Source organism: Serratia sp. BIGb0163 (assembly GCF_024809935.1).
Lineage (GTDB): Bacteria > Pseudomonadota > Gammaproteobacteria > Enterobacterales > Enterobacteriaceae > Serratia > Serratia quinivorans.
In genome coordinates this window covers 1,145,614-1,260,956 of the sequence record NZ_JANUDZ010000001.1, presented here as the reverse complement: position 1 = coordinate 1,260,956, position 115,343 = coordinate 1,145,614, and the positions used below count along the sequence as shown (strand labels likewise).

Sequence of the window (115,343 nt, the reverse complement as noted above, 5' to 3'; positions counted from 1 at the left end):
ACCGTACTCATTGATCCTGACAAGAAAAAAGCGTTGGAAGAGCTGTGTTTGCAACAGGACGTCACCCCCTCCCAGGTGATCCGCCAGCTGATACGTGACTATCTGCACAAACACCAGGTGGAATATCCGAGCCAGCCGACGCATTCCAATCCGCGTGTGGATAATGCCTGAAGTCAGATGGCGCAAGACTCGCGCCATCTGTCATCGCTACAGTAATGCCAGGCATGAGTGATATCTGATGGCAACGATTCTGGAGTGTTCACCGGCGCCCATCTTGCGAGCACTTTGGCAAATCAGCGCCCCTTCATATCATTAGCAAGGTATAAATATCATTACCTAACTATTATGATGACTATTTCAACTGTTTAATTAGTTATTCACAACCTTTATGATTAAAGAAATTCCTACTGGTAAACTAATTTCACAGCTAATGATATGACCTATTTTAACAATACCTTCCCAACCCACATAACCTCTATGTGCAATTCATTGATTTGTTTTGTTTTATAAGTTCCATTAACAAAATAAATACAATTGGCTGTTGTTTATTTGATTCTTTAAATAATTTTTCCATGGTTTTGTTAACGCCGTGATTTGCTTGATTATCTCGATCGCAACAAAAAAATACTTCATTTATTTTTAAGTGTCAGTTGATTTTTTAGTCGCCATTGCTATTGTTGAAGTTGAGTAATTCATCGCTCCCGACCCGAAAAGTAAATTCTATTTTTATACTCACAAATGTATAAGGATCAGATCATGCCCATTAAAAAATACGTCATTCTTGACAGCAATCCGGCTGCTGTTGGGAATGATGACTTTATTCTATTAGGTTTGAAAAATGAAGGTTTTGCCAGAGGTTGTCCGATGTTATTTGGCGGAACTGCTGATGCAAAAGACGGCCCGGTCGATGGCAAGAACTTTGCCTTAAACGTAATTAAAAGAGAAACCTGGGAAGAGACCCTGCACAATATCGAAGTTGAACAAGTCGTTCGCTATAAAGTTTTCCCCAATGATATTACTTTCTATACCAGCAAGGTATTTACCTTCAACGGAACAGTGAAGCTTGGTGGCGAATTCGCCTGGATACGCAAAGTTAGCAAAGGAAAACTAAAAGCCTATTTTAAAAACAAACCTTCTGCCACTAAAGATATGTTTGCTCAAGAACTGTATGCCATGACGTTGGATCCCCATATAGAACCTACCGATACTCAATTCGAAGAATATCTCGGTTCGGATACCCTGAGCGCCATTTACGCTTATTGCAAAGAAACCTGTAAATAAATCATTAACCGCTTAATTAGCTATGGTTTGGTTCATTGCCACCATCGCTTGCGCACGTTTATGTCTGAAACTTATTGGGTACTGATATTATGATCACTCAAGGTTATACGTCAGATGAGAAGACTATTGTTAAAAATGTCATCAGCAAATATAGCAATGCCGGCCTGTTTATTATTGAACCCGGCGATCCCTTGCTGGTCAGTTTTTACGATATTCAATTAAAACTTGCCGGTCTTACCCCGGGTAATACTCCGCAGTTTACTCAATGCTGGCAACAGGCAAAACGGCTTAAACTCAGTGCCGGCCGGTTGAGCGATGCCGGTAATGGCTCTGCTCAACCGGTATACAGCATTGTCCGGCTGGACTCTACCGACGGTCGAAATTATCGTGCCAATGCCATAGGTTCCCTGCCTGTCTCGGCGACAAACGTAACGCAGACCCTTGGGCTGTTTGACGGCGAAGCCGCCAATGTAGGGCCGGTTAACTACAACCAGGCCTATGTCTACGCCGCAGACTGCGCCCTGAGTGCCGATGGGGTTTATCCGGGTAGCCAGATTGCTGCAGATTATCCGGTCACGGTGATTTATACCTTTGCACAGACTATCGGTAACCAGACGGTGTACGGGGCAGAGATCATTACCAGCCAGAGTTATCCAAAAAATATCTATAATGAGTCACCGCGGAGTCTTATTAATCCAAATGAAATCAAGATCTGCCTGACCCGCGATGAGGCCGACTGTGACTACCGTAATAATTATGACGGTTCGGTCAGGGTGCCTATTAAAGGCAATATTACCTACCTGGGGCAAATTGAGCTCAACGGTGGTCAGCCTGTTAAAGCCAGCAATACCATTTATTTGATACGGACTCGTGCCGGCGGCGATCCTGTCACCCCTTTCGGTAACTACAATATTTTCAACTCGGCCAACACCCGAATCATTGGTGACAATATCTCCTGGGATCTGGACTGGCTCAGGTTCAATCAGGTTGACTTTGACTCCGGCGAGTGGATTTATTATGTATTCAAAGTCATTCTCAATGTCGATGGAAAAAGCATTGCAACCTTTATCACCAACGCACCTAAAAGCCTTGAGCCAGACCAGCGCTTCTTAAATACTGAGCTATTAAAACCCATGCGTATTGTTTATGGCTGCCTGGCTGAAAACACAAGAATTCTGATGCAGGACGGTGGTGAAAAATCAATTTCCGACCTGGCTATCGGCGAATACGTATTATCGAGAAACAATATCCCGCTCAGAATTGAAGCTATCACTAATGGTCTGGAGCGCAATTTCATCGAAATAACCACCCAGAACAGCAAGGGTAAAATAAGAACCATCACCAGCAGCCTTGGCCACCCTTTTATTACCTCAGCCGGTGTAGTGATTGCTCGCGAATTGAATCACACCTCTAAATTAATCACCCTGGAGGGTGAGTGCGAAATTATAAGCATTGAGCAACAGCAAGGAGAACTGAAGGTATATAACCTGCAGCTGACGGCTGAAGCGCCCGTTGATAAAGGTCTGTACGATGACAACACCCTGTATGCCAACGGTATATTGGTCGGTGACCTCCAGATGCAGCGTATCTATGAGGACGAATATTACCAGCGTCCGGTGAATATCCTGAGCAAACTGCCAAAAGAATGGCATCAGGATTATCAAAACCATCTCAACGCGGCGGGTAAATAACTCATGTATCAGGGCTACCCGGATTTTCAGCAGATTATCATTAGCGATCGGCTTAGGTTTATCGCTACCTATCAACAGAATGATAGCTATTTCTTATACCCGGACTCCGTCAGCATTCTGGTCGCGGAACCACTGGCTTTCTCGCTGGATATTGTTCGCAGCCCCAGCACCGACAGCATTTACGGCTGGCTGAATTTCACTACCGAACTGCAGTATGCCGCAGGCCAAAGCCTGGTGAATTTCAAGCAGCAACACCCAGATAAAGCGGTGAAGGTGTTACCCGTATTACCAGGCAGCCTGGGGTTTGACGTCCCTATTGAGTATCACAGTGACCTGCGCGGACAAAGCTATGACGCCACCTGGTATTCGGCTCAGTGTATCCAGTTTATTATTTTGCTGAACTCGGCCAGCACCCAACTGATTGAGAAAACCCTGCTCGACGATACCATCGGCTTTAATGCCCGGCTGGACGGCTTTGTTGAGGGGGTATCGCCGCGCATGGCGTATTCCGTCGAGTTTGATCCCCGCGCGCTGATGCTGGTGCTGGCCGACGGGGCCAAAGGCACGCATCTGGTTGACGATGACCGGGTAGCGTTTGACTATGACCTGCTGACGCAATATATCTATCAAAATCTCGCGCGGCTGCCGCTGCAAATCAGTCCCCCCTTGCCGGAGAATCATCCCGAGGAGACTCTGCTTTTCAGCCAGACATTGCTCGATCGGCTCTATAATTCGCTGGGTTCGCCCTACGCAGGCCCCGCCTCCAGCAATACGGCGATGATCGCCCTGCGGGTACCGGCGCAAGGCGGCCGGGTGATCTTTAAACTCGACTCGGTGGTGCTGAGCCAGCGCCCGCTGTGCTTTATTCTGGATCCTTTTGCCGCCGCACAGCAAATCGCCAGGGTCTCGCCCGACAGCATTATTCACCGCACTACCGCCCCGCCAATTCCACAGGGTGAACGGGAGACAGACGTTTTCTACGCCTTCCCGCTGGGGTTGAAAAGCAATGTTTCTATCGATATCCAGCTTATCGTGCCGGCGGGAGATATTTACCCGTTGGAACAAAGCCAAACTCAGTTGCTGCGCCCCGACCAGAGCCGGTTGACCTTCCGTTTTTATACCAGCTCACTGGAGACCGAACCCTTCTTCTACCAAATACGGGTTAATTATCCGCAGGAGGGTGGCTGGCGCATCCTGTACGGTGAACGACAATCGTGCGAACAACAGGCTCTGGTGCTCGATTACGCCGCGTTACCCTGCCAGTTCCTGACCATCAATATTGATCCGGGTTTTGCCCGGGAAAGCCGAATTGGCGGGCTTTATCATTCTGCCGGCTGGCAGCAGGATTTGGCCTTAACCGCCGCCGCACCCTACTTCAGTTGCCCGATCCTCGGTGATGAAACCTATGCCGAAGCAACCGCCTATCAGCTTGCCGGCAGCGGCGTCGTGCCGCTGCCGATGCCGATTACCCAGCCCACCACCATCGGGGCTTACAGCTTCCCGCAGTTTGGCTCACAGCGAGCGCGGATCACCGTCATTCTGCCCACTGAAATGCTCAAAGCCACGGTGCTCTTTCAACCCCAGAACACCGACCGCACTACGGAGCATACCTTCACCCACCAACAAAACAGTTTCGATTACTCGTGGACTGTCACTTCTATCTTTGCCTGCGGATTCCGCTACCAGACCCCTTCGGGCCAATGGTCGGCATATGTGACCGGCGATCAAACGATTGATATCAAAGGTGAAAAATGAACGCTGAAGATTTGAACCCTCAACAAACGCTACAGAACTTTTTCCTGCTTGGTCGAGCCTTCGCTTTCCACGACCAGACGCAACCGTCGGAGTGCTACACCTACGGCAGTTTTACTCCGCAGGTGGTGCTGGACGGTAAGGTCAGCGCGCTGCATTTGCTGACCAGCCCCGGTGGCGGTCTGGCGACCTTTATCGCGCCCAATCTGCCGGTGGATACCGCGGCGATTGAAGCCTATATCCGCCAGCATTTCATCCCGGCGCCGGGAAAAATAGCGCTGCAACAGGGCGACATTCGCCAGTCGCTGTTTCTGCGCTTTGTCCACCAGCCGGAGTCCGGCAGTTATAACGTCGAATTCGAACAGTCAAAAATGCCGCTGACCCATGCCGAAGCCGGTCTGCTGGACAACGCCATTCGCGGAGCAAAGAGCCAGGTTTATCTGGTGACCCACAGCCGGTTTAGCGTTAGCAGCCGCGTTGCAGCCAGGTTGGAAACCGACTGGGTGGCTTTTTTAACCCTGGCCTTTAACCAACAGGCGCGGCAACCGGAAGTTATCGCCGTTTTGCTTAATCAGCAGATCGACGCCGGGGTCATAACCCTGCTGGAACAGTTCGATAACGATCCTTCGCAACAGACCCGCGACCTGGTCAGAAACGCACTGGTGAATACCGCAGCGCTACTGGTCAGTAATACGCTGCGTAACATCCATTCCATCGATGAGATCCCCAGCAAGATCAGCTACGACGTCAGCTACAGCAATAGCGTGCCGCAACGCTATTTGCTGGTCCAGCAGCAGGATATTGCCGCCTTGCTTGGCCAACTGCCCGCCGACGGCATTATCACTTTTACGCCGACGCCGTTGCCCGAACCTACCCGGCCGGATAAGCCGATAAAACACCGCGAATGCGTGGTGAGTCTGGGGTTCAACCCCAAGAGTTTTAACATCATGTCGATCGAGCTGCGTTATGCCCAGTCGCAAACGCCGATGCAATGGCCCAGCTTCCCCCCGGTCACCTTGAAAACCACAGAGGAGGTCAGCGTTATCACCCTCAAAGTGACGTTTTCCGATTACACCAGCTATGAAAGCCAACACGGCTGGCAAGACACCCTGGCGCTCACCCCGCAAGACCTGGGTTTCTATAGCCTGCTGTTCGAGGCCGAACAACTGAAGGCAAAATTTAAGTCAATTAGCGGCACCGCCACTTATCAGCCGGCAGGTCAGGCAAAAAAACAAAACTTCAGCTTTTCGTTTACCGCCCAGCAGTGGCAGGCCAACTGGTGGATTAATGCCCATGCCAGCGGGTTAAACGGCCGCGTTGACTACCAATGGCAAGGCAAACTCGACTCGATATTCCCCAAAACCTACGACTCTGGCCCACTACAGGCCAGCGCCAGCCCCGTCAAACTGCAATACAACAAGTGACATAAACAAGAGGAACGCCCTATGTTAACCACCGCTTTGCAGCAATCGGTCAAGATCGCCACGGATAAGTATCTGGGTATTAAGGAATATGCCTTTACCTGTTATGGCGACAGCATTGATAAGAATATTTACTATGTGGTGCCGGAGATCCCGGTGTTTGTCGCCAGGGATACCAAAAGCCCCTATTTCATGTTCTACAAGTATCGTAGTGAAGACACCCAGGGCGGCTATGCGCAATTTACCGTGATGCTGCCGCAGCCTGATTCGGAGATGAAGAAAAAGATCAGCATCGAGTTGCTCGGCAAGCTTAAAGATCCGCTGATCGCCAAATCCACCCTGATCGTCAAGTATGTTCAAGCCGAGCAGGCCTCGGTGGCCGACCCTGAAAATGCGACCAAAAAAACAGCCATGGATACCGCGTTGCGCAATACCGGTTTAAATGACGATCAGGCTGCCAGATTTGTCGCGTTATATGACAGCAACCAAGGCAATGACCAATTCGTGCCTGAATTGACGCCAATAGAAATCAAGCTGGAAGTCCCAAGACTCACCTCGGCACATGCGTCATTGATTCTGGACAGCAACGAGAAATTCTATCGCCAAATCCCCACCACGGTGTCGCCATCAGGCCTGGGGGATAACAACACCGTTTTCAGCCTTTCACTCACAGGCGAAGGCGCCACCCTGTTCGAACAGGTTTTGAAAGGCACCGATACCAACTCCAGCGTAGGCATTCGCTTCGATTTCAGTCTGGATGCTTCTCTGCCGGCGGCCAAAGTTACGGTCAGCTACGACAGTGAAATCACCAAATCGGTGACACAAAACATCACCTACCACACCTGGTCGGCCGATGAGAAAAAGATTGAACGCGAATATATCGAAAAAGGCGCGATCAAGGTCGATGTTCAGACCGGGCTCTCTTACGAAGAAATGGGCATGACCGAGGACCAATACCTCAAATGGAAAGAGGGGCTAACCGCCTGGGGGCAAAAACAGGTAGAGCAGATTTTGAGTAGCCAAACCGGGCTGGACATGAGCCTCGAATTGCTTAACGACGCCGACGGCTTTGATAAATTCAAATCCAGCCTCAGCGAAACCAAAAGTTTTACCCGCGTCTATGAGGAGAACTCGGTAGTCTCTTTCTCCATCGCCCCTCAGACCCAGTTGCCGTCTATCCAATCCATCGTCGGCGAAGAGAATCTGAAAGATTACTTTAAAGAGTACGATCTCAACGATCCTTTCTATCAGTACATTCAGCCCGAGTTTTTTGTCACTCAGGATCTGGCGAAGTACAACGTGGCCAATATCGTGGTGACCGCCATCTACGACAAAGACAATCAGAGCACTCTGCAGTTTTCCCCTGGCGACAGCGAACCGAAGAAAACCGGCAAATGGTTTATCAACCCCGAGCTGGGACGGGCATTTAAATACTCCTACACCGTCAATTTCACCGGTATGCAGGCCAAGCCCTATCACTCTGGCGAACTTCAGAGCGATCAGGATTTGGTTATCTCCATCAACGTGGCCGAATGCGGCATCGTTTATGCCGACATTTCCACGCTGCTCGATCCTATGGGATGGAAAGTCTTCAGCCAGGTGGTGATCAAAACGCAATATTCCGATCCGGATAAGGGCGTCAAAATCAAAACCGACAGCCAGGTAGTCAGTGAGTCGACGCCTCCTCACCCCTTTATTTACCCGATTGGTGTTGATGTGGATAAGCCGATTTATTTCTCCACCGATTACTATGCCCTGGATGGTGACAGCCTGACCTACATCCCCGACGGCGTTGAGACCAGCCCGCAGCTACCGGGTTATGGGCTGATCCGTGGCCACCAGATCCTGGTCGCCAATGCCCTGCCGAAAGCGCAGAAGTACACCATTATCTTCAAGCCAAGCCAGAAGGAGATCACGCTGATCACCTATGAAATGGTGGTGTATTACCCGAAATGGGACTTTACGCAATCCCAATCCCTTGCCCTGACCGAGTTTGATTCTAAATCCCTCACCCAGTATCTGACCTTCAATCTGATGCAGGCTGAAAAAGACAACAAGGTGGAGATCCATTACATCGCTACGGTGTATTACGGCGAAGATAACCAGGAAAAAACCGTTGAGAAGGAAGTGACAGGAACCAGCACCATTGTGGTGGTGACTTTCTGATGCGTTGAGCCCCCCAGGGCAAAGCTTCTTTGCCCTGGATCACCTTCATCAAATGGGATGGTCGCTATGAACACTCAGGTCGTAGTGCAAAACATCTGTTTTATCCGGGCCGACCCGGACAGGCCCATTTATTATTATTGCGCGGCCGCGCCGGGCATTAGCGTTATTAACGGTGACCAACCGGCAGTCCAGCTACAGATATTCAGGAACAGCAGCCAACCGGCCACGGTTTACTATGCCATGCTGTCGTTGCAAACCCAGTTAACCAGCAGCCCCGAGGCGGCACGGGTGGCGGCAGCGGCCAGCCCCGACATGCCGCGCGACGCGGTGTTATTACCCATGCAGGCGATCGCTTGCAGCGCCACGCTGAACATTCCCGGCTTTATCGATGGCCAAACCAGCAAGACCTCACTGAGCGACCAACAAAACTGTTATCTGTTGGCCAAATTACCGGCTGACGCGGATATCGCTCTGCTGGCCAGCCTGATGGCGACCCCCGCCACTGCGCCCATCACCATCAGCTACAAAATTGACTATCTGCTGCAGTTGCCGCCAGCCACCTTTGAGCTGGAAGCCCGTTGGGATCAGGTTTATCAATTTCTGCAACAGTCGGTCGGTTTCAATCTGCTGATTTTTTCCGTCGATATCGAGGAAACCTCATCGCAATTAATCAGCAAGAAAGTGGTGACTATCAAAGTCAGGGACACCGACCCCGATGGGCACTTCAAGCAGGCGGTGGCCGAGTTGACGCAGATCCTGACCGGCGAGTTCTTTACCCCGGTGTTTGCCGAAGTGCCGCAGCAAGACAAGCCCAGGGCCGGTTTTTATCTGCAAAGACTGTCGGTAGAAGATATTGATCAGCGGCGTTTAAGCGGCAAGCTGAGCGAAACCACGGTGGTCAAACGTTCGCTTTATCCGCAGGCACTGTTTGCCGAACTGGTCGCCGGCACCGACTATCAGGCCGACCGGGTGATCAGCCAAAGTGACCTGCAGGATGACTTTTTCGCTCACCGTGAAGTTCGGGTCAGCCTGCTGTCAGACGAGCTGGACGTTAACGTCCAATTGGTCATGGTGCGCCTGCGCTATGGCTCGGACAGCAAGCAATACACCTTTCGCCTGGGCGATATCGGGCCGAAGTTATTCAGGTCACCGAGTATTACCGATCCTGAAACCGGCAAAATGCTGTGGCCGGTCGAATACAGCTTCACCGTCTATCTCAATCAGGCCGTGGGCGGCGTGAGATCGGTCAGTTCCAGCGTAATGCAAACCGAACTGAACGATGTTTATCTGGATATTGAGTCGGTCTACGGCCGCTACGATTTTGTCATTGAGGCCGCCAGCCTGTTCGACTGGCGTTGGTACCAGTCGGTGTTGGTCACCCTGCGCTGCCGCCATATTGGGCAGCCGGTAGCCAGCCTGACGAAAAGCTTTCAGATTAGCCAGACAACGCAGCAGGACAGCTACCCGGTGATGCTGCCCAACCCGGATCAGTATTTGTTTGACGTCACCAAGGAATACAGCAGCGCCGTTAACTCGCCCCATATCTCTGTGCTGTTAAACGAGCCGACCAGCCAGGATGTGTACCTGGTCTCCAGCCTGTATCACCAGCGGGTGTTGATGATTGCCGCCAACATGGACTGGCAACAGGTGGCGTCGGTGCTGGTTTCTGCCAATTATGCCTATTTGCCCGGCGATGACGCCCCACCTCTGCAGCAAATTTTTCAGTTTACCGCAGCCGATGCCGCCCCTCAGCGTTTTAGTGCCGACCAAATCGACCCCGAACGACGTAGTGTCGATCTGGAGATTTGGTTTACCTACCAACCGGACCAAGGCGGGGATAAGCCCGATTACGTCCAAACCGCAACCGTTCAAGACGATATCGATATCGCCAACCTCATTTAAGGAACCATCATGTTATTACTCAGAGCAAGAACTGCCACAATCAACAACATCACCTTCTTTGCCGACGACTCCGATGACAGGCAGTTCTGGTATTTGCCCGGTGATATCCATATCGCAGAAAAAGACGGGAAACCCGTTTTTTCATTGATCAAATACACCGGCGACGGCAGCGGTCAGCAAGGGGGTTACATCAACTTCGAGGTCAATACCTCGATCGATGCTGCCGAGCTGGACGCCGCATTTAACGAATACCTGCGTAAACTCAAAGTTGACCCGAAAACCGCCCGCAAGGCTCAGGTGCCGTATGACAAAGGTACGGTAAATTTCTTCGTGCTTGACGTCGGCAGCAATGCCAACGGTGAGTTGATCAGCGCGCAGTGCCCCAGCCTGTTTGGCAACAATAGCGCCATTTTCAGCGCCAAACTGACGCCACAGCAGGCGGTGATCCTGGAGGCGGCCTTTAACCAGGCGCAGGCACCGGCGGCCGTGGCCTATAACCTCAGCTTTACCGGTATCACCCCGGCGTTAAAAGTTGAAGTCGAGGCCAAGTTTGAAAGCATCTACAAAGAGTTCGATGTTAAATTTGGCGCCAATATCCCGATCCCGGTGGAAACCCCGGCCAGTTTTTGGCTGGGCTTTGACAGCGTAATCAAAAAACTGCAGCAGGATCAGAAGTTGATCATCAAGGTCACCGAGAGCATGCCGAGCGAGGAGGAAGCCAAAGAGAAAGAATGGGCGCTGCAGTTTGTCAAAGAGGAGATCCTGAAAAGCTTCTTCACCGCATCGCTCAAACCCAATGATGACAGCAATACCCAGGCCAAATCAGCCAGCGACTCCATCCTGGAATCTCTGCTCGCCAGTGGCAAAGAAGACGGCGAAGAAGGCGGCAAAGGCGGGCTGTTCCCCAGCGCCTCGCTGGAAATAAAACTGGTGCGCATCGAAGAAACCAAAAGCCTGAACTTCAACTACACCTCATCAAAAGCCCTCAGTCAGTCGGCGGTGCCGCAAAACTTTATCGGCAGCGACATTCTGCGTGCCAAAAAAGAGCCGCCTTATTTTATTGAAGTTAACGTTAACGATCCCTTCTTCCAGAAAATCGACTTTACCGTGCTGGGGCCGGACGGTTTTGCCGAATACGGCATTAAGGCCGCTACCTTCAAAATCGAATATAACAAACAGATTTATACGCCGACCGAGGCGTTCACGGCTGATGATGAGAAATGGGGCAAGGTCATCTCCCGCAGCCCGGATATCAATGAACGCTTTGTGATCCACAGCGAGTATGCCTTCAAGTCTGCCGCCACCACCGGCTGGGAAGGCAGCAGCAGCTACCAGCCGCGGTCGGTCTCGGCTTCGACCCTGCTGAATTTGGATCCCGGCGCGGTGCTGACCTTCAACGAGATCTCCATCTTCCTCGACCGAAAATTCTCCTGGGAGAATTACAATCAGGTGATCGTCGAACTGACCTACCTGGACGACAAAAAGAGCCGAAAAATCAAGAAATACTCGTTTAATCCGGATAAAACCGAGGAACAGACCTTTAAGTATCGCTGTCTGACCGAGCAGCCCTGGACGGTCGATTACAAAATCACTTATCTGCTGGTCGGTGGTGACAGCGTCACGCATGATGGCAGCGAGAATCCGCCGGCCATTGTTATTCCTGCCGTGGCATAGGTTATTGACGATGGCCGAACGCAATACGATATTACCAGCGGCATGGAACGCCCTGGTAAGCGCCCTGTGTCAGGAGGCGCCCTATTTACGCCGCTCACTGGTGCCCGAAATCACCCGTTTTAGCCAGGCACGCCAGGCTTCAGGCTGCTTGTCCGCGGCCTTTAATACCAGCCTGTTGGGGTATAACGGCTGTCCACTGGAGTTCACCGTCTCATCGTCAAAACCGCAGGCACTTTCCTGCACGCTGGACCCTTTTTTGCCACGCTATGCCGAAAATCGTGGGATTGAGGCTTTTTATCGGCACTACCAACAGATCACGGATTCACCCGCGCAGGACGATGCAGAGGCCTGTTTGGCCAGCGTCAGCCAGATGCAGGCGGTCCACCCCCTGCGGTTTGGCTCCTGGCTGGGACGCAAATATAGCCCGGAGACGGTTAAAACCAAGGTCTACTCCGAGGTACCGCCCGACGGTGCGGTGGAGGTGGTCTGGCCTGATTACCCTGCCGCGGCCTGCCAGCAGGCCGGTTTGTCACTACTGATGCTGGGTTATTACCCACAACAGGTCGACTCGCCGCGTGAATATTACTTTCAGTGGCACAGTGCGCTAATCACTGAGGCTGATATTGCGGCAGTCATGGCCTTTTTTGACTGTGAAGGGCTATTTCCGGCGTTGGCACCCCTGCTGGAGCGCGCCCGGCAACAAACTCTGAGTCGCGAAGGTTTTCCACCCACCACCTACGGTTTTAGCCTGGTCTATGGCCCCGGAGGTGAACTGGAAAGCTTCACGCTGTTTTCCATGGCGGCCAGTTTCTTTGGTGATAACCTGCGGGTGTTCCCCGCGGTACAAGCCTTGTTGACGCAAAGTGGCCAAGCCATGCCCTTGTTGCAAGGCGTCATGACCGCGCAGGTTCCCCTGCAATTCAACGTGGTGGGTTTTTCGGTGGATATGCAGGGCCGTCATGCCATCAGCTGTACTTTCAGCCCGCAAAATACCCACTTCGAAGTGCAGCCGCAGCAACCGATTTCATCCGCCAGCAATAATAATGAGGGTGCCAGTTTAAGCGCATTACTGAGTCAACAGTGTGCCAGCGGAGCCTTTGCCGCCCATGTCAGAACCCCGGACGGACGCTGGCATCTGGATGAAAACGCCTTTGTGACCGCGCAGGTGCTACGCACCCTGGATCACACCCCGCAGACCGAGCCTTATATCGAGAAAGCGCTCGATTTTTTAATCGCCTGTGAAACCCGCCCGTGCCATTTCAGCTTTTGGCCGCGTACTGCCCATCCGCAATGGATGGCGAACCAGAGTATCTGCGCCGACATTGACGACACCGCGATTATCACCGAATTGCTGTACAAGTTTGGGCGCATTTCACTGTCACAGGTCGGGGAGACGATTTCGCACATGAACGGCTATCAGCTACGCCGGGTCGATCCCCGTCAGGCCGCCGAGCAGCATCAGTGGGCGGAGTGCCAAAGTTTTCACACCTGGATGAAAGATGACAATGACATTCGCCAACTGGATTGCTGCGTGAACACCAACGCGCTGATCCTGCTCCACGCCCTGGTGAGCGGCAGCGACGCCGTGTTACCGGCTTACCGACGCATTATTCAGATGCTGAATCAGGCGCTGCAGTGGAGTGACCACCGTTACGATCGGCTCAGTTCGCTAACGCCCTATTACGCTCACCCCAACGAATGGCGCATTGCCCTGGAGTACGCCAGGCTGGCGGGGATCCCGCAACTCACGCCGCTGATTGACGCATTGGCCCACTGGCAGTGGCCCGCCGGCCAGTTGGAAAGCCCGCTGTACCGTCGGCACGACGGGCGCTTTCTCTGGACCTCCTCCTGCCTGAACCAATTCAGAACTCTGGCCCAAACCGAACGCACTGAGGATAGCCATGAATACCTTTCTCAATGACCTGGTGACACTGAACCAAATTATTCTGCTCAATGCCCGTGAGCAATTTCCTGACGTTGAGGGTAAACAGCTACGCTACCGGGCGGCAGCGCCAATGCGAGAGGATGACCTGACCGCGGAGGTCTGCACCGAGATCGTTTCAGGGGAAACCCGCTACCAGATTGCCACCAGCACCGACGGCACCAGTTGGCGCATGCAACTGGACTTTGCCCTGAATCACTCTATCCCGCAGATTCCCTATGTGGTGCTGAGCTACACCCGCTTTGGCAGCGTCGAAGAGATGATTTTTGACCAGGTATTGCTGACACCGCAGGAAAATCGCTATCAGGCACAGCTGGATCTGTACAAGCTGGAGCAACGCGATGCCTTGCTGCAGGCCTTGTCGGATTACGATGCGCAAACCACGCTGGTGGTAGCAGTCAAAACCGAGCATGGCCTCACCAACACCGTCACCGACCCAAAAGTATTCTACTTTGCCGAAAACTATTATCCGTATATTTATCAGGGCATTGTGCCGCCACCGCCGCGCCTGCAGCTGATCCTCACGCCATTGCAGTACCAGCAACTCTGGTATAACTACTATCAGGACTACGTGCGCAAGAATTACCTTTATTACCTGCCGGATACCTTCCTGCTGGGCACGGATACCGATGGCAAGCCAATGCTGTCGATATCCTTCTCCGCCGACGATCACGCTACCTCGTTGGGGGATATCAAAGTGACCTTTGACTACTTCCTGTCGCCCAAGGTCAATCAGGGCCGCATTGCCGATGCCACAGCACAGTTTTCACAAATGCAGCCGGACGCCCGGCTGGCGCCCTTCGCCAATGCAGACTCACTGGTGTTGCAGTTGGCGTTGCCCGAAGGCAAAACCGAGGAGAAAAATGCGCTGATCAACCTGCAAAGCGGCATTGTCGATTCATTCACGCTGCCCGCCCAGCAGTTCGCGTTGATCTGGGACGCGTTATTCGATCGTTCGCCGCAAAACCTGTTGCTGAAAGGCTATTTGGCGGTGCAGTTTATCGGTTTTAACCCGGATAACCTGCCGGTGATACTGGCGCTGGATGCCAAATATCAGAGTAAGGTACGTGACTTTATCAAACAGACGGCCCCGGTCGACATCTACAAAACCATTGAATTCAGAAGCGACAGCGGAGCTTACGATCCCTCTGGGCCGCGGCCTATCAAACGCATTTTGGTGAATATCGATAACCAAACCGTTGAGTTGAACAGGGAGCACCCTAATCATGACGTCACGGTCAAGGTCTCGGCATTGGATCTGATCCTCAACCCGGATAAAAAGCTGATTTATCATTACGACCTGCAGGTTTTCTACGTCGATGGCGGCATGACGCCCTACTACGATAAAACCTCCAGCTTTGAGATCATTTACGTGCCGTGAAGAGCGGTCAGTCTGCTGTTGGCATCCACAGCAGACTGCGCAAAAACAACATAATCAACCGGCCCGAGGGATCAGCCCCCCCATGGGTACGTTGCAAAGCCAACCCGTGCGCCATCGCCATGAATGCCGCCGCCAGCTCATGGGGTTCCGCGGGCGGCGTCTTACCCAACTGCTGAAACAGCGAGGCTATCACCACGCCAATTTTTGCCTGATGGGTATCCCAGACCCTTTGATACTCGATGGCGAAGGCCGGGCTGCGCTGCGCATGCAGTTGCAGCTCTATCGACAACATGCACCAGTCCACCTCCAGATTCAGGGTCGCCGACCAGGCCTCCAGCGCCGCAACGACCTGCTCCGGACTGCCCATATCACTCTGGGTCAGGCGGGTGAGCTGTGCCGCCTCGGTTTCCATATGCCGCTGCAACAGTTGCAACAGCAGATCCTCCTTGGAGGCGAAATTGGAATAGAACGCCCCCTGTGAATAGCCAGCCTCGCTGGCAATATCACGGATCGAAGTGCCGCCATAACCGCCGACAATAAATAATTGGCGAGCGGTTTCAATCAGCCGTTCTCTGGTCTGATGTTGGCTCTCCTCACGGGTTAATCGTTTTTTGATCGTTTTCATCTGTATCAACTTTACGCGGATTGTCACTACTCTATAAGCATTCAAGATATCACTTGATATTTTAAACCTCTACCACTAGATTTGGATATCACTTGAACTTTGAAATTCACTTAAGATTTTAATCATGATGAAAATAGAAACGGCATTTGTCACCGGCGCGACCGGTTTGCTCGGTAATAATCTGGTGCGTGAGTTGATCTCTCGGGGTGCCAGGGTCAAAGCTCTGGTTCGTTCCATGGAAAAAGGTCGCCAGCAGTTCGGGGAGATTGAAGGCGTTGAATTAATCGCAGGCGATATGACTGACGTCGCCGCCTTCGCTGAACACCTGCAAGGCTGCGACATCTTGTTCCATACCGCGGCCTACTTCCGTGATAATTACAAAGGCGGTAGCCATTGGCCGAAGCTGAAAGCCATCAACGTCGAGGGTACCAGACATCTGCTGGAACAGGCTTACCATGCAGGGTTACGTCGTTTTATCCATACCTCATCTATCGCCGTGCTCAACGGCGAACCGGGCCAGTCGATCGATGAAACCTGTTTACGGCGGCCCGAAGACGCCGATGATTACTACCGCAGTAAAATACTGGCGGATGACGTGGTTTTGGAATTCCTGCGGCAGCATCCGGAAATGAACGGCAGCCTGATCTTGCCGGGCTGGATGTGGGGGCCGGGCGATCTTGGCCCCACCTCTTCCGGTCAGTTGGCCAATGACGTGATGCAGGGGAAATTACCGGGACTGGTGACCGGCAGTTTTTCTGTGGTTGATGCACGAGATGTGGCAATAGCCATGATACTGGCGGCAGAGCGAGGCCAAGGAGGTGAACGTTATTTGGCCGCAGGACAACACATGACCATGCACCAGTTGGTCCCCATGCTGGGGGATATTGCCGGTGTCAAAACTCCCACCCGCACGTTGCCACTGCCATTTCTCTACCTGTTGGCGACGCTACAGGAGGCCTACGCCCGCCTCAGTGGCAAACCGGTGTTGCTCAGCCTGGCCACGGTGCGTCTGATGGTAAAAGAGGCCAACCGTTCTCATTTCAATCACGCCAAAAGTGAACGTGACCTGGGGCTGACATTCCGACCACTGGAACAAACGCTTCAGGATACCGTTGCCTGGCTGCGTAATAACAGGCCAACCTAATCCCCCGGGCAAGGGGAAACAGGGTTCCCCAGCCGTTGTCAGTTACGCCGTCTGCGACTCCACATAGCCCAGGGCCGAGCGCAATGTGGTTTCGTTAAGCGCCAGCGGCAGCAGATGAATCGACTCTCCCGCTTGCAGGGTACGCTCAATCAACCGTTTGATTTGCTCCTCATCGTGAATATCCACCTGCAGGGCAGCCAGACTCACCGGCAAAACCAGACGGTGATAAAGTGCTTTCAACTGCGCCACGGTTTCCGTCTGCCCCAACAACGCGCTTTGCACCAAAATGCCATACGCGACTTTGGTGCCATGCAGGAAGGCATCGGTCTGCGGCAATGCGGTCAGGCCGTTATGCACCGAATGCGCCGCGGCGATGCGGGTATAACGATCGCCCAGTCCGCCCACCAAACCGCCGCCGGCAATAATCGCCTCCAGCACATTAAGGAAAGCCTGACTCGATTGCCCTTCTGCCTGGGCTTTTAGCGCCGCTTCGCTTTCGTTGAGCAATACATCGCGCAGCGTCAGCGCGGTATTAAGACCCAGCTGGACGGTGAGCGGCAAACGTTCCGGTTGTGGACTGAGTACCACGGCTTCATACCATTTCGCCAGGGTGTCGCCGATACCGGCCAGCAAATACTCTTTTGGCGCACGCAGGATAATTTCCGGCTCCACCAACACCAGATGATTGGCATCGTCGAAGATCTCATAGCGCAGGGCCTGCCCCTGATCGTTATACCAGACCGAAAGCGGCGTCCAGGCGGCACAGGTCGCGGCAATGGTCGGGATCGCCACCAACGGCAGCCCCAGCCGACGCGCCACCACCTTGGCAGTGTCCAGTACCGCACCGCCGCCAACGCCAATCACCACCTGCCGGTCTGTTCCCGCCTGACGCACAATGTCTTGTACCGTGCTTTCACTGCAGTGACTGTTAAACAACACCCGACGGGCATCGGCAGCATCAAACACCGCCGGCAGCCAGGGTTTGGCCGCGGCCAGCGCACGTTCGCCATACAACCACAGCGCGTTGTTCAGCTGTTGCGGGGAATAAAATTGCGTCAGTTGGTCAATGGCCCCGGGGTAAGCAAAATAGTTGGCGGGGCCGGCGACCACGCGAATGTGGCTATCACTCATGTTCAAGTCCTTATTTTGTCTGATCTTGCCATCATAAAGGCGAGTTTAGCGTTGCCTAATACTCTTTAGCATTAGCTTATGATTTTTCGTTCATTGTCATCCGTTCAGCCCACGTGGAAACTGACGGCTTCAATTCATTCTTTGAATAAACAACCATCCCAATGGTGACGATGAATTGTCCTCCCGTTTTTTAATGATGCTTAACCATGCAGGGTAAAACTTAATGAAACTGTTCAACACCTCATTACTGGCGTTAAGCCTGTTCGCCGTGTTTCCCGCGTTCTCCGCCTCAACAACCGCACCCGTCCCGGCGGCGATCGCCAATCATCAGGGGCCAATCCGCATCGCGGTGATCCGCAATCTGGGTTCAGACGACAATACCACGCAGTTTGTCTCCGGGGCGGTGCAGGAAGGCCGCAAATTGGGTTTCCAGGTCAATACCTTCCTGACCAACGGTGACGACGCCAAGTTCCAGGATTTCGTTAATCAGGCGATCAGCCAGAAGTACGACGGCATTATCCTGTCTCAGGGGCGCGATCCCTATTCCACCGCCCTGCTGAAACGCATTGCCGACAACGGCATTGCGGTTGCGGCCTTTGATACCGCAGTACAGGGCGAGATCCCAGGCGTTACCGTCAGCCAACAGGATGATGCTTCGTTGACCGATCTTTCATTCGGCCAACTGGTGAAAGACTTCGACGGCAAAGCCAATATCGTCAAGCTATGGGTGGCGGGTTTCCCACCGATGGAGCGGCGCCAGGCGCAGTATCAGAAACTGCTGAAAGATCAGCCTGGCATCAAAGAGCTGGAGTCAATCGGCGCGGTATCCTCCGACGTACAAGGCGACACGGCCAACAAGATCGGCGCTATTCTGGCCAAATATCCAAAGGGTAAAATCGACGCTATCTGGGGAACCTGGGATGCCTTCAGCCAGGGGGCTTATAAAGCCCTGCAGGAAAATGGCCGCACCGAAATCAAACTCTACAGCATTGATATCTCTAACCAGGATTTGGCGCTAATGCGTGCCAAGGGCAGCGCCTGGAAACTCAGTGTGGCCGTAGATCCCAAGCTGATTGGCGCCGTTAACCTGCGTTTGGTCGCCAATAAGATTGCCGGTGAGAAAACCCCGGCAACCTATGAATTTAAAGCCGCCGCCATCCCGCAAGACCTGTTGCTCAGCCACCCGGAGGCCACCAATGTCGCTTCTTTGGTAAAAGTCATTCCTGGCTGGGGCAAATCGGACGATTTTATTGCGCCGTGGTTCGCCACGCTTGAAGCGCAACAGGCTAAAAAATAAGGAGCGATGATAATGGCATCGCCAGCGCTTCCCCACCCCGAATACAGCCGCAACATGCGGCTGATCGGTCACAGCGATCAGGGCGGTAAGCCTGACGGTGTGCAGGTTATGGTTCACCGAGGCTATGCCTATATCGGGCATATGGTTTCGCAGGGGTTTTCTATTATCGACGTGCGTGACGTGAAAAATCCGCGCGCTGCCGGTTTTTTCCCCGCGCCACCGGGCACCTGGAACGTACATTTGCAGGCGCATGATGATTTGTTGCTGGTGATCAACGCCCGCGATCTGTTTGCCGACACCCGTTTTGCCGATGAAAAGGTCTACTACACCCGAGCCATCAGCCAGACGGTGTCAGGCAATGATGCCCGCGGCTGGAGTGCCGGAGTGCGCATTTTCGATATTTCAACGCCGGACCAGCCGCAAGAGATCGGTTTTTTGGCGCTGGAGGGGATCGGTGTCCACCGCATCTGGTATGTCGGTGGCCGCTGGGCCTATGTTTCCGCCCTGATTGACGGCTACAGCGATTACATTTTTCTGACCGTCGATTTGGCCGATCCACGTAACCCGCAGATCGCCGGACGCTGGTGGCTGCCAGGCATGCACAGCGCCGGGGGTGAAACGCCCAACTGGCCGGAAGGCAAACGCTACGCCCTGCACCATGCCATTATCAGCGGCGACACCGCCTATGCCAGTTGGCGCGACGGTGGGTTAACCCTGTTGGATATTAACGATCGCAGCCAACCGCAGTTAATTGCCCATCGCAACTGGAGTCCGCCGTTTGGCGGCGGCACCCACACCGCACTACCGCTGCCGGATCGGGATCTGCTGGTGGTGCTGGATGAGGCGGTACTCGACAATCAGCAGGACGGCGAAAAGCTGATTTGGCTGTTTGATATTCGCCAACCGGCCAACCCGGTGAGCATCGCCACTTTTCCGCAACCGGATGAACGCGACTATGTCAGTAAAGGCGCGCACTTCGGCCCGCATAATCTGCATGAGAATCGCCCCGGCAGCTTTGTCAGCTCAACGCTCATTTTCGCCACCTACCAAAATGCCGGAGTCCGCGCCTACGACATCAGCAACCCGTATCAGCCAAAAGAAACCGGCGCGTTGGTGCCCGCTGCACCGGAAAGGATGATGGATAAACGCCCTGACCGACCACGGGTGATCCAGTCCTGCGACGTGTTTGTCGACGCACAAGGGATTATCTACAGCACGGATTACAACGGCGGTTTGTCGATTATCGAATATTTGGGTTGAATATTCAGCGTTGTAACGATCATTTTGCGCCGATTGGCATAAGATGATTGGACGTCAAACAGGATCAACATAAGGGGCAACATGTTTAGTCATATCACCGTAGGCGTCAGCGATCTGGATAAAGCCGCCACATTTTACGATGCCATTTTGTTGCCGCTAGGGTTAAAACAACGCCCGGTCACGCCAGATGGCGGCCCCGCCGCACGTTGCTGGGTGATGCCTGAACAGGCATTGCCGCGCTTTTATGCCTACCAGCCGTACAACCGACAGCCGGCCAGTGCCGGCAACGGTAGCATGGTGGCGTTTACCGCCCAAAATGAACAACAGGTGCGTGAAGCCTATTCCGCCGGCATCGCGGCGGGCGGGACTTCGGAAGGTGAAGCCGGCGAACGCGCTCATTACGGCAAAGGTTATTTTGGTGCCTACCTCCGTGATCCCGACGGCAACAAAATCCATATCGCCTACCGGGGTGACCTGCTGTAATCAGCGTCCCGTTTAATGGCGGCACGGCTCCTGATGGTCATTACCAGTGCAATGGCCACCAATACGCCAGCCGCCAGATAGGTCACTCGCATGCCATTGGATATCGCCTCGGCGGTCGCCAATTTGATATCGTCGGCGTTCGCCGCCAGCATAAACAACGCGCCCATGGCAGAGGCACCGGTGATCAAACCCAGATTGCGTGAGAGATTGATCATGCTGGAGATCACTCCGCGCTGCTCAGGGGCCGCATGCTTCATCAATGCCGTGTTATTGGCCACCTGAAATAGCGAGTAACCCAGGGTAATCAGGCAAAGAGGGGCCACGTAGCCGAAAACACCCTGCCTGATTGACATCATCGACATTACTCCCGCGCCGACGACCATGATCGCCAGCCCCACGGCAGTTGTTCTTGCCGCTCCCAGGCGATCAACCAGTCGGCCGGCAGGCACACCGAACAAAGCGGCCACCAGCGGCCCGGCTGACATCGCCAACCCGGCCTGTCCCACCGTCAAGCCCAAACCGCGCGTCAGGTAAAACGGCCCCACTACCAGCGACGTCATCATCACCGTCATCACCAGTGCGCTCATCATTAACCCACTGCTCAGCCCTGGCTGGCGGAACAGTGCCGGCTGTATCAAAGGCGATGCCGTGGTATTTTCCAGCCGCACAAACAGTCCGATCCCCAGCCCCGCGCACAGCAACAACAGCAAATTGATGGCACCGAAATCACCATGCCCCAGCGTCATCGACAGTGCATAGCAGGCCAGTGTCACACCAAGCAGCAAAGTGCCGGGTAAATCAAACCTGCCGCTCTCCGATTGCGGTTGCGGCCGACCGTGCGGCAGATAACGGTAAGCCAGCAGCAAGGCCATCAGGCCCAGCGGAAAGGTAACCAAAAACACCGCACGCCAGCCAAAGCCAAAAATCAATGCGCCACCAAGCGAAGGGCCCAGCGCGGTGCCAATCGCCGACATGCTGCCAAGCAGCCCCATGGCACGGCCGGTATTTTCTTTCCCCAACGTCTCACCGACCAGCGCCATGGTCATCGCCATCATCACTGCCGCTCCCAGCCCTTGTGCAATACGGGCGGAGAGCAGCAGCCAGATATCAGGTGCCATGGCACAGAGTGCGGAAGCGACGCTGAACAGGCCAATCCCCAGCAGCAACAGGCGACGTCGGCCAATGCGGTCGCCCAGACGCCCGACCGCGATGATGGAGGTGGTAATGCTCAGCAGATAGACGATCATTACCCACTGCACCGCCTGAAACGAGGTGTTAAACGCCAGCGCCAGCGAGGGCAAACCGATGTTGGCGATACTGGCACCCAGTGAGGAAACCAGCATGGACAAGGAAAGGCTGGCGAGGATCCCACCGATATGGGGGCTGGGGGCGGTATGCTGAGTAATTGGCTTCATAGTCTGACTCCTGAAAGAACCTGTCAGTAGCCTATGCCAGCCAATAACCTGGCGGAAGGCGCAGCATATGCAGTTTATTAGTGCATGCTACGCCATATCACTGTTTGTACTGGGCAGCATTAAGGAGCAAACCTCAAAACCGGATCAGGCAGATGATGGGCAATACCCTCAAGGAGACAATATGAACATGGACCTGCTGTTTGATGATCTGTCAGTACGCGCGGTGCAATACAATGCCCGCAACTCGGTAGAGGATTTTGACGCCTGCATGACGCAATACGCGACGCTGGCTACCCAGGCCAAGGCGCAAACGCCGGGGATTTATGACATCCACTACGGCATGGGCATTGCCGAACGTCTGGATCTGTTCCCGGCCGCCAACCAGCCTGCGCCACTGTTGGTCTTTATTCACGGTGGATATTGGCACTCCCAACGCAAGGAAGAAGCCTGCTCGATGGCCGCCAGCTTCACCCGCCACGGCGTAGCGGTGGCCACGCTGGAATATACCCTGCAGCCGGAAGCCACACTGGCGGAAATCGTTCGTGAGGTGCGCAGCGCGATAGCCTGGCTTTATCACCATGCCGGCCAATATGGCATCGATCCCGAGCGTATTTTTGTCAGTGGCAGCTCGGCGGGCGGCCACCTGAGCGGCATGCTGATCGCCGATGACTGGCAGCATCTTTATCAGGTGCCGGTCAATGTGATTAAAGGGGCGCTGGCGCTAAGTGGCTTGTACGATATTCGCCCGCTGTGTGATATCTACGTGAATGACTGGATGCGTCTGACGTCAGAACAGGCGGCAACGCTCAGCCCGCTGTTTATGCTGCCGGAAAAGGCCAATGCGCCACAGATCCTGCTCGACGTAGGAGCCAAAGAAACCCAGGGCTTTAAAAACCAGACGCTGGCTTATTACGCCGCCTGTCGTGAAAAAGGGCTTAATGTCACGCTGCTGGAAGACCGACACTGCAACCATTTCACCCTGGTGAACGAGTTGGCTAATTCTGACAGTGCCATGTTCAAACGCGTCATGGCGATGATTATGTAACGCCGCCCAAACGGCAGAATAGCGCCCGGCTATTCTGCCAAGGTCATTTTATTAAGATCAATTGCGCCTTTGCTATGCACAAAATTGACTAAGGCGAAGGCAACTCCGTATTGCTTCGCTCTCTCTGGGCTACCTGCTCCCTTTCATATTCCATTTGGAAATATGAAAGTCCCGTTCGTTCTTTCGGCCCCGGCAAAATCGCCACACAATGAAGTCTGAATTGCAGCTCCATGCATAACCGCATAAAAAATCAGGTTTTATATCTTGTCATCGCTCATAACCGCTCAATTTGCCCGACTGGTGCTGGATAGCCGGCCCGAAGCCTCCGCCCTGCTGGCCGCCCGTGTTGGGGTGATGGATTATTTCGCCTGCGCATTGCCTATTGCCCAGGGCGCAATCACCGACAGTGGGCTGGCGGCGGTGAAAACGGTATTCCCACCTGTCGGGCCAGAGAACCGCGCGCTGTATTTTGGCTATGTCAGCCACTCGCTGGATTTTGATGATTATCACCCCGCGCTACGCGGTCACCCGACCACGGTGGTGCTGTCTGCGCTGTTAGCGCTGACCGGCGATACCCCGGACGTTAATGCGCTGCTGAGTGCCTATGCCGTCGGCGTTGAAGCCGCCGGGCGACTGGGGCTGGCTGCGGGAACCCAGCATTATCAGTTGGGTTTTCACAGCACCGCCACCCTGGGAGCGATGGCGGCCAGTGCGGCTGCGGCGCGTTATTTACAACTGACACCACAACAGACCCAGATCGCACTCGGGCTGGCCGCCACCCAGGCCGCCGGGTTGCGCAGCCAGTTTGGTTCGGCCGCCAAACCGCTGCATGCGGGACTGGCGGCACGCGCGGCGGTACATGCGGTGTTGCTGGCTCAGGCGGGTTTTATCGGTCAGTCGGAAGGCGTGATAGACAGCCTGTTGCACTCGCACGGTGACGGACGGCAGCGGCCGGAACTGCTGACCGCCGACTGGGGCGTCCCCTGGCGCATTCTGCAACCGGGCCTGGAGTTTAAACGCTACCCGACCTGCGGCGGTACCCACAGCGCCGCCGAAGCGGCATTCATCCTGCGTGAGCGCCTGCTCGAACAAGGCATTACCGCCGCTGATATCCCTGCGGCAATCCGCCACATTCAGGTCAGTTTTCCGCCTGGCGCCGATACCGCGCCCTATATTCGTCGCCCGTCAAACGGGGTCGAAGCACGTTTCAGCCTGGAGTATGTCATCGCCGATGCGCTGTACAGCGGTAGCGTGCCGCTGATGCACTACGGCGAAAACCCGGTTGATCCGCTGATTGCTGCTCTGGCGGCGCGGGTTGAGCGCCACGCCGACCTGACGGCTCCACCGGATGAACTGGATGCAGAATTACGCTTCCACCGCGTGACCTTAACCCTGCATGACGGCCGCCAGTTAAGTGACATTGTCACCAGAAAGCAAACTGCCGCCCGCCAAACCGACGTCAACGCCAAGCTGCGCAGCATTCTGCAACTGTTGCCGCATTTGGACAGTGACCGCGTGATCGGCGACTGCGCCTTAGCGCAGCCCGAGGCGCTGCTACGTTTAATCAAATTATTAAATCAATAATAAATATAGGAATAATTATGAGTACTTCACCTTCAACACCATCGCGTCAATTACGTCTCGGCCTGTTTGTTCAGGCGCTGGGCCACCACGTCGGCGGCTGGCGTGCCGCCGGTGCCAGTGGTTCTCCTACGGACATTGACTGGTTCACCTGGATCGCTCAAAAGGCCGAAGAAGGCACCTTTGACATGTTCTTCGTCGGCGATGCGCTGGCAACCAGCGTACACCGTTTGCCCTCTACGATGTCGCGCCTGGAGCCGCTGACACTGTTGGCTGCGCTGGCGGTGAATACCCGTCATATCGGGCTGGCGGCTACCGCCTCCACCACCTTCGATCAACCCTTCCATCTGGCACGCGCCATGGCCTCCATCGACCATATCAGCCACGGCCGTGCCGCCTGGAACGTGGTGACGTCATTCTCCAGCGATGCCGCTCGCAACTTCAGCCGTGACGATCTGCCCTCACACGCCGAGCGCTATGAAGTGGCACGCGAGTTCCTGGAGGCCAGCTACAAACTGTGGGACGGCTGGGAAGAAGATGCCATCGTGCGTGACAAAGAAAACGGTGTGTACGCCATTGACGAGAAAATTCATGCCGCCAACCACAAGGGCAAACATTTCTCGGTACAGGGGCCGCTGAATATTTCACGCTCTCCGCAGGGCCGCCCGGTGATTATCGAAGCCGGTTCCTCACCGGCCGGGCAGCAGTTGGCGGCAGAAACCGCCGAGGTGGTGTTTACCGCCGCCGCCACGCTGGAAGAAGGCCAGGCTTTCTACCGCAGCCAGAAGAAATTTGTCGCCGATGCCGGTCGCAACCCGGATCACTTGCTGATCCTGCCGGGCGTGATGCCGATCATCGGCCGTACCAAGGCCGAAGCGCAGGAAACCTGGTATCAACTCAATCAGTTGGTAGATATCGATAACGGCATCGAACAACTTTCTGCCCGTTTTGGCTTCGATTTGAGCGGCTTGCCGCTTGACGGCCCGGTACCGGACGTTGGCGCGACCGAAGGCGGCCAAAGCCGGGTGAAACTGCTGACCGATCTGGCAGCGCGTGAAAACCTGACGCTGCGTGAACTGGCTGCCGTGGCCGCCGGTTCTCGCGGACATCGCGTGGTGGTGGGCACCGCCGAAGAGATCGCCGATGACTTCCAACTGTGGCTGGAACAGCAAGGCGCCGACGGCTTTAACATTATGCCTGCGGTGCTGCCGAACCAATTGGAACTGTTCGTCGAACTGGTGATCCCGGAGTTGCGCCGTCGCGGTCTGTTCCGCGAGGAGTATCAATACTCAACCCTGCGTGAAAACCTGGGCCTGCCGCAACCGGCAATCAACTTCGCCAACGTTAAATCGGCTTAATTCGCAGGGGAACATCATGAAAATCACCATTAAACGCACCGCTCTGTCCCTGCTGTTGGCCTCCGCTACACTGGCACCGTTGGCCAGCGGTTTCGCCGCCGAAGGCGATGTGCCCTTCCGTGCTGCCGTGAAAGCCAGTGCCGATCCGGCGCTGCACGACAGCCTGCCTGAAGCCATCAAAAAGGCCGGTTACATTGTGGCGGGTACCAACCCGAATACCCCACCCACCACCTTCTATGAAGCGGATAACAAAACGCTGGCCGGTCGTGAAATTGATGTGATGAGCGCGATTGCCGATCGTCTGGGCGTCGCCATTCACTGGAAAGATACCGGCGGTTTCGACAATATCATTCCCGGCCTGAAATCCGGCCGCTATGACGTGGCGCTGGCCAATATCGATGCCAACAAAAAACGCTTCCAACAGGTTGATTTTGTCGGCTATTACAACGCCTCCAAACTGGCACTGATTGCCCGTAAAGATGCGGCACTGGGGCCATATACCGATCTGGCGCAGCTTTGTGGCCAAACCGTCGGTGCGGGTGCAGGCACTTCGCAAATCACCCGTTTGCAGCAGGCCAGCGAACAATGCGTCAGCGGCGGCAAACCGGCCATTACCATTCCGATTTTCCCAGACCGCCCGGCCGGGGTTCAGGCGGTGATCAGCGGCCGGGTGCCGATGTTCTTCGGCCCTTATGAAGGCTTGCGTTACCAGGCGACCCACGTTAAGCCACTGGCGCTGGCCGGTGATATCAACATTGAAGGCACTACGGTGGCCATCGCCTTGCCGAAAGGCTCAGAGCTGGTGAAACCGGTACAGGCGGCGCTGAACTCGCTGATTGCCGATGGCAGCTATCAGAAAATCCTCGACGGCTGGGATATCGGTTTTGGCGCGGTGAAAACCGCCGGTATTAATGAAGAGATCGCAAAATGAGTGGGCAATACCCTACCGACGATGCCGAGCTGCGCATTGTCGGTCATCGGCATTACGGCCGCTGGTTCAGCGCACTGCTGGTGCTGCTGATCGTTGGCATTATCGCCCATTCGATGCTGCATAACCCGCGTTTCGAATGGGCCGTGGTGGCGGAAAACTTCACCGAAGAGTCGATTATCAACGGCGTGATCATGACGCTGAAGCTGACGGTGATTTCAGTGATCTTCGGCTTCGCCGGCGGCGTGCTGCTGGCACTGATGCGCCTGTCTGCTAATCCGGTGCTGGTGGCGGTGAGCTGGTTCTATACCTGGTTCTTCCGCGCGGTACCGATGCTGGTGCAGCTTTTCCTGTGGTACAACATCGCCGCGCTCTATCCGCGCATCAGCCTGTGGATCCCATTCCTTGGGGAAGTTGCCAGCGCACCAACCAATACCATTATCAGCACCTTCAGCGCGGCGGTGATCGCCCTGGTAATGCATCAATCGGCTTACGCGGCAGAGATTGTTCGTGCCGGTATCCAAAGCGTCGGCAGCGGTCAGTTGGAAGCCGCCAAGGCACTGGGTTATCGCCGTGGGCAAATCCTGTGGCGGGTGGTTTTGCCGCAGGCAATGCGCACTATTTTGCCACCGGCCGGTAATGAGGTGATCGGGCAGCTTAAAACTACCGCGGTAGTGTCGGTGATCGCCCTGCAGGACGTATTGTATTCGGCGCAGATCATCTACCAGCGCACCTACGAAGTCATTCCGCTGCTGCTGGTGGCCACGCTGTGGTATCTGGTGATGACTTCAATTTTGTCGATCGGCCAGCACTACGTTGAACGCTACTTTGGTCGAGGCAGCCAGGCCAGCCACAGCAACTGGCTGTTTCGCCGCCGCAAGGCGTCGGTTGGCCAGTCACAGGGAGCTGAATCATGAGCGCTGCCATTCACATTAATCAGGTTCGCAAGTCCTTCTCCGGCACCGAAGTGTTGAAAAATATCAGCCTGCAGATCCCGGCCGGCTCGGTCACGGTGATCCTTGGCCCTTCCGGCTCGGGCAAATCGACCTTGCTGCGCTGCATCAACCACCTGGAAAAACTCGATGGCGGCACCATTCGCGTAGGCGAACAGCTCATCGGCTATCGCCAGAAAGGCAATCACCTGTATGAACTGAAGGAGCGTGAAGTCGCCGAACAGCGTAAAAGCATCGGCATGGTGTTCCAGCAGTTCAACCTGTTCCCCCACCGCACGGTGCTGGAAAACGTGACGGAAGCCCCGCTCCTGGTTAAAAAGGAAAAGAAAACCGTGGTGCTGGAGCGCGCAAAAGCATTGCTGACCCGCGTCGGGCTGGAACATCGCATTCACGCCTGGCCACGCGAGCTTTCTGGCGGTCAGCAACAGCGGGTAGCGATTGCCCGCGCGCTGGCGATGAACCCGGAGGTACTGTTATTCGATGAGCCAACCTCTGCGCTCGATCCCGAGTTGGTGGGTGAAGTGTTGCAGGTGATGAAAGGTCTGACACATTCCGGCATGACCATGGTGGTAGTGACGCACGAAATCGGCTTTGCGCGCGAAGTGGCGGATCAAATCATCTTTATGGATCAAGGGAAAGTGGTGGAAACGGGGACGGCACAGCAGGTGCTGGATGCACCACAGCACCAAAGAACGCGGGACTTCCTGGCAACGGTACTCTAAAACTGCATCGGGGGCATTGCGCCCCCGATCATTAAATTCAGTCTTTTTTTCGGCCAATGGCAGAGAAAAGATTACACAGCTCACCCAGACCATAAATCGAGCCAAGCAGTACGGCTATCATTACCGGCACCAGGATCACCACGGTTGCCAAACTCTCAATCATTTCTAACATCGTCGTTTCCTGGTTTTAAACAGAGAACCCTCTTCTGAACCCGAGGTTTCCCCTTATTTATCTTGAGGTTATTTTTTTGGTCGGTTCCAATCTGTGATACAGATCACACCACCATTTGGCTAATGTAACTGACACAGTTGCATTACCGCAATACAAAAAAATGCTCTCTTCCGGAGGCCAGAACACGACCACCGGGCACTTGCCTTTCCCGTAGGGGCATCTTCAATGCTGCCGAACAAGGGTATGTCCGGCAACTTGGGTTAACTCAATCCTCAGCGTTATCCATCAGCATCTCAACAAATACGATTAGCATTGTATTTATTCAAAATTTAATTTTATTTAACCGGAGGCCTTCTCTCTCCATCCAATTGTTTTTGATGGGAATACATATTTTTAATTGCCACAAAAAGCAATTATTAGAAATCAACAGCAAGAATGAAGTAGTTGATGCCGTCCAGATTATGCAAAAATAATAGAAGTAGCTTATCGCCACCTCAGCAAGCATTATTAAATTCAGATATAAAACCTCAGGTTGTTAAATTTTTGTTTCAGGGAGAGACTAATGAAATTAAAAGAAAAGAAACGTTTAGGGGCTTCAGCGATCAAAATTCCTTTCGCAAATATGAATAGAATACAAGTCGTTAGCCGCCACAATCGCCAGCAAAAGCCTAAGCCAGGGATAATCACCAAACTGACATCCATGACCGTCAATCATCGGGCATCGACGTCACCGGTAAAAATGAAAAAAACGGCCATTCAATGGATGGAAAATTATGCCTGGCATGGCGTATTTATAATCAGTGGGTTATTTTGGTTGGCGGTTATGGGGTTTATTTGGTTTTTAACTTCACTGTAGAAACCGGTATGGTATTTCATCTCCAGTCCAACCAGATGAAATACCCTACGTATAAGTAACACGATTCTGTTTTATATTTACATCCATGTTTATCAGTCATGTGTAAATGTGTTGGATACATGTTGCACCGCGGTGTCCATCCGCAACATCTTGCTGCTTTGCACCAGCACCTCACCCAATGTCCCCTGACCGGAAACCATAATGTGCGGATGAACCTTCGGATTTTTCACGGTTCCGCATGATGACCGTTCCAGTCGCCGTACAAACTGGCGATTTAATCAACAAACCAGCGTATGACTGCAACGAGTTAAAATCTGGCCGCTCAAAATTAAGAATATTTACCTATTCTAATTTCCTGCGCAGGAATACATTCATCTCAACTTTTACCGACCGATTAACCTGTGCTTTCTTTGTCGGTTAATTAGGCAATTTACCAGGAAACTCTTATGAACTTTAAACGTGCCGCAGGTGTGATGGTTGTTGTTATGGCAACTCTTTCAGTAACTGCATGTGGGAATATGTCTCACCGCGATCGCAACACCGCTATCGGTGCCGGCGTCGGTGCATTGGGTGGTGCGGTATTGACCGACGGTAGCACGCTGGGGACCTTGGGCGGCGCAGCGTTGGGCGGCATCATCGGTCACCAAACCAGTCGTTGATCCCAGCGGCAAAAAATATCAGTCTCAGATCGGTTATTATCTATTTAAAATAACCGATCTGAAATTCACACCTTTCTATTACTTTTATCATCTGAGCTAAAAACTTAATATCCCCACGTCATTTCATCCCAATAAAATAAAACCCACTTATAATAGAAACACTGGCACTACCGCCACCCACTCTCGCTTTTCAACGACGCCACGACGGATGTTACTGCTGTTCTGACTCGGCCATTTTTATTTCTTGACTTACACAACCTCAGGATTATAGTTTTCAAATAAAATTTGAAACAAAGTTTCGTATTTGAAACTTTACCAAACTTAAAATAATAAACACTTAACTAAAACTTGTCTCATATATAAAACTCAGCGAGAAATTCCATTATTTCATGGCGGAATAGGCTCGTTTTTTAAAACGTCAGCTTTCATCAGGGGAAAGTCATGCGCAAAGCCTTTATCGCATTTTTACTATTTTCACCAATGAGTTACGCTAACACCCTCACCCCCGTCAGTGAGAAGCCTGCCACGAAACCTGAGGCAAAAAAGAGTAGTCCGGCATTCCCGCATCTGCATTGGCAAAATGAGGAAAATAATAAAAACATTGATATCGGTGGTGCATTACGCGCCAACTATCGTTATGAAGACTGGGGCAGCAGTAATTACCGCAACCCACCCCACTTGCGTTTTGATACCTTTCGCATCGATGCCAGTGGCAATTATAATGACGCCTTCTTTGATTCCGGCTTTTGGTTTCAGGATCGCCGAAAATACGCCATCGACCGTGCCTATGTCGGCTATCACCTGAGCGGGAATTCTGACCTGCAGCTGGGCGCACCTTTCAAACCCTTTGGTTTGCAGCCTTATCCCCAGTTCGGCTGGTCCTACGGCATCCCGTTTTATCTCGGTTTCGGGGTCAATAACGGGTTGGGCGCAAAATACCAATTCCATGACCAGGGCTGGGCGCTGGATGCCGCCTATTTCCCCCGCATGATGCCGGCAGGCGTGCGCTATGCACCGGAAGTGGGCAATTTCGACGATCTGAAAAATACCAACTACGGTTCGCAACATTTGCAAGCTAACGAGAAGCGCGACCAGGTGAACCTGCGCCTGGCGCGTGAATTCCATCAGGGTGACTGGAACAACGAACTCGGCGCTTCGCTGGCGGTTTCCCGGCTCTATAATCATGACACTGGGGATAATGGCACCTACTGGGCGACAGGTCTGCATGCTTTGGTGAACTACGATCCGTGGCATCTGTCGTCACAAGTAATCCGTTATTCTTATGACGCCAAGGGACCTGAGGGAGCCAACAACTCGGTAATCTTAATGGGGGGTAACGGCCTGACGCCTGCCTATTTAATTCCGGCGCAGGCCACCACGGCGTCAATCAACCTGGCGCGTGATGTCGAGGTGCCCTGGGGGCCGGTGAAAAAACTGCGTTTTTATAACGACTACAGCGTGCTGTGGAAGGATAAGGACGGCGGTTCTGATTCTAAAATGAATACCCTTGGGGTGCAGATCTTTGCCCTGCCGTTGATGGTGTGGGTTGATCTGACCTGGGCGCAAAACGCCAATCCCTGGGGCGGTGCCGAAAACGCCACCGGCTGGACCAGTACTCAGTCTTCCGGCAGCAATAAATGGTATTTCCGCACTAACCTGAACATCGGCTATTACTTCTGATCCGTTTCCCCCTCCAGCGAGGGGGAAAGATGGTGTTAGCCCTTAACCTGAGACACCACATTCAACGGTTGGGCGTCAGGCAGGATATTCATATGTTCCAGAACCTGAGCCATGATTTTGCCAAACACCGGGCCGGCTACCGAACCACCGAAGTGTTTGCCGGCTTTCGGGTTGTTAACCATTACCACCAGCGCTACCTGCGGATCGCTGGCCGGGGCGACACCGGCGGTGTAGTTGATGTAACCGCCGTCGTATTTGCCATTAGGCCCCATCTTCTCTGCGGTACCGGTTTTAATCGCCAACCGATACCCCGGCACTGCGGCGCTGAGCCCGCTGCCACCCGGTAAAGCATCGCTTTCCATCATATGCACCACGGTTTTTACCGTATCCTCCGGCAGGATGCGCTGCCCCATTACCGGTGGCGTGACTTTAGTTATCGACAATGGGCGATAAACGCCGTAGGAACCGATGGTCGCATATTCACGCGCCATCTGTAGCGGCGTTACCCGCAGGCCATAGCCGAAGGAGAAGGTCGCCCGTTCGATATCCGCCCAGCGCTCACGGTGTTGCGGCAGGTAGCCGCTGCTCTCGTTACCAATCCCCAGGTCAGTCGGCAGCCCCAGGCCAAAGCTTTTGTAAACGGCCGGCAACACGGTGGCAGGCAGTGCCAGCGCGATATGTGAAACGGCGATGTCACTGGATTTTTGCAGTACCCCGGTAATGGTCAGTTTCGACCAGTGGCCCACGTCCTTGATTAAATGACCATTGACCCGGTAAGGCGTGGTATCCAGCACGGTATCCGGCCTGATTAAGTGGTGCTCCAGCCCAACCATCACCACCACGGGTTTTACCGTGGAGCCTGGTTCGAAACTGTCGCTGCTGCATACGTTGCGAATATCTTTTGACGGCGTATCCGCATAGTTGTTTGGGTTAAATGACGGGTAGCTGGCCATGCCCAGCACCTCGCCGGTGTTCACCTTCACCAGCACGGCACAACCGGAGTCTGCCTGGTTGGCGACCACGCCGTCGCGGATCTGTGCATACAGCACGTACTGGATAAATTTGTCGATGCTCAGCGTGACGTTCGGCGGCGGCACAGGATCGACGTTCTTGATCACGCCAATCACCGCCCCGCTGCCATCCTTCTGGTATACGCGCAATCCGTTCTTGCCTTGCAGCAGGTGGTTAAAGCCCAGCTCGATGCCTTCCAGCCCCTGATTATCCTGTCCGACAATACCGATCAGCCCGGCGGCATCCTGGCTCATCGGATAAAAGCGGCTGAAGTCCTGCTCGGTGCTGACGCCGGTCAAATGCAGCTTGCTGATATAGCTGGCATTATCATCTTCAACCTTACGGGCCAGATAGACAAAACGCTTATGGGCGTTGGTCTGGATCTGCTTTTGCACCTCAGTCAGCGGCATTTTCAGCACGTTGGCCAGGCTCTGCCAACGTTCATTGGTGAGGTCGGTATGGCTATCGAGAATATGTTTGGGATCCAGCACGATATCGCGTGAAGACACGCTCACGGCCAGCGCTTCACCATTGCGATCGGTGATCATCCCCCGGTTGGTCGGCAACACCTGGGTGCGGATCGAACGCTGATCCGCCTGGTCAGTCAGTTGTTGATGCTCCAACAGTTGTAAATAGCCCACTCGAAACGCCAGCAGGAAAAAGCAAACCAGTATCCCGGCGCAAATCCAGCCAAAGCGAAGGGTTGAATAATTTTTACCGCTTTTTTTTATTAATGGCGCCACTGTTAACCCTGCGTTTTTATTAAGGTTATGTAATGATTTCAGTCTAACCTGACGAAAATCTTTAGAAGATTGCAGTTTGTAAGAAAGTAAAAACAAACGCGTTTACTGTTGCACATCCGCGCTGTCGTTTAACTCCGGTTTAACTTCCTGCCCTTGTTCAGGCTGCGGGGCGTTGGCCGGGTCAAATATGTGGTCGAGGATCGCCCGCGCGGTCGGCCCTGCCACAACACCGTCGCCACCGCCGTTTTCCAGAATCAGCGCCATCGCCACCCGTGGATTTTTATAGGGGGCAAACAGCGTATAGAAGATATGGTCACGCAGCCGCACCGGGATCATTTTGGCGTTATAGGTCTGATTTTCTTTCAGCCCAAACACCTGCGAAGTCCCGGACTTGGCGGCAATTTGGTACGGCGCGGTGTGGAACAGCTTGTAGCCGGTTCCGTTTGGCAGGTTGGCCATGCCATACATGCCGTTGCGCACAATGCCCCAATACGGCGATTTGGCATCGCCAATCTGCGCGGCCTGCTTCGGCGGCAAATAGCGCGTGACCTGGTTACCCTGACGCATGGAATACAACAGATGAGGCGTCTTCACCTTGCCGTTATTGATAAGCGTGGTGAGTGCCTTCACCATCTGGATTGGCGTGGCGACCCAATAGCCCTGGCCGATGCCCACCGAGATAGTGTCCCCCTGGTACCAGGTTTTTTTATGCACCCGCTGCTTCCATTCGCGGCTTGGCAAGACACCGCGATATTCTTCGTTAAGGTCAATTCCGGTAGCCTGGCCGTAACCAAACTTGCTCAGCCAGCTATGAATGCGGTCAATGCCCATTTCATAGGCCACCTGATAGAAGAAGGTATCGGCGGACTCTTCAATCGCCTTGGTCACGTTCAGCATCCCATGACCGGTTTTAAGCCAGTCGCGATAACGGCGTTGGGTACCTGGCAACGTCCAGGTCGGTGCGCCAAAGAAGGTGGTATTGGGGGTAATCACCCCGGCAAACAGTGCAGAGGTCGCCATGAAGGGTTTCACTGTGGATGCCGGTGGGTACAGTCCCTGGGTTACGCGGTTTATCAGCGGCAAATCGGGGTTGGCCAACAGAGATTTATAGGCGGAGTAACTGATGCCTTTCACGAAAGGATTGGGATCGTAGCTGGGGCTGGAAACCATCGCCAGAATGCCGCCGTCACGCGGGTCTTCAACCACCACCGCCGCTCGCTGCCCTTTGAGCACCGATTCGATATATTGCTGCAGTGGCAGATCGAGCGTCAGGTAAATGTTTTTGCCCGCCTGTGGCGGTTGTTCTTTCAGCAGGCGTATCACGCGGCCGTGGTTATCCACCTCCACTTCCTGATAGCCGGTGGTGCCGTGCAGTTCAGACTCGTAATAAGCCTCAATGCCCTGCTTGCCGATATTGTGGTCGGCGGCATAGTTCTCACTCAGACCGGCTTTATCCAGCCGCTTCAAGTCACTATCGTTGATTTTCGATACGTAGCCCACCACATGAGCCAGTTCGGCACCGTACGGATATTCCCGTTGCTGGTAGGTATCGATGGTTACCCCATCAAAGCGGTACTGATTGACCGCAAAGCGCGCCACCTCGGTCTCGGTCAGCCCGCTTTTCAGCGTCACCGGCTTGTAGCGACCGTTATGGTGCATATCATCGCGAAAGGCGGTGATATCTTCCGGGGTCAGATCGACAATCGGCGTCAGCTCTTGCAGCAACGCGGTCATGTTTTCGATTTTGCTGGGAATGATCTGGATTTGGTACAGCGTGATGTTACGTACCAGCGGGGTGCCATTGCGGTCGAAGATCAGCCCACGACTCGGGGCAATGGGCACCATTTTAATGTCGTTCTGATTGGAGCGAGTTTGGTAGAACCCATGCTGTTTGACCTGTAATCGATACAGGTTGGCGACCAGCACGCCAAAACAGGCAACGACCAGCACCATTGCCACGCCGGCACGGCGAATAAACAGCATTTCCTCTGCGGAATGGTCACGAATTTTATCTTTTAATAGGGCCATGCGTGGCGAGTTACCTGTCAGACGTCACAATTTCCCAAGATAAATCAGGGCAGTGAAAAGTCGGCAAGCATAGCGTTATTGGCAAGGGCTCCCCATTAAAAGGTTGCTAATGAAATGGCATAAATGTTTCAGCATGTTGGAATGTTACCAAATGCCGATTTTTCTGCCGCTCAGGGATTGAGCCGTGATTTATGCCGGGCTACAATGTGACGCAGATCACACTAATTCATTTTTGCCCGCACGGCCCCCCGCCGACTGCGGCTTTTTCCAAGGACCATGTTCGATGAGTGCCATTGCCACAGGTTTTATCATGATGCGCTGGGAGTTACTGAGCGCCGTTATGATGTTTATGTCCAGCCAGCTAAACGTCGTTTGCCGCAAGACCAGCCGCAACGGCATGGCATTTATGTTCAGCAGCCTGGGGCTGTTCACCACCTGCTGGTTCGTCATGGGCCTGATGGGCATCAGTTTCAGCCAGGAAGGCTTTACGCAGTTCTGGTCCCACGCCTGGGATATGTATGTCGAAGTCGTCAGCAACACCCCCACCGACTGGCCACTGCCCTGAGCCAGAATGGAGAGGCAAGGCGTGACGCGTTTTGCCTGTCCTCTATATTGCGTTTGAGCGTCGGTGGTAACATCCCGTTATTACCCAAAGGTTCATAAAATAAATAAAATATAAAGTAGCCGTCTGAAACGCATACCGGCTTATGCTGGCCCCAGACAACCTTGTCACACTGACGGGAAGGCAAACTTCCTGCTCACCTTTCCTGTTCCCCCCTTAATTAATCCAGAATCCGGCTTAATACTTAACCGATGACTGGCCTGGCTGATGGATAGCCATGCGCCGCCATCAGGATGCGTCATGATTTCTGCTTCTGCCCGTATTGCCGACAACAGCGTGATTGAGCCAGGCGTGATTATCGGTGCCCGCGTGAGTATCGGCCCTTTTTGCTTCATTTCCGCCGGGGTTGAGATAGGTGAAGGCACCACTATCGCCTCGCACACGGTGATTAATGGCCTAACGCGCATCGGCCGCGACAATGTTATCGGTCAGTTTTCCTCGATCGGCGAAGCCAGTCAGGATCTGAAATATGCCGGTGAGCCGACCACGCTGACCATCGGCGATCGCAATCGCATCGGCAAATACGCCACCCTGCATCGCGGTACGCTGCAAGGCTGCCAACGCACCGTCATCGGTCATGACAACGACCTGCGCGACAATGTGCATGTTGCCCATGACTGCATCATCGGTGACGGCGCTTACCTTGGCGATCACAGCGGCCTGGCGGGTCATGTTGAATTAGGCGATGCCGTCTGGGTCGGCGTTCGGTGCGCGGTACATCAGTTTTGCATTATCGGTGCCCATGCGCGATTAGCCGACGCCACCCTTCTGGTGCAGGACCTGCCTCCCTTTGTGCAGGCTGGCGGTCATCGCGCCAAACCTGATGGTCTGAATCTGGCTGCACCTGCTTTTCTGGCCGCCGACCCGCAACAGCAACGGGTGATTCACTCGCTGTATGACATGCTCTACCACCGGGCGATGCCGCTGGAGGAGGTTCGGCAGGAAGTGACTCACCTCAGCGTGGAATACCCGCTGCTGAGCCTGTTCCTCGATTTCTTCACGCGCTCGACGCGCGGCATTATCCGCTGAGCAACGTGGCCGCTATGCCACCTTATGGCAACGCACCGCTGAGCCACCCAGATTAACCCGCAAGTTTTGCGGCAGTTGGCAGCCTTCTCCGGCATAAGGGCAACGTTCGCGGAAGAAACACCCCTGCGGCAACTGGCGGTTGCCCGGCAGTTCGCCCTTGCGATCTTCAATCGTGCTGTCGGTCAATGAGCGCCCTGCGCGAGGCACCGAGTCCAGCAGCAATCGCGTATAGGGATGCTGCGGCTGGCGCAGTACCTGCGCGGTCGGGCCCAGTTCCACAATTTGCCCCAGATACATCACGGCGACACGGTCACTCATATGCTGAATCACCGAGACGTTATGCGAAATCAGCACATAGGTCAGATTGCGTTGGCGCTGCAATTCCACCAATAAATTGAGGATCTGCGCCTGCACCGAAATATCCAGCGCCGAGGTAGGTTCATCGAGCACGATGATATCCGGTTGCGAAGATAGCGCACGAGCAATGGAGATACGCTGCCGCTGTCCGCCGGAAAACTCGTGTGGCAAGCGGTCAATCGCCTCCGGCCGCAGACCGACCTGTTGCGCCAGTTCCGCCGCCTGTGCCCGTCGCTGCGCCACGCTGGTATGCTGCTGCACGTACACCGGTTCAGTAATAATGCGCCATACCGGCAGGCGGGGATCGAGCGACGACTGCGGATCCTGAAACACCATCTGCATACCGCTGCCAAACCAGGATCCATCGTTGCGCGCCCGCAGCAGCTCACCGCTACTCGGTTTCAACAGTCCCATCAGCAACTGCGCCAGCGTACTCTTGCCGCAGCCGGATTCGCCAACGATACCCAGGGTTTCCCCGCGCATAATGTTGAGATCCAACCCGTTGAGCGCGTGGACATACTCACGCGGCTTGCCACGCCAGTTATAACTGGCGGGAAAGCGTAGCCGCACGTCGCGCAGTTCCAGCAGCGCTTCAAGGTTCATTTCGCACCTCCAAATCAATAGACTGCGGATGCCAGCAGGCCACCCGCTGGGCCGGTTCTGCGGCTAAGGGCATTAGCGGCGGTGTTTGTTGGCACTGGCCGTCGGCGTGGCTGCAACGGTTGCTGAAGGCGCAGCCCGGCGGCAGCGCACTGAGATTAGGCACCGTGCCGGGAATGGCCCGCAGCAGGCTGCGCGGCTCGGCGCGTTCCGGTGCCGCCAGTAACAGCCCAATGGAATACGGGTGGCTTGGGTGTTCAATCACCCGCTCTGTAGTACCACTTTCAATCACGTGCCCGGCATACATCACATACACCCGGTCGCAAAGCTGCGATACCACCGCCATATCATGGGTGATAAACAGCACCGCCGTGCCGCTGGCACGCGCTTTTTGCTGCAACAACCTCAGCACCTGGCGCTGCACCGTTACGTCCAGCGCGGTGGTCGGTTCATCGGCGATAATCAGCTCCGGCTCGCAGGAGAATGCCATGGCGATCAACACCCGCTGACGCATACCGCCGGACAGCTCGAACGGATAACGTTCCATCACGCGTTCCGCGTCGGCAATTTGCATCTCCTGCAACAGTTGAATCGCCTTGTCACGCGCCGCCCGAGCCGAGAGCCGCTGATGCAGACGGATCACTTCACACATCTGGCGACCAATCTTGCGCGTCGGATTCAGTGCGCTCATCGGTTCCTGGAAAATCATCGATACCCGCGCGCCGCGCAGCTGACGCATTTGCCGCTCACTGGCATTGAGTACGTCGGTGCCCAGCATCTGCAAGGCGCCGCCGGTCACGCTGTAGCCGTCCTCCGCCAGCAGCCGCAGGGTCATCATCGCCGTCACCGACTTGCCGGAACCGGACTCACCCACCACGCCGACAATCTCGCCGGCCTTAACCTGCAGCGAAACGCGGTTAAGAGCCTTGACGCTGCCGCCGTAGACCGGGAATTCCAGTTGCAGCTCTTCGATAGATAAAACGGTAACTTCACTCATCAGCGCCCCCGGGTTTTAGGATCCAGCAGGTCGCGCAGACCGTCGCCGAACAGATTAAAGCCGGTGGCGGTGATCAGGATCGCCGTACCGGGAAAGGCCGAATACCACCACTGGTCGAGCACATAGTTGCGCCCGTTGGCCACCATCGCTCCCCACTCGGCGGTCGGCTGCTGAGCGCCCAGGCCGATAAAGCCCAGCGTGGCCGCCATCAGGATCGCCGTGCCAATATCCAGCGACGCCTGCACCACCAACGGCGGCATTACGTTACGCAGTACATGCCAACCGATCAGATGCCAACGCGAGGCACCAAAGGTCCGTGCTGCCTGCATATAAGCCTGATGGCGTAACGTTAAGGTTTGGCCACGGGCCAGCCGTACATAAAACGGAATGCGCACCACCGCGATAGCCAACATGGCATTGAACAGGCTGGGGCCGAGCGCCGCCGCCAGCGCCATGGTCAGCACCAGCGAAGGCACCGACAGCATAATATCCATGCAGCGCATAATCAGCGCATCCACCGTGCCGCCCATCACGCCGGAGAAGCAGCCAAGCAGCGAGCCAATGCCCCCCGCCAGCACCACCACCGCCAGCCCGGCGGCCACCGACTGACGGCTGCCGACCAGTACCCGGCTGAACAGATCGCGGCCTACTTCATCAGTACCGAACCAGTGTTCTGCCGAAGGCGGCAGCAGGCGTGCGGTAAGATCAATCGCATCCGGGTTGTGCGGTACCAGCCACGGCGAGAACAGCATCAGGAACAGTACGGCAATCATGATAGCGGCCCCCAGCAACGTCAGCGGGCTACGTCGCACGCGGTACCAGGCACGGCGCAGGCTGACAAAACGCAAGGCCGGTTGCGCCGCAGGCGGTTGTTCGATTTGAGTCATTGTCATTATCCCTCGCGCCCCATTCGCGGGTCGATCCACAGATAAAGCAGATCGACGATCAAATTCACCATCACGTAGGCGAAGGACACCACCACGGCAAACCCCATTACCGCCGGGAAGTCCAGTGCCTGAATGGAGTCCACCACATAGGCGCCCATACCCGGCCAGGCGAATACCGTTTCGGTCAGTACCGCGCCATACAGTAAATCCCCCAGCGCCAGCCCCAACACCGTCACTGAAGGGATCAGGGCGTTGGGCAGCGCATGCCCGAGCACCACGCGCCAATGCGAAAGGCCGTTGGCGCGCGCAGTGCGGATGTAGTCTTCTCCCAACTGTTCCAGCATCGCCGATCGAATTTGCCGCGCCACCACCCCGAGGTGAACAAAGGCCAGGGTCAGCGCCGGCAAAATCAGGTGCTGCAGGCTGTTCCAGAAGGCTTCGCCATTGCCGGTCAGCAGGGAATCGAGCAGGTAGAAGCCGGTGATATGGGTCGGTGGATCCAGCCAGTCGTCCAGCCTGCCGCCGCCGGGTAACAGATTGAGTTGGCCGTAAAAAAGGATAATGACGCCCAGCCCCAGCCAGAATGCCGGGGTGGAGATACCGGTCACCGACAGTAACCGCACCAGATGATCGGGCCATTTATTGCGATAAACCGCCGATACCACGCCGAGCGGCACACCCAGCGCGATTGCCAGCAACAAGGCGCAAAAAGCCAGTTCCAGCGTGGCGGGAAAGAAGGCTCGCAGATCTTCCAGTACCGGTCGCCCGGTGCGAATGGAAGTTCCCAGATCGCCATGCAACAGATCCAGCACATAGCGGCCAAATTGCACATATAACGGCTGATCCAACCCCAGTTGCTGGCGAATATGCTGGACAATTTCTTCGCTGGCGCGGTCACCGGCCAGCAGCCGCGCCGGATCGCCGGGGATCAGGTGAGAAATGGTAAAGGTGATAACGCACACCCCGAACATCACCAGCACCAACCCCCAGCAACGCTGACGGATAAGGCTCCAAACGTTCATAGCGATTTCCCATGGTGCAGGGGCAGCCAAACGGCTACCCGAGTTAGACAGCTATGTTGTATTCAAACCTGAGATACTCGGGCCTAGCGCACCGTGGGGCACTCCGGCAGCTAAAGCTGCTACGACCCCATCGGCACGCTCTCCCTAATAACCGGCTTTGTTAGATGTCTGAAATAGCCAAACAACTTACTTGCTCATCTGCCCAACGTTGAACACCTGCTCCAGCATCGGGTTATATACAAAGCCCTTCACCTCTTTGTTCATCGCCACCTGATAGTTTTTCTGGAACAGATAAACATAGGCCGCCTGGTCGATGACAATTTTCTGCGCCGCCTGGTAATCGGCAGTACGCACCTGCTGATCGGACACCGCTACCGCTTTCTTCAGCAGCGCGTCCACCTGCGGATCGCTGTAGAACGAACGGTTGCCCGGTAGTCCTTTCTTGTCGGATTCGAACCAGTAGTTCATGAACATGTAGGGGTCGGCGAAGTCCGGGCTCCAGTTGCCGATGGCGATGTCGTAGTTACCCTGGCCGATACGGTCACGCATGGTGGCGTTGGCCAGTTTCTCAAGTTTGACGTTGATGCCCACCGTCGCCAGGCTGGCCTGTACCGACAGCGCTATCGCCTCCCAGTTGGGGTCGCTTACCGAATACAGGAAATTGAGCGAAGCCGGTTTGTCCTTCACCGCCGCCAGTGCTGCTTTGGCCTTGTCCGCATTCTGGCTATATTGCTGCGCGGTGGCGTCGTATCCCCACATGCCTTCCGGGATCGGGCCACGCATCTGTTTGCCGTTACCGCCGAGAATGCCCTTCACCATGCCCTGGTAATCCACCGCGTAGGAAATGGCGCGGCGCAGATCAACCTGATTCAGCGGCGCTTTGCCGTTGTTGAGATATAAGTAGGTCACACGCAGCGACGGATACTCATTGACCGCCACCTTGTTTTCGCTCTTCAACGCCGTAAGCTGGTCGATCGGCAAGGATTCGGCAATATCCAGGTCACCACGGGTCAGTTGTAAACGACGGGTGGCGCTTTCGCCGATGATTTTCACCGTTACTCGCTTAAAGGCCGGTTTGGCGCCGCTGTAATGCGGATTCGGTACCAGCACCAGCTGCTGGCCTTTTTGCCAACGGTCCAATTTGTACGGGCCGGAACCGGCGCTGTGGTTCGCCAGCCAGGCTTTACCTTCGTCCGCCGGATTAGCCTTGGCGATGGCCGGGTTAACAATACCGGCCCCGTCGTTGGCCAGGGTGTACAGGAACGGTGCGAACGGGGTTTTCAGAGTGAACCGCACGGTTAGCGGATCCACCGCCGTCACCTGCAAGTCTTTCGGGAAAGCTTCGGAAGGCCCCTGACCAATTTTCATCAGGCGTTCGAACGACCACTTCACCGCCTCGGCATTAACGTCCGAACCATCATCAAACTTGTTGCCGGGTTTGAGTTTAAAGGTCCACACCAGCTGATCGTCAGAAGCCGTCCAGCTTTCTGCCAGCTCGCCCTCCACCTGAGTCGAGCCTTTGCCGCCCTCGGTTTTGTACTGTACCAGTCGTTGGTAGGCCGGATAGGTCACCGTCCAGTCGTTGTTATCTATGGTCACCGCCGGATCCAGCGTTTGCGGGTCGGCCGCCTTGCCAATCACCAGCATGTCTTTGGGTACAGCGGCCTGCGCCTGACCCATTACCGCCATGCCCAACGTCACTGCAGCCGCCAGAGCGGCGTATTTGATCTGATTCATAAACAAAGCTCCTGATGCGTTGAATGTGTGTTGTTTTAATCGTAAGAAAAACAGCCGAAGCGATCGGCCAAAAGCGGATACTCGCCCGCGTTGGGCAGCTCAAAATGCCACCATTCGCTGGCGATAGCGCGAAAACCTCCGGCGGCCATCACCGCATTCAGCAGCAGCCGGTTGCGCTGCACCTCCGGAGGGAAATCAGGGTAAAACGGGTGGGATCTTTCGCTCATCTCATCAAAAGCGGTGCCCATGTCCAGCGCCACACCGGCGGCATCCAGCAGCGTCACGTCAATCGCCACGCCCCGGCTGTGGTGCGAACCGGTTAGCGTGCTGGTGACATATTGCGGATCCGGACACGCCTGCCACAACAATGCCTGCGCCTGCTGTGGCCGATAAGCGTCGAACACCAGCAGGGAAAAACCGGCCAACCGCGCCGCCAGCAAACAGCGCCCTAATCCCTGCACCGCGTCGGGATGCAGCAGGCAGCGGCTCTCAAGATAAATCGCCCGGCCGGTCAGGTTGTCGGCGCTGGCGTATTTCAAGTCGATAGGCAGCTCGGGAAAGGCTTCGGTCAAATCGACTAACGTTACATTGTCACTCATTGCGTTTTCCCATAGTGATTAAATAGTGATTAAGATTCAAATTGCCCCAGCTCTTTTTGCAGGCTGCGGTTATTGGCCAGCCGTTGCTCCACCGCCGCGCCGCCCTGTTCCAGCACCGAAGACAGCAGCAGATTGAACAGACAGCTCAGCGGTGCCAATGAGTCCCAAAACTGGCCGGTGTCGGTTTTCACCTGCAGCAGATCAATCGGGTAATCCCTTGCCCACGGGCAGTAAATATCGGTGATCAGCGCCAGCCGCAGCCCGCGCGCACAGGCGGCCTGACAGTATTTTTGGGCGATAGTGGAATAGGCGCGGGTGTCGGTCAGCACCAGATAAGGCGCGCTGAATTCCGAATTGAGTGATTCCACATAGGTGCCGGACAGTCCGTCGGCGTAATAGACTTTGGGCCGCAGATATTCCAGATGGCTGTAGAAGGCGTTGGCGATACCGCGCGTGGATTGAATACCGACCACGAACACCGCTTCCGCCTGCGCCAACTGTCGGCTGACCTGGGCAAAGGCATCACCGCCGGCCAATTGGTAAACATGCTCGACAGCCTCCAGCTCCAGCGTTAACGACTGGCGCAGTTTTTGCGGCTGTGGCTGTTCGCGACGTTGGCGATAAGCGCCCAGACGGTCGGTCACGCCCCAGGGCTGATACAGCGCCGTCCCCTGTTCACGCAGCGTGCGTTTCAAATCGTCAAGATTGCGGTAACCCAGACTACGCAGGTACCGTCCCACAGAGATGCCACTGGTGGCGGTGCTGCGGGCGATGCTGTCTGCCGTTTCAAACGGTACCTGCGCCAAGTTGGCCAGCAGATATCCGGCGATACGTTTCCCGGTCGGGGTCTGTACCGCAAATGACGCTTCTATTTGTGCGATCACATCTGGATGCTCAGCCATAGTTCGCCCGTTGTTGTTGAGTTGTCATTACGCCACCCTCTGTTACTCAGGTAACAAAGACTGATGATGACAATGCATGGCCCGTGCCAATGGCGAACTGCTGGGGGAAAATTATCGCATGGCGGCGTATGGCGCTGCAGAAGCGGTAGCGCCTGCGGTTACAACATAGTCATCAGTTGATAACTATTGCACAACAATTGGGCAATGCATCTGGCAATGCACCGCCGTGAACCCTTAATTTCAATTTTATGACCAGGCTTGCGAAACCAGTGCAAAAATCTGTGCAAGATGGCAATCCGGTCTATGAGGTGTACCACGAACCATGATGGTGGGCGTATCCACGCAAGGCAGGCCGCGCTGGTTCAGCCATTCGCCAAGGCCGGTGGCCAGCGGCGTATCTACCCGCACGAACTGGCCGCTGCAGGGGTGGCATAAGGCATCAATCAGGATAACCGCGTCGGCAAGTTCAGGCGCCACCACCGGGCCGATCATGCTGCCATGGCCAAAACGACGGCGCAAAGCAAAACCGACGGCCATCCCGTGGCGTTCCAGCACCAGCGCCTGCTCGGCGCTTGCCAGTATCTCCGCCAACAATGGCTGACGTCGCAGGCCACTGGCGGCAAAATCCAGCTCACTCAGTAAGGCAATATCCGATGCTAATGCCGGGCGCAGGAGTAAACCTTCCGGTAAAGGCTGGGCATTGCGCATTGGCAACTCCCGGCATTGATGCTGCGCCAACGTCCCTTGTTCGATAAACCCCAATTGCCGATACAGCGGTTTTCCCTGTTCAGTCGCTACCAAATGAATCTGATAAGGCGTCAATGGTGCCATCAGCCGCTGCAACATAGCCCTGGCGATACCTTGCCCGCGCTGCTGCTCGGCAACAATCACCAACCCCAGCGTGGCACGCTGTTCACCCCACAGCCAGCGCAGCGCACAGCCCACCACCTGCCCTTCGGCCTCGGCTATCACACCGGCACCCAACGACCACGCCTGCTGCCAATCCTCCAGCCGGTGGGGCCACTGTATCTGCTGCGACAGTTCGAACGCGGCCGTAAGATCCGTGTCGATCATTGGGCGCAGAATAATGCTCGGTTTTTCCTGGGGCACCTTTACCTCCTGATTCATTTAGCGGCGAAAATCGCCCTGTCACAAAGTAGCAAATTCGGTTGTGTCTGGCACATTGCTTATGGTCTTAATATGGACTAAATTTGACACATTCGTTCAGCGAGGAGAGCAGTATGAAAGTTGAAACCATTAGCTATGTAAAGAAACACGCCGCCGCGCTCGATTTGTCTGAACCTATTTTGGTTACGCAAAATGGCACACCGGCTTATGTGATCGAGTCTTATGAAGAGCGCAAGCAACGGGATGACGCTATTGCCTTGCTTAAATTGCTAACGCTGTCTGAAAAAGACAAAAAAGAAGGGAAAGTTTATACCCGCGACCAGTTACTGGCTGATATAGATAACTAATGCGGTAAAAAGGAGATGTCGCATGAAGGAACAGCTTGATATTGAGTATACCGCAACGGCAAAAAGCACCCTGGTCGAGATTATCCGTCATCTTAAAGCCAATAATGTCCCTCCGATGCCTGTCGTGGGCGAGATCATCACCGCGTTTGAAGCAAGGGTAAGTCAGTTCTCAACCGGTTGTCAGATATGCCCTGAACTTTTAAAGATTGGCTGCGATAAATACCGTGAATGTAATACGGTAAATGGCTATCGCGTCATCTATTCGCTCGAAGATTCACTCATTACCGTGCACGCTTTTCTTGCACAAAAGCAGGATATTCAGCAAATATTATTTAATCGACTGATAGCCCCCTAAGCCCGCAGGGCTCCCTGATACTTCCTCATTTTGCCGCGCAAAAGCAAAGGTTCCCTGTCACCCGCGTTGGCCAAAACTTGCGCCCCCGCCGATAACCCGTTAAGGTTAATTGTGATTTGCATCACAGTTTTGAGGTGCGTGCGGCGATAAATCTCCCTCTCGGTCTCCCGCGTTAAAACAAAGTAATCCGCCTATTTATCAGCGAATTGTGCACGATAGAATGGAGATGAAATGCTGAAACTGAGTCCCGACCTGTTGATTTTTACCGATCTGGACGGTTCACTGCTGGATCACCACAGCTACCGCTGGCACGCGGCGCAGCCCTGGCTGGATCGTCTGGCACAGGCCCAGACGCCGCTGATCATCACCACCAGTAAAACCGCCGCCGAGGTCTGCACGTTGCAACAGCAACTGGGGCTGAGCCACTGGCCCTTTATTGCCGAAAACGGCGCGCAGATTGTTTTTCCCGAGGGATGGCACGACCAACCCGACTACCCGGCGAAAACCCTGGGGGCCGATTACCACAGCCTGACGGCAACCTTGCGGGCATTGCGCCACCAGACCGGTTTCGCCTTCCAGGGATTTGCCGATGTGGATGCCGCGACGGTGGCAAACTGGACTGGCTTAACCCTGCCCCAAGCCCGCCAGGCACGGCAACGTGCCGGTTCTGAACCGCTTCGTTGGGCAGGCACCGATCGCCAACTTGAACACTTTCGCACCCTGCTGGCGCAACACGACCTGCATCTGACTCAGGGGGGACGCTTTTATCACCTGATGAGCCGAGAGGTCAGCAAGGGCAATGCCGCCCGCTGGCTGGCCGCGCGTTATCAATTAACCCGGCGTCAGCCTTTAACCACCCTCAGTCTGGGCGATGGCCCCAATGACCTCTCCCTGCTGCACGCCAGCAATCTGGCGGTATTGATCCGTGGCCAGCAGGCCCAGCCGCTTACTTTACCGAACGATTTCTCCGGCCGGCTGTACCGCACGCAACAGCAAGGCCCACAGGGCTGGTGCGAAGGATTGGATCATTTTCTGCTTAACAGGAGATCTCAACATGAGTGAATTTTACCAGGACGGCATCATCACCAACTTCCACAATCTGGCCCAACGTGACTTGGCCGAGCTGGAATATGAGCTGCAAGTGTTCTCCGGCCGCAACACCATGGGGTTGATTTTGCCTTCACTCTATTCCGAGCTGGAGGGCCCCGCGCTGGACAAGATCGTCGATACGCTGGCACAGGTGCCCTATCTGGAGGAAATCGTGATTGGCCTGGATCGCGCCAACCATCAGCAATTTCTGCACGCCAAAACCTTCTTCTCGCGCCTGCCACAGCGCCACCGGATTTTGTGGAATGATGGGCCGCGCCTGACGGCGATTGCCGAACAGCTCAGCGCCGAAGGACTGGCACCCAACGAGCCGGGCAAAGGCCGCAACGTATGGTTCTGCGTCGGTTATACCCTGGCATCGCGCCGCAGCAGCTGTGTGGCGCTGCACGACTGTGACATTGTCACCTATAATCGTCGCATGCTGGCGCGTCTGCTGTACCCGGTGGCCAACCCGCAGTTTCATTACGACTTCTGCAAGGGCTATTACGCCCGGGTGGCTGGCGGCAAGCTGAATGGCCGCGTGGGTCGGTTGCTGGTGTTTCCGCTATTGAAATCACTGCAAAAGGTCTATGGCAACTCGGATTTTCTCGACTATCTGCGCAGCTACCGCTACCCGCTCTCCGGTGAGTTCGCCATGCGCACCCATATCCTCAATGACTTGCGGATTCCCAGCGATTGGGGACTGGAGATTGGCGTACTGTCGGAAATCCACCGGAACACCGCCACCAACCGAATTTGTCAGGTCGATATCGCCGACCATTACGACCACAAGCATCAGCCAATGTCGGAGGATGATCCGAACACCGGCCTGCAACGTATGGCGAGCGACATTACCAAGGCGTTGTATCGCAAGCTGGCGATCCAGGGGGTGCCGATCACCAGTGATTCTTTCCGCGTGCTGCGCGCCACTTATTACCGCACCGCATTGGATATGATCGACGCCTTCGAGCACGACGCCAAAATGAACGGCCTGGGTTTCGATCGTCACAGCGAAGAATCGGCGGTCGAACTGTTCTCCCGAGTCATTTCTCAGGCGGGCCACGCCTTTAGCGAAAATCCCGGTGACAAACCCTTTGTGCCTAGCTGGAACCGCGTACAGTCCGCCTTCCCGGACATCCTGCAACGGCTGTATGACGCAGTGGAGCAGGATAACCAGCAGTAAACGCCCCCACCGCCCGGCACCTTTTACGTTTGCTCACCGATTTCGCCCAGCAACACCTGATAACCGGTGTTATTATTACTCTGCTCAATAAATTCCTCCCAATTCAAAGTGGTACGACAAGCTGATGGAAGCGTGGAAACTCAATCTGATCTCAGTCTGGCTCGGCTGTTTCTTTACCGGGCTGGCGATGAGCCAAATCCTGCCTTTTCTACCGCTGTACGTCGAACAGCTCGGCGTCAGTGGCCACCAGTCGCTGAGTATCTGGTCCGGACTGGTGTTCAGCGGCACCTTTTTGGTTTCGGCGCTGGTATCACCGCTGTGGGGCAGCCTGGCAGACCGCAAGGGCCGCAAGCTCATGCTGCTGCGTGCTTCGTTGGGAATGGCCGTCGTGATTGCGCTGCAGGGTATGGTCACCAACGTTTATCAGCTGTTTGCACTGCGCGCACTGATGGGGCTGACCTCCGGCTATATCCCCAATGCCATGGCGCTGGTTGCGTCGCAGGTACCGCGTGACAAAAGCGGCTGGGCTTTGGGCACTTTGTCTACTGGCCCGGTGACCGGGGTGATCGTTGGCCCACTGTTGGGTGGCCTGATGGCCGACCATCTGGGGCTACGCGTGGTGTTCTTCGTCACCGCCGTGCTGATGTTTGTCAGTTTCCTGATTACCCTGTTCCTGATAAAAGAACGCCATATCGAGGTAAAAAAAGCCGATCGATTAAGCGGCAAAGCGGTATTCCAGTCGCTGCCCTATCCGGCGCTGATTGTGACCTTGTTTGTCAGCACTCTGATGATCCAATTGGCCAACTCATCGATCAGTCCGATACTGACGCTGTTTATCAAGGATTTGTCCGGTGATAGTGGCAATCTGGCCTTTATTAGCGGCATGATCGCCGCCGTTCCTGGCGTTGCCGCATTAATGTCTGCCCCGCGTCTCGGCCGACTTGGCGACCGTATCGGCACCGCACGCATTTTGTTGGCCGCATTAGGATTGACTACGGTGCTATTTGCCATCATGGCCTGGGTGGAAACGCCGCTCCAGTTGGGGATCCTGCGTTTTCTGTTGGGGTTTGCCGATGGTGCCTTGATGCCTGCGGTGCAGACGCTGCTGCTGAAGTACTCTTCCGATCAGGTCACCGGACGCATCTTCGGCTATAACCAGTCGTTTATGTATCTCGGTAATGTGGTGGGGCCGCTAATAGGCTCTGGCGTTTCGGCGCTGATGGGCTTCCGCTGGGTGTTTGTGGTCACGGCGGTGCTGGTGCTGATTAACTGCCTGCAGCTGCGCAGCCAGTTTAACAAGGTCGAAGCGAAGTCCTCTCCCTCCGGGCAAGAGGGAGAGCGTTGATTAACGGTTAATCACGCAGCCAGGGGGTAAAGGTCACGCCGATCAACAGCCCTTCCGGGCTGAGCAACCGGGTGACGCTCTGGCCCCAGGGTTCTTCGCGGTTGGCGATCAACAGACGATAACCGCGATCGATCAACCCCTGAGTTGCCAGTGCCATATCGGCAACGTCAAATTCCATCCAGGCCTGCGGCACCGGCAAATCGGCCGGCCATTGATCGCTGCCGAAGCAGGACTGTGCGGCCTGCGCCAACGGCCACAGGGCGAAGTGTTTAACCCCCTCCAGTGCGCCATGTTCGGTCAGCAAATAATCGGCATTGCCGTCCATGGGCTTCAGCGGCAGCCCCAGCGCGTCAGCGTAGAACGCCTTGCTTTGTTCCGTATGCTGGGTAATCGGCCCAAATCCGGCGATAAACAACACGCCCAGTCCTGCGAACTGCTGTTCCATGTTCTCTCCTGTTGGTTATCAACGCCCCTGACGCATTTGCGTTGGGGAAAATCCATAGGCCGCCTTGAAGCGGTTGCTGAAATGGCTGGAGGAACTAAAACCGCACTCCAGCGCAATTTGCGTCAGTGGCAGCAGGCTGTGGCGCAGCAGTTTTTCTGCCTGCTGCAGCCGCGCGCGCATCACAAACTGGTGTGGTGCCAGGCCCGTGTCATGTTTGAACATCCGGGCAAAATGGAACTCACTCAGCCCTGCCTGTGCCGCCAGGTCTGCCAGCAACAACGGCTGGTCGAGATGCTGCTCAATATACCCTTTCACCCGTTTGGCGACCGCCGGAGCCAGACCGCCGCGCACCTGCGGTAACGCCCATTGCAATTGGCTGTAACGCTGGAGCAGGTGCGACATCAGCAGGGTTGTGGCGCTGCTGAGTGCCAGTTGATTGGCGCGCTCATGCCAGTCGCAGTTGAGTAAAAACTGGCGATACAGCAGTGTGATCTGCGGATCCTCGCCAAAAGCGTAGGGTTCGAGATTGATCGCCGCCGGGCTGCGATCCCAGGTTTGCTCTGCCACCTGACGCAAATGCTGGTCGGTGCAGTAAAGGTGCACGAAAGACAAATCGCTGCGCACGTCCCAGGTAGATTCATACTGACGCGGCATAATGCAGAAGCGATCCGGCCCGCCGCCGTTCTTCCAGCCACCGGGCACTTTTTGATAGCACTCATAACCGTCGGCAATATACAGACTCAGAGTATGGTGATCGGCGCTTTCCTGGGTAATACGGTCATTGCAGTTGGACCAGGCGGCCAGTTCCACGCCAGAACCCAGCTGCACGCTGTTGTGCAACCGCGCTTTATGTTCCCGCAGTGTTTCAAACGCCTTGTAGCCGGACATCGCCGTCCCCTTTTTCACCCATCCACCCAGTGTAGAGAGTGGCGCAGCGCCACACCAGCCGTCAGCCCGCGCTTTTGCCAAAAAAAGCGCAAGAATATGCAATTGTACGCAAAGCGCTGAAAGCACGCCGACAGGCAACGACGGATACTGAGCCGGTCTATTTTGCTGGAGTCTATTATGAATACGCTGCTGTACCTTGCCGTGGTGCTGATTTGGGGCACCACCTGGATTGCGATTACCCTGCAGCAGGAAGGCCCGGTGGCTATTCCCGTGTCCATCAGTTACCGCTTTGTGGTCGCCGCGCTGATAATGTTGGTTATTTTGCTACTGGCGCGCCGCCTGCGCCGCATTACGCTGCGTGACCATCTGTTTTGTATCCTGCAAGGCTGCTGTGTGTTCGGGTTCAACTTTTACTGCTTCTACCATGCGGCGGCCTATATCAGCAGTGGACTGGAATCGGTGATTTTCTCAATGGCAGTGCTGTTCAACGCGGTCAACGGGTTGATTTTCTTCCGGCAACGTCCCAGCCCGAACCTGCTGCCGGCGGCGGTGCTGGGTATCACCGGGATCGTCGCCCTGTTCTGGCAAGATCTGGTCGCCACCCAAATGGCGCCGGAGCTGTTGAAAGGCATTGGGCTGAGCGCACTGGGTACCTACGGTTTCTCTTTGGGCAATATGATCAGTTCCCGCCACCAGCGGCGCGGGCTGGATATTCTGTCTACCAATACCTATGCCATGAGCTATGGCGCTATCCTGATGGCGCTGATCGCCCTGGCCCAGGGTGCGTCATTCCAGATTGAGTTCAGCACCCGCTATATCGGCTCACTGCTGTACCTGGCGATTTTCGGTTCAGTGATTGCCTTTGCCGCCTATTTCAGCCTGCTGGGCCGTATCGGTGCCGGTGCCGCAGCCTACAGCACCCTGCTGTTCCCCCTGGTGGCACTGAGCATTTCGACAATTTATGAAGGCTACCAGTGGCACCTGAATGCGGTGATTGGCCTGTGCCTGATCCTGCTGGGTAATCTGGTGATGTTCGCCAAACCGGGCCGGTTCACTGGGTTATGGCGACGCCGGGCGGTGTAAAATAAGTAAATAACGCCTTCTGGAAGGCGTTTTATCCTGTTCTAAACGATCACAAGTGAATCCCCCTCTTTATTATAACCAATAAAAATTAACAATTAATGCTGAAAGCCTGAGATCAGCATTGACATTCATGTCATCAAATCAATACATTTAATACTAAACCGTTACAGTATTATGGTAATTTTTTGTATTTTATTAACCAATTGGTTTGGAAAACAAAGATGAGCAATAAGAACCCTCATTTAATGATAAAGATCCTCGCCGGTTTTATCGTCACGGCAATCTCTTTATCTACTTCTCTGAGTTACGCTGAAGTTGTCGATGCAGGTAAGGATCTCAGGCTGATAAAAGGCCGCTATTTAGCTATCGCCTCTGACTGTGTAGCCTGTCACACGGCATCCGGAGGCAAACCTTTCAGTGGCGGCTTAGCCATGCCTCTGCCGATGGGAAATATCTATTCTACCAACATCACGCCAGATAAAACCTACGGCATTGGCGAATATTCACTGGACGACTTCAAGAAAGTGTTGCGTGAAGGTATCAGGCGCGACGGCTCGAATCTTTATCCGGCAATGCCATTCCCGTCTTATACCAAGCTGACTGATGATGATATTGCCAGCCTTTATGCCTATTTTATGCATGGCGTTGAACCTGTTAATCAAGAAAATAAGGAGCCCGACTTCCCGTGGCCACTCACTATGCGCTGGCCGCTGATCGCATGGAATACCCTGTTCCTGGAAAAAGGCGCTTATCAATACAAATCTGACCGGAGCCCAGAGTGGAACCGTGGCGCTTATTTGGTACAGGGCGCGGCGCACTGCGGCTCCTGTCATACCCCCCGCGGGCTAGGCATGCAGGAAAAAGCCTATGACGAAAGCCAGAAAGGTTTCCTGGCCGGTGCGAAGATTGGCGGCTGGGAAGCTTTTAACATCACCAGCAACACGGCCTCGGGAATCGGTAGCTGGTCACAGCCGGAAATCGTGCAATATCTTAAAACCGGCAATGTGCCGTTTAAAGCTCAGGCTGCCGGTTCAATGGCTGAAGCGGTCACCCATAGTTTTAGCAAAATGGACGATGCGGACCTACAGGCTATCGCTTTGTATTTAAGAGATATACCGTCCGTAGGTGATAACCAAACGCGACCTCGCTCATCAAAGATTCAGCCAATAGAAAATAACGATCCCACCGGAGCCAACGTTTACCTAAACAACTGTGCCAGTTGCCATGGCAAAACAGGCAGCGGAACAACGGACGGCTATTACCCTTCAATGGTTGGCAACAGTGTTGTCGGTGCCATGGACACCAACAATCTGATCAAAGTCATCTTACAAGGTGCCGAGGTGAACAATGGCAAGGAACACTACTTCATGCCCGCGTTTGCCGACCAATTAAGCAATGAGCAAGTGGCACAACTGGCTGAATACCTGGTGGAAAGTTTTGCGGGGCACAAGCTCACCGTGGACGCCGATCAGGTTAAAAAGCTCCGTGATTCCAGCAATTAGGACGTCGTATATGAAAAATAAATCGAGCTATGGCTTATCCCGACGTCGCCTGCTGAAAAGCAGCGCTATCGTGGGCGCCACCTTGCTGTCTATCAATGTCGTTTCAGCCCCGCTCAAGTTGGTGGGTGATAGACCTGGTGTGGATGCCTTTTTGAAACTGGCCCAGTTGCTGACCAACAGGCCGACACTCGAACCCGCATTTTCCGCCGCTATGTATTCGGCCCTGGTCTCCCATACGGAGCAGTTTAATCACCGCCTCAACACCCTGGAAAAAGCGCTGTCTATCAGCGGCGCGCAAGACGTTCAATCCTTCATTTCTGCCCTTTCCTCCGAGGATGAAAACCGAAAACTGGCGTTGCTTATTATAGAAAGTTTTTATACCGGCAATGTGGGGCGCGGTCGCCAGGCGGTAGTGGTGAGTTATGAAAAGGCATTGATGTTCCAAAAGACCATTGATGTCACCGTGATCCCTACTTATATCCGCGCCCAGCCTAATTACTGGGTGGCTACGCCAAATTTAGACAATTAAAAATTTATAGTGAGCAAACTATGGCCATTGAATATGATTGCGACATTCTCGTTGTGGGTGCCGGTATTCTGGGCGGAGCCGTCGCCAACAGCCTTGCCAAACAGGGACGAACAGTCACCATTTTAGAGGCTGGCCCTCGCGTTAAGCGTTCGGAAATCCTTGAAGCATTTCGCCAATATGGCAATAAATCGGACTATAACGGTCCTTACCCTGACGTACCCTGGGCGCCAAAATCCGCTTCGGGTAAATATTCTGACGACTATATCGAGAGCGTCGGCAATATCACCCAAAAGCCTGCTTTCTTGCGTTTGGTCGGTGGAACCACCTGGCACTGGGGCGGTGCAACCTGGCGAAATCTGCCCAGCGACTTCAAATTAAAGACGCTGTACGGCCATGGCCGTGACTGGCCGCTTGACTACGATATGCTGGAACCCTGGTACCAACAGGCCGAAGAAGAGATTGGCGTGAGTGGTTCAAACACCGACGATCAGCGAGGTCTGGGGCAACAACCTTATCCCCCGCGCTCTAAACCTTATCCCATGGCAATGCAGCCCTGGAGCTATTTGACTCAGCAAGTGGCCGAAAAGGTATCAACAGTCAATCACCACTTTGTTGATGAACCTAATGCACGCGCGACGCGCCCCTATCAAGGGCGACCGATCTGCGCGGGCAATAATAACTGTGCGCCTATCTGCCCAATTGGTGCACAGTTCTCCGGCGATAAACCTGTTGTATGGGCCGAACAGAATGGCGCTAAACTGTTAGTCAATGCAGTGGCTTACCGCATTGAAAAAGGACCGGATAACAAGATTGTCGCTATCCACTATAAAAATCCGCAGGGTGAAAGCACACGCCTTACTGCACGTTACTTCGTATTGGCAGCACATGGGGTAGAAACGCCGAAACTGATGCTGATGTCGGACATCGGTAATTCATCCGATCAGGTAGGTCGTAACATGATGGGGCACACCGGGCGGTCTATCTCTATGCTGGCGAAAGATCCCGTTTGGGCGGGACGTGGTCCGACTCAACAAGGAAGCATCAACACCTGGCGCGACACGCCGCTGCGGCACCAGCATGCGGCTATTCGCCACTTCCTGGATAATACCGTTCCTAATGAACTGATTACCCGCCGGTTGCTGAGTCAAGGTATTGTAGGCCCGGAGCTTGATCGTTTGATCCGCCACAATTCCGCGCGCTACCTGAAGATTGCATCTTACGTCGAGGTATTGCCCGATCCGACCAACAGGGTCACCCTGAGCAATAAGCGCGATGCACTGGGTCTTCCTACGCCACGCATCAACTATGACATTGCCCATGAATACACCATGAACGCCATGGCTTTGCTCTATAAAGACTATGACCAATTCAGGAGTCTGTTCGGTGCGACCGAAGTGCTGAATGATATTCAGGCTTGGGTACCAAGTTCCCATATCATGGGCACCACCATTATGGGGAGTGACCCACGGGACTCCGTGGTCAACCACGAGTGTCGCTCTTTTGATCATGCCAACCTCTTTATCACCAGCACCAGCGTACACCCCAGTTCCACCGTGGTTAACCCAACCCTGACCGGGTATGCGATTGCGCTGCGCGTCGCCGATATTATTAATAAAGAGATTTAAAAACGCATCGCCGTTGCGCTGGCAGGGCTGAACCGCAGCGCACTGGCCGATGTCACGTCTGGCAATGCGCCATTCGTCGCTCCAACCGCAGATAATCCGATCTGCATCAGCTTCAACGAAAACCCGCTCGGCATGTCACCCAAGGCACAAGCGGCGTCGTCGCCCTGAAAACTCAACCATTAGGGCTATACTCAGACTCTTGTCGATTTTTCATAAGGACATCAGGATGCTGAGATTTCCCCGTCGTTGGCTGTTATCCGTCGCCCTCACCGCTTTTACCGCCACAGCAGCGACCGAATCGCCAAAATACGGCCAAGAGCTGCAGGGTTTTCACTACCCTTACCCCCTGCAGCAGTTTAGCTTCACCTCTCAGGGGCAGCAGTTAAGCATGGGGTATATGGACGTGCCGCCAGAAGGTGAAGCCAACGGTCACACTGCGGTGCTGATGCACGGTAAGAACTTCTGCGCCGCCACCTGGCAAGACACTATCAAAGCGCTGAGCAAAGCCGGTTACCGGGTGATCGCACCGGACCAAATTGGCTTTTGCAGTTCGACCAAACCGCAACATTACCAATACAGCTTCCAACAGTTGGCACAGAACACCCACGCGTTGCTCAATAACCTGAAAATCAGTAAAGCGGTGATCGTTGGTCACTCCACCGGCGGCATGCTGGCGACGCGTTACAGCCTGATGTATCCGCAGGCGGTTGAGCGACTGGTGATGGTGAACCCGATTGGGTTGGAAGACTGGAAGGCCAAGGGTGTTCCCTGGCGCAGCGTCGATCAATGGTTCGAGCGTGAGCTGAAAACTTCCGCGGCAGGTATCAGGCAATATGAGTTGAATACCTACTACGTCGGCCGCTGGAAACCAGAGTATGACCGCTGGGTCGATATGCTCGCCGGGCTGAACAACGGGCCGGGGCATCGCCTGGTGGCCTGGAACTCGGCGCTGATTTACGACATGATTTTTACCCAGCCGGTGTACTACGAATTTAAGGATCTGCAAACGCCAACCACGCTGATGATTGGTACCGCCGACACCACCGCCATCGGCAGCGACATTGCCCCACCGGCGGTCAAAGCCAAACTGGGGCATTACAATGTGTTGGGCAAACAGGTGGCAAAACTGATCCCGCACGCCCGCCTGATCGAGTTTCCGGGGCTGGGCCATGCGCCGCAAATGGAAGAACCCGCACAGTTTAATCAGGCGTTGATTAAAGCCTTGCAACCATAACGATTCGATACAGGACAGGAAATTAAAACCTCTTACCCTTCACTCACCCGGAACCTGGGATCGTGCTATGGTATTAACGGATTTCAGTAAGGAGTGGCCGATGCCGAGATTTCTCTCTATACGCGCATTACGGCGCGTTGCCCTGACAGGAGTTGTTATGAGCCTTATGTTAAGCAGCACTACCTTTGCCAGTTCACTGCCCCTGCTGGCCCCCTCTGCGCTGAAAGGGCACTGGCAGTTGAACGATGCCGAAGGCAAAGCCGCCGCCTGCGAAGTTGAGTTAAGCGATGAATTGATCGAAGGCACCAACGCCTACCGTTTTACCGCCTCTGCACAATGTCTGCAGCCGCTGGCCCTCGCCGAACTGCCTGTCGCCTGGCGCCCAACGCCGGACGGTATGACGTTAACCAACGCCGACGGCAGCATGGTGGCGTTTCTGGCGTTGACGGCCCCCAAACGCTACGAAGTGATAAATCATCACGGCAAGCCGCGCTTTACGCTGACGCCACGCCAATAACCGTCTTTTCTGGCGTGACGGCAGCGTAAAAAACCTGTCGTCACGCCACCAACAATCCCATTAACGCACCGCCCGCCAAAACCCACAGCGGATGAATACGCTTGCTCATGCTCACGACCGTGGCCAGCAGAATAATCGCCGCCAGCGGCCAGCTTGGCGCGGAAGCCTCGGCAATCAGCACCCCACTCGCCGCCACTAAACCGACGGTAACCGGCACCAGGCCACTCTGCACTCTGCGCCGCCAGGGTTTATCCTTGAAGCGTCGCCAGGCCCCCATCACCAGCAGGGTGACGATCGACGACGGGCCGAACTTGGCAACCGAAGAGACCAACAGCCCGGCCCAGCCGGCCACGTGCCAGCCAATCAGCGGCACGATCATCATATTCGGCCCCGGTGCGGCCTGCGCCATGGCAAACAGCGCACTGAACTCCTGCGCGCTCATCCATTGATGAACCTCCACCACCTGGCGCTGCATTTCCGGCAAAATGGTCATGCCGCCACCGAACGCCAGCAGCGACAATTCGGTGAAAATCAATGCCAGTGAGATCAAGATAGCGATCATGATGGATCCCTCCACCACAGCAGCAGAATGCTCAGCGGTGCCAGCACCAGCATGGTCGGTAATAACGGCAAACGCAGCCAGGCAATGGTAATCAGGCTGAGCGCTACAATCGCCAGTGCCAGCCATTTACCGCGCAGCGGTAACAGCATTTTTATCCCGGTGGACAACAGCAAACCGGCCGCCGCAGCGGCTAAGCCGGCAAACACGTGTTGCACATGGGCATCGTTCTGGAAACGGGCGTAGACCATGCCCAACCCGACCACAATCGCCGTTGGCGCGCTGATCAGCCCCAGCAGCGCGCACAAGGCACCGCGTACCCCACGAAACTCCATACCCACCGCCACGGAAAGGTTGATCACGTTGCCGCCGGGCAAAAACTGACACAACCCCAGCAGTTCGGTGAACTGTTCACCGCTCAACCAGCGCCGGTCTTCCACCAGCATGTTACGTGCCAGCGGCAGCACGCCGCCAAAACCAATCAGCCCCAGCATCAGAAAGCCCAAAAATAGCTCACTGTTGCCCGGAGGGGCCGCTAGTTGGCTGTTTTTTACTGCATCAGATTCAGACATTGCCGCTTCCAGATTGCTTCTTATGATGGCTGGTATGATGCGCGCCGCCATGTCATGCTGTCTAATGCATTTCATAAGCAACAAGGATACCTTCAAGGTATGTCTATGATTGAACTCCGTCGCCTGCGGGCGTTCGTTACCGTGGTGGAAGAAGGCAATATTACCCGCGCCGCCGAACGGCTGTTTATTCAGCAGCCGCCGTTAACCCGCCTGTTGCAAGGGCTGGAAGATGAGCTGGGGGTAAAGCTGTTGCAACGCCTGCCACGTGGCGTGCGCGTCACCGAAGCCGGCAATGTGCTGTTCAATGAAGCTCGTGCCCTGTTGGCACGGGCAGAGCAACTGACCGAGGCGGTGCACCGTGCCGCACGGGGTGAACAAGGGCATATCGCCATCGGCTTCACCAGTTCGGCCGCTCTGCACCCGTTTGTGCCCAATCTGCTGCGCCGCTACCGGGAGATCCTGCCGGGCATTACCACCCAGTTGGAAGAGGCCGGCAGCGGTGAGCTATTGGAGGCACTGGTGGATGAACGCCTTGACGTGGCCTTTGTGCGCTCGCCGGTGGGCGGCATTCCAGGGTTGACGATTGAACCGGTGCTGCGCGAACCTATGCTGGTCGCCCTGCCTGTCGGCCACCCGCTGGCCGTCAACAGTGAGCACCCCTTGCCGCTGGAGGCATTAACCCAAGAAGCCTTTATTCTTTATCGTCGGCCTGCGGGTCAGGGTTTGTACGACGCCATTCTGGCGGCCTGCCACCGCGCCGGGTTCAGCCCGCGCGTGATTCAGGAGGCCCCGCGCCTGCCCGCGACCCTCAGTTTGGTCGGTGCCGGTTTGGGGCTATCCATCGTGCCTGCCTCGATGCGACGTTTGGGGGGCGACGGCATTGTCTACCGGACGATTGACGATCGGGCCCAGCTCAGTGCGCCGCTTTATCTGGCGCTGCGCAACAACCGAACATCGGCCATCATCACGCGTTTTCGCGATTTGGTGACCGAAGCGGTCAGCGAGCAGCCACCCGGCTAATCTTCCTTGTCGGCGATGCGCGTCAGGTGGATCACCAGATACAGCAGCTCATCGTTCGACATTTCCATCTGCAGCAGATTTTTCACGTAGTCGCGGATCAGCAGCGCACCACGGTAGGCGTGCGGATACTCTTTGGTTACCTGAGCAAAGATAAAATCGTCTTTCGACGTCATCTGTTGCCCCTCGACCATACGCTGAATAAAAAACTGCATATGCACCAGAAAACGCGAGTAATTGAGCGAATCGGTGTCGATATTGATGCGAAAATGGTATTTGATGATATTGAAAATATCTTTCAACATTTTCACCGCCAGCAGCGTGTGCTCCATGTTTTGCACATCGGTCTGGCCATTAACCAGATGGAAAGCGATGTTGCCCGCCTCTTCTTCCGGCAGGCTGATGTTCAACCGCCGGTTGATGTGCGCCAGCGCCTGCGTGGCCACCGCGAATTCCTGCGGATAAAAGCGCTTCACCTCAAACAGCAGCCGGTTCTGGATAGCAATCCCTTTGTGGTAGCGCTCAATGGCGAAGCTGATATGGTCCGCCAACGTGAAGAAAATCTGCTCGTTAATCCGCCCATTGAGCTGGCGGTTAGCCTCGGCAAGGATCATCTGCACGATCTCAATGTGCTCTTCCGGCGTGGTTTCTATCAGCCGCAGGTAATCACGGCCCTTTTGGCTGTTTTGCACCACATACACTTTCTCTATCGTGGCCGGGTCGAGAACGTCACCCACCTTGCTGTTAAAGCCAATACCCTTGCCCATCACGATAACTTCATTGTTATCGCCGTCAGTCGATAGCACCAGGCTATTATTGAGTACCTTAATGACTTTCATCGTCGCGGCCATCACCCTTTATTTTTAGCGTTGCCGGCCATCTGAGGCAATCAGCCGTTGATACCAGTCAAAACTGCGCTTTTTAATTCTCCGCAGATCTTTCAGATCCTGCTCACCCCGGTTGACATAGACAAACCCGTAACGCTTGGCATAGCCCTGATGAGTGCTGACCACGTCTATCGCCGCCCACGGACAATAGCCGATCAGTTCTACCCCGTCGTTAATCGCCAACTGCATCTGTTCGACATGCTGACGCATAAACTCAATGCGGTAATCGTCGTTAATTGTACCATCGGCCTGTAACTCATCCGGAGCACCGATGCCGTTTTCAGTAATTAATATTGGCAAATGGTAGCGTTCAGCGGTTTTACGCAACGTTAGCCGTAATCCGACCGGGTCGATCACCCAGCCGTAGCGGGTTTTACCGACGAACGGATTCTCCGCTGCACGGTAAACTCCTGATTCCCCCAGCATGATTTGCTGATCGCCAGCGCGTGCGCTGATGTCGGAGGCGTCGCCACGGCTGGCGGCAATGGTGGCGGTAGAATAGTAGTTTATCGCCACATAGTCCGGTTTGCCCTGCAGCAACAGCGCCGCATCGCCCGGCTCCATCTGCGGAGCCAGTTCGCGGTCCAGCAAATAACGCCAGGCCAGTGGGTTATAGCGGCCATGCACCGCCACATCGAGGAAACTCCAGCAACGCAGCGTCTCCCAGTTATGGGCGGCGATAGCATCCAGCGGATGGCAGGTTTCCTGATACATCGAGGTGGTGTTAATCGCCGGGCCAATCTTCCCGCCTGGGCAGCGCTGGTGACACAGCGCCATCACCCGCGCCTGGGCCACCAGCATATGGTGGCTTTGCTGATACAACACCCGTTTAGACGGCAGTACGCCGCCCTTTGGCGTGCCAATCGCCCCTGGGTGCAGGATCATGGTGTTTTGTTCGTTGATAGTCAGCCAGTACTTCACCCGGTCGCCAAAGGCGTCGAACAGCACCCCGGCATAATCGACAAAGGCATCGATGGTGGCGCGATTAGACCAGCCCCCCTGCTGCTCAAGCACATAGGGCAGATCGAAATGATACAGCGTCACCACCGGCTCGATGCCATGGCTCAGCAGTTCATCAATCAACTGGCGGTAGAAATTCAGCCCGGCAGCGTTGACCTCGCCAGTGCCATTGGGCAGCACCCGCGTCCAGGCAATGGAAAAGCGATAGGCCTTCAGCCCCAACTCGGCAAACAGTTTCACGTCCTCGCGAAAGCGATGATAGTGATCGCTGGCCACCTTAAAGTCGGCGGTGCCTGGCGGATGATCGAGCATATCTACAATCGACGGGCTTTTGCCATCTTCGTCCCAGGCCCCTTCTACCTGATAGGCGGAGGTAGAAGCCCCCCACAGAAAATCTTTGGGGAAATCGTTCAGTCGTTGATAAATCATGCCGGCTCCTGCTGCGCATTATTCAGGCTGATGATGGGTTCGCCAAAGCCGATCCGACCCGGCTGACGGCAACTCAACTGTGGGAAATCTTCGCTGTTGACCACCAGTACCGGCGTGGTGAGGTCGTAACCCAGCGCAGCAATCGCCGCCAGATCAAAACGCACCAGTTCATCCCCCATCTTGACCCGGTCGCCAATTTTCAGGTTGGAGCTAAAATGCTGCCCGGCCAAATTAACCGTGTCGATACCGATGTGCACCAGCAGTTCAACGCCATTATCCCCCTTGATACCCACCGCGTGCATTGAAGGCAGGAAGGTCACCACCTCACCGTCCAGCGGCGCACGCAGCAGCCCTTCCTGCGGCCGTATCGCTACGCCCTGGCCCAATAACCCCTGGGAAAAGACATCGTCGTTCACCTGATCCAGCGCTACCAGTTGGCCGGACAGCGGGCTGAAAATCTGCTGTTCAGCGTCGCGGTGAGAGGCCGTCACCGCCGTCTCCTGTTCTTCGACCGGATCTTCAAAACCGAGGATCCAGGTCAGCGCAAAGGTCACTACGATAGCAATGGCGCAGGTGACCAGCGCATGGACGATATTCATCGGATTTTCACCGATAAACGCCGGTAGTGCTGCCAACCCCGGGGAGACAAAGGCATAGCGCACCAGCCCGCTCAGCCCGGCATAAACACCGGCACAGCCACCGCCGATCATCGCGGCAATCAGCGGTCTGCGCAGCTTAAGCGTCACGCCGTACAGCGAAGGCTCGGTGATACCCAGCAGCGCGGTGAAACCGGCAGAGGACGCCAGTTGGCGCAGGTTTTTGTTTTTGGTACGGAAGGCCACGCACAGGGTGGCCGCGCCCTGCGCAATATTGGAGGCCAGCATGCCCGGCCCGTTAATCATTTCGAACCCGTTTTTGCTCAACTGACCGGTCGCGATCGGCGTCATCGCCCAGGCGGTGCCGGTGATCACCAGGAAGGGTTGCAGCCCGCCCATCAGCATCGGGATCAGCCAACTGGCCTTACCGTCGACGATCGCTGCGCCGGCGGCAACCAGATCGTTAAGGAAAATGCCGAACGGGCCTACCACCACCAATGCCAGTGGCGCGGTGACCAACAGAATAATCATCGGCTTGGTGAAGAACTTGATCATCGTCGGCGAAACTTTTTCGGCAAAGCGCTCGATATAAGACATCAGCCAGACGGTGAAAATAATCGGCAGCACCGAACCGGCATAGTCGGCCATTCGCACCGGAATGCCGATAAAATCAATCGGAGCTCCCGCCGCCAGCATCTGCGCCAGATTGGGGTGCAACAACACCCCGGCGATGGTCATGGCCAGTATCGGGTTACACTCGAACTTGATTGCCGCGCCATAGGCCAGCAACACCGGCAGGAAGAAGAAAGCCGCATCGGCAATGGTGTCCAGCAAATGATAGGTCGGGCTGGCGGCGTCTATCGTCCCGGTCAGTTTGAGGATCGCCAGCAGCGCCTTAATCATCCCCGCGCCGGTGATCGCCGGGATCACCGGGGTAAAGGTGGTAGAGATCACGCTGATAATCTGTGAAACCACTCCGCCGCGAGCCTGTGATTTCTTATCGCTCTGTCGCCCCTCGAGAGCGCCGATTTCTTTTTGTAGGGTGCGGAAAGTTTGCTGCACGTTGTTGCCGACCACGATCTGGAACTGGCCGCCGCGCTCCACCACGCTGATTACCCCCGGCAAGGCCTCAATCGCTTTCGCCTCTACCAGGCTGTCATCGTTAAACTCCATGCGCAGACGAGTAGCGCAGTGCGTCAGTTTGCTGACGTTGCCTTTACCCCCTACCCGCGCCAGTATTTCCAGGCCCAGCTGTTTGTAATCCATAAAGTTTCCCCGTAAAAAAACAAAAAAAAAGACCAAAATCAAAATGCGCCTCATCGCAATGAGAGGTGCATTCCTATTTTGGTCTTGCCTGCCTGAGCAGTAACACGCCGTAATAAAAATGTCTGGCGATCGCTAAGATCGCGGCGAAAGTATCGTCATAGTTGTGATTTTTCGGCAATAGCCTGCGTTAAGCTTTGTGATTAACATCACTAATTTTCGAAAATGCACTGCAATGTTGCCCACCACGCCCCACTTTAGCGCATTGGTTGAATTAACCGATTAAAATAACACTGACAAAAAAATGCCCGCCTAAATAAATTAACTCTGTTTATTATTTATTGAACAAAAAACACAATTAAATTGATACCGATGCATTATTATTAATAGTAAATACAATAATTACAGCCTCTCTCAATTGGTAACACAAACAAATAAATTATTTGCGGTGAATACGGCCTAAGCCACTATGATTTAACCGTCGCAGAGCATTTTAATGCGGCAATAACACACCTGCAGCCAATAAAACCAACAGATAAATCCTGCCGATATTTTGGCAGGTATTCTATATATTGGAGAAAGTCATATGTTATCGCGTCGTGATATATTAAAAGCCTCTGCGGTCAGCGCAGCAGCAGCCAGCGTAATGGGCGGTATGATTAAATCCGCCAGCGCCGACGAACATCGTAATATTGTCCCGCCCAGTACTTTCCAACCCGCCGCAGAGGCACAAGACCTTTATAAATATGTCTTTGCCAACAGCAAAAAACGCAGCCTGCCCAGCGGGTGGGCCAGAGAGGCCACCGTCGAACAATTCCCGATTTCTGAAGGCGTTGCCGGGGTAGATATGACGCTGGAGCCGGGCGGTGTCCGCGAACTGCACTGGCACGCCATTGCCGCCGAATGGGCGTTTATGCTGGAAGGCCATGCCCGCATCACCATCATCGACCCGGAGGGCAAGTGTGAAGTGGCGGACTTCGGCGCAGGGGATGTTTGGTATTTTCCCAAAGGTTACGGGCACTCGATCCAGGCGCTGGCGGACGGCGCGCACTTTGTTTTGACCTTTGATAACGGTCATTTTTCCGAGTTTGGTACTTTCAGCATTACCGACTGGGTGGCACACATGCCCAAAGAGGTGTTGGAAAAAAGCGTCAATATGCCGGCAGCGGTATTTTCCAAAGCCAAACAGGGTGAGGCCTATATTGTCGGCGGTGCGGTTCCCCCAGATCTTCCCCTGCCCAGCAACGACGGCGGTTTGAATAACTCTCCGTTGGCCCACCGTTATGAATTAATGAAGCAAAAACCTTTTTTTGAAAATGATGCAGGCAGCGTTCATTTGGTATCGTCAAAAGAATTTCCCATTTCAACTACCATGACCGGAATTATCGAAATCGTTAAACCCGGTGCGGTGCGGGAATTGCACTGGCATCCCAACGCCAATGAGTGGCAATACTATATTTCCGGCAAGGGTCGCATGACGGTATTCAGTTCACACGGCCATGCGCAGACCGCAGAATATGCCCCGACAGACGTCGGTTATGTCCCGCAGGGTTTTGGTCATTACATTGAGAATATGGGCGATGAGGATCTCAAAGTGCTAATCGTACTGGATAACGGTATTTATCAGGATATTTCGCTGTCTGACTGGTTGGCGAAAACCCCGGCCTATCTGCTGGCAGATAACTTCAATAATCAGATTGCCGACTGGCAAGATCGCCCCAGGGACAAACTGGTAATGTCCCGCCGTAAAAGCTGATGGGTAGCGAGGGGGCGTTAACCCCCTCGCCAAGGGTTACTGCTTACGCTGCTCCGCCACCTGTTTGGCGGTCACCTTGCCTTGTTTTTCACCAAACTGGCCCACCACGTAGTTGGCTACCGCAGCCACTTCTTCGTCCGAGTATTGGCTACCAAAGTCCGGCATAAACTCGTGCTGCTCACCAATGCTGATGCGCGTACCTTTGAGGATCGCCTGCACCACGCTACGGCCCTGCGGATCGTTAACCGCGGTGCTGCCAACCAACGAAGCATATTTGCTCTGGCGACCGGTACCGTTCCACTGGTGACAACCGCTACAGTCCCCGGCGAACAGCCTGCGGCCCAGTGAATCTTCCTGCCCACCCGGTAATACCGCGCTGGAAGAGGTCGCGCCCTTCGGCTGCAGATTCACCGCGCTGGCACTGTCGGTGGCGATCGGCTCGATATTGCGCAGATATTTCACCAGGGCCTGGTTGTCCTCCGGCGTCAGGTACTGCAGGCTGTTTTCCACCGCTTCCGCCATCGGGCCGGAAGCACTGCTGCGCCCTTCCGCATGGCCGGTGGCCAGATATTGCGACAGTTGCTGTTCGCTCCAGGCGCCAATACCGGTCTGCCGATCCGGGGTAATATTGCCGGCGAACCAGCCCTGGATCACCTCACCGCTGAGGTTTTTGCTCTGATTAATGCCAAAACCCAGATTGCGCGGGGTATGGCATTCGCTGCAGTGGCCCAGAGCCGTCGCCAAATAGGCCCCGCGATTCCATTGCTCATCCTGATTGAGGTTCGGCTCGAAGCGTTTTTCGTTGAAGAACGCCAAATTCCAGAACTTCATGCCCCAGCGCTGGTTGAACGGGAACGACAGACCGTTTTCCGGATTCGCCTGCTTCACCGGCGGCAGGCTGAACAGGTAGGCTTTGATTGCCAGTACGTCGTCACGGCTTAACCCAGTGTAGGAAGTATAAGGCATTGCCGGATACAGATTCCCCTGTGGACCGACGCCTTCACGCACCGCACTCACAAACTGATCGTCACTCCAGCCACCGATCCCGGTTTCCGGGTCGGCGGTAATGTTGGTGCCATAAATGGTGCCGAATGGCAGTTTAAAGGCAAAACCGCCGGCGAACGGTTTGCCGCCAGGCGCCGTGTGGCAGGCCACGCAGTCGGCGGCACGTGCCAGATATTCACCGCGGGCCAGCTTATCGCTAATGCTCGCCGGGGCCCCGGCGATAGGAGCAGCAGGCTCCGGGCCGACCGGACGTAACAGGGTATAAAGCGCGTAACCTCCCGCTAGCACCACTATTGCGACAATCAGCCATAACAGCCATCTCAGGGCGTTGCTCATGGGTTTCTCCCTTAATCCAACGCCTTGGCGGCCTGGTGAATGGCGGCGCGAATGCGCACGTAGGTAGCGCAGCGGCAAACGTTGCCACTCATCGCCGCGTCAATATCTGCATCGCTCGGGTTCTTGCTCTGGGCGAGCAGTGCGCTGGCGCTCATGATCTGGCCGGACTGACAGTAGCCGCATTGCACCACGTCCAGATTGACCCAGGCCGCCTGCACCGCTTTGCCCGTCGGCGTCTCGCCGATCGCTTCGATGGTGGTAATTTTCTTGCCCTCGGCGGCAGAGACCGGCGTCATGCAAGAACGTACCGGCACGCCGTCCAGATGAACGGTACAAGCGCCGCACATCGCGATACCGCAGCCAAATTTGGTGCCGGTCAGCCCGGCTTCATCACGCAGGAACCACAGCAGCGGCATATGCGGGTCGCCATCAAACGTCAGCGGTTGGTCGTTCACGGTTAAAGTTATCATGCTGTTCTCCTTGTCAGACGCTGGCGTCACTGTTGGGACGGTGTAAAGGCAGGCTCAGTGAACTGCGGGGCCGCCCGAGCAGCGCCAGAGCATTCCCGACCGCCGGGGCAATGGTCGGCACACCCAGTTCACCCACGCCGGTCGGGGCCTCGCTGGAAGGCACGATAATCACCTCTATTTCCGGCATTTCATCGATACGCAGCGGGCGGAAATTGTTGAAGTTGGACTGCTCAACCACCCCGTCTTTTAGCGTAATATTGCCGTACAGTGCGATGCTCAGACCGTAGCCGATGCCGCCTTCAATCTGCGCGCGGATCACATCCGGATTGACCGCGACGCCGCAGTCCACCGCACACCACACCTTGTGCACCCGTGGAATGCCGCCTTCGCCGATCGATACCTCGGCAATCTGCGCCACCCGGGTATTAAACGCCTTGGCGACGCCAACCCCCCGCGCCCGGCCATCCACCACCTTCGCGCCCTGCCAGTTAGCGGCTTTCGCCACCGCCCGTAATACGCCAGCCTCACGCGGCGCATCCCCCATCAGTGCCAATCGCCCCTCTACCGGATCCTGCCCGGTTTCCTGCAACAGTTGGTCGATAAAGCTTTCCACCGCGTGGCCGGTATGGGTACTGGCCACCGACCTCAGTGAAGTGGTAGGTACCTTGCCCGGCACGATATGGGCGTCGCAGCGGAAACTCTCGAAGGTATAAGGAACTTCGCTGGCACCTTCGATCATCATCTGATCGACACCGTTAACCACCAGTGCCGTCATCGCACTGTTGAGCGTCCAGGAATGGCCGACGACGGTATCGCTCCAGCCCACCACCTTGCCGCCGCGGATCGCCCCGCGCAGCCGGTGCAGGATCATCGGGCGATACCAGCCGTTGCGGATGTCGTCTTCACGCGTCCACACCACCTTCACCCCGTGCCCAGGGCCAATCGCCTTGGCGGCCGCCGCCATGTCTGCGGCCAGATCCGGCCCCAGCTTCGGGTTGCCCAGATCGATACGGCGACCAAAGCTGCCGCCGGCTAAAATGGTTTCAATTTCTACCTTCTCCGGCGGCAATTGGAACAGATCGCACAGTTGCTGGTGATCGAGGGTTTGGATCTGGCAGCCATAACGCGCCTTGACGCTTTCGCCGTCCCAGAACAGATAGCCGTCCAGCGGCTCCATCGGCGCATGGGCCACATACGGGAAGGTGTATTCCGCTTCGATCACTTTGTCTGCTTTATCAAAAACCTCGTCCGGCTGGCCGTGACTTTTCGCCACCGCACCGGGCTTTTGCGCCACCTGACGGAACTCGGCGAAAATCTGCTCGGTGTTGCGCCGCTCGGCCTGCGAGTCGTCCCACTCCACCTGCAATTTTTCACGCCCCTGGATCGCCGCCCAGGTATTTTTGGCGTATACCGCCACGCCGGTATCGGTCTGCTTCACCGCCACGACGCCCGCTACCGCCAGCGCCCGACTGGCGTCAAATGAGGCCACCTTGCCGCCGAAACGCGGTGGCTTTTTGATGGTCACGGTCAACATATCCGGCTCATGAATGTCCTGAGTGAATTGCGCCGAACCGTTGGTTTTGGCCAGCGAATCCACCCGGTGCAGGCCGCTGGCCTTGCCGATCAACGTAAAATTGGCGGGATCTTTCAGTGTCAGAGTCGCGGGGTCGGGTGGCGGTAACTGGCTGGCCAATACGGCAAACTCGCCGAAGCCCGCTTCACGCCCACTGGCGGCATGGCGGATCTTGCCCGCCTGCACGGTAATTTCCTGCGCGGAGGTTTTCCAACTTTGCGCGGCGGCCTGCACCAGCATTGCACGCGCCATGGCCCCCATGCGACGCATCTGCTCATAGGCATTGGCCACCGAACTGGAGCCACCGGTGCCCTGGAAACCGAACGACAGATTTTTATAGACGTTGGTATCAACCGGCGCGGCAACCACCCGCACCTGCGACCAATCGGCGTCCAGCTCTTCGGCGACCAATGTCGCCATGCCGGTATACACCCCCTGGCCTACCTCGGTATGTTTACTGATAACGGTGACAATGCCTTCCTGATCAATCTGCACGAAGGCATTGGCTGCATGAGGATTGTTTTCAGGCGCCGTGGCGGAGTTGGCTCGGGCCTGCGCACCGGTAGACGGCAGATAGGCACCGATCACCAGCGCACTGGCGCCGACGATAAAACGCCGCCGGGTAAGCGGGACTTCGGGTAGATTCATTGCTCATCGCTCCAAAATGCCGATCAACCTTAATCAATGCGGCGAAATCATTCTTTTTATGCGCGCCGTCTGCATACACCAGCGCGACGGGCTAATAGTTAGCGTAGCCTATTATTTTGTCTGTCTGGCATTCAGGCGGGGTTTTCTATTGTGGATTTGTGCTATGCGCAATTGCATGCCTGGAACAGCTAAGGATGCCCCGTCACGACCCATGGATTGCACCAAATTGCATCAAGCAACTGCCCGATAGCGCGCCAGCGCTCGGTTTGCGGACTGGTATGGAAATTGCTTATCCCGATCATGGCTATGAGGGAGAAGCAGATGAAAGCAATTGTCATTGGTGGCGGCATTGGCGGCCTGTGTACCGCCATCGCATTACAGCGTGTCGGTATCGACACCGAGGTTTTTGAAGCGGTCAAAGCAATCAAACCGGTCGGGGCCGCCATTTCCATCTGGCCCAACGGCGTAAAATGCCTTAATTATCTGGGGATGAAAGAACCGCTGCGCGCGCTCGGCGGCCCGATGCACTACATGGCCTATCAGGAATACCTGCACGGCCAGACCCTGACACGCTTTAGCCTGGATCCGCTGATCGCCAGCGTCGGCGAACGGCCGTACCCGGTGGCCCGAGCCGAGCTACAGGCGATGTTGCTGGACACCTACGGCCGCGATCGGGTGCATTTCGGCAAACGCGTCAGCGGCATTGAAGAAACTTCGCAGGGCGTGACCGCCTGGTTTGAAGACGGCAGCCAGGCCAGCGGTGATTTTCTGATCGCCGCCGACGGCACTCATTCCGCCATTCGCCCTTATGTGCTGGGCCACGGGGTGGATCGTCGCTATGCCGGTTACGTTAACTGGAACGGGCTGGTAGCCATTGATGAGTCCATCGCCCCCGCCGACCAGTGGACCACCTTTGTGGGTGAAGGCAAGCGGGTGTCATTGATGCCCGTCTCCGACAACCGCTTCTACTATTTCTTCGACGTTCCTCTGCCCACCGGGCTGGCGGAAGACCGCAGCACGGCGCGCGCCGATCTGCAGCGTTACTTTGCCGGCTGGGCCGAACCGGTGCAGAAACTGATTACCGCGCTCGACCCCGATACCATCAACCGCATTGAGATCCATGATATCGAACCTTTCGAACGGCTGGTGCGCGGGCGCGTGGCATTACTGGGCGACGCCGGGCACAGCACCACGCCGGATATCGGCCAGGGCGGCTGTGCGGCGATGGAGGACGCGGTGGTGCTGGCAATTGCCTTACAAACCAACTCGCTCGGCATTGAAGACGCGCTGTTGCGCTATCAGGAAAAACGCAGCCACCGGGTGAAGGACCTGGTGCTGAAGGCGCGCAAGCGCTGTGATGTTACCCACGGTAAAGAGATGGCGATCACCCATGGCTGGTACGAAGAACTGAAAAGCGAAACCGGCGAGCGCATTCTCTCTGGTATGCAAGAAACCATTATGGGCGGACCGCTGGCCTGACTCAGCCCTTCCTCTGCGGCAAGGCAAGGCTTTACCGTCAAACGCTCAAAATGCGGATGCGCCCCGCCGCCAGTTCGATCACCCGGTCCGCCGTGGCGATGGTTTCCGGCCGGTGGGCGATCAGTAAAATGGGTAACCCAAGCTGGCGTAAGGTCTGGCCAATCAGCGTTTCGTTATTAACGTCCAAATGGCTGGTGGCTTCATCGAGGATCAGCAACTGTGGCTGCTTGTACAACGCCCGCGCCAACAGTAAGCGCTGTTTTTGCCCGGCGGACAGGGTTCCCCCCATTTCGCCGATTAACGTCTGGTACCCCATCGGCAGTTTTTCGATGTCCTGTTCCAACTGCGCCAGACGAGCACATTCGCCAAGCTTTTGCTGATCAACCCGGGGGGAGAAAAACGTCATGTTTTCGGCAATGGAGCCGCGAAACAGTTGGTCCTCCTGCAACACCACACCGATATGCTGGCGAACCTGTTGATAATCCCCCTGCCGGTGCTCGATACCCAACGTGCGGATCACCCCGGCGGTCGGCGGATACAGCCCCAGTACCAGCTTGGCCAGCGTGGTCTTGCCGCAACCAGAGGCACCGACCAGCGCCAGCACCTCACCGGGCATGATTTGCAACGAGACCTGCGAGAGGATCTCACGTTCGGTTCCGGCGTATTTAAAACTGACCTGCTCCAGGCTCAACGCAGGGCGATCGCTCGGCCAGACGCGGGCCGCTGAAGACCCATTGGCACCACCTGCCGCCTGTGATGCCGCATCTTCACGCACCGCGAGCACTATATCCGCCAGCCGTTGGTTATAGACATCCAGCATGCGGTACGCGACCAGTTTGTCGATCAACCCATTGATGCTGGACGAAAAACGCCCCTGAAAGGACATATAAGCCACCAGCATACCCACCGAAAACTGACCGGCCAGCACCGCGCTGGCCCCCAGCCACAGCACCGCCGCCCCCACCACGCTGCCGATGACGGTCTGCATAATGCCGTATACCATCATCAGTTTGCTTTCGTGCAGTTGAGCATTGCGCCGGGCAACATTCAGATTACGCCAGACCGATTCGCGCGGCGTCAGCGCCCCATTGACCCGCAGGCTCAGCACCCCGCGCAGGCTCTCCAGAAAGTGGCTGGATTCCTGGGTACCGGCGACCCAGCTATCATCTGCCGCTTTACGCAGAGTACTGAACCAAAACAGCCGCAGCAGGCCATAAACCAGAGCGGCGGCCAACGCGACCAGGGTTAATTTGGCACTGTAGAAAAACATCATGGTCAGCGTGCCCACCACCAGTAACACATCCAGAAAGGCTTCGAGCAACGTGGTGGTCAGCGTGTCCTGAATGGTGTCGACGGCATCGAATTTGGCGCTGATATCCCCCATATTGCGCGCCTCAAACCAGCTAATCGGCAGCCGCAGCAGGTGGTGAAATACGTTCGCCGTCCACTGCATGTTGAAGTTGACCGCCATGGTGAGGGTCGCCCACTGTCGGGCCAGTTCCAGTAGCGTTTGGGTCGCGGCCATCAGCAACATGGCGATGACGATCAGCGTCAGCAGGCTGGCGTCCAGCGCCACCAAAACCTCGTCAATCACCAGTTGGTTGATCAGCGGGCCAATCAGCGCAAAGACTTCGAGCGCCAGGGCGAAACAGAATATCCTGCCCAGCGCCGATTTCAGGCCCTGAGTCTTGCCAATAAGATCGAACAGGCGGATCTTTTTTCGCTGATCTTTGACCGCAAACTGGTGAGTGGGCGTCAGTTCCATGGCGACGCCGGTAAAGTGACGATTCGCTTCCCGCAGGCTCATGGTTACCGCACCACGAGCCGGATCGTGCAATTCCAGCCTCTGCCCTCGCACCCGTTTGAGTACCGTAAAGTGATTCATGTCCCAGTACAAAATGCAGGGCACCGCCAGCAGGTGCAACTCTTCAAGCTCCAACTGCACGGCGCGACCACTTAAGTGCAACTGTTCGGCACAGCTCATCAACTGCGAAAATGTCATGCCGAGCTGCGAAACGTTAAATCGTGCTCGCAACGTGGGCAGATCAACCCGGTATCCATGCCAGCCGGCAATCATCGCCAGACAGGCCACGCCGCACTCCGCCGATTCCGTTTGGCGAATCAACGGCAGGCGCTTGCGCCATCCCCAGTTAATCACTTCGGTAACGTCCATGTTCAGATCCTTCCTTGCAGACTCCATAACGGTTCCAGCAGCCACTCGTACAGGCGGCGGCTGTCCAGCTCCACATCCGCAGACACGGTCATGCCTACGCGCAACGGCTCCTGTCGGCCATAGGCCGTAATGGTGGTTTTATCCAAGGCTACGATGACGCGGTAATGCCCTTCGTTTTCCTTCCACACCATCGGGTTTTGCAGCAGCGCCTCGCTGGCGCTGAGGCTGGTGTCGGTTATGGCGCGGGTGACGCCATACTGCACGCCAAATTTTTCATAGGGGAACGAGGCAAAGCGCAGCCCCACTCGCTGCTGGGGCTTGATAAACCCCACCGCTTTGCTTGGGGCAAACAATTCGACCTGTAACTGTGCATCATCAGCGACCATCATCAGTAAAGGATCGCTTTGTTTTACCGTCTGACCGGCCCGCGCCAGTACCACGGCGATATGCCCATCCACCGGGGCGGTCAGCGTATGATCGCGCTGGGCGCCCAGTTCGATCTCCTGCTGTTTAATGCCCTGTAACTGACGTTCAAGCTCGGCGTCGCGCCCTTGCTGTTGTTGTTCCAGGGTCCGAAGCTCTGAGGCCGCCGCGGCAAGCTCGCGTTTTAGCCGCAGCTGCGCCTGCCGCTGGAGTTCAACCTTTTCCTGCGCCGTCGACAGCGTCATTCGCTGCTGCTGAAACTCCAGCTCGGAGACATAGCCTTTGGCGATCAGTTTGCGGTAGCGCTCCATCAACGAATGTGAAAGTTTCGCCTGTTGCTGAACCAGCAGCATTGCCGCGTCTGCGCTGGACAGTTCCTGATTGAGCTGCGCGATGCGTTGCCGTACGCCGGTTTGCTGCAGAACGCGGGTTGCCAGTTCTTGAGCGCGCTGATGCTCCAGCATGCGATATTGACGATTTAATGAATCAGAAACCGACGCCAGCGTACCGACGCCCTGCCCATTGAAATATTCGCCGCTGAGCCGATACAGCGCCTGACCGGCCTTGACCGCTGCCCCTTCCGCCACCAGCCGCTCGGTGACCTGCCCGGCGCTGCGGGCTACCACCTTGATCAACCCGCTGGACGGCATCACCACCCCTTCCAGCCGCGCTTTGCGGGTATATTCGCCCAACATTAGGAATAGCAAGATGGCCAGCACCAGCAGGACGCTGACCCAGGCATAGACGGTTAAACTGAGGCTGGCGGGGATAATCACTTCCCCCTCGGCTCTGGTGGCCTGAGCGGCAAAATAACCCTCGCGGTAAAGCTGGGGAGGACGTCCTGTCATTGGGGGTTATACCTTTATCGGCATTATAGGTCGATAATCATCTTACTGACCGCGACGCTTCCATTTACGGACCAATCTTCGCGCCGAGGTATATATTAACTTCATAAAAGTCATTGTCCCTAACAGCACGAAAAAATAAATCATCCACTTAGCCACTTCACAAGGGATATTGATTTTTAACAGACCACTGTATTGGCTAAGCCCCACATTAAAAAACAGATTATGGGATAGCCCAACGGCAAGAGTGACCATAATAAAATCCGACCAAAACGTCTTCACAAAAGGCACTCATTCAACATTAATATGTAATTATACCAACATGTTATATAGAATACTCATACCAAATAAAATTCACACCACTCATATTAAAACTACATATTCGAAAAACGCAAGGCAGACATAGATATAAACACCATCCAGCATCGTGTCAATATATAAAACCATTTTCACCAATATAATAAACTCAACTAAAGCGAATATCTTATACGAGGCACTTAATTACACAGTTAGCAAGGTTGCGATATTTTATCACCCCACTTCGTTTATTCATATTTTAAGCACCGCCAAATTTGATATTCAATTCACAAGGCCAATAAACCATTAAATAAACGCCGGAGCAAAAGCCCCTCACCCCGGCCCTCTCCCTCGGGAGAGGGGGACGCCCACTTAAACAACGTCGTACATGCTTATTCAGAACTTTGCTTAACTGACCGGCATTACGCCCTTAGTGTGGAGATTAATGGCTTCCCGGATTGGCACGCAGTCTGGCCACCTGCGCTTCCACATTGCGCCAGGCCGATTTGTCACCGGCATAACGCTGGCGCAGGTAGTTCACCAGATCTGCCACCTGCCGATCGGAGAAACTGTCCTTAAAGCCCGGCATAAAACCCAGATCGGCGGTGGCCGGTTTGGCAATCCCCTGCAGGATCACCTTGATCAGGTTATCCGGTCGCTCACTGAAAATATTGGTGTTATTGGCCAGATCCGGACTGACGCCAAACAGCTGTGGCCCACCGGCAGCGGCACTGTGGCAGGCCTGACAGGCCCCCTGAAACAGGCGTTCACCGGCCTGTTGCCCCAGAGCGGGTTGCAGACGGGTGGCCAGTTTGACCTGCGGCTCTACATTTAATTGAGCCGGACTGCTCAGGGATATCAGATAGTTGGCCATCGCCCGCACGTCAGACTCCGGCAACGTCGCCAGTTCGCTGACCACCGGCCCCATTGGCCCGGCCGCGACGCCGTGCTCGGCGGAATGACCGCTGCTCAGGTACTGGAACAGCTGTTCTTCATCCCAGGGTTTCTCCGCCGTGGCCAGTTGGTTCAGCGCCGGTGCCTCCCAGCCGTCCACCATCGCCCCGGCCAGGAAGCTGCTGCCCCCCTTTTCCGCCCCCATCAGATTACGCGGCGAATGGCAGGCCGCACAGTGCCCCAACCCATTGACCAGATAAGAGCCCCGGTTCCACTGGGCGGTTTGCGCAGGGTCCGGCTGAAACTCGCCCTGACGCAGAAACAGTGCATTCCAACCGGCCATCAATGGGCGGATATTGAACGGAAAACGCATCTGGTTAGCCGGATTGTTCTGCGCGACCGCCGGCTGCGACATCATATAGGCATACAGCGCCTGCATATCACCGTCGGTCATTTTGCTGAACGAAGTATAAGGAAAAGCCGGGTACAGATTACGCCCGTCGCGGCTGATGCCCTGACGCATCGCCCGGTCAAAAGCGCCAAACGACCAGTTGCCGATACCGGTCTCCACATCTGGCGTGATATTGGTGCTGTACAGGGTGCCAAACGGAGTCTCCATTGCCAGCCCCCCGGCGTTGGTTGCCCCTTCCGAAGCGGTATGGCACACCGCGCAATCCCCGACGGCGGCCAGTTGACGACCGCGCTCCAGGGTCGCTGCCGACCAGGTACCCGAACCTGGGGTTGCCACCGGGGCAATCTCGGCACGCCACGGCAGTGCCGTAGCCGCTACGCCCAACAGCGCACCGAAAATACCGGCCGCACCGCCAAACCACCATTTACTGCGCCTGGGTTTAGCCGCTGGCGCAGCTTCCTGTCGGGCGCTATCCGGGCCGTTCAGCGCCTCGCGCAGTCGGTCGGAAGTGATCGGCAACTCGCGGAAACGAATGCCGGTGGCGTCAAACACCGCGTTGGCAATGGCCGCGGCACTGGGCACCGAAGCAGACTCCCCGGCCCCCAGCGGCGGATCGTAAGGCCGTGGCATCATCACTACGTCCACCTCCGGTACCTCCGGGAAGGTCAGGATCGGGTAAGCCCCCCATTCCTTGCTGGAAATAGTCGATTCTTCGAAGGTCACCCGCTCTTTCAGCACCCGGCTGGTCGACTGGATCACATTGCCGTGGATCTGGTGACGCACGCCGTCCGGGTTGACCATCATGCCCGCGTCATGCCCAACCACAATACGTGTGACCGCGACTTCGCCACTGGCCTTGTCGATCGCCACATCGGCGACCCAGGCAGCCCAGGCGGCACCAAAGCCGGGGAATTTGCTGTGAATATAGCGCGCATAGGCAAAACCACGTCCGCGCAACACACCATCTTCCGCCGGGGTTTGCATCGGTTCGGTGTGTGGCGTCCAGCCAGCGCGCTCGGCGGTGCTGAGCATCAGTTCAGTGGCACGTTGATCCTTGATATAACGCAGCCGATATTCCAGTGGATCCACACCGGCCGCCATGGCCAGCTCATCAATATAGGACTCGTGCGCGAAGGTATTCGGCAGTGCCGACACGCCGCGCATCCAGGAGGCTCGAACGATGGGTGCCATGTCCTCAATGCTGACGCGCAGTTCCGGGTATTCATATGGCGGCACCGAGGTGCGGTCCCCCATCTCATAGGCCACCGGTACCGGTTCAACCATTCCGGTCAGCAACAACGCCAGCGTGGGGGCGCCATTGGACGGGTAATAAGTACGAAAATCGTAGGCCACCGGGTGACCGGCGGCGTCCAGCCCACCGTCAACCTCCATCAACTGTGCCGTGCCCTTGGGTTCCCACAGGTGTTCCTGCTCGCGGGTGAGCTGCACCCGTACCGGACGCCCTACCGCACGCGACAATAACGCCGCATCGGCGCAGACATCATCGGCACAGTTGCGGCCATAGCAGCCCGCCGCCTCCATGCGGATAATGTCGATCTGCTGTTCCGGGTATTCCAGCAGCCAGGCGAGATCGGCACGCAACAGGTGCGGGTTCTGGCTACCTGACCACACCCGTAACTGCTGCGGCTGGTAGTCCGCCAATGCGCAGGAGGGGCCGATCGAAGCATGCAGTTGATACGGCCACAGGTAACTGCGGGTAAAGCGACGATCGGCGGCGGCCAATGCCGCATCCACATTGCCGGTGTCATGCACCACCCGTGTCGAATGCGGGTTATCACGCAGCGCCTGCGCCACGTCGGTCATCTGCGGCAGGTTACGCCGCCAGTCCTTCCAGCTGACCTGCAACGCCTCTGCTGCCTTGATCGCCTGTTCTTCGCGCTCGGCGACGATGCCGATAAAATCCCCGATCACCACCAGTTTGACGATGCCGGGAATATGGGCAATGGACTGCTCGTCCACCGTCAGCAGGCTGGTTCCGACAAACTCACCGCTGTCATAGCCGGCATACGGCGGCCGCACCACCCGGCCATGCAGCATGTTCGGCAGCCGCATGTCGTGCACATAGGTGGACTCGCCGGTGGCCTTGGCCGGGATATCAACGCGTGCAGTGCTGGTGCCGACCAACCGGTATTCGCCCTGCGGCTTGAGCGGCGCATCGCCGGAGACAGGTAGTTCTACATGCACACCGGTGACCAGTTCGCCGTAGCTCACCGCCGGCCCTTGTGGGCTGGTAATCAGGCCGTCATTCAACGTCAGTTGCTCAACCGCAACGCTAAAACGCTGCGCCGCCTGTTGCAGCAGCCAGCGACGTGCCTCGGCGGCGGCATTGCGCAGCGGCACGGCAGAAATTTGCAGCGTAGCGCTGGCGATAGTCGCGCCCTGATTCGGTGTGCTTTCGGTATCGCCCAGCACCATGCGTACCTGCTCCATACGCAGGTAGAGTTCTTCGGCGACGATTTGCCCCAGCGCGGTGCGCACACCGGTGCCGAGATCGACATGGCCGTTGAAGGCGTAGACCTCACCGCTGTCGCAAATGGCAATAAACAGCCCCTGCTCTTTGGGTTTCAGGTTCGGCGTCTGGCCTTTAGGCACCAGCCCCGGCGGCGGTTGGATCTGATCGATAACCAGCAAGGCGCCATGACGCTGCAATAATTCAGCCTGGCTCGGTACTGAGGAATGGGCGTCAGTCATGGGGCGAGGTTTCCTCACTGCGGCAGAGAATGATGGCGCGCTGAACCGCACGCAGGATTTCGATATGGGTGCCGCAGCGGCACAGGTTGCCGGACAGCGCCTGGCGGATTTCGCGGTCGCTGGGCGACGGATTGCGATCCAACAGGGCTTTGGTGGTCATGATCATGCCATTGAGGCAGTAACCGCACTGCGCGGCCTGTTCTTCGATAAAGGCACGTTGCACCGGGTGCAGACGGTCGCGATCGCCCAAACCTTCAAGCGTGGTCACCGCGCGGCCGGTCATACCCAGCGCCGGGATCACACAAGAACGTGCGGCAATGCCGTCGACCAACACGGTACAGGCTCCGCACTCACCCAGGCCACAGCCGTATTTAGGGCCGTTGAGCGCCAGATCGTTACGTAACACCAATAGCAGAGGAGTGTCCGCCATTACCCGGGTATGAATATTTTCGCCGTTGACTGACAGCATCAGCGGATGCTCCGTCAGTGTTTTTACCGCGCCTTCCCTGGGCAATTGCACTTCAGCTATCGCCATTGTTGCGTCTCCGCCTGCGCTCTGGTTATTGTGTCGGCCCACCGCACTCACCAGACAACCGCAGTTGCGGGTGGCGAATCAGCCGGGCGGCTGGTCTTCCAGCATTTTATTGAGCAGGAACATCAGTGCTATACGTTCGGCCGGATTCAACGTACCGAAAGTTAATTCTGTGATCGTCGCCGCATGCGGCAGCGTTCCCGCCAGCAGTACGGCACCGGCGTCGGTCAGCCCGACCACCACTTTGCGCCGATCGACAGGATCCGGCATCACGGTAATCAGCTCGCGCGCTTTGAGCCGCTCGATAATGCCGCGAATGGTGGCCTGATCGACCGCCGTCACCTGTACCAGCTCGGTCAACGAACTCGGGCCCATGTCACGCACCGCGCACAGGGTAATAAACTGCACGGCGGTCAGTTGCGAATCCCCAACGTTTTGCTGGAAAATTGCCACATGGCGCTGATAAACCTTACGCAGCAGGTGCCCGACCTGTTCGGTAAAATGATAATTTTCAGTCTTGCCGCTCTCTGCAGCCGGGTATTCGGGGGGCGTCATTGCGTTACTCTCACCATCAATGGAAACCACCGAGAATAGTACAAACCCCTGCTTTTGGCAGCAAGTTAACTCTGGCTGACCCGCGATGCAGCCGGTGCCACCACTTCACCATCCGCCACCACCGTCTTGCCATCCAGACTGATGTCGCAATGACGTAGCGCGATATCCATATGGCACGGGGTTTTGCGCGTACCGCCGACTTCGGTATTCGGCCCGGTGGAGAACAGGAAATTGCCGTAGAAAGCACGTGCATCCATACACATACCATCGTTTTTATCGTGCAGCCCCATCGCCGTCCACTGCGCACGCGGCTGCAGGCCCCAGCCGATATGCGAAATGCCGTACACCTCCGGATCGTTGAAATACTTCATGTACTCCCGCAGATACTCCGCCTCGAAGCCGCCGTGAATGCGCGTCACAAAGCCTTTGTCGATCTCAAGCGTTATGCGTTCGCGCGCGTAACTTTTAAACGGCAACAGGATATCGCCCACCTCCAGCACCAAAACCCCTTCTGCCTGTTCTTCATTCGGCCAGGTGAACAGGAAACCGCTCGGCCAGTGATCCCAGCGCCCCGGTTCGTCGGCATAGCCATATTCGGTCACCGTGGGGTATTGCCCCAATGGCGCACGGAAGTCACTGCCGGCGGCAGACTTCACCTGCATCAAACTGGCACGCTCCAGCACCTCGGCGGCGGCCAGCACCCGCGCTTTATCCTCAATATTAGGCAACATGCGTGCCAACACCTCCGGCGGCTCGACCGCCAGCAGAATGCGCGTGCCGGTTTTCAGGATCTGCTCCTGTTCCGGCGAATGCAGCAACATCATGGTGTCGACAATCAGATCGGCCGCCTCCAGCGCACGTTGTGCCGCGTGGTTACCGGTCAGCGCCGTATCGCCACAGTAAGCCGTCATGTCATTGCCCATGGCGCGCGGATGGTTGAACGACGGCAGTTCTACCGCGTAAACCCTGGCCCCCAGGCGCAGTGCCGCATCGGTGGCGGCGCGCACCGTACGCGCATCGGAATAGTGACTTTTCAGGATTGCCACGCTTTGCGAAGCATCAACCTTCGACAGCGTAAGCACCTGCTCGAACAGTTGTACCAACTGACTATCATTGACCGCCATGGTGTATCTCCTGTCTCGCTAAGGGTTGGTCGACGCAGCCAGCATCGATGAGGTTATTTTGCGCAAATTAAAGTGATCACACTCTTTTAAACATCTAGACCAAAATCAATCGGGAAGCAAGCCCCCGTTTCCAGCCATAAGAAAACCCTATTTAAAGCCCTGCACATCCTGCTGTTAACATGAGTTTAACAGTAATGGCCGGTCAATTAGCGTGAGCCAGATCTAAATTAACACTTGTGCAACTTTGCGTTATTTAGCGCATACACTATAAATCGATCATCCTGCATCACTGCAGATGCCAGGTAAAAAACCAACAGTCAGGGGAAAAATGATGAGCAAACAACAACGCATTGCCGTGGTCGGTGCCGGTCTGGGTGGCGCTGCCGCCGCCGGTCTGCTGCAAAAAGCCGGCTTTATCGTCGACCTGTACGAACAGAGCCCAGTGTTTTCCCGCCTGGGGGCCGGCATCCATATGGGGCCAAACGTACTGAAGATTTTCCGCCGTCTCGGCATCGAGCAACCGCTGGAACAAATGGCCTCGCATCCGGATTTCTGGTTCAGCCGCGACGCCGAAAGCGGTGACTATTTGTCGCGTATTGAACTGGGGGCCTTTGCCCGTAAAGAGTACGGCGCGGCTTATGTGACGGTGCACCGGGGCGATTTACAGGCGTTGCAGATGGCGGCCCTGCAACCGGGCAGCGTGCATTTTGGCAAGTGTCTGAGCAAAATTGAGGAACGTGACAACCAGGTGGTGCTGAACTTTGCCGATGGCACCCAGGCCAGCGCCGATATCGTGATTGGTGCCGATGGTATCAACTCACGTATTCGCGAACATCTGCTGGGGGCAGAAGCGCCAACCTACAGCGGCTGGGTTGCCCACCGCGCGTTGATCCGCGGTGAGAAGCTGGCCAAATACAATCTGAGCTTTGAAGACTGTGTGAAGTGGTGGTCGGCAGATCGTCACCTGATGGTCTATTACACCACCCAAAAACGCGACGAATATTACTACGTCAGCGGTGTGCCGCACCCGGCATGGGATTTCCAGGGCAGCTTTATCGACAGCAGCCGCGAGGAAATGTACGAGACCTTCGCCGGTTATCACCCGATTGTGCAAGCGCTGATCGAATCCAGCGAACAGGTCACCAAATGGCCACTGTTGAACCGTAAGCCCCTGCCGCTGTGGAGCGAAGGTCGCATGGTGCTGCTCGGCGATGCCTGCCACCCAATGAAACCGCACATGGCGCAAGGCGCGGCGATGGCGATCGAAGACGCCGCTATGCTGGCGCGCTGTCTGCAGGAAACCGGCCTGAGCGACTACCGCACCGCTTTCCAACTGTATGAAGCCAACCGTAAGGAACGCGCCTCTCGCGTGCAGGCCGTCTCCAATGCCAACACCTTCCTGCGCACTCAGGAAGATCCGGCCTGGGTCTACGGTTATGACCTGTACGCACAGGCGCTGAAATCGGAGAACGCCGCATGAGCCATTTTCTGTATGGCGCCAACGTGCAGGCCAACGGCATCCGCCAGCATTACCTGCGCTATGGCGGCCAGGGGCCGGTACTGATCCTGATCCCCGGAATCACCAGCCCGGCGATCACCTGGGGCTTCGTTGCCGAACGACTGGCCGAGCGCTACGACACCTACGTGCTGGACGTTCGTGGTCGCGGCCTGTCCGCCAGCGGCCCGGATCTGGCCTACGACGCTGAAACCTGCGCCGAGGACGTCAACGCCTTCGCCGCCGCATTAAAACTGGAAAACTACGCCCTGCTTGGCCATTCAATGGGCGCGCGCTTTGCCCTGCGCGCCGCAGCACTTCAGCCGGATGGCGTACGGCGATTGGTATTGGTTGATCCGCCGGTTTCCGGCCCCGGCCGCCGTGAATACCCAGGCAAATGGCCCTGGTACGTGGATTCGATTCGTCAGTCGCTGGTAGGAATGGACGCCGAGCAGATGCGTGCCTACTGCCCGAGCTGGAGCGAACAACAGCGCCAACTGCGTGCCGAATGGCTGCACACCTGCTATGAACCGGCGATCCAGCGCGCCTATGAAGATTTTCATCAGGTCGATAGCCATCGCGATTATCCCGCGCTGCGCATGCCAACCTTGCTGATGGTGGCAGGCCTGGGTGGCGTGATCCAGCCGGAAGATGAGGTGGAGATCCGTCAGTTGCAGCCGGAAATCACGTTGGTTCACGTCGAGAAAGCCGGCCATATGATCCCGTGGGACGACTTCGACGGTTTCTTCCGCGCCCTGGGCGATTTTCTGGATTAATCAAGGAGCCTTTGTCATGACTAAAAATTACCGTATCGGCCAGATAGTGCCCAGTTCCAACACCACGATGGAAACCGAAATCCCGGCGATGCTGACCGCACGCCAGTTGATCCGTCCGGAACGCTTTACCTTTCACTCCAGCCGCATGCGCATGAAGCACGTCAGCAAGGCGGAGCTGGCGGCGATGGACGCCGAATCAGACCGCTGCGCACTGGAGCTTTCCGACGCGCAGGTTGACGTACTGGGCTATGCCTGCCTGGTGGCAATTATGTCGATGGGCCTGGGCTATCACCGTGAATCCCAGGCCAGGCTGGCGCAGGTCACCCAGGACAACAACGCCGCAGCCCCGGTGATCAGCAGTGCCGGTGCGTTGGTCAACGGCCTGAAGGTGCTGGGTGCCAAACGCATTGCGCTGGTGGCCCCCTACATGAAGCCACTGACCCAAATGGTGGTGGACTATATCGAGCACGAAGGCATCGAGGTCAAGGTCTGGCGCGCGCTGGAGATCGCCGACAATCTGGCGGTAGGTCGTCATGATCCGGCCAATCTGCCGGGCATTGTCGCCGAGATGGATCTCAGCGGCGTCGACGCTATTGTGCTGTCCGCCTGCGTACAAATGCCGTCCTTGCCGGCGGTCGCTACGGTGGAGGCGCAAACCGGCAAGCCGGTGCTGACCGCCGCCATCGCCACCACCTACGCCATGCTGACTGCACTGGAGCTGGAACCTATCGTTCCCGGTGCCGGGTCCCTGCTTTCCGGCGCTTATTAAGGAGGCAAAATGGCAGCCGATAATTCACTTACCGATAACTACCAGGGCGTTTGGGGCAACCGCATCGGTTTCGGCCAGCGTCCGGCCCTGCTGGTGATCGATTTTATGCAGGGCTACACCACCGAGGGTGCGCCTCTGTTCGCCCCCGGCGTGGTCAGCGCGGTCGAGGAATGCGTCGCGCTGCTGGCAGCCGCACGCCAGGCAGGAGTTCCGGTGATCCACACCAATATCCGCTATCATGCAGGGCATTTTGCCGATGGTGGGGTCTGGGTGAAAAAAGCACCGGTTATGAAGGACATGGTGGAAGGTAATCCGCTGGCGGCGTTCTGCCCGCAGATGGCCCCGCTGGCCACGGAGGTAGTGCTGACCAAGCAGTACGCCAGCGCCTTTTTCGGCACTTCATTGGCTCCGATGTTGGTGGCGCTCGGCGTCGATACCCTGTTGCTGGCCGGCTGTTCCACCAGCGGTTGTATCCGTGCCAGCGCGGTAGACGCGGTGCAACACGGGTTTCGCACCATCGTGGTACGTGAATGTGTCGGCGATCGCCACCCTGGCCCGCACGAGGCCAACCTGTTCGACATCGACAGTAAATACGGTGACGTGGTGGCCAAACAGGAGGCTATCGCTTATCTGAAACGGTTGTAATCGAGAGTTTCACCTGCACGGAGTGCTGAAAAATCAAGAAGGCGCGATAAGCGCCTCGAAAGCAAACACACAACGCTCCTCCTCCGGAGGCCACTATGCACCACCTGGAGACATCATCATGGCCATTGTTGAAACCCCGTTAGCCGGGAAAGCGGGCGCAGAATCGCTTCTGTACCGCAAAATCACCTGGAAGCTGATCCCGTTCCTCTGTCTGTGCTATTTGGCCGCCTACCTCGACCGCATCAATGTCGGGCTGGCCAAGCTGCAGATGGCCGATCAACTGCAACTGAGCGAAGCGGCCTTCGGCCTGGGCGCCGGGCTGTTTTTTGTCGGCTATATCCTGTTTGAGGTGCCGAGCAACCTGATCCTGCAACGGGTCGGCGCCAAGGTGTGGATTGCCCGCATCATGATCACCTGGGGCCTGCTTTCCGCCTGCACCATGTTCGTTACCACCCCCAATCAGTTTTATGTCATCCGCTTTCTGCTCGGCGTGGCGGAGGCCGGTTTTCTGCCCGGCGTGCTGTATTACCTGACGCTGTGGTTCCCGACTTACCGTCGCGGCCGCATTATTGCGTTATTCATGATCGGACTGCCGCTGTCGAGCGTGCTCGGTGGCCCAATTTCCGGCTGGATCATGGGGCATTTTGATATGCGCTACGGGCTGCACGGCTGGCAATGGCTGTTCCTGCTGGAGGGCATCCCCAGCGTGCTGTTGGGTATATTGACGTTCTGGGTGTTACCGAACCATTTCCGGCAGGCCAAATGGTTATCCGATGAAGAGAAACAACAAATTGCCGACGACCTGGCGCAGGATGACGCCGAGGCCAGTCACAGTAAACACAGCTTCCGCGATGGCTTCTTTAATCTCAAGGTCTGGATGCTCGGCGGCATTGATTTTTCGATCCTGCTGAGTGCCTATGCGATGGGGTTCTGGATGCCGACCTTTATCAAAACCGCCGGGGTGACCGACATTACCACCATCGGCATGCTGACCGCGCTACCGAGCGTCGCCGCCCTGCTGGGGATGCTGGTGATCGGCACCAGTTCGGATCGTATGCGTGAGCGGCGCTGGCATATCATTGTGCCGTTTATTATCGGCGCGATGGCGATGGCCGGCAGCACCTTCTTCACTCATAGCGTGATCGCCACGGTGTTGCTGTTCTCTGTGGCCCAAGCGGCGATCATCGGTGCAGTGCCGGTGTTCTTCAGCCTGCCCGCCACCTTCCTGCGCGGTACCGCGGCGGCAACCGGCTTCGCGCTGGCCTGCTCGTTAGCCAATATTGCCGGGTTGGTGAGTAATTCGCTGATGGGGCTGGCGCTGGATCTGACCGGCAAAAGCGGTGGCGCACTCTGGGCGTTCGCCGGTTGCCTGCTGTTAAGTTCGTTACTGGTGGTCGCTCTGCCGGCCAAGGTGGTTAACCGCTGAGACCAGGGGGCGCGAGTTTCCGCACCCCTGCTTCACTCCTTAATCTCAACCAAACTGCTTATAACAAATAAAGAGGGCGTAATTTCTTACGCCCTCTTATCACTACTCACCAGGCTAATGCCATGACCTGTTATTCGTCTTTCAGGCCACGGTTGATCAGCATCGGCTCAATGCTTGGCTCTTTGCCGCGCCAGTCGATGTACAGTTTTTCCAGATCCTGGCTGTTACCGCGCGACAGGATCATATTGCGGAAACGCTGGCCGTTCTCTGCCGTCAGGCCGCCATGTTCGGTGAACCACTGGAAGGCATCATCCGCCAGCATTTCTGTCCACAGATAGGCGTAATAACCGGCAGCATAGCCGTTACCCCAAATGTGCTTGAAGTAACTGGAGCGATAGCGCGGCGGCACATAGCTAAGATCGATTTTGTCTTTCATCAGCGATTCCGCCTCGAACTTGTCCACGTCCTGCTGCGGCTGATCGGCGCTCAACATATGCCAGTGCATGTCCAGCAGTGCCGCAGAAAGCAGCTCGGTCATGTCATAGCCTTTGTTGAACTTGTCGGCCTTTTTGATTTTGTCGACCAGTTCCTGCGGCATGGCTTCACCGGTTTTGTAATGCTTGGCGAAGTGGGCAAAGACTTTCGGATCGCTGGCCCAGTGCTCGTTAAACTGCGATGGGAACTCAACGAAGTCACGAGCGGTGTTGGTGCCGGACAGGCTTGGATATTCCTGATCGGCGAACATGCCGTGCAGCGCATGACCAAATTCGTGGAACATGGTGATCACGTCATCGTACGACAACAACGCAGGCTGGCCCGGTGCCGGTTTGGTGAAGTTGGCGACGTTGTAAATCACCGGTTTGGTGCCTTTCAGCTTCGATTGTTCGACAAAATTGCTCATCCAGGCGCCACCGCCCTTGTTGTCGCGCTTAAAGAAGTCGGTATAGAACAGCGCCAATGATTTGCCGTCTTTATCGAACACCTCATAAACCCGCACGTCCGGCTGATAAACCGGGATGTCCTTGCGCTCTTTGAAACTGATGCCGTACAGCAGGTTGGCGGCATAGAACACGCCGTTGTTCAGCACGTTATCCAGTTCGAAGTAAGGTTTGATCTGCGACTCATCCAGGTCATATTTGGCTTTGCGCACCTGTTCAGCGTAAAACTGCCAGTCCCAGGCTTCGACCTTGAAATTGCCTTTCTGCTGGTCGATGACCGCCTGAATATCTTTGGCTTCACGTTCGGCGCGGGCGGTGGCCGCCGGGACGATATCACGCATAAAGCTCAGCGCCGCATCCGGGGTTTTGGCCATCTGGTTTTGCAGCTTCCAGGCCGCGTAATTCGGGAAGCCCAGCAGTTTGGCCTGCTCGGCACGCACTTTAGCCAGACGAGCAATGGTCTGACGGGTGTCGTTAGCGTCGCCCTTTTCCGCACGGTTCCACGAAGCATCAAACAGTGCCTTGCGGGTCTCGCGGTTTTTCAGGCTCTGCAATTCCGGCTGTTGGGTGGTGTTTTGCAACACCAGCAGCCACTGTTTATCCAGCTTGCGTTCGCCGGCCGCCTGGGCCGCCGCCGCCAGTTCGCTTTCCGACAGGCCGTCCAGCTTGCCTTTGTCAGCGATCGCCAATGCGCCATCTTTGGTCGCCGCCAGCAGTTTGTTGGAGAACTGAGTGCTCAGCGTGGCCGCTTCCTGGTTCAGCGCCTTAAGTTTGGTTTTATCGGCGTCGGACAGATTGGCCCCGGCCAGCTCAAAGTTCTTGTAGGTCACTTCTACCAGCCGACGCGATTCCGCATCCAGTTTTAGCTCATCGCGCTGTTGATAAACGGCCTTGATACGGGCAAACAGCTTGCTGTTTAGCATAATGGCGTCATCCAGCGCCGCCAGCTTCGGCGAGCTTTGCTCATCGAGTTTTTGCAACCCGTCGCTGGTGTTGGCCGAGGTCATGGCGCCAAAGACGTTCATCACTCGCGACAGCAACGCGCCGCTTTGTTCCATTGCCACAAGGGTATTTTTAAAATCAGGCTTGGCCGGGTTGTTGGCAATCTTCTCAATCTCTTCCAGCTTCTGCTTGATGCCCGCATCAATTGCCGGGGCATAATCACTTTCTTTGATCAGATTGAACGGCGGCGCCTGGAATGGCAGACGGCTTTGATAGAAGAACGGGTTTTGGTTCTTTTTGTTGTCGTGTTGGTTGGCTTCACCGGTCACGTTAGCCTCCTTCGCCTGGCCACTTGGCAACGCGCTATGATCCGCGTGCGGGTTGGTTTCTGCTGCCTGTGCCTGCGTGCCCAGCGCCATGCCGATCGCCAGCACCAATGTCGATAAACGCATCAAATCGAAACTCCTCCATGTCCACAGAATAATGTCGCGGAGAGCTCATCTCCCCTTGAGTCACATCCTAGCTTAGGCGCAGTTGGCAGATTGAGCAAAAACAAGTGATTAGAAGCTCTCCAGCCTCGACAACAGGCCGTTGATTGTCCGGTTTTATATAACGGTTCATCCCAAACTCACCTATAGACGCTTTATTAGCGGCGCATTAGCCTTATTCAACCGACTAATTATTCATCGAAATAACCCGACCTAACCGCTTACCAATATCAAATCCACCCTCAACTAATTCTTAAAACGCATCATGCACATGACCTAATCCGCACCAGCTTAGACCTGCGGCTATTTAAATCAGGAGATGGATATTTCATGGCTACAACACCTCAACCTAATGAACAGATTTTGGGGGGACATTCGCATCATCAGCAAAACAGGACCACGCATGAACATCCCCTACTGAGCGCCAGGGTTATCGGTCAGGGCACCCGATGCGTGGTGATGCTGCCGGGTTGGTTTGGTGACCATAGCGTCTATCAGCCGATGTTCCCCTATCTGGACACCGAGGCCTTCACTTATGTGTTCGTGGATTTTCGTGGCTACGGGCAATCACGCGGCATAGCCGGCAGCTACACCACTAATGAAATGGTCGCTGACGTGGTCAACCTGATGGATAGCCTAGGTTGGCAGCGCTTCGACGTGGTTGGGCATTCCATGGGGGGGAAAATTGCGCAGATCATTGCCGCTCGACACTCTGAACGAGTACGCAGTGCGGTGGGCCTGACGCCCGTTCCTGCCAGCGGGCTGGACGTAGAACAGCAGGTTTGGCGCATCTTCGAGCAGGCGGTCGAGGATGATACCTGCCGCCACTCTCTGATTGATTTTTCCACTCATCACCGGCTGCCACGCCGCTGGGTCAGCGATACCGTTCAACAGTCGCGTGCGGCCTGTGCCCCACCGGTATTCGAAGCCTACCTCCGTAGCTGGGCGCTGGAGGATTGTTCCATCGAAACTTACGGCTGCACGGTTCCCCTACTGTTGCTGATCGGCCAGCACGATCCGGCACAGACGCTGCCGATGATGGATAACACCTGTTTGAAGTGGTTCGTCAATGTGGAGATGGAACTGCTCGAAGGCTGTGGACACTACCCAATGCAGGAAATCCCGCTTTATCTGGCGGGTGCCATCGAGCGTTTCTTGCGCAAACAAACTAAGTAACAGTGACTCTGCTGGAGGTTTACATCATGCATACCGATCTTCCATCGTCTAAAGAAACGGCGGTTAAAACCGACGACCATGCCAGGCCGATCCGTCGGCTGCACCATTTTGCCTGGCGTTGCCGGGACGCAGAGGAAACCCGTCATTTCTATGAAGATATTCTCGGCTTACCGCTGGTCCATGTGATTAAAAACGATCATGTCCCCAGCACCGGTGAGTACTGCCCGTATGTACATATCTTTTTCCGCATGAAAGATAATTCGCATATCGCCTTCTTCGATTTGGGAGACGGGATAGCGGCGCAACCCAGCCCAAATACCCCGGAATGGGTTAACCATATTGCCTTGAAAGTGGATAACCGGGCCGATCTGGACAGCATGCATCAACGACTCCTCGCGCAGGGCATTGAAGTAATTGGGGTTACCGATCACGACGGCTATATTGAATCCATTTACTTCTTCGATCCGAACGGGTTTCGTCTGGAGTTGACCACCGAAGTGGCGGCGGCCGAAACAGTGGAAGCCTTTGCCCACTCGGCGCATCAGAAATTGGCAACCTGGACCCGAGAGCAGGCACGACGTCAGGCTCTGGCTGAGGGGAAATCATGAACGCCACTCTGGCTCCGCAATTACGTTTGGCCACACGAGAAAACGGCCGTCGGGATGGCGAATTGGTACTGGTCTCTCCCGATCTTTCGCGTTGCATTGCCGTGCCCGCTATTGCCCGCACCCTGCAGGAAGCGTTAGATAACTGGTCGGCTATAGCACCGCAGCTGATGCAACTGGCAGAGAACGGCTGGGACGGCAGTGACCTTTTCAATGCCTCAAGCTGCCTGGCACCGCTGCCCCGAGCCTATCAGTGGGTCGATGGTTCCGTTTATCGCCACCACGCCAAACTGATGTATCAATGGCGGAATGAACCTATCCCTCCGCAATATGAAGAGAAGCCGCTGGTTTATCAGGGCGGTTCGGACGTGATGTTAAAGGCAACCGCACCGATCGAAGCCACTGATGATGAGCTGGATATTGATTTTGAAGCAGAGATCGCCGTAATCACCACTGACGTCCCACTCGGGGTGACGCCCGAGCAGGCGCTGGAGTGTATCGCGCTAGTGGTGTTGCTCAATGACGTCTCTCTCCGCGGTCTGATACCCGACGAAGTGGCGCGGGGCTTCGGTTTCTACCAGAGCAAGCCCGCAACCAGCTTTGCCCCGGTTGCCGTGACGCCCGCGGCGCTCGGCGCGAACTGGCGGGACGCAATGTTACATTTGCCGGTGCGCGTCAGTCTAAATGGAAAATGGTTTGGCGCTCCGGACGCCGGTGATGATACGGCGTTTAATTTCGGGCAGCTTATTGCACACCTGGCCTGCACCCGCGCTTTGGCGGCCGGCAGCATCGTGGGTGCAGGCACCATCAGCAATGCCGATCCGGCATCCGGCAGCGCCTGCATTACCGAAGCCCGGGTGCGACAGGCGCTGAGTGGTGTAGATGAAAGTCAGCGGCAGCCCTATTTGGCACAGGGTGACCAGGTGCGGATCGAGGTATTCGATGCTGATGGACACTCCGTGTTTGGTGCCATCGACCAAAAAGTGGTGATCCTTCAAAAATAACCCGCAGTGGCCAGGTTAGCGCTGGCCGTAGCAGGCAATGATCTCTGCGGCCACCGCCACTGCAATCTCGGCCGGCAGTTTGCCTTTAACGTCCGGCAGCCCCAGCGGGCAGCGCATGCCGGCGATTGCCGCTTCGCTGATGCCACGCTGACCGAGTTTATATTCGAAGCGTTTGCGCTTGGTCAGCGAGCCGATCAGGCCGAAGTAACCGGCATCGCCACGGCGTAAAATCCGCTCCGCCAGCGCCAGATCCAACGCGTGGTCGTGGGTCATAACGATGAAATAGCTGCCCGGCGGCATGGCGTCGACGATCTCCAACGGTTCTTCGCAGACGTTTTGTTGCACCCCAGCCGGGAGCAGCGCCGGGAACTCCGCCGTCCGGCCATCAACCCAGCGTACCCGGCATGGCAGCGTAGCGAGGATATTGACCAGTGCGCGGCCCACATGTCCGGCGCCAAACAGCGCAATTTGCGGGCGTGGCGGGATCAAGGGTTCAAACAGCACGCTGGTAGTACCGCCACAGCACTGTCCCAGCCGTGCTGCCAGCGGAAAGCGTTCCAGCCGCAGCGTGGCCGCCTCTTGTTGTAGCATCTCGCGGGCAATCGCCAACGCCTGGAACTCCAGGTGCCCGCCGCCAATGGTGTTAACCGCCCGTTCGGCCGTCACCAACATTTTGGTGCCACGATTACGCGGCGTGGAGCCCAGCTCATCCACCAGCGTCACCAGTACGCAAGGTTCTCCGCGCCGTCGCAGATCGGCCAGTGCCTCAATCCACTCATCCATCGCCGTTCTCCCGTGCCAATTTAGTGACAATGTCACTTGAAAGCATCTGCTGTACTCCCCACAGCACCCGCTCCGGCGTGGCCGGTGCGTCAATATTGGGCTGCAGACGGTAGTCCGCCAGACTGGCCACCGCATCCTTGATGGCACACCAGACCGAGATGCCCAACATAAACGGTGGCTCGCCCACCGCTTTGGAATGAAATACCGTGTCCTCGGGGTTTTTGCGGTTCTCCAGCAGCGTAACGCGCAGATCCGCAGGAACGTCACCAATCGCCGGTATTTTGTAGCTGGCCGGGCCGTTAGTCAGCAGCCTGCCCTGTTGGTCCCACACCAACTCCTCGCTGGTCAGCCAGCCCATGCCCTGCACAAAACCGCCCTCCACCTGACCGATGTCGATTGCCGGGTTCAGCGAGTCGCCCACGTCGTGCAGAATGTCGGCGCGCAGCAGTTTGTATTCGCCGGTCAGCGTATCAATTAACACCTCTGCGCAAGCCGCGCCGTAGGCAAAGTAATAGAAAGGATGGCCGCTGGCCTTGTCGCGATCGTAAAAGATCTTCGGTGTGCGGTAGTAACCGGTACTGGCAAGTGAGATTTGATTGAAATAGGCCTGTTCTACCACCTGTTCGAAGCTGAAATAGCGTTCACCCACCCTGACCTGCCCATTGTTGAAGAGGATCTGCTCAGCGCTAACCTGATGCTGCCTGGCCAGCATGTCAGTCAATCGCTGTTTGATGGTCAAAGCCGCATTCTCCGCCGCCTTGCCGTTCAGGTCGGTGCCGGAGGATGCCGCCGTCGGCGAGGTGTTCGGCACTTTACCGGTATCGGTGGCGGTGATCTGGATACGCTCTATTTCCACCTGAAATACTTCGGCGACAATCTGCGCCACCTTGGTGTTCAACCCCTGGCCCATCTCGGTACCGCCGTGGTTGAGTTGAATGCTGCCGTCGGTGTAAATCAGTACCAGCGCCCCCGCCTGATTGAGGAAGCCGGCGGTAAAGGAGATACCGAATTTGACCGGCGTCAGCGCCAGCCCCTTCTTCAGGATTGGGTTTTGTGCGTTGAACTGCCGGATAGCCTGACGCCGCGCCTGATAATCCGCACTGCGCTCCAGTTCGGCGGTGATCTCTTGCAGCAGATTCTGTTCCACCGGCTGATGGTAATGGGTGATGTTGCGCTGATCTTTACCGTAGTAATTGGTTTTACGCACCGCCAGCGGATCGAGCGCCAGATAGCGCGCGATGTGGTCCATGATCTGCTCGATCGCCATCATGCCCTGTGGCCCGCCAAAGCCACGATAGGCCGTATTGGAGGCGATATGGGTTTTACAGCGGTGGCCGGTTATCAGCACATCCTGCAGGAAATAGGCGTTATCAGCATGGAACATGGCGCGATCGACGATAGAACCGGAAAGATCGAGCGAGTAGCCGCAGTTACCGGCCAGGCTGATTTTCACCCCATTCAACAGACCGCTGTCGTCAAAACCGACGTCATACTGAATATAAAACGGGTGGCGTTTGCCGGTGATCAGCATGTCGTCGCGGCGGTTCAACCGCATTTTGACCGGCCGCCCGGTAAGGTGTGCCACCACCGCACACAGGCACGCCGGGCCGGCGGCCTGAGTCTCTTTGCCGCCAAAGCCGCCGCCCATGCGCCGCGTGTCGATAGTCACCTTGTGCATCGGTAAATTAAGCACCGAGGCCACCAACTTTTGGATTTCGGTGGGGTTCTGGGTCGATGAATACACCAGCATGCCGCCGTCTTCGGCCGGCAGCACCGAGGCAATCTGGGTCTCCAGATAAAAATGTTCCTGGCCACCGACGTGCAGCTCGCCCTGAATGCGATGCAACGCCTGCGCCAGTGCGCCATCCGCATCGCCGCGTCGATGGTGGTGAGCTTCCTGCACCAAGAAGCCTTCCTGCAACGATTGGGTGACGTCCAGCTGCGCAGGCAGCTCCTGATAGCTCACTTTGACGGCCTGCGCGGCCCGCCAGGCGATCTCCGGATCCTCCGCCGCCACCACCGCAATCACCTGCCCGACGTATTCGACCACGTCCTTCGCCAGCAGCGGATCGCCGTAGGTTAACGGAGCAATATCCAGTTCGCCCGGTACGTCCTGCCAGGTGATCACCCGTACCACACCAGGAAAATCGTAACAGGCGGACAGATCCAGTTTTACGATGCGCGCATGCGCTTTCTCACTCAGTTTTGCCGCCAGATGCAACTGGTTGGGAAACTCCAGCCGGTCGTCAATGTATTGCGCTTCACCGCTGACGTGTTTGTCGGCGCTCTCGTGTTTGCGACTGCGCCCCACGCCGCTGGTCAGCGGCTGACGGAAACGTTCGGCCAACTGCTGCTGGGTATATTCGGTGCGTTTGCTATTACTCATAAGCCGTCACCTCGATCGCCAGCTGTGGCTCAGTCAGCGCAATGAAATAGCGACGCAACAGATTCTGCGCCACCAACAGGCGATAAGCGCTGCTGGCACGAAAATCGCTCAGCGGGGTGAAGTCCTGCGCCAGCGCCTGAACCGCAAGCTCCAGGGTAGCCCGCCGCCACGGCTGCCCCACCAGTTGCCGTTCGCACAATATGGCGCGTTTCGGCGTCGCGGCCATGCCACCAAAGGCCAGCCGGGCATCGCGGATAATCCCCTGTTCAATCGTCAGGTTGAAGGCCCCGCACACCGCCGAAATATCATCCTCCAGCCGCTTGGAGACTTTCCAGGCGCGGAAATCTACCGGAGCCTGGCCCGGCAGCACGATGCTTTCAATAAACTCCCCCGGCTGCAGCGCGGTCTGGCGATAGCCCAGGAAGAAGTCGTTCAGCGGTAGTTCACGCCGCACGGTGCCACAGCGCAACATCAGGCGCGCATCCAGCGCCAGCAGCAGCGGCGCTGCGTCGCCAATCGGCGAAGCGTTGGCGATATTGCCCCCCAGCGTGCCCTGGTTGCGGATCTGCTGCGAAGCAAAACGCGCCAACAGTTCGCCAAAGGCCGGGTGGTAATCGGCCAACAGCGGGTAAAGGTCACTCAACGCCGCCCCGGCACCAATAATCAGACGATCGTTGTGCCGACGAATCTGTTTTAACGCCTCAATCTGGCCAATGGCGATCATCAAGGGTAAATCCTGATGCCGCTGGGTGACTTCCAAAGCCAGATCGGTGCCACCGGCCAACAGTTTGGCCTGCGGATGCTGTAGATACAGCGTCGCCAGTTCATCAAGGCTTTGCGGCAGCAGACAGCGTTTCCCCGCAGCCTCCAGCGGCGTCGCCGCCGGGATAGTCCGCAGTTGTTGCAAGGTTTGCTGTTGATGACGGTCGAAGTTGTCTGGCGTTTTGCTGTCGCACGCCTGCTGCGCCGCCGCCAAAATCGGCCGGTAGCCGGTACAGCGGCACAGATTACCGGCCAGTGCCTGCTGCGCCTGTTCACGATGATAGGCTTCACCGTTTTTTTGCAGACAGAACATCGACATCACGAAGCCCGGAGTGCAAAAACCGCACTGCGATCCATGGCAGTCGACCATCGCCTGCTGCACGCTGTGCAATTGGCCCTGCTGTTTCAGGTCCTCTACGGTGATCAACTGCTTGCCATGCAGCGCACTGACAAACGTCAGGCAGGCGTTAACGCTGCGATAGCGCAACCCTTCGCCGTCCGGCTCCGCCAGCACCACGGTGCAGGCGCCACAGTCACCGGAAGCGCAGCCTTCTTTGGTGCCACAGCGGCCGAGATCGCGGCGCAGATAATTAAGCACCGTGGTATTGGGGTCGATCGCGCTTTCATTTTTCAGCGTTTGATTAAGCAGAAACTGGATCATGCCGCCTCCTGCTGCGTAGCCGGTCGGTACACCACTTTACCGTCGACGTAGGTTCGGTAAACGTTGCGGTCATCGCCCAGCGTCATCAACACAAACAGTTGCTCCGCCAGCTCACGGCTGTTTTCATGGCGCAGTTTTTGCAGCGCTGATACCGCCGGATCCAGCACTACAAAATCAGCCTCTTTGCCGACCGAGAAATTACCGATTTTGTCATCCAGCGACAGCGCCCGCGCCCCACCCAATGTGGCGTGGTAGAAGGCTTCGCGGGCCGAGAGCTGGTAGCGCTGCAGTTGAGCGACCTTGTAAGCTTCGCCCAGCGTTTGCAGCATATTGAAGGTGGTACCGGCACCGACGTCGGTGCCAATACCCAGCCTGACCTGTTTCTGCCAGGCCTTTTGCAGGTTGAACAAGCCGCTGCCGAGGAACAAATTGGAGGTTGGGCAAAAGGCGATGGCCGAACCGGTGTGACACAGGCAATCCCACTCTTGCTCTTCCAGATGCAGGCAATGGGCAAACACGCTTCTCTCTCCGGTCAACCCATACTGATGATAGACATCCAGATAACTGCGGCTGTCCGGGAACAGTTCTTTCACCCAGGCGACTTCTTCCAGGTTCTCGCTCAGGTGAGTGTGCAGATAGGCATCCGGAAACTCTTCACGCAACCTTTGTACCTGAGCCAACAGCGCCGGGGTGCTGGTGGGCGCAAAACGCGGCGTGATGGCATAGCTCAGCCGTTGCTTGCCGTGCCAGCGCTCAATCAGTTCGCGGGTCTGGCGGTAGCTCTGCTCCGGGGTTTCCAGCAGTTCCTCAGGCGCATGGCGATCCATCATCACCTTACCGGCGATCAGCCGCATATTCAGCGCCGCCGCCTGACTGAACAGCGCTTCAATCGACTGCGGATGCACGGTGCCGAACACCAGCGCCGTGGTGGTGCCGTTGCTTAACAGTTGCTGTAAAAAGAACGCCGACATCTTGCCGGAGTGCTGCTCGCAGCAGAATTGGCTTTCCGTCGGGAAGGTATAGTTTTTTAGCCACACCAACAGCTGCTCGCCATAGGCACCGATCATTTCGGTTTGCGGGTAGTGAATATGGGTATCGATAAAGCCCGGCACTATCAGTTTGTCCTGATAATGAGTGACCTCAAACCCCGGCGGCAACAGCAGTTCCCCTTGCTGCCAGGGGCCAAACCAGACAATGTGCCCTTCATCGAGCAGCAGCAATCCGTCAGGAATATGTCGCAATTGCTGATCCAACTGCTGCGGTTGATCGACACAGGCAGCAATATCGAAAAAATTGCCACGGATCGCCGTGGTGAATGACAGGCTCATTTTGCTTTCCTTCTCTACCGGCCAGCGCACAGCCCCCGGCTGAGTTAATTCAGCCCGGGGAGCCATGCTGGTCTTTTATCGTTCGCAGGTGTTGATTTAAGGATAGCAAGCAGCGTGCCAGTTGGTTTTTTATTGATAATTTTCATTTAAAAACAAAAAGATAAAAACTCACCTCACAATAATCCGAATCGATAAAAATAAGCAGAAAATAAGCAAACGGTTGCCCTTAAATAGCAACCGTTTGCTTATATTGAGTTAATGGTGAGCCTGCACCAATAACGGGCAAGAATACAAATCGGGGGAATGATATTTATGACTTCAATAACACTTCATAACGCGGGTTAAATTCATCAAACAGCGGTAACGCAGCCGCGCCTAATGCGGCGGTATCCGCACCGGTAGTCCCCAATCGAACCCGCAGACCGTCGAGATATTTGCTGCGCACCGACCGGTGCAGCGGCGCCAGGCGCTTGATCAACTGTTCTACGATACTTTCCGGCATCAACCCGCCAATAATCACCGCTTCGGCGTCAAACATACACTCAATAATATTGATCGCCTGGCGTAACGCCGGCACCGCCGTATCCAGCCAGGCGTCGATCTGCGGCTGCGGTAGCGTCAGCAGGTCTTGCGGCATGGCGCGCATCGGATCCAGCCCGCAGCTCTCATAAGCCGCCTGCAACGAGACATAACGCTCCAGACACCCCTGGTTGCCGCAGTAGCAGGCCCGCCCGCCCGGTTGCACAATCATGTGGCCGACTTCACCAGCATTGTGCGCATGGCCGGTATAAATTCGGCCATCGGTAAAAATCCCTGCCCCAAGTCCGGTCCCGAGATACAAATAAATAAAGGAATTAAGCTGCCTGGCAACACCGTGCAAACGCTCGCCGATAGCGGCCACGGTAGCATCGTTCTCCAGCGTCACCGGCAGGCCACTTTGCGCGTTAAGCTCAGCCACCACATCGATATTTTTCCAACCGTTAAGCGTGGTCGGCCCGACCGACGAGATCCCTTCCACGCCAAACGGCCCCGGCATCACTACGCCGATGCCCAGCATTTTTCTCCAGCTCAGATCCGGCTGCTGGCGCATTTCTTGCAGTACATCACAAATCAGTTTCAAGGTGGCAGCAGGTTGCGGCTTTTGCACCATAATCAGCCGGTGGAAACGAACGCTGCCTGAGAGATCAACCACGATGATCAGCAGTGACTGGTGATCCAGATGGATACCGATGGAATACGCGCTATCTGGATTCAGGGTCAACGGCGTGGCCGGTTGACCTCGACCGCCGGCACGACGCGGCAGGTGCGAGGAGAGAATACCGGCCTGTTCCAGTTCTGTTGCAATGTTTGAAACGGTTTGCGGCGTCAGTGAGGTCAGCCGGGCAATTTCGGCACGGGTCAGTTCACCGTGCAGACGGATAGCCTCTATCACTACGCGCCGGTTGTGTGCACGAGCATGTTCAAGGTTAGTGCCGGAAGTCGTCATAACTGCCTATGCAGAAAGGGAAATCGTCTTTGCAGTATGGTGCCCTCCAATAAAGCAATCAAATTGATTTAAGAATCTTTTTAACACCGGAGAACGCACAATGAAAAGCCATACCCTTGCCGCTACGGCAGTCTGTACCCTGTCGCTCCTGGCGCTTAGCCTGTCATCTGCCTATGCCGCCCCGACGCAAATTAACGCGTTGTTTATGACCCAGGCGGCGTACAGCGAAAATGATATCCGTGCCATGACCGCCGATTTTAGCAAGCAGCACCCGGACATCACCGTTAACCTGGAGTTCGTTCCTTACGAGGCGCTGCACGATAAAATCGTCGCGGCGCGCGGTGCCGGCAGCAACGGCTACGATGTGGTGCTGTTCGACGCCATCTGGCCGGCAGAATTCACCAAGTTTGGCCTGCTGCAGGACGTGACCTCGCGCATCAGCGCCGACGACAGCGCCAAAATCTTTGCCGGTGCCATGACCACCGTCACCTATAAGGACAAGCGCTGGGGCATGCCGTGGATCCTCGACACCAAATACCTGTATTACAACAAGGCCATGCTGGCCAAGGCCGGGATTGCCGCCCCGCCGAAGACCTGGCAGGAACTGGCGCAGCAGGCAGAGATCCTGAAGCAAAAAAACGTGGTCAAATACCCGCTGGTATGGAGCTGGTCACAGGCCGAGGCACTGGTTTGCGATTACACCACCCTGGTGTCTGCCTATAAGGGGCAGTTTATCCAGCAGGGGAAAATCACCTTCTCCAGCCCAGGTTCACTGCAGGCCGTCGACTATATGAAAGCGTCGCTGGACAAGGGGCTGACCAATCCGAACTCCCGCGAATATCTGGAAGAGGACGTGCGCAAAGCGTTTTCCAACGGTGACGCGGCCTTCGCCCTTAACTGGACCTACATGTACAACATGGCCAACGATCCCAAGCAAAGCAAAGTGGCCGGTGACGTCGGCATCGTGCCGGCTCCGGGATCGGTGGCGGGTCAGGTCTCTGCGGTTAACGGTTCGATGGGACTGGGCATCGCCAAGGCCAGCGCCCACCCCGATCAGGCCTGGCAATACATCAGCTACATGACCTCACAGCCGGTGCAGGACAAATACGCCAAACTGAGCCTGCCGATCTGGAAGTCGTCTTACGACGATCCGGCGGTGCAGAAGGGTCAGGAGCCGTTAATCGCCGCCGCCAAACAGTCGTTGAACGTGATGCTGTCGCGCCCTGAAACCGCCGATTACTCTCGTTTGTCCAACGGCCTGCAACAGGATTTGCAGCAAATTTTGCAGGGCAAGGTAACGCCGCAGGCCGGGCTGGATGCGGCCACCCAAAGCGCTGCGCGGCTGCGTTAAGCAATGACGATGCTCACTTTACCTCAACGTGAGCGGCGTCAGGCATGGGTGCTGCTGGCACCCATGCTGCTGATGATGCTGCTGTTAACCGCCTGGCCGCTGGCACGCACCCTGTGGCTGAGCTTCACCGATGCGGCGCTGGTGGGCGACGGCGTAACCCCGGCCTGGGTCGGTACCGATAACTTTTTCTACGCTCTGACCGACCCGGACTTCCAGGCCGCACTGGGGCGCACGCTCTATTTCACCCTGGTTTCGGTGGCGTTCGAAGGGGCGATCGGCGTGCTGGTGGCGCTGCTGCTCAACCAAAAATTCCACGGCCGTAATGTTCTGCGGGTGCTGGTTATTTTGCCCTGGGCGCTACCGACCATCGTCAATGCCACCATGTGGCGGCTGAATTTCAACCCGGATTACGGTAGCATCAACGCGCTGTTAACCCAACTCGGGGTGATTGATCACTACCGCAGCTGGCTGGGTGATCCGGCGTCGGCGCTCAACGCGGTGATGCTGGCGGATATTTGGAAGAACTACCCGCTGATTACCCTGCTGACGCTGGCGGCGTTGCAATCGATCCCGGACGATTTGTACGAAGCGGCGCGGCTGGACGGAGCCTCTGCCTGGCGGCGCTTCCGGGCCATCACCCTGCCCGCCATTCTGGCCCCGCTGGCGGTGGCGTTGGTGCTGCGTACCATTGATGCCTTCAAGGTGTTCGACATCATTTACGTGATGACGCGCGGCGGCCCCATGGACAGCACCAAGACCCTCAGCTTCTTCGTTTACCAGGAGTCGTTCAGCTATCTGCGGGCCGGCAGCGGCGCAGCCTACGCGGTATTGATGACCTTGCTATGCGGCCTGCTGATCGCGTTGTACATGCTGATGCTGTTCCGCCAACGCAGAAGGAGCCTCGCCGATGAAGCGTAAAATCCGCCTGGTATTGCGCTACGCTGCCGCATTGCTGCTGGCGTTGTCGATCCTGGCGCCGATGCTGTGGCTGTTTCTGATGAGCGTCAGTTCCTCGGCCGATCTGACCCGCATACCGCTGGAATGGCTGCCGCGCCACTGGGATTTTTCGCGCTACGGCAGCCTGCTTTCATTACAGCCCGGCCAGCTGGGTACCCTGTTCCTGCACGCGCTGTTCAACAGCCTGCTGGTGGCCTGCGGCGCTACGCTGATTTCGCTGTTGCTGGCGATCCCGGCGGCGTTCAGCTTCTCGCGTTATCCGGGACGCGACGGTTGGCTGTTCGCCAGCCTGGCCATTTATATGGTGCCACCGGTGGCCTTTGTGCTGCCGCTGTACTTTATTTTGCAGCAGTTGGCGCTGCTGAACACCCATATCGGTCTGGTACTGGTCTACTGCTCGCTGATCCTGCCGTTCCTCACCTGGATGCTGAAAAACCAGTTCGACGCCCTGCCGATAGACATTGAACAGGCCGCACGGCTGGACGGACTGCGTCAGTGGCAGGTGCTGCTGCGCATTACCCTGCCCTTGGCCAAACCGGCACTGGGCGCTTCTGCACTGTTTGGCTGGCTGCTGGCCTGGGACGAATTTTTCTACGCGCTGCTGTTCACCAGCAATATTCAGGCGCAGACGCTGCCGGTGACCATCGCCGGTTTCACCGCCGGGCGCGCCACCGATGACGGGTTGATCGCCGCCGTCGGCATTCTGGCCGCCATTCCACCTCTTTTTATTGCCATCTGGCTGCAAAAAACGCTGGTTAGCGGCTTAACCAGCGGTGGCAGCAAAGGCTAATTTACTCAGGGAAATTAATATGATGAGCACCAATACCCGGCCCACGCTGTACGTGGTGGGCAATATCAACGTCGATGTGATCATGAGCACCTTGCAGCAGTGGCCGCAAAAAGGCACCGAGGCGATGCTGGATCACAGCGAACTGCGCCCCGGCGGTTCGGCCGGTAACTGCGCACTGGCGCTGGCGGCGCTGGAAACCCCTTACCGACTGGTGGCCAATCAGGGCAACGACTATTTCAGCCCCTGGCTGGCGCAACTGTTCCCGGAAAGTTCGCTGTACTGGCCGACCTACAGTTGCGAAACTTCGCTGACCTTCGGTGTCACCCACCCCGACAACGAGCGCACCTTTTTCAGCAATCAGGGCCATATCACTCGCCTGAGTCAGGACGACGTATTGCATCAGATCCCGCTGTTTGCCGGTAATGGCGACACCATTTTGCTGTGCGGCACCTTCCTGTGTACCACCCTGTTGGCGGAATACCCGGCGCTGCTGCAAACCCTGCGCCAGCGCGGCTATCGCATCGCGGTTGATACCGGTTGGCCACCGCAGGGCTGGAGCGATACGCTGCGGGGGCAGATCGCCGACTGGCTGCCGTTCTGTGACATCCTGTTGCTCAATGAAGTGGAAACCTGCGGCATGGCAGGTCATGAAGATTTGTACACCGCCGCCCGGACGCTGAACCGCCAACAGCCGGCCGACGCCGCCTGCGTGGTGAAATGCGGCCCGGACGGTGCACGCCTGTGGTGCGGCGAACGGCAGTTGCAGGCGGCGGCACATCCGATCAAGGTGGTCGATACCATAGGTGCCGGCGACAGTTTTAACGCCGGTTTCCTGAGCGCTTGCCTGCACGGCCATTCGGCTGCGGTAGCGTTGCGCTGGGGCATTCGCGCCGCCAGCCACGCCATCAGCAGTTCGCCACGCCAGTATCTGGACTGGAACACGCTGAAAACCTGCGCCGGAGAAATGGTCTGATGGCAAGTGTCGAACTGGTAAAAGTCGCCAAATACTATGGCAAGCAGCGGGTGCTGAATCCGTTGGATCTGACCATCCCCGACGGCAGCTTTACCGTGCTGGTTGGCCCGTCCGGCTGCGGCAAGTCCACCCTGCTGCGGCTGCTGGCCGGGCTGGACACGCTGACCGAGGGGGCGATCCTGCTGGATAAGCAAAAGATTAACGATCTGGATCCGGCCGATCGCGATATTGCCATGGTGTTCCAAAGTTATGCGCTCTACCCACATCTGACGGTGGCAGAAAACATGGCATTTCACATGCAGGTGATGAAAGTCGCCAAAAGCGAACAACAGGCCAAGGTCCAACAGGCCGCGCGCATTTTGGCGATCGACCATCTGTTGCAGCGTTATCCGAAAGAACTGTCCGGTGGCCAACGCCAGCGAGTGGCGATGGGCCGTGCCATGGTGCGTAACCCGAAGGTCTTTTTATTCGATGAACCGCTGTCCAACCTCGACGCCCAGTTGCGGATGGAGCTGCGCGCCGAGATTAAATCACTGCATCAGCAGTTCAAGACCACCACGGTGTATGTCACCCACGACCAGATCGAAGCGATGACGCTGGCTGACCAAATCGTGGTGATGAAAGACGGCAATATCGTGCAGCAAGGCAAGCCGCTGGAGATCTACGATGCGCCCGCCAACACCTTTGTGGCGCGTTTTATCGGCTCACCGCCAATGAATTTGTTGGCAGGCATCGTCACGCCGCGTGACAATCTGCCCGGTGTGGCCTGCGGTGAATTGTGGCTACCGCTGCCGGCCAAGTGGCGCTTGGCGACGCCCGGCAGCCAGGTGATCCTCGGGCTACGTCCGCATGATTTCCGTTTAGTGGAAACCAGCCAGCAGCCTGCCGCCACCTTGCGCCTGATGGAGATCACCGGCGATGTCAGCCTGCTGCACCTTACCTGGGGCGGTTATCGGCTGCATGTCCAGCTCAGCGGGCGGGTTAATGCCGAAAGCGGTCAGCCGCTGTGGGTGATGCCCAATACCGAGGCGATCCACCTGTTCGACGCCGCGACGGGGCAACGCTTGAGTGAAAATTGAGTCGCTGATAATGCGCGAAGACCAAACCGGCCAACAACGTTGCGGGCGCTATTGCTGCGCCCGCTAATTATCACCTGCTTAACCTCTTTTTAACCTCTGTGTGATGCGCTATGCTCCAAAACTCTGCCAGCGTTAACATTTTTGAAACGAGGTTTCTGTCATGCCTGCATGCTGTTTTTACTCCGCCCGGCGCACTCAGCCATGAGTTTTTTTTCACGCGCCAGCGCGCTGCCGCTGCTGGTGGCGGGTGCCTTCTTTATGGAAAACCTCGACGCCACGGTGATTGTCACCGCCATGCCGCAGATGGCGGCGGCCTTCGGCGTAAGGCCGGTGGACATGAACATTGGTATCTCGGCTTATATTCTGACGCTGACGGTGTTTATTCCTGCCAGTGGCTGGATTGCCAACCGCTTCGGCGCCCGCAATATCTTTGCCGCCGCGGTGCTGATTTTTACCCTGGCATCGGTGCTGTGCGCCGCCAGCGTTAACCTGCCCACCTTCACCGCCGCCCGGATTCTGCAAGGCTTCGGGGGGGCGCTGATGGTGCCGGTGGGTCGCCTGGTGGTGCTACGTAACACTGCCAAACCGGATCTGATCAAGGCCATTGCCACCATTACCTGGCCGGGTCTGGTAGCCCCAATCCTCGGCCCGCCGGTCGGCGGTTTTATTACCACCTATGCCTCGTGGCACTGGATCTTTATTCTTAACGTGCCGCTGGGTATCGTCGCGCTGTGGTTGGCCTGGCGGCTGATCCCGCAGGAAGCGTCGCAGAAAGGAGTGCCTTTTGACGCACTCGGCTTCGTATTGACCGGCATCGCCTGCTTCGGCCTGATGTTCGGTCTGGATTTGATCAACCACCCGCAACTGTCCTGGCTGGTGCCTGCACTGTGTATTCTCGGCAGCCTGGCATTAGGCACACTGGCGGTTCGTCACGCCAAACGCACCGAGCACCCGCTGATCAATCTTTGGGCGATGCGAATAAAAAGTTACGCCGTCACCATTTGGGGTGGCACGCTGTTCCGCATCGCCATTGGCGCCGTGCCCTTCCTGCTGCCGCTGCTGTTCCAGATCGGTTTTGGCCTGAACGCCTTCGACGCCGGGCTGCTGGTACTGGCGGTTTTTGCCGGGAATCTGGTGATGAAGCCGTTTACCTCGGCGGTGCTGTACCGTTTTCGCTTTCGCACCACGCTGGTGGTCAATGGTTTGTTGAACGCAGCCACTATATTCGCCTGCGCGCTGTTGACGCCACAGACCCCGACCTGGCTGATTCTGGCGCTGCTGTTCGTCAGCGGGCTGACGCGATCCATGCAGTTCACCGCGCTCAATACGCTGGCGTTTTCCGAAGTACCGCAGCCACAGATGAATGGTGCCAACACGCTGTTCAATGTGTCGCAGCAAATGGGCAGCGGGCTCGGTATCGCCATCGGCGCACTGGCCCTGCGGCTGGCAGAGATGCTGATGCCGCAATCGGGCGAGCGCATCCCCCTGGTCGATTTTCAGTGGGCATTTGTGGTCATCGGCGTGATTGCCCTGTTGGCCGTGGTTGACTGCTTTACCCTGAACGCCAACGCCGGCAGCGAGGTTCGCCAGAGAAAACCGGCCGCCACGGTGCCAAACTCCCCGCAACGATTGCAAAAATAAGTCGCATCTGCCGCCAATCAACGTAATATCGATGATCCGCCCCGTTTCACCGGTGCGGATTTTTGCCGTTTTGGCCTGAAAAGCGAGGTAATAATAATGATTCACAGTGACCTTTCTCAGTGCCGCGTGAACACCGACCGGTTGTTGATTGCCCCTTTTACCGCAGCAGACGCCGACGATGTTTACCAGGCGATCACCCCTACCTTGACGCGCTTTATGAACTTTGAGCCCGAGGAGTCGCCGGAAGCCTTTGCCAACGTTTGGCAAACCTGGCTGCCGCTGATCCGCGAAGGCGAGGAAATGATTTACATCGCCCGCCTGCGCGACACCAAACAGTTTGTCGGCATGGGCGGCGTGCACGATCTGTACAACACCACGCCTGAACTGGGCATCTGGGTGAAAGAGAACCTGCACGGCAATGGCTATGGGCGCGAAATCGTGCACGCCATGGCGGTGTGGGCAAGCGAGCGTTACCATCCGCGCCACTTTATCTACCCGGTGGCCGAACAGAATACGCCAAGCCGACGTATCGCCGAATCTCTGGGCGGCGTAGTGGCCGGCCGACGTGAAAACACCAAATACGACTGCGTGGTCTATCACATACCCCCGCAGCTTTAACTGCTATCCCCAGGGCCGGATCGACCGGCCCACAGTTCGTCATCACCTATGTTAACTGTTGAAAAAACCGCCCGTCTGGCAGCAGCGATGGCGGTTTTTCAGTGTGGAAGCCGATAACCACTGCCACTTAAAGTGGGATTATGCTAATGCTAGTAGCATGTAGGGTAAAAACAGTTGAGGAACAGCAACATGATCATTTTTGTTACGGGTGCCACATCCGGATTTGGTGAGGCCATTACACGGCGTTTTATCCGCGAAGGTCATCAGGTGATTGCCTCTGGCCGTCGTATCGAACGTCTGGAAGAGTTGAAGGACGAGCTGGGTGAAGCACTGCATATCGTCCGCCTCGACGTGCGTAATCGCGCGGCCATTCAGCAGGTGATTGATGAGCTGCCGGCAGCGCTGCGCCACATTGATATACTGGTCAATAATGCCGGGCTGGCGCTGGGTCTGGAGCCGGCGCACAAGGCCAACGCCGACGACTGGGAAACCATGATCGACACCAACACCAAAGGCCTGGTGAATATGACCCGCGCCCTGCTGCCGGACATGGTCGAACGCAACATTGGCCACATAATCAACATCGGCTCGGTCGCAGCCAACTGGCCGTATGCCGGTGGCAACGTTTATGGCGCAACCAAGGCCTTCGTCAAACAGTTCAGCCTCGGTCTGCGTGCCGATCTGCACGGTACCCGCATCCGTGTGACCGATATTGAGCCGGGCCTGGTAGGCGGCACCGAATTTTCCAACGTGCGCTTCAAAGGCGACGACGGCAAGGTGGATAAGGTCTACGACGGTGCCAATGCGCTGACGCCGGAGGATATCGCCGAGTCGGTGTTCTGGGTCGCGACCCTGCCGGCCCACGTCAACATTAACTCTCTGGAAATCATGCCGGTCAGCCAATCCTTTGCCGGGTTGAACATCCACCGCGAGTCTTAATCCTGAGCGGCAGGGCCTGTCCCTGCCGTCGTTTCTCAGGCCGCGCGCCAGCCGGAAACGATAATCAACATGCCGGCCAGGGCCACGCCGGCTCCCAACCAGTCCAGCGCTGATAGTTTCACTCCGTCTACCACCCGCAACCACAATAACGCCGTCGCCACATAGACCCCGCCATAGGCCGCGTAGACCCGCCCACTGGCTGCCGGGTGCAGCGTCAACAACCAGACAAACAGCATCAGACTGGCCGCTGCCGGCAACAGTAACCAGGCACTGGCGCTTTTTTTCAGCCACAAATAGGGCAAGAAACAGCCGATGATCTCGGCCAGTGCGGTGGCGAAAAATAACAGGGTGGTCTTTAACATCAGGGAAACTTTCTCTCTGTAAACTAAACAAGGCCGTGCTTGACTGGTGCAGTCCGACAGCGCGATGGTATATTTATCAACACGCCTGCGGGCGCGGTAAAGCCAGTGTTGCCGTTATCAGGCAACACTAACTCATAAGGATGAAACGATGAAAACACTTTCGACTCAACGACTGCTGCGCGGGATGCTGCCGGTCGCCATGCTGATGCTGATGCTGATGGGGGCCTGGCAGGCTCCGGCGCTGGCCGCCAGCTGCACTCAGGGCAGCACCTGCGTTACCGTCGATGGCAGCAACAGCGGTGCCATGAGTACCGAAGCGGCCCGTCAGAGCAAACAGCAGTTTAACGATACCAAATCCCTGCGCAATAAGGTTAACACCCGCGTGGAGAAAGAGTTCGACAAGGTAGACAAGGCGATTGACAGCGAAGAGCGCTGCGATGATAGCCTGAACGTCAATGCTTACTGGGAACCAAACACCCGTAAATGTCTGGATCGCCAGACCGGTCGTCAGATTAATCCTTAATCTGGTCGCAGCAAGACGGTGGCCGTTACTCTTCGCCACCGTAGCCGCTATCCTGACAAAGTAAGCCCATTTTCAAATAAGGACGAATGGATGAAAAAAGCGCTTATTCTGGGTGTACTGCTGATGGCCGCTGCGCCATTGGCCGCCCTGGCCTCATGCGAAAGCGTGAAGGCAGACATTTCGCAGAAAATCGTCAAAAACGGCGTGCCTGAGTCTGGTTTCAAACTGGATATCGTGCCGAACGATCAGGCCCAACAGGCCGGTGGTCTGGTAGTTGGCCACTGCGAAAATGACACGCAGAAGATTGTTTATACTCGCCTGGACAACGGCGATGACAATGGTGACGCGGCTCAGACCGGCACCAGTCAGGATACCAAAACCTCGCAATAGTTTCCGCTCAGGGCGCTCGGTGCGCCCTTTCCTTTTTATTTAAGCCTGTTCCGCCTCTTCCCCCTCACCCTGTGGCCTGTGCCGCGCCGGGATCAGCATCGCCGCCGCCAGTGCCAGCAATGACAACAGTGCCGAAACCAAAAATACCCAATGCAACGAAGCGGCAACCTGCTGCGTCATCTCCGCCAGTATTTCTGGCGTCATCGCGCTACGCGCAGCCGGTTCCATCAGTTGTTGTACCGGATCGGTCGTTTGCGGCAAACGAAACTGCAAGTTGATGTTCAGCGTTGCGCCCAAAATGGCGGTACCAATGGCCGACCCCATCATCCGGGTAAACACCGTGCAGGCGGTGGCAATGCCGCGGATGCTGTGGTGAGCCGCGTTCTGCACCGAAACCAGAAACGTGGTGTTGCACAACCCCATTCCGGCACCGACCATAAACGCCGCCACCCGGCCCCACAATAAGCCGCCGGTCGGCTGCAGCAACAACAGAATCAGGCCGCCGGCCAGTAATAACAACGCTCCCAATAGCGCCGTGGTGCGATAAGAAGTCATCAGCATCAGTCGACCGCTGAAGGTACTGGCCAGCGGCCAGCCAATCGACATCAGCGCCAGCGTGGTACCGGCCTCCAGGGGCGTTCCGCCCATCACGCCCTGAATAAAGGTCGGCAGAAAGGCGCTGATGCCCATCATCGCCGCGCCAATCACCAGGCCGCCAATATTGCCGGCCACGATCACCCGGCTTTGCCATAACGCCAACGGAAACAGTGGCTCCGGCGCTCGTCGTTCCTGGCGGATCAGCAACATTAGCGAGACGACCGCCAACGCCAACAACGGCAGCACCCACCAACCGAGATTTTCTGCCTGCAGCAGTGAAAGCAGCAGCGCGGTAACAAACAACGTCAGCCAGGCGGTCCCCGCCAGATCCAACGCGTGTTCGCGCACCTGCTGACGGGAAGGCAGATAACGAGCCAGGAAAAACATCGCCAACAGACCGATCGGCAAGTTGACCCAGAACACCAACGCCCAGGGCAAATGCTGGACGATAAACGCCCCCAGCAAGGGTCCAATAATCGCCGACACCCCCCAAACGCTGGAAATATAGCCCATCACCTTGGGCCGCTCGGTAGGGCTGTAGATATCACCAATAATGGTGGTCGCGGTTGGCATAATCGCCCCGGCCCCCAACCCCTGCAGCAGACGAAAACCGATCAGCCAGTACATGTTCGGCGAGAAACCGCACAGCACCGAACCCAGTAAAAACAGCGATGCACCAAAGAAAAATACCCGCTTGCGCCCCAGCAGGTCCGCCAGCCGACCATATATGGGAATAGTGATGGCCTGCGCCAATAGATAGACCGCGAATACCCAGCCTAACAGGGAAAAACCACCGAGATCGCCGATAATGGTTGGCATCGCCGTGGCGACAATGGTCGCTTCTATGGCCGACATAAACATCGCCAACATGCAGGCAATCAGGATTAAGGGGCGATGAGCGATCGGGGCTGATGCATCGTTATTTGTCATGGCGTTATTACAAACCGTGGATTCTTATTTTCATCCAATTATACCAGCCGGATTAAAGGTTGCCGTTACCGGTGTCTATTTCCCTGTTTTTACTGATTATAAACGCACCATTTGAACAGAAAGTGACATCGTAACACAAAGCCATCTCGTGGCTCGTCGTAACGAATAAACCGCGAGCCTGTCTGCGGATTTGTAAAGATTCTCTGGTCTTCGGCCGGGGTGGCAAGCACAATGCTCAGCGACCCTTTCATTTTTCTCACGATTTTACTGACGCATGAAACGATTGGTCCACCTGCACCACTATCGCGCCCTGCTGCGCCGCCTGTTTATCGCCATCTTTCTTGGTATTGCCGCTGCGTTGGTGGTTTGGCTGTTTCACCGTGCGATGCTCGGGCTGGAATGGTTATTGCTCGATCATGAAGACGGCAGCCTGGTGGCCGCGGCGGCCGCATTGCCCGGCTGGCGCAGAGCGTTAACCCCGGCGCTGGGTGGGCTGGCGGCAGGCCTGCTATTGTGGATTTATCAGCGCTATCAGCACCAGCGGCAGGTTGCTCCCACTGATTATATGGAGGCGATCGAAACCGGTGATGGCCGCCTGGACGTCAGCGCCAGCCTGGTGAAATGCCTGGCCTCACTGCTGGTGGTCTCCAGCGGCAGCGCTATCGGCCGCGAAGGCGCGATGATCCTGCTGGCGGCATTGGTAGGTTCCGTCTTTGCCCAGCGCTTCACCCATGAGAAAGAGTGGAAACTGTGGGTGGCCTGCGGTGCCGCAGCCGGTATGGCCAGCGCTTATCACGCTCCACTGGCCGGCAGTCTGTTTATCGCCGAAATTCTGTTTGGCACACTGATGCTGGCCTCACTGGGTCCGGTGGTGATTGCCGCCGTCAGCGCCCTGCTGGTGACCAACCTGCTCAACGGCGGTCAGGCGCCGCTGTATCTGGTAGAGCCGCTGCCCGCCCCCTGGCCGGTGCAATATCTGTTGATGGCACTGCTCGGCGTTTTGGCCGGGGTCTGCGGCCCGTTGTTCCTGTGGGCAATGTCTTCTTCCGGTCGCGCATTCCGTTCGCTACGGCTAAAACCACCGCTGCAATTGGCGTTAGGGGGGTTGATTGTCGGGCTGCTGTCGCTGCTGTTTCCTGAGGTATGGGGCAATGGCTACAGTGTGGTGCAGGCGCTGCTCAGTGCGCCGCCCGGCGTATTGCTGGTAGGCGCCATTCTGATCTGCAAGTTGCTGGCGGTGCTCGCCAGCAGCGGATCCGGTGCGCCTGGAGGTGTGTTCACACCCACGCTGTTTGTCGGAGCGGCGCTCGGTTCGTTAGTTGGGCAACTCTGCGCCATCTGGCCGGAGTTGGGGAGTGCGGTACCGATTCTGATGGCGTTAACCGGCATGGCTACGCTTTTGGCGGCCACCACCCACGCGCCGATTATGGCTGCGCTGATGGTGTTCGAAATGACCGGTGAATATACCCTGCTACCGGGGATCCTGTTGGCCTGTGTGATCGCCACCACCGTCTCACGCGGTTTACGTTCGGTGTCGGTCTATCACAACGCCTAACGGTTTAGCAGTGGAGAGATATCCAGATAACGTGCCAGTTCCCGCTGTTCGGCGCGTGGCAGATAAGGTATTTCACCCAGCAGCGGCGCAGGAATGCGTTGCTGCATCGCATCGATAGTTTCGGCGTAATGTGCCAGCCCCGGATTGATGCGGTTCGCGACCCAGCCCAGCAGCGGCAAGCCGTCATTAATGATCGCCTGCGCCGTTAATAAAGCGTGGCTGACACAGCCCAGTTTGATCCCCACCACCAAAACCACCGGCAGTTGTTCCTGAATGACCCATTCGGCGTAAGGCCGCATATCGTTCATCAACACGCGCCAACCGCCGCTCCCTTCCACCACCACGGTATCGGCTTTGGTGGACAAATGTTGCAGCCCACTGCTCATCACACCGTAGTTGGTTTCCTTGGTAGGTTGCGCGTGAAAGACTTCTTCCAGACAGGTAATGGGATTAATTTCCTGATACGACAGCGGCATGGTCGAAGATGCCTGCAAAACCAAAGCGTCTTTATTGCGAAGACCTTCGCTGGTTTCCTGACAGCGCGCAGCGACAGGTTTATAGCCGGCCACAGAACGGCCCTGCGCAGCAAGCGCCTGTAATAAAGCGCGGGAAACCACGGTTTTACCGACATCGGTATCCGTACCTGTAACAAATAAACGCGTTAACATGACTTAATTGCCCCGAGATGCACCGTTAACCAAAAAGTCGCCAAGAATGTGGCGAAAGCGACGAACGGGAAAAGTCTAGAGGATGCCGGGGAGACGGGGCTTGAGGTAGCTCAACCTTTTGTCGTTAAACGATAAGAATTGCTGATTGGTATTAGCCTTGCAGCAACTGCACCAGCAGCGAACCGTTGTATAGCGCTTCTTTCACCAGTGCCGCGCCGGGCATGGTGCCTTTATTGAAGAACTGAGTGGACTCCACCTGAACCTGCTCACTGTAGGCCGGCAGCGACTGCTGACGTATACAGGAGGCAATGGCCGGATGCAGAATTTCTGCTGCCCGGTTCAGCGGGGAACCGACCAGGATTTTTTCCGGATTGAACAGATTAACCATGATCGCCAGAATGCGGCCCACGCTGTGGCCTACCCCAAGGATAATGTCTTTCGCCAACTGGTCACCCGCCAGCGCCGCATCACACAGCGACTCGACCGTCAGCGGTGCACCGTGCAGACTGGAACTCATTGATGTGCCGAGGCGCGAACGGGCAATTTCCAGCATATTCTCGATGCTGGCGACAGTTTCCAGGCAACCGTGATTGCCGCAGTAACAACGTTTGCCGTAAGGATCGACCTGAGTATGGCCAATCTCCACCACGCTACGGCTACCGGCGTGCAGCACCCTGCCACCGGTGATCACCCCAGCGCCAACGTTGTGGTCGATCACCACCTGAATCACGTTTTGGCTGCCGCGCGATGCACCGTATAAGGCTTCGGCCATGGTCCAGGCGCTGATGTCGTGCTGCAGGTAAACCGGCAGACCGGTACGCGTTTCCAGCGCCGGGCCTAACGGCATATCCTCGACATCGTAAAACGGCATGCGGTGTACCACGCCGGAAATCGCGTCAACCATGCCCGGCAGCGTAATGGCGATCGCCGTCAGGCGTTCAAGCTTGCTTTGATGGCGGATAAAGAACTGGTCGACTTCAGCAAGAATGCGTTTTAACAATGGATCGGGATGTTCAGCGGCCAGTGGCAACAACTCTTCCACCACCAGTTTGCTGCTGATATCGCGCAGCGCCAGCGTAATGGTGCCACGGCTGATGCGTGCAGAAAGGTAGTGCCAGGCTTCGGTGTCCAGCACCAGCCCAACCGCCGGACGGCCACGGCTGCCAACTTCCTGGAACTCGGTTTCTTTAACCAGATGGGCTTCCAGCAGTTCGCGTACGATCTTGGTGATGCTGGCGGGGGCGAGCTGCGCCCGTTTTGACAGTTCGATGCGCGAAATTGGGCCCAGTTGATCGATTAGCCGATAAACTGCCCCTGCGTTTGTTTGCTTGATTTGATCGATATGCCCAGGCTGCCCAACAGCAATCACAAACCTGCTCCTACTATTTTTCGCGCTTCTAAATAAAGACTATCGGCTATGGTGGGGCTTTTGTAATACAGCGTCAACTATTTGATTCGTTATGTGATTTGCTGCACAAATTCACCCCACTTTCCCTGCGGAATGCGTTTTATTTGCCCAGTTGGCTTTCAGGGCAACAGTAACGCCATCAGGGATTTGGCCGCTGCCGTCAGAGGGCGTTGGCGATGATGTACCAACCAAACCTCGGTCATCGCCTCAGGCTCCGCCAGCGGTAAATATTGCACGCCGTCGATTTTAACCCGCGCGAAAGACGCCGGCAGAATCGAGATGCCCAAGCCGGAGGAGACCAGGCCGATAATGGTCATCGCCTCACCAACTTCCTGGGTGATATAAGGGGTGATACCCGCTTTGGCCAGCAGCGACAAGATCTCGTCATGCAGCGCGGTTCCTACTTCACGCGAGAAAAAGACAAAGGGTTCTTCCGCCAGATGTTGGAAGCGCAGCGTACCGGGTGCCACATGGGTTAACGGATGCCCTTCCGGTACCACCGCCACCAAGGGTTCACACAGTAAAAGCTGATGCTTTAATACGTCCGGTAAGCGCGTGTTGCGCATCACGCCCAGATCCAGCTCGCCATTAAGTAAGGGTTCGATCTGCTGCTTGGTGTTCACTTCGCGCATCTTGATATGCACCTGTGAGTGCTGCTGACGAAAAGCTCGCAGGCTGCGCGATACCACGCTGATAAAGGGGGCCGAAGAGGTGAAACCTATGGTCAATTCACCCAGTTCGCCACGTTCCAACCGCGCCGCTTTCTCGGCAGCGCGACTCACCTGATCAAGCACCTGATAGGCCTCTTTCAGAAACATGTCTCCCGCCTGCGTCAGGCTGACATTGCGGTTGTTGCGCGCCAGCAGGCGTGCGCCGACCATTTCCTCCAGCGCCTGGATTTGCTGGCTAAGCGGCGGCTGAGAGATACGCAGACGTTCTGCGGCCCGACCAAAATGCAACTCTTCCGCCACGGCGACAAAATAACGCAGATGCCTCAATTCGATATTCATACTTTAAACGTCTCAATTTTAATTATTAATATATTAGACAAAAAA

Annotated in this window: 99 protein-coding genes (1 of these 99 running past the window's edge); 58 read left to right on the top strand and 41 right to left on the bottom strand. The window is 56.1% G+C overall.

The genetic code is table 11. The features are described from left to right. The 10 genes from M2406_RS06145 to M2406_RS06100 form a co-directional block, all read left to right on the top strand. On the top strand, window positions 1-171 hold the 3' portion of the coding sequence (locus tag M2406_RS06145) for a ribbon-helix-helix protein, CopG family (RefSeq protein ID WP_012145111.1). The gene continues 24 nt to the left of window position 1, outside the view; 171 of the gene's 195 nt are visible here — the last part of the coding sequence; its start codon lies off the left edge, out of view; the stop codon is at window positions 169-171. A 585-nt stretch (window positions 172-756) separates the two neighbouring features. Continuing rightward, window positions 757-1,281: a hypothetical protein gene (locus M2406_RS06140; RefSeq protein WP_041418562.1), complete on the top strand. Its 525-nt coding sequence runs from the start codon at window positions 757-759 to the stop codon at window positions 1,279-1,281. 89 nt (window positions 1,282-1,370) lie between these two features. Then, the gene (locus M2406_RS06135) at window positions 1,371-2,972 is read left to right on the top strand and encodes a Hint domain-containing protein (protein WP_259189271.1); all 1,602 of its coding nucleotides are present in this window, start codon (window positions 1,371-1,373) and stop codon (window positions 2,970-2,972) included. Window positions 2,973-2,975: 3 nt separating this feature from the next. Next, a complete protein-coding gene (locus M2406_RS06130) occupies window positions 2,976-4,727 on the top strand; it encodes a hypothetical protein (protein ID WP_259189270.1) in 1,752 nt (583 codons plus the stop codon). Beyond that, the gene (locus M2406_RS06125; RefSeq protein ID WP_259189269.1) at window positions 4,724-6,148 is read left to right on the top strand and encodes a hypothetical protein; all 1,425 of its coding nucleotides are present in this window, start codon (window positions 4,724-4,726) and stop codon (window positions 6,146-6,148) included. The genes M2406_RS06130 and M2406_RS06125 overlap by 4 nt, the downstream gene beginning before the upstream one ends. 21 nt (window positions 6,149-6,169) lie before the next feature. Continuing rightward, window positions 6,170-8,311 carry a hypothetical protein gene (locus M2406_RS06120; protein ID WP_135344333.1) on the top strand — a complete coding sequence of 714 codons (2,142 nt, stop codon included), beginning with the start codon at window positions 6,170-6,172 and terminating at the stop codon, window positions 8,309-8,311. Between the two features lie 66 nt (window positions 8,312-8,377). After that, a complete protein-coding gene (locus M2406_RS06115) occupies window positions 8,378-10,213 on the top strand; it encodes a hypothetical protein (RefSeq protein ID WP_017892804.1) in 1,836 nt (611 codons plus the stop codon). A gap of 9 nt (window positions 10,214-10,222) precedes the next feature. Next, entirely contained in the window at window positions 10,223-11,887 is a 1,665-nt protein-coding gene (locus M2406_RS06110; protein WP_259189268.1) for a hypothetical protein, read from the top strand. Window positions 11,888-11,897: 10 nt separating this feature from the next. After that, window positions 11,898-13,808: a hypothetical protein gene (locus tag M2406_RS06105; RefSeq protein ID WP_259189267.1), complete on the top strand. Its 1,911-nt coding sequence runs from the start codon at window positions 11,898-11,900 to the stop codon at window positions 13,806-13,808. Next, window positions 13,789-15,210, top strand: coding sequence for a hypothetical protein (locus M2406_RS06100; RefSeq protein WP_012145102.1), 1,422 nt, complete (start codon window positions 13,789-13,791; stop codon window positions 15,208-15,210). Before M2406_RS06105 ends, M2406_RS06100 begins: the two co-directional genes overlap by 20 nt. 7 nt (window positions 15,211-15,217) lie before the next feature. On the opposite strand, the gene M2406_RS06095 is transcribed toward M2406_RS06100, so the two are convergent. After that, on the bottom strand, window positions 15,218-15,835 hold the full coding sequence (locus M2406_RS06095) for a TetR/AcrR family transcriptional regulator (protein ID WP_218216955.1): 618 nt from the start codon (window positions 15,833-15,835) through the stop codon (window positions 15,218-15,220). Window positions 15,836-15,959: 124 nt separating this feature from the next. Between M2406_RS06095 and M2406_RS06090 the strand changes: the two genes are divergently transcribed. After that, on the top strand, window positions 15,960-16,979 hold the full coding sequence (locus tag M2406_RS06090; protein ID WP_259189263.1) for an SDR family oxidoreductase: 1,020 nt from the start codon (window positions 15,960-15,962) through the stop codon (window positions 16,977-16,979). A 42-nt stretch (window positions 16,980-17,021) separates the two neighbouring features. Here the strand turns inward: M2406_RS06090 and M2406_RS06085 are convergent, their stop codons facing one another. After that, complete coding sequence (locus tag M2406_RS06085) at window positions 17,022-18,110, bottom strand: oxidoreductase (protein WP_259189261.1); 1,089 nt, start codon at window positions 18,108-18,110, stop codon at window positions 17,022-17,024. 223 nt (window positions 18,111-18,333) lie between these two features. Here M2406_RS06085 and M2406_RS06080 point away from each other — a divergent pair, with 223 nt between their 5' ends. The 3 genes from M2406_RS06080 to M2406_RS06070 all read left to right on the top strand — a co-directional run bounded on the left by M2406_RS06080 (window position 18,334) and on the right by M2406_RS06070 (window position 21,150). Continuing rightward, window positions 18,334-19,407, top strand: a complete 1,074-nt coding sequence (locus M2406_RS06080) for a sugar ABC transporter substrate-binding protein (protein ID WP_259189259.1) — start codon at window positions 18,334-18,336, stop codon at window positions 19,405-19,407. A gap of 12 nt (window positions 19,408-19,419) precedes the next feature. Next, on the top strand, window positions 19,420-20,667 hold the full coding sequence (locus tag M2406_RS06075) for an LVIVD repeat-containing protein (protein ID WP_259189258.1): 1,248 nt from the start codon (window positions 19,420-19,422) through the stop codon (window positions 20,665-20,667). Between the two features lie 81 nt (window positions 20,668-20,748). Next, a complete protein-coding gene (locus M2406_RS06070) occupies window positions 20,749-21,150 on the top strand; it encodes a VOC family protein (RefSeq protein ID WP_259189256.1) in 402 nt (133 codons plus the stop codon). On the opposite strand, the gene M2406_RS06065 is transcribed toward M2406_RS06070, so the two are convergent. Then, window positions 21,129-22,565, bottom strand: coding sequence for an MFS transporter (locus M2406_RS06065; protein ID WP_259189253.1), 1,437 nt, complete (start codon window positions 22,563-22,565; stop codon window positions 21,129-21,131). The two genes, M2406_RS06070 and M2406_RS06065, sit on opposite strands and share 22 nt — an antisense overlap. Window positions 22,566-22,746: 181 nt before the next feature. Between M2406_RS06065 and M2406_RS06060 the strand changes: the two genes are divergently transcribed. From M2406_RS06060 to M2406_RS06035, 6 genes are all read left to right on the top strand, one after another. Further along, on the top strand, window positions 22,747-23,610 hold the full coding sequence (locus M2406_RS06060) for an alpha/beta hydrolase (protein ID WP_012145094.1): 864 nt from the start codon (window positions 22,747-22,749) through the stop codon (window positions 23,608-23,610). 264 nt (window positions 23,611-23,874) lie between these two features. Then, the gene (locus M2406_RS06055) at window positions 23,875-25,194 is read left to right on the top strand and encodes an MmgE/PrpD family protein (protein ID WP_259189250.1); all 1,320 of its coding nucleotides are present in this window, start codon (window positions 23,875-23,877) and stop codon (window positions 25,192-25,194) included. A gap of 17 nt (window positions 25,195-25,211) precedes the next feature. Next, window positions 25,212-26,549, top strand: a complete 1,338-nt coding sequence (locus tag M2406_RS06050; protein ID WP_112363392.1) for an LLM class flavin-dependent oxidoreductase — start codon at window positions 25,212-25,214, stop codon at window positions 26,547-26,549. A gap of 16 nt (window positions 26,550-26,565) precedes the next feature. Beyond that, window positions 26,566-27,480 carry an ABC transporter substrate-binding protein gene (locus tag M2406_RS06045; RefSeq protein WP_135344339.1) on the top strand — a complete coding sequence of 305 codons (915 nt, stop codon included), beginning with the start codon at window positions 26,566-26,568 and terminating at the stop codon, window positions 27,478-27,480. Beyond that, complete coding sequence (locus M2406_RS06040; RefSeq protein WP_259189246.1) at window positions 27,477-28,394, top strand: amino acid ABC transporter permease; 918 nt, start codon at window positions 27,477-27,479, stop codon at window positions 28,392-28,394. The genes M2406_RS06045 and M2406_RS06040 overlap by 4 nt, the downstream gene beginning before the upstream one ends. After that, window positions 28,391-29,152: an amino acid ABC transporter ATP-binding protein gene (locus M2406_RS06035; protein WP_012145089.1), complete on the top strand. Its 762-nt coding sequence runs from the start codon at window positions 28,391-28,393 to the stop codon at window positions 29,150-29,152. Before M2406_RS06040 ends, M2406_RS06035 begins: the two co-directional genes overlap by 4 nt. A 37-nt stretch (window positions 29,153-29,189) precedes the next feature. On the opposite strand, the gene M2406_RS06030 is transcribed toward M2406_RS06035, so the two are convergent. Next, entirely contained in the window at window positions 29,190-29,324 is a 135-nt protein-coding gene (locus M2406_RS06030) for an AcrZ family multidrug efflux pump-associated protein (RefSeq protein WP_017892788.1), read from the bottom strand. A gap of 562 nt (window positions 29,325-29,886) precedes the next feature. Here M2406_RS06030 and M2406_RS06025 point away from each other — a divergent pair. The 3 genes from M2406_RS06025 (at window position 29,887) to M2406_RS06015 (ending at window position 32,519) form a co-directional block, all read left to right on the top strand. Then, the gene (locus M2406_RS06025; protein WP_259189243.1) at window positions 29,887-30,180 is read left to right on the top strand and encodes a hypothetical protein; all 294 of its coding nucleotides are present in this window, start codon (window positions 29,887-29,889) and stop codon (window positions 30,178-30,180) included. Window positions 30,181-30,626: 446 nt separating this feature from the next. Then, complete coding sequence (osmB, locus tag M2406_RS06020) at window positions 30,627-30,839, top strand: osmotically-inducible lipoprotein OsmB (RefSeq protein ID WP_017892786.1); 213 nt, start codon at window positions 30,627-30,629, stop codon at window positions 30,837-30,839. A gap of 441 nt (window positions 30,840-31,280) precedes the next feature. Beyond that, window positions 31,281-32,519, top strand: a complete 1,239-nt coding sequence (locus tag M2406_RS06015) for a hypothetical protein (RefSeq protein ID WP_135344340.1) — start codon at window positions 31,281-31,283, stop codon at window positions 32,517-32,519. A 35-nt stretch (window positions 32,520-32,554) separates the two neighbouring features. On the opposite strand, the gene M2406_RS06010 is transcribed toward M2406_RS06015, so the two are convergent. Together M2406_RS06010 and mrdA are read right to left on the bottom strand one after the other, a co-directional pair. Beyond that, a complete protein-coding gene (locus tag M2406_RS06010; protein ID WP_017892784.1) occupies window positions 32,555-34,273 on the bottom strand; it encodes a penicillin-binding transpeptidase domain-containing protein in 1,719 nt (572 codons plus the stop codon). A 102-nt stretch (window positions 34,274-34,375) separates the two neighbouring features. Then, window positions 34,376-36,301 (bottom strand): penicillin-binding protein 2, encoded by a 1,926-nt coding sequence (gene mrdA / locus M2406_RS06005; protein ID WP_259189241.1) that lies wholly within the window; start codon window positions 36,299-36,301, stop codon window positions 34,376-34,378. A gap of 283 nt (window positions 36,302-36,584) precedes the next feature. On the opposite strand from mrdA, the gene M2406_RS06000 reads away from it, so the two are divergent. Both M2406_RS06000 and lpxA read left to right on the top strand, forming a co-directional pair. Next, a complete protein-coding gene (locus tag M2406_RS06000; RefSeq protein ID WP_012145083.1) occupies window positions 36,585-36,866 on the top strand; it encodes a YjcB family protein in 282 nt (93 codons plus the stop codon). Between the two features lie 297 nt (window positions 36,867-37,163). Continuing rightward, the gene (gene lpxA / locus M2406_RS05995; RefSeq protein WP_135344343.1) at window positions 37,164-37,952 is read left to right on the top strand and encodes an acyl-ACP--UDP-N-acetylglucosamine O-acyltransferase; all 789 of its coding nucleotides are present in this window, start codon (window positions 37,164-37,166) and stop codon (window positions 37,950-37,952) included. 12 nt (window positions 37,953-37,964) lie between these two features. Here lpxA and M2406_RS05990 read toward each other — a convergent pair whose 3' ends face one another. The 8 genes from M2406_RS05990 to M2406_RS05955 all read right to left on the bottom strand — a co-directional run bounded on the left by M2406_RS05990 (window position 37,965) and on the right by M2406_RS05955 (window position 46,163). Continuing rightward, window positions 37,965-38,912, bottom strand: a complete 948-nt coding sequence (locus tag M2406_RS05990) for an ABC transporter ATP-binding protein (protein WP_012145079.1) — start codon at window positions 38,910-38,912, stop codon at window positions 37,965-37,967. Continuing rightward, the gene (locus M2406_RS05985) at window positions 38,902-39,906 is read right to left on the bottom strand and encodes an ABC transporter ATP-binding protein (RefSeq protein ID WP_135344344.1); all 1,005 of its coding nucleotides are present in this window, start codon (window positions 39,904-39,906) and stop codon (window positions 38,902-38,904) included. The genes M2406_RS05990 and M2406_RS05985 overlap by 11 nt, the downstream gene beginning before the upstream one ends. Further along, window positions 39,906-40,793, bottom strand: coding sequence for a D,D-dipeptide ABC transporter permease (ddpC, locus tag M2406_RS05980; RefSeq protein ID WP_012145077.1), 888 nt, complete (start codon window positions 40,791-40,793; stop codon window positions 39,906-39,908). The genes M2406_RS05985 and ddpC overlap by 1 nt, the downstream gene beginning before the upstream one ends. 5 nt (window positions 40,794-40,798) lie before the next feature. After that, window positions 40,799-41,815 carry an ABC transporter permease gene (locus M2406_RS05975; RefSeq protein WP_012145076.1) on the bottom strand — a complete coding sequence of 339 codons (1,017 nt, stop codon included), beginning with the start codon at window positions 41,813-41,815 and terminating at the stop codon, window positions 40,799-40,801. 186 nt (window positions 41,816-42,001) lie between these two features. Beyond that, window positions 42,002-43,552: an ABC transporter substrate-binding protein gene (locus tag M2406_RS05970; protein WP_112362700.1), complete on the bottom strand. Its 1,551-nt coding sequence runs from the start codon at window positions 43,550-43,552 to the stop codon at window positions 42,002-42,004. A gap of 35 nt (window positions 43,553-43,587) precedes the next feature. After that, window positions 43,588-44,151 carry a D-alanyl-D-alanine dipeptidase gene (gene ddpX, locus M2406_RS05965; RefSeq protein WP_012145074.1) on the bottom strand — a complete coding sequence of 188 codons (564 nt, stop codon included), beginning with the start codon at window positions 44,149-44,151 and terminating at the stop codon, window positions 43,588-43,590. A 29-nt stretch (window positions 44,152-44,180) separates the two neighbouring features. Further along, on the bottom strand, window positions 44,181-45,053 hold the full coding sequence (locus M2406_RS05960) for a MurR/RpiR family transcriptional regulator (RefSeq protein WP_012145073.1): 873 nt from the start codon (window positions 45,051-45,053) through the stop codon (window positions 44,181-44,183). Between the two features lie 246 nt (window positions 45,054-45,299). Beyond that, a complete protein-coding gene (locus tag M2406_RS05955; protein ID WP_259189228.1) occupies window positions 45,300-46,163 on the bottom strand; it encodes a GNAT family N-acetyltransferase in 864 nt (287 codons plus the stop codon). 131 nt (window positions 46,164-46,294) lie between these two features. On the opposite strand from M2406_RS05955, the gene M2406_RS05950 reads away from it, so the two are divergent. From M2406_RS05950 to M2406_RS05930, 5 genes are all read left to right on the top strand, one after another. Continuing rightward, a complete protein-coding gene (locus M2406_RS05950; RefSeq protein ID WP_012145071.1) occupies window positions 46,295-46,528 on the top strand; it encodes a type II toxin-antitoxin system Phd/YefM family antitoxin in 234 nt (77 codons plus the stop codon). Window positions 46,529-46,550: 22 nt separating this feature from the next. Then, complete coding sequence (locus M2406_RS05945; protein ID WP_112362704.1) at window positions 46,551-46,883, top strand: type II toxin-antitoxin system RelE/ParE family toxin; 333 nt, start codon at window positions 46,551-46,553, stop codon at window positions 46,881-46,883. Window positions 46,884-47,114: 231 nt separating this feature from the next. Beyond that, the gene (locus M2406_RS05940) at window positions 47,115-47,945 is read left to right on the top strand and encodes a mannosyl-3-phosphoglycerate phosphatase-related protein (protein ID WP_259189224.1); all 831 of its coding nucleotides are present in this window, start codon (window positions 47,115-47,117) and stop codon (window positions 47,943-47,945) included. Then, window positions 47,938-49,152, top strand: a complete 1,215-nt coding sequence (locus M2406_RS05935; RefSeq protein WP_259189223.1) for a glycosyl transferase — start codon at window positions 47,938-47,940, stop codon at window positions 49,150-49,152. Before M2406_RS05940 ends, M2406_RS05935 begins: the two co-directional genes overlap by 8 nt. A 124-nt stretch (window positions 49,153-49,276) precedes the next feature. Continuing rightward, on the top strand, window positions 49,277-50,497 hold the full coding sequence (locus M2406_RS05930) for a multidrug efflux MFS transporter (protein WP_112362705.1): 1,221 nt from the start codon (window positions 49,277-49,279) through the stop codon (window positions 50,495-50,497). Between the two features lie 7 nt (window positions 50,498-50,504). Here the strand turns inward: M2406_RS05930 and M2406_RS05925 are convergent, their stop codons facing one another. Beyond that, entirely contained in the window at window positions 50,505-50,942 is a 438-nt protein-coding gene (locus tag M2406_RS05925) for a glyoxalase/bleomycin resistance/dioxygenase family protein (protein ID WP_017892771.1), read from the bottom strand. 18 nt (window positions 50,943-50,960) lie between these two features. Further along, window positions 50,961-51,830 (bottom strand): helix-turn-helix domain-containing protein, encoded by an 870-nt coding sequence (locus M2406_RS05920; RefSeq protein ID WP_259189222.1) that lies wholly within the window; start codon window positions 51,828-51,830, stop codon window positions 50,961-50,963. A gap of 177 nt (window positions 51,831-52,007) precedes the next feature. Here M2406_RS05920 and M2406_RS05915 point away from each other — a divergent pair, with 177 nt between their 5' ends. The 6 genes from M2406_RS05915 (at window position 52,008) to M2406_RS05890 (ending at window position 58,320) form a co-directional block, all read left to right on the top strand. Next, window positions 52,008-52,913, top strand: a complete 906-nt coding sequence (locus tag M2406_RS05915) for a DMT family transporter (protein WP_259189221.1) — start codon at window positions 52,008-52,010, stop codon at window positions 52,911-52,913. Window positions 52,914-53,134: 221 nt separating this feature from the next. Further along, window positions 53,135-54,415 carry a cytochrome c gene (locus M2406_RS05910; protein WP_259189220.1) on the top strand — a complete coding sequence of 427 codons (1,281 nt, stop codon included), beginning with the start codon at window positions 53,135-53,137 and terminating at the stop codon, window positions 54,413-54,415. 10 nt (window positions 54,416-54,425) lie between these two features. After that, window positions 54,426-54,944 carry a sorbitol dehydrogenase family protein gene (locus M2406_RS05905; protein ID WP_259189219.1) on the top strand — a complete coding sequence of 173 codons (519 nt, stop codon included), beginning with the start codon at window positions 54,426-54,428 and terminating at the stop codon, window positions 54,942-54,944. 20 nt (window positions 54,945-54,964) lie between these two features. Next, the gene (locus tag M2406_RS05900; protein ID WP_259189218.1) at window positions 54,965-56,569 is read left to right on the top strand and encodes a GMC family oxidoreductase; all 1,605 of its coding nucleotides are present in this window, start codon (window positions 54,965-54,967) and stop codon (window positions 56,567-56,569) included. Window positions 56,570-56,795: 226 nt separating this feature from the next. Then, window positions 56,796-57,803 carry an alpha/beta fold hydrolase gene (locus M2406_RS05895; protein ID WP_259189216.1) on the top strand — a complete coding sequence of 336 codons (1,008 nt, stop codon included), beginning with the start codon at window positions 56,796-56,798 and terminating at the stop codon, window positions 57,801-57,803. Window positions 57,804-57,960: 157 nt separating this feature from the next. Further along, window positions 57,961-58,320 carry a protease inhibitor Inh/omp19 family protein gene (locus tag M2406_RS05890; protein WP_259189215.1) on the top strand — a complete coding sequence of 120 codons (360 nt, stop codon included), beginning with the start codon at window positions 57,961-57,963 and terminating at the stop codon, window positions 58,318-58,320. Between the two features lie 40 nt (window positions 58,321-58,360). Here M2406_RS05890 and M2406_RS05885 read toward each other — a convergent pair whose 3' ends face one another. Both M2406_RS05885 and M2406_RS05880 read right to left on the bottom strand, forming a co-directional pair. Continuing rightward, complete coding sequence (locus tag M2406_RS05885; RefSeq protein ID WP_012145056.1) at window positions 58,361-58,882, bottom strand: chromate transporter; 522 nt, start codon at window positions 58,880-58,882, stop codon at window positions 58,361-58,363. After that, entirely contained in the window at window positions 58,879-59,451 is a 573-nt protein-coding gene (locus M2406_RS05880) for a chromate transporter (RefSeq protein ID WP_017892762.1), read from the bottom strand. The genes M2406_RS05885 and M2406_RS05880 overlap by 4 nt, the downstream gene beginning before the upstream one ends. 99 nt (window positions 59,452-59,550) lie before the next feature. Here M2406_RS05880 and M2406_RS05875 point away from each other — a divergent pair, with 99 nt between their 5' ends. Further along, window positions 59,551-60,471 carry a LysR family transcriptional regulator gene (locus M2406_RS05875; RefSeq protein WP_259189210.1) on the top strand — a complete coding sequence of 307 codons (921 nt, stop codon included), beginning with the start codon at window positions 59,551-59,553 and terminating at the stop codon, window positions 60,469-60,471. Here M2406_RS05875 and licT read toward each other — a convergent pair. From licT to M2406_RS05860, 3 genes are read right to left on the bottom strand one after another with little or no spacing between them, the layout of a single operon-like run. Beyond that, the gene (gene licT / locus M2406_RS05870) at window positions 60,468-61,307 is read right to left on the bottom strand and encodes a BglG family transcription antiterminator LicT (RefSeq protein ID WP_012145053.1); all 840 of its coding nucleotides are present in this window, start codon (window positions 61,305-61,307) and stop codon (window positions 60,468-60,470) included. The two genes, M2406_RS05875 and licT, sit on opposite strands and share 4 nt — an antisense overlap. Before the next feature lie 24 nt (window positions 61,308-61,331). Then, complete coding sequence (locus tag M2406_RS05865; protein WP_115184723.1) at window positions 61,332-62,744, bottom strand: glycoside hydrolase family 1 protein; 1,413 nt, start codon at window positions 62,742-62,744, stop codon at window positions 61,332-61,334. Next, complete coding sequence (locus M2406_RS05860; RefSeq protein ID WP_126501652.1) at window positions 62,741-64,606, bottom strand: beta-glucoside-specific PTS transporter subunit IIABC; 1,866 nt, start codon at window positions 64,604-64,606, stop codon at window positions 62,741-62,743. The genes M2406_RS05865 and M2406_RS05860 overlap by 4 nt, the downstream gene beginning before the upstream one ends. A gap of 583 nt (window positions 64,607-65,189) precedes the next feature. Between M2406_RS05860 and M2406_RS05855 the strand changes: the two genes are divergently transcribed. Further along, window positions 65,190-66,359 (top strand): cupin domain-containing protein, encoded by a 1,170-nt coding sequence (locus M2406_RS05855; RefSeq protein ID WP_259189207.1) that lies wholly within the window; start codon window positions 65,190-65,192, stop codon window positions 66,357-66,359. 36 nt (window positions 66,360-66,395) lie between these two features. Here M2406_RS05855 and M2406_RS05850 read toward each other — a convergent pair whose 3' ends face one another. The 3 genes from M2406_RS05850 to M2406_RS05840 are packed head-to-tail and all read right to left on the bottom strand — an operon-like array spanning window position 66,396 to window position 70,391. Beyond that, complete coding sequence (locus tag M2406_RS05850; protein WP_012145049.1) at window positions 66,396-67,700, bottom strand: cytochrome c; 1,305 nt, start codon at window positions 67,698-67,700, stop codon at window positions 66,396-66,398. A gap of 11 nt (window positions 67,701-67,711) precedes the next feature. Beyond that, window positions 67,712-68,170, bottom strand: a complete 459-nt coding sequence (locus M2406_RS05845) for a (2Fe-2S)-binding protein (RefSeq protein WP_012145048.1) — start codon at window positions 68,168-68,170, stop codon at window positions 67,712-67,714. A gap of 13 nt (window positions 68,171-68,183) precedes the next feature. Next, a complete protein-coding gene (locus tag M2406_RS05840; protein ID WP_259189202.1) occupies window positions 68,184-70,391 on the bottom strand; it encodes a molybdopterin cofactor-binding domain-containing protein in 2,208 nt (735 codons plus the stop codon). A gap of 321 nt (window positions 70,392-70,712) precedes the next feature. On the opposite strand from M2406_RS05840, the gene hpxO reads away from it, so the two are divergent. Further along, on the top strand, window positions 70,713-71,870 hold the full coding sequence (hpxO, locus tag M2406_RS05835; protein ID WP_259189201.1) for an FAD-dependent urate hydroxylase HpxO: 1,158 nt from the start codon (window positions 70,713-70,715) through the stop codon (window positions 71,868-71,870). Between the two features lie 37 nt (window positions 71,871-71,907). On the opposite strand, the gene M2406_RS05830 is transcribed toward hpxO, so the two are convergent. From M2406_RS05830 to M2406_RS05805, 6 genes are all read right to left on the bottom strand, one after another. Further along, window positions 71,908-74,043 (bottom strand): peptidase domain-containing ABC transporter, encoded by a 2,136-nt coding sequence (locus M2406_RS05830; RefSeq protein WP_259189198.1) that lies wholly within the window; start codon window positions 74,041-74,043, stop codon window positions 71,908-71,910. Window positions 74,044-74,045: 2 nt separating this feature from the next. Continuing rightward, window positions 74,046-75,314, bottom strand: coding sequence for an HlyD family secretion protein (locus M2406_RS05825; RefSeq protein ID WP_259189196.1), 1,269 nt, complete (start codon window positions 75,312-75,314; stop codon window positions 74,046-74,048). Between the two features lie 736 nt (window positions 75,315-76,050). After that, complete coding sequence (locus M2406_RS05820; RefSeq protein ID WP_259189195.1) at window positions 76,051-79,626, bottom strand: molybdopterin-dependent oxidoreductase; 3,576 nt, start codon at window positions 79,624-79,626, stop codon at window positions 76,051-76,053. After that, window positions 79,619-80,161, bottom strand: coding sequence for a (2Fe-2S)-binding protein (locus M2406_RS05815; RefSeq protein WP_218216921.1), 543 nt, complete (start codon window positions 80,159-80,161; stop codon window positions 79,619-79,621). Before M2406_RS05815 ends, M2406_RS05820 begins: the two co-directional genes overlap by 8 nt. Before the next feature lie 78 nt (window positions 80,162-80,239). Continuing rightward, window positions 80,240-80,713: a MarR family winged helix-turn-helix transcriptional regulator gene (locus M2406_RS05810; RefSeq protein WP_012145041.1), complete on the bottom strand. Its 474-nt coding sequence runs from the start codon at window positions 80,711-80,713 to the stop codon at window positions 80,240-80,242. Between the two features lie 65 nt (window positions 80,714-80,778). Continuing rightward, the gene (locus M2406_RS05805; protein WP_259189193.1) at window positions 80,779-81,837 is read right to left on the bottom strand and encodes a 2,5-dihydroxypyridine 5,6-dioxygenase; all 1,059 of its coding nucleotides are present in this window, start codon (window positions 81,835-81,837) and stop codon (window positions 80,779-80,781) included. Window positions 81,838-82,165: 328 nt separating this feature from the next. On the opposite strand from M2406_RS05805, the gene M2406_RS05800 reads away from it, so the two are divergent. From M2406_RS05800 to M2406_RS05780, 5 genes are all read left to right on the top strand, one after another. Continuing rightward, the gene (locus tag M2406_RS05800) at window positions 82,166-83,317 is read left to right on the top strand and encodes an FAD-dependent monooxygenase (RefSeq protein WP_012145039.1); all 1,152 of its coding nucleotides are present in this window, start codon (window positions 82,166-82,168) and stop codon (window positions 83,315-83,317) included. After that, window positions 83,314-84,108 carry an alpha/beta fold hydrolase gene (locus tag M2406_RS05795; RefSeq protein WP_259189191.1) on the top strand — a complete coding sequence of 265 codons (795 nt, stop codon included), beginning with the start codon at window positions 83,314-83,316 and terminating at the stop codon, window positions 84,106-84,108. Before M2406_RS05800 ends, M2406_RS05795 begins: the two co-directional genes overlap by 4 nt. A 16-nt stretch (window positions 84,109-84,124) precedes the next feature. Then, window positions 84,125-84,877: an Asp/Glu racemase gene (locus M2406_RS05790; protein WP_405050616.1), complete on the top strand. Its 753-nt coding sequence runs from the start codon at window positions 84,125-84,127 to the stop codon at window positions 84,875-84,877. A 9-nt stretch (window positions 84,878-84,886) separates the two neighbouring features. Next, complete coding sequence (locus M2406_RS05785; protein WP_259189189.1) at window positions 84,887-85,522, top strand: N-carbamoylsarcosine amidohydrolase; 636 nt, start codon at window positions 84,887-84,889, stop codon at window positions 85,520-85,522. A 118-nt stretch (window positions 85,523-85,640) separates the two neighbouring features. Further along, a complete protein-coding gene (locus M2406_RS05780; RefSeq protein WP_259189188.1) occupies window positions 85,641-86,948 on the top strand; it encodes an MFS transporter in 1,308 nt (435 codons plus the stop codon). A gap of 130 nt (window positions 86,949-87,078) precedes the next feature. Here M2406_RS05780 and dcp read toward each other — a convergent pair whose 3' ends face one another. Further along, entirely contained in the window at window positions 87,079-89,280 is a 2,202-nt protein-coding gene (gene dcp, locus M2406_RS05775) for a peptidyl-dipeptidase Dcp (protein ID WP_259189187.1), read from the bottom strand. A 366-nt stretch (window positions 89,281-89,646) separates the two neighbouring features. Here dcp and M2406_RS05770 point away from each other — a divergent pair, with 366 nt between their 5' ends. The 3 genes from M2406_RS05770 to M2406_RS05760 are packed head-to-tail and all read left to right on the top strand — an operon-like array spanning window position 89,647 to window position 92,101. Further along, window positions 89,647-90,492: an alpha/beta fold hydrolase gene (locus tag M2406_RS05770; RefSeq protein WP_259189186.1), complete on the top strand. Its 846-nt coding sequence runs from the start codon at window positions 89,647-89,649 to the stop codon at window positions 90,490-90,492. Between the two features lie 26 nt (window positions 90,493-90,518). Beyond that, window positions 90,519-91,100 carry a VOC family protein gene (locus M2406_RS05765; protein ID WP_259189185.1) on the top strand — a complete coding sequence of 194 codons (582 nt, stop codon included), beginning with the start codon at window positions 90,519-90,521 and terminating at the stop codon, window positions 91,098-91,100. Beyond that, window positions 91,097-92,101, top strand: a complete 1,005-nt coding sequence (locus tag M2406_RS05760; protein ID WP_259189183.1) for a fumarylacetoacetate hydrolase family protein — start codon at window positions 91,097-91,099, stop codon at window positions 92,099-92,101. Before M2406_RS05765 ends, M2406_RS05760 begins: the two co-directional genes overlap by 4 nt. Before the next feature lie 15 nt (window positions 92,102-92,116). Here the strand turns inward: M2406_RS05760 and xdhC are convergent, their stop codons facing one another. The 5 genes from xdhC to M2406_RS05735 all read right to left on the bottom strand — a co-directional run bounded on the left by xdhC (window position 92,117) and on the right by M2406_RS05735 (window position 99,507). Continuing rightward, window positions 92,117-92,884 carry a xanthine dehydrogenase accessory protein XdhC gene (xdhC, locus tag M2406_RS05755; protein ID WP_115184737.1) on the bottom strand — a complete coding sequence of 256 codons (768 nt, stop codon included), beginning with the start codon at window positions 92,882-92,884 and terminating at the stop codon, window positions 92,117-92,119. Beyond that, window positions 92,877-95,270, bottom strand: coding sequence for a xanthine dehydrogenase molybdopterin binding subunit (gene xdhB / locus M2406_RS05750; protein WP_259189181.1), 2,394 nt, complete (start codon window positions 95,268-95,270; stop codon window positions 92,877-92,879). Before xdhB ends, xdhC begins: the two co-directional genes overlap by 8 nt. Beyond that, the gene (gene xdhA / locus M2406_RS05745) at window positions 95,263-96,693 is read right to left on the bottom strand and encodes a xanthine dehydrogenase small subunit (protein WP_259189180.1); all 1,431 of its coding nucleotides are present in this window, start codon (window positions 96,691-96,693) and stop codon (window positions 95,263-95,265) included. The genes xdhB and xdhA overlap by 8 nt, the downstream gene beginning before the upstream one ends. After that, window positions 96,690-98,021 carry a guanine deaminase gene (guaD, locus tag M2406_RS05740; protein ID WP_259189179.1) on the bottom strand — a complete coding sequence of 444 codons (1,332 nt, stop codon included), beginning with the start codon at window positions 98,019-98,021 and terminating at the stop codon, window positions 96,690-96,692. The genes xdhA and guaD overlap by 4 nt, the downstream gene beginning before the upstream one ends. Before the next feature lie 310 nt (window positions 98,022-98,331). Beyond that, entirely contained in the window at window positions 98,332-99,507 is a 1,176-nt protein-coding gene (locus tag M2406_RS05735; RefSeq protein WP_115184741.1) for an ROK family transcriptional regulator, read from the bottom strand. 100 nt (window positions 99,508-99,607) lie between these two features. On the opposite strand from M2406_RS05735, the gene M2406_RS05730 reads away from it, so the two are divergent. From M2406_RS05730 to ydfG, 8 genes are all read left to right on the top strand, one after another. Then, window positions 99,608-100,858: an extracellular solute-binding protein gene (locus M2406_RS05730; RefSeq protein ID WP_112362753.1), complete on the top strand. Its 1,251-nt coding sequence runs from the start codon at window positions 99,608-99,610 to the stop codon at window positions 100,856-100,858. A gap of 9 nt (window positions 100,859-100,867) precedes the next feature. Next, window positions 100,868-101,776 (top strand): carbohydrate ABC transporter permease, encoded by a 909-nt coding sequence (locus M2406_RS05725; RefSeq protein ID WP_259189175.1) that lies wholly within the window; start codon window positions 100,868-100,870, stop codon window positions 101,774-101,776. After that, window positions 101,766-102,605: a carbohydrate ABC transporter permease gene (locus tag M2406_RS05720; protein WP_259189174.1), complete on the top strand. Its 840-nt coding sequence runs from the start codon at window positions 101,766-101,768 to the stop codon at window positions 102,603-102,605. Before M2406_RS05725 ends, M2406_RS05720 begins: the two co-directional genes overlap by 11 nt. A gap of 19 nt (window positions 102,606-102,624) precedes the next feature. Then, window positions 102,625-103,578, top strand: coding sequence for a carbohydrate kinase family protein (locus M2406_RS05715; protein WP_135344354.1), 954 nt, complete (start codon window positions 102,625-102,627; stop codon window positions 103,576-103,578). Then, the gene (locus M2406_RS05710; RefSeq protein ID WP_115184745.1) at window positions 103,578-104,657 is read left to right on the top strand and encodes an ABC transporter ATP-binding protein; all 1,080 of its coding nucleotides are present in this window, start codon (window positions 103,578-103,580) and stop codon (window positions 104,655-104,657) included. Before M2406_RS05715 ends, M2406_RS05710 begins: the two co-directional genes overlap by 1 nt. A gap of 201 nt (window positions 104,658-104,858) precedes the next feature. Beyond that, window positions 104,859-106,298 (top strand): MFS transporter, encoded by a 1,440-nt coding sequence (locus tag M2406_RS05705; protein ID WP_259189171.1) that lies wholly within the window; start codon window positions 104,859-104,861, stop codon window positions 106,296-106,298. Window positions 106,299-106,394: 96 nt separating this feature from the next. Continuing rightward, on the top strand, window positions 106,395-106,916 hold the full coding sequence (locus M2406_RS05700; RefSeq protein WP_012145019.1) for a GNAT family N-acetyltransferase: 522 nt from the start codon (window positions 106,395-106,397) through the stop codon (window positions 106,914-106,916). A gap of 189 nt (window positions 106,917-107,105) precedes the next feature. Then, window positions 107,106-107,855 carry a bifunctional NADP-dependent 3-hydroxy acid dehydrogenase/3-hydroxypropionate dehydrogenase YdfG gene (gene ydfG / locus M2406_RS05695; RefSeq protein ID WP_112362747.1) on the top strand — a complete coding sequence of 250 codons (750 nt, stop codon included), beginning with the start codon at window positions 107,106-107,108 and terminating at the stop codon, window positions 107,853-107,855. 35 nt (window positions 107,856-107,890) lie between these two features. Here ydfG and M2406_RS05690 read toward each other — a convergent pair whose 3' ends face one another. Further along, window positions 107,891-108,217: a YnfA family protein gene (locus tag M2406_RS05690; RefSeq protein WP_012145017.1), complete on the bottom strand. Its 327-nt coding sequence runs from the start codon at window positions 108,215-108,217 to the stop codon at window positions 107,891-107,893. A 148-nt stretch (window positions 108,218-108,365) separates the two neighbouring features. On the opposite strand from M2406_RS05690, the gene M2406_RS05685 reads away from it, so the two are divergent. Continuing rightward, window positions 108,366-108,740: a DUF1283 family protein gene (locus M2406_RS05685; protein WP_259189170.1), complete on the top strand. Its 375-nt coding sequence runs from the start codon at window positions 108,366-108,368 to the stop codon at window positions 108,738-108,740. A gap of 90 nt (window positions 108,741-108,830) precedes the next feature. After that, window positions 108,831-109,130 (top strand): DUF1161 domain-containing protein, encoded by a 300-nt coding sequence (locus M2406_RS05680; protein WP_259189169.1) that lies wholly within the window; start codon window positions 108,831-108,833, stop codon window positions 109,128-109,130. 39 nt (window positions 109,131-109,169) lie between these two features. Here M2406_RS05680 and M2406_RS05675 read toward each other — a convergent pair whose 3' ends face one another. Next, window positions 109,170-110,657 carry an MDR family MFS transporter gene (locus tag M2406_RS05675; protein WP_259189168.1) on the bottom strand — a complete coding sequence of 496 codons (1,488 nt, stop codon included), beginning with the start codon at window positions 110,655-110,657 and terminating at the stop codon, window positions 109,170-109,172. 274 nt (window positions 110,658-110,931) lie between these two features. Here M2406_RS05675 and clcB point away from each other — a divergent pair, with 274 nt between their 5' ends. Continuing rightward, window positions 110,932-112,212: a voltage-gated ClC-type chloride channel ClcB gene (clcB, locus tag M2406_RS05670; RefSeq protein ID WP_259189167.1), complete on the top strand. Its 1,281-nt coding sequence runs from the start codon at window positions 110,932-110,934 to the stop codon at window positions 112,210-112,212. Here the strand turns inward: clcB and bioD are convergent. The 3 genes from bioD to M2406_RS05655 form a co-directional block, all read right to left on the bottom strand. After that, on the bottom strand, window positions 112,209-112,880 hold the full coding sequence (bioD, locus tag M2406_RS05665; RefSeq protein ID WP_012145012.1) for a dethiobiotin synthase: 672 nt from the start codon (window positions 112,878-112,880) through the stop codon (window positions 112,209-112,211). The two genes, clcB and bioD, sit on opposite strands and share 4 nt — an antisense overlap. A gap of 151 nt (window positions 112,881-113,031) precedes the next feature. Continuing rightward, window positions 113,032-114,249: an ROK family transcriptional regulator gene (locus M2406_RS05660; protein WP_017892723.1), complete on the bottom strand. Its 1,218-nt coding sequence runs from the start codon at window positions 114,247-114,249 to the stop codon at window positions 113,032-113,034. Window positions 114,250-114,407: 158 nt separating this feature from the next. Beyond that, window positions 114,408-115,298 carry a LysR family transcriptional regulator gene (locus M2406_RS05655; protein ID WP_115184750.1) on the bottom strand — a complete coding sequence of 297 codons (891 nt, stop codon included), beginning with the start codon at window positions 115,296-115,298 and terminating at the stop codon, window positions 114,408-114,410. Between the last annotated feature and the right edge of the window lie 45 nt (window positions 115,299-115,343).

Excerpts from the sequence above, each read along its gene's own strand:
- ddpX (WP_012145074.1), bottom strand. The coding sequence starts at position 44,151 with ATGAGTGACAATGTAACGTTAGTCGATTTGACCGAAGCCTTTCCCGAG.
- M2406_RS05705 (WP_259189171.1), top strand. The coding sequence starts at position 104,859 with ATGAGTTTTTTTTCACGCGCCAGCGCGCTGCCGCTGCTGGTGGCGGGT.
- licT (WP_012145053.1), bottom strand. The coding sequence starts at position 61,307 with ATGAAAGTCATTAAGGTACTCAATAATAGCCTGGTGCTATCGACTGAC.
- M2406_RS05865 (WP_115184723.1), bottom strand. The coding sequence starts at position 62,744 with ATGATTTATCAACGACTGAACGATTTCCCCAAAGATTTTCTGTGGGGG.
- M2406_RS05885 (WP_012145056.1), bottom strand. The coding sequence starts at position 58,882 with ATGATCGCTATCTTGATCTCACTGGCATTGATTTTCACCGAATTGTCG.
- xdhB (WP_259189181.1), bottom strand. The coding sequence starts at position 95,270 with ATGAGTAATAGCAAACGCACCGAATATACCCAGCAGCAGTTGGCCGAA.
- M2406_RS06070 (WP_259189256.1), top strand. The coding sequence starts at position 20,749 with ATGTTTAGTCATATCACCGTAGGCGTCAGCGATCTGGATAAAGCCGCC.
- M2406_RS05950 (WP_012145071.1), top strand. The coding sequence starts at position 46,295 with ATGAAAGTTGAAACCATTAGCTATGTAAAGAAACACGCCGCCGCGCTC.
- M2406_RS06080 (WP_259189259.1), top strand. The coding sequence starts at position 18,334 with ATGAAACTGTTCAACACCTCATTACTGGCGTTAAGCCTGTTCGCCGTG.
- mrdA (WP_259189241.1), bottom strand. The coding sequence starts at position 36,301 with ATGGCCCTATTAAAAGATAAAATTCGTGACCATTCCGCAGAGGAAATG.
- hpxO (WP_259189201.1), top strand. The coding sequence starts at position 70,713 with ATGAAAGCAATTGTCATTGGTGGCGGCATTGGCGGCCTGTGTACCGCC.
- M2406_RS05905 (WP_259189219.1), top strand. The coding sequence starts at position 54,426 with ATGAAAAATAAATCGAGCTATGGCTTATCCCGACGTCGCCTGCTGAAA.
- M2406_RS06120 (WP_135344333.1), top strand. The coding sequence starts at position 6,170 with ATGTTAACCACCGCTTTGCAGCAATCGGTCAAGATCGCCACGGATAAG.
- M2406_RS05690 (WP_012145017.1), bottom strand. The coding sequence starts at position 108,217 with ATGTTAAAGACCACCCTGTTATTTTTCGCCACCGCACTGGCCGAGATC.
- M2406_RS05700 (WP_012145019.1), top strand. The coding sequence starts at position 106,395 with ATGATTCACAGTGACCTTTCTCAGTGCCGCGTGAACACCGACCGGTTG.
- M2406_RS05780 (WP_259189188.1), top strand. The coding sequence starts at position 85,641 with ATGGCCATTGTTGAAACCCCGTTAGCCGGGAAAGCGGGCGCAGAATCG.
- M2406_RS05805 (WP_259189193.1), bottom strand. The coding sequence starts at position 81,837 with ATGGCGGTCAATGATAGTCAGTTGGTACAACTGTTCGAGCAGGTGCTT.
- M2406_RS05785 (WP_259189189.1), top strand. The coding sequence starts at position 84,887 with ATGGCAGCCGATAATTCACTTACCGATAACTACCAGGGCGTTTGGGGC.
- M2406_RS06095 (WP_218216955.1), bottom strand. The coding sequence starts at position 15,835 with ATGAAAACGATCAAAAAACGATTAACCCGTGAGGAGAGCCAACATCAG.
- M2406_RS05735 (WP_115184741.1), bottom strand. The coding sequence starts at position 99,507 with ATGACGACTTCCGGCACTAACCTTGAACATGCTCGTGCACACAACCGG.
- M2406_RS06110 (WP_259189268.1), top strand. The coding sequence starts at position 10,223 with ATGTTATTACTCAGAGCAAGAACTGCCACAATCAACAACATCACCTTC.
- M2406_RS05715 (WP_135344354.1), top strand. The coding sequence starts at position 102,625 with ATGATGAGCACCAATACCCGGCCCACGCTGTACGTGGTGGGCAATATC.
- M2406_RS05840 (WP_259189202.1), bottom strand. The coding sequence starts at position 70,391 with ATGAATCTACCCGAAGTCCCGCTTACCCGGCGGCGTTTTATCGTCGGC.
- M2406_RS05680 (WP_259189169.1), top strand. The coding sequence starts at position 108,831 with ATGAAAAAAGCGCTTATTCTGGGTGTACTGCTGATGGCCGCTGCGCCA.
- M2406_RS06000 (WP_012145083.1), top strand. The coding sequence starts at position 36,585 with ATGAGTGCCATTGCCACAGGTTTTATCATGATGCGCTGGGAGTTACTG.
- M2406_RS06100 (WP_012145102.1), top strand. The coding sequence starts at position 13,789 with ATGAATACCTTTCTCAATGACCTGGTGACACTGAACCAAATTATTCTG.
- M2406_RS06130 (WP_259189270.1), top strand. The coding sequence starts at position 2,976 with ATGTATCAGGGCTACCCGGATTTTCAGCAGATTATCATTAGCGATCGG.
- M2406_RS05895 (WP_259189216.1), top strand. The coding sequence starts at position 56,796 with ATGCTGAGATTTCCCCGTCGTTGGCTGTTATCCGTCGCCCTCACCGCT.
- M2406_RS05800 (WP_012145039.1), top strand. The coding sequence starts at position 82,166 with ATGATGAGCAAACAACAACGCATTGCCGTGGTCGGTGCCGGTCTGGGT.
- M2406_RS05960 (WP_012145073.1), bottom strand. The coding sequence starts at position 45,053 with ATGGCTGAGCATCCAGATGTGATCGCACAAATAGAAGCGTCATTTGCG.
- M2406_RS05975 (WP_012145076.1), bottom strand. The coding sequence starts at position 41,815 with ATGAACGTTTGGAGCCTTATCCGTCAGCGTTGCTGGGGGTTGGTGCTG.
- M2406_RS06105 (WP_259189267.1), top strand. The coding sequence starts at position 11,898 with ATGGCCGAACGCAATACGATATTACCAGCGGCATGGAACGCCCTGGTA.
- M2406_RS06090 (WP_259189263.1), top strand. The coding sequence starts at position 15,960 with ATGATGAAAATAGAAACGGCATTTGTCACCGGCGCGACCGGTTTGCTC.
- M2406_RS05830 (WP_259189198.1), bottom strand. The coding sequence starts at position 74,043 with ATGGACGTTACCGAAGTGATTAACTGGGGATGGCGCAAGCGCCTGCCG.
- M2406_RS05720 (WP_259189174.1), top strand. The coding sequence starts at position 101,766 with ATGAAGCGTAAAATCCGCCTGGTATTGCGCTACGCTGCCGCATTGCTG.
- xdhC (WP_115184737.1), bottom strand. The coding sequence starts at position 92,884 with ATGGATGAGTGGATTGAGGCACTGGCCGATCTGCGACGGCGCGGAGAA.
- M2406_RS05940 (WP_259189224.1), top strand. The coding sequence starts at position 47,115 with ATGCTGAAACTGAGTCCCGACCTGTTGATTTTTACCGATCTGGACGGT.
- M2406_RS05770 (WP_259189186.1), top strand. The coding sequence starts at position 89,647 with ATGGCTACAACACCTCAACCTAATGAACAGATTTTGGGGGGACATTCG.
- clcB (WP_259189167.1), top strand. The coding sequence starts at position 110,932 with ATGAAACGATTGGTCCACCTGCACCACTATCGCGCCCTGCTGCGCCGC.
- M2406_RS05760 (WP_259189183.1), top strand. The coding sequence starts at position 91,097 with ATGAACGCCACTCTGGCTCCGCAATTACGTTTGGCCACACGAGAAAAC.
- M2406_RS05920 (WP_259189222.1), bottom strand. The coding sequence starts at position 51,830 with ATGTCCGGCTACAAGGCGTTTGAAACACTGCGGGAACATAAAGCGCGG.
- M2406_RS05915 (WP_259189221.1), top strand. The coding sequence starts at position 52,008 with ATGAATACGCTGCTGTACCTTGCCGTGGTGCTGATTTGGGGCACCACC.
- M2406_RS06140 (WP_041418562.1), top strand. The coding sequence starts at position 757 with ATGCCCATTAAAAAATACGTCATTCTTGACAGCAATCCGGCTGCTGTT.
- M2406_RS05815 (WP_218216921.1), bottom strand. The coding sequence starts at position 80,161 with ATGGCGATAGCTGAAGTGCAATTGCCCAGGGAAGGCGCGGTAAAAACA.
- M2406_RS06060 (WP_012145094.1), top strand. The coding sequence starts at position 22,747 with ATGAACATGGACCTGCTGTTTGATGATCTGTCAGTACGCGCGGTGCAA.
- bioD (WP_012145012.1), bottom strand. The coding sequence starts at position 112,880 with ATGTTAACGCGTTTATTTGTTACAGGTACGGATACCGATGTCGGTAAA.
- M2406_RS06035 (WP_012145089.1), top strand. The coding sequence starts at position 28,391 with ATGAGCGCTGCCATTCACATTAATCAGGTTCGCAAGTCCTTCTCCGGC.
- M2406_RS05925 (WP_017892771.1), bottom strand. The coding sequence starts at position 50,942 with ATGGAACAGCAGTTCGCAGGACTGGGCGTGTTGTTTATCGCCGGATTT.
- M2406_RS05730 (WP_112362753.1), top strand. The coding sequence starts at position 99,608 with ATGAAAAGCCATACCCTTGCCGCTACGGCAGTCTGTACCCTGTCGCTC.
- M2406_RS05710 (WP_115184745.1), top strand. The coding sequence starts at position 103,578 with ATGGCAAGTGTCGAACTGGTAAAAGTCGCCAAATACTATGGCAAGCAG.
- M2406_RS05930 (WP_112362705.1), top strand. The coding sequence starts at position 49,277 with ATGGAAGCGTGGAAACTCAATCTGATCTCAGTCTGGCTCGGCTGTTTC.
- M2406_RS05850 (WP_012145049.1), bottom strand. The coding sequence starts at position 67,700 with ATGAGCAACGCCCTGAGATGGCTGTTATGGCTGATTGTCGCAATAGTG.
- M2406_RS06015 (WP_135344340.1), top strand. The coding sequence starts at position 31,281 with ATGCGCAAAGCCTTTATCGCATTTTTACTATTTTCACCAATGAGTTAC.
- M2406_RS06065 (WP_259189253.1), bottom strand. The coding sequence starts at position 22,565 with ATGAAGCCAATTACTCAGCATACCGCCCCCAGCCCCCATATCGGTGGG.
- M2406_RS05890 (WP_259189215.1), top strand. The coding sequence starts at position 57,961 with ATGAGCCTTATGTTAAGCAGCACTACCTTTGCCAGTTCACTGCCCCTG.
- M2406_RS05725 (WP_259189175.1), top strand. The coding sequence starts at position 100,868 with ATGCTCACTTTACCTCAACGTGAGCGGCGTCAGGCATGGGTGCTGCTG.
- M2406_RS06125 (WP_259189269.1), top strand. The coding sequence starts at position 4,724 with ATGAACGCTGAAGATTTGAACCCTCAACAAACGCTACAGAACTTTTTC.
- ydfG (WP_112362747.1), top strand. The coding sequence starts at position 107,106 with ATGATCATTTTTGTTACGGGTGCCACATCCGGATTTGGTGAGGCCATT.
- M2406_RS06045 (WP_135344339.1), top strand. The coding sequence starts at position 26,566 with ATGAAAATCACCATTAAACGCACCGCTCTGTCCCTGCTGTTGGCCTCC.
- M2406_RS06025 (WP_259189243.1), top strand. The coding sequence starts at position 29,887 with ATGAAATTAAAAGAAAAGAAACGTTTAGGGGCTTCAGCGATCAAAATT.
- M2406_RS05900 (WP_259189218.1), top strand. The coding sequence starts at position 54,965 with ATGGCCATTGAATATGATTGCGACATTCTCGTTGTGGGTGCCGGTATT.
- M2406_RS05855 (WP_259189207.1), top strand. The coding sequence starts at position 65,190 with ATGTTATCGCGTCGTGATATATTAAAAGCCTCTGCGGTCAGCGCAGCA.
- M2406_RS06115 (WP_017892804.1), top strand. The coding sequence starts at position 8,378 with ATGAACACTCAGGTCGTAGTGCAAAACATCTGTTTTATCCGGGCCGAC.
- dcp (WP_259189187.1), bottom strand. The coding sequence starts at position 89,280 with ATGCGTTTATCGACATTGGTGCTGGCGATCGGCATGGCGCTGGGCACG.
- M2406_RS05910 (WP_259189220.1), top strand. The coding sequence starts at position 53,135 with ATGAGCAATAAGAACCCTCATTTAATGATAAAGATCCTCGCCGGTTTT.
- M2406_RS05845 (WP_012145048.1), bottom strand. The coding sequence starts at position 68,170 with ATGATAACTTTAACCGTGAACGACCAACCGCTGACGTTTGATGGCGAC.
- M2406_RS05945 (WP_112362704.1), top strand. The coding sequence starts at position 46,551 with ATGAAGGAACAGCTTGATATTGAGTATACCGCAACGGCAAAAAGCACC.
- M2406_RS06085 (WP_259189261.1), bottom strand. The coding sequence starts at position 18,110 with ATGAGTGATAGCCACATTCGCGTGGTCGCCGGCCCCGCCAACTATTTT.
- M2406_RS06075 (WP_259189258.1), top strand. The coding sequence starts at position 19,420 with ATGGCATCGCCAGCGCTTCCCCACCCCGAATACAGCCGCAACATGCGG.
- M2406_RS05935 (WP_259189223.1), top strand. The coding sequence starts at position 47,938 with ATGAGTGAATTTTACCAGGACGGCATCATCACCAACTTCCACAATCTG.
- M2406_RS05685 (WP_259189170.1), top strand. The coding sequence starts at position 108,366 with ATGAAAACACTTTCGACTCAACGACTGCTGCGCGGGATGCTGCCGGTC.
- M2406_RS05825 (WP_259189196.1), bottom strand. The coding sequence starts at position 75,314 with ATGACAGGACGTCCTCCCCAGCTTTACCGCGAGGGTTATTTTGCCGCT.
- osmB (WP_017892786.1), top strand. The coding sequence starts at position 30,627 with ATGAACTTTAAACGTGCCGCAGGTGTGATGGTTGTTGTTATGGCAACT.
- M2406_RS06030 (WP_017892788.1), bottom strand. The coding sequence starts at position 29,324 with ATGTTAGAAATGATTGAGAGTTTGGCAACCGTGGTGATCCTGGTGCCG.
- M2406_RS05970 (WP_112362700.1), bottom strand. The coding sequence starts at position 43,552 with ATGAATCAGATCAAATACGCCGCTCTGGCGGCTGCAGTGACGTTGGGC.
- M2406_RS05875 (WP_259189210.1), top strand. The coding sequence starts at position 59,551 with ATGTCTATGATTGAACTCCGTCGCCTGCGGGCGTTCGTTACCGTGGTG.
- xdhA (WP_259189180.1), bottom strand. The coding sequence starts at position 96,693 with ATGATCCAGTTTCTGCTTAATCAAACGCTGAAAAATGAAAGCGCGATC.
- M2406_RS05790 (WP_405050616.1), top strand. The coding sequence starts at position 84,125 with ATGACTAAAAATTACCGTATCGGCCAGATAGTGCCCAGTTCCAACACC.
- M2406_RS06040 (WP_259189246.1), top strand. The coding sequence starts at position 27,477 with ATGAGTGGGCAATACCCTACCGACGATGCCGAGCTGCGCATTGTCGGT.
- M2406_RS05675 (WP_259189168.1), bottom strand. The coding sequence starts at position 110,657 with ATGACAAATAACGATGCATCAGCCCCGATCGCTCATCGCCCCTTAATC.
- ddpC (WP_012145077.1), bottom strand. The coding sequence starts at position 40,793 with ATGACTCAAATCGAACAACCGCCTGCGGCGCAACCGGCCTTGCGTTTT.
- M2406_RS05880 (WP_017892762.1), bottom strand. The coding sequence starts at position 59,451 with ATGTCTGAATCTGATGCAGTAAAAAACAGCCAACTAGCGGCCCCTCCG.
- M2406_RS05810 (WP_012145041.1), bottom strand. The coding sequence starts at position 80,713 with ATGACGCCCCCCGAATACCCGGCTGCAGAGAGCGGCAAGACTGAAAAT.
- M2406_RS05990 (WP_012145079.1), bottom strand. The coding sequence starts at position 38,912 with ATGAACCTTGAAGCGCTGCTGGAACTGCGCGACGTGCGGCTACGCTTT.
- M2406_RS06135 (WP_259189271.1), top strand. The coding sequence starts at position 1,371 with ATGATCACTCAAGGTTATACGTCAGATGAGAAGACTATTGTTAAAAAT.
- M2406_RS05860 (WP_126501652.1), bottom strand. The coding sequence starts at position 64,606 with ATGGATTACAAACAGCTGGGCCTGGAAATACTGGCGCGGGTAGGGGGT.
- M2406_RS05765 (WP_259189185.1), top strand. The coding sequence starts at position 90,519 with ATGCATACCGATCTTCCATCGTCTAAAGAAACGGCGGTTAAAACCGAC.
- guaD (WP_259189179.1), bottom strand. The coding sequence starts at position 98,021 with ATGAGCCTGTCATTCACCACGGCGATCCGTGGCAATTTTTTCGATATT.
- M2406_RS05985 (WP_135344344.1), bottom strand. The coding sequence starts at position 39,906 with ATGAGTGAAGTTACCGTTTTATCTATCGAAGAGCTGCAACTGGAATTC.
- M2406_RS05655 (WP_115184750.1), bottom strand. The coding sequence starts at position 115,298 with ATGAATATCGAATTGAGGCATCTGCGTTATTTTGTCGCCGTGGCGGAA.
- M2406_RS05795 (WP_259189191.1), top strand. The coding sequence starts at position 83,314 with ATGAGCCATTTTCTGTATGGCGCCAACGTGCAGGCCAACGGCATCCGC.
- M2406_RS06050 (WP_112363392.1), top strand. The coding sequence starts at position 25,212 with ATGAGTACTTCACCTTCAACACCATCGCGTCAATTACGTCTCGGCCTG.
- lpxA (WP_135344343.1), top strand. The coding sequence starts at position 37,164 with ATGATTTCTGCTTCTGCCCGTATTGCCGACAACAGCGTGATTGAGCCA.
- M2406_RS05820 (WP_259189195.1), bottom strand. The coding sequence starts at position 79,626 with ATGACTGACGCCCATTCCTCAGTACCGAGCCAGGCTGAATTATTGCAG.